The organism is Methyloversatilis sp. XJ19-13 (assembly GCF_024580155.1).
In the GTDB taxonomy this organism is placed as follows: Bacteria; Pseudomonadota; Gammaproteobacteria; order Burkholderiales; family Rhodocyclaceae; genus Methyloversatilis.
The window spans coordinates 222,992-336,289 of sequence record NZ_JANINH010000003.1 but is presented as its reverse complement, the minus strand read 5'-3'; the positions used below and the strand labels follow the sequence as shown (position 1 = coordinate 336,289).

The window sequence follows — 113,298 nt, the reverse complement described above, 5'->3', positions numbered from 1 at the left end:
CCGCTTCGAGCGCCGCGCGCAGGCCGGCGATCGGTGTCGCGACCAGTGCCAGATCGCAGCCCTTCAGCGCAGACGCGGCGTCAGATGACACCGCAATGTCCGGCGACAGCGCAATACCGGGCAGATAGCGTTCGTTGCAATGTGTGTTGCGCAGCGACAGCGCGTGGGCCGCATCTCGCGTCCACAGCGTCACGTCGTGATCCTGCGAATAGGCGACAGCCAGCGCCGTACCCCAGGCACCGGCACCCATCACGCACAGCTTCATGTCGGCAAGATCCGGCTCACAGCCCCCAGACCTGGGAGATGCGCACGAAACCACTCTGGCCGTCACGATGCTTCACCTTCGCCCAGCCTGCCGGTGCGGCCTCGGTGAGCGGTTCCAGCAGCACGCGGCGTTCCGCTTCGAACACCAGCGGTGCGTCGTCTTCCGCACGGACCAGAACGCGCGCCCGCTCCGCGGTGACAATCACCATGCGCACGGGCACGAGCGAAGATGCCTCGACCCACGCAAGCATGCCGCCCGGCTCGCGTACCTTGACCCATCCAGTCTGACTGCGCACCACCTCGACCGGCGTGTGGCGCGCGATGACGAACTGCTGGCGCGCCTGCCGGGACGGCGCGTCGTACATGACCGCAACGTCCGACAGCGACCGGTAGTCGACGCCCGCCGCCTGTACCGCGAGCGGACAGACGAGGGCCACCAGTGCCGCACATGCGGCCTGCTTCATCACTGCACCGTGGCGCCGTTCTGGCCTTCGGGCGGCTGCTGCGTGCGTTGCTGGTAGATCGATTCGAAATTGACCGGTGCCAGCACGACCGGCGGGAAGCCGGCGCGATTGACCGCGTCCGACACGCTTTCGCGGGCGTACGGGAACAGGATGGTCGGGCAGGCGATGCCGAGGATGGGCTGGATGTCTTCGGTCGGCACGTTGCGGATCTGGAAGATGCCGGCCTGACGGACTTCAACCAGGAACATCGTCTTCTCTTCGAGCTTGGCGGTAACGGTGACGGTCAGCGTCACGTTGAACACGCCTTCCTGCACCGCCTTGCCTTCAGTCTGGAGCTGGATCTGCACGGTCGGATTTTCGCGGGTGAGGAAAATTTCCGGCGCGTTCGGGACTTCGAGCGACAGGTCCTTGACGTAGATCTTCTCGATGGAAAACACCGGGCCCGTGGGCTGTTGGGGTTGCACTGCTTCTTCGGCCATTTTTCGCTTCTCGGTTGGGGGTTAAGGCTGCAAAAACCGGCTCACGCCTGCAGCAGGGGGTCTAACTTGCCTTCGCGGTCGAGTGCATGCAGATCATCGCACCCACCCACGTGGTAATCGCCAATGTAGATCTGCGGCACAGTGCGCCGGCCGGTCCGCTCCATCATTTCGGAGCGACGGTCCGGATCGATGTCGATGCGCACCTTGTCGATGTCGGTCACACCCTTGCTCGTCAGCAGGCGTTCGGCCTGCGAGCAATACGGACAAAAGCCGCTTGTATACATCAGCACGCGTGCCATGGCATCACTTCTTTGTCAGCGGCAGGCTGGCCTGTTCCCAGGCTCCGATCCCGCCGTCCAGCGCAAAAACCTTCTCGAAACCCGCCTTGCGCAGCGCCGAGCAGGCACTCGCCGAGCGCTGGCCGCTGGCACAGACGACGATCAGCGGCCGCTGTCTGAACTTTTCCAGCTCGCCCAGCCGCTTCGCCATTTCGCCCGCCGGGATGTGCCGTGCGCCATTGATGTGGCCTTTTGACCATTCCGCCTGATCACGCACGTCAATCACCTGCGCGTCTTCGCGGTTGATCAGCTGGGTGGCCTGTGCCGGCGACAAGCGCGGGCCCGACACCTTCTGGCGAATGGTCAGGAAGATAAGTCCGGCACCGCTCATGAAAGCGGTGATGGCCCAGATGTAATTGGTCGTTACGAAGTCCATGGAGTCTGCAGGCAGCCAGTGTAAGAGTCGGAATGAAGTCGCGTGCCCGGGTGAGCGGGCCGTCGTGCGGAAGCATCCGACCATTTGATGCGCGTCGAAACGCGCAGGTATGTCGATTTTTTACCGGACCGCGAAATGCTTTTTCTGGGAAAATGTCGATTTTAGCCCAAGCGCGCGCGGCTCACCTACCGACCATGAATCAGTAGCTCAATGCTCCGCCGCAGGATGCCGCGCCCGACCCGATCCCACCCTACAGATCCCACCTCATGTACAAGCTCGTTCTGTTGCGCCATGGCGAATCCGTCTGGAACAAGGAAAACCGTTTCACCGGCTGGACCGACGTCGGTCTGACCGAGAAGGGCGAAATCGAGGCGCGCGAAGCCGGCCGCCTGCTCGCCCGCGAGTCCTACCGCTTCGATGTGGCATTCACGTCGGTGCTCAAGCGCGCCAACAAGACGCTGTATGTTGCGCTCGAACAGATGAACCTGATGTGGATTCCGATACGCCCGACCTGGCGCCTGAACGAGCGCCACTACGGCGCCCTGCAGGGTCTGGACAAGGCGCAGACGGCACAGCGCTTCGGCGAGGAACAGGTGCTGGCTTGGCGCCGCTCCTACGACACGCCGCCACCGGCGCTGGAAGAGGACGACCCGCGCCTCGACCGCAAGAACCCGCGCTACGCCGAAGTCCCGAACGAATGCTTCCCGCGCACCGAATGCCTGAAGGACACCGTGGCCCGCGTGCTGCCGTTCTGGAGCGCGGAAATCGCGCCGCAGATCAAGGCTGGCAAGAACGTACTCATCGTCGCCCACGGCAACAGCCTGCGTGCGTTGATCAAGTACCTGGACAACGTGTCCGAACAGGACATCCTCGGCCTGAACATCCCGACCGCACAGCCGCTGGTCTATGAGTTGGACGACGATCTGAAGCCGATCCGTCATTACTACCTGGGCGACCAGGAGGCCATCAAGGCCGCCATTGACGCCGTCGCCAACCAGAGTCGCGCCGTTCCACAGCGCCAGAGGCCACCGATTCCGGATACGGAGGAGGCGCAGACCGAGCAACGCCCGCCGTGGATGGAGTGACCGTCCGGTTCCTCCTTGCCCTGCTGTGCGCCCTGCCGCTGATCTCGCACGCTGAACGCGCGGTCCAGTCCAGTCCGGAACAGCTCAAGGCACTGCAGCAGCGCATGGAAGCGCTGCGTGACGAGTTGAACCAGTCCGAAAGCGCGCACCGCGAGGCGCGCGACGAATTGCGCAGTTCCGAAAAGGCCATCTCGGACGCCACCCGCGCGCTGCGCGACATCAGTCGGCAGCGCAAGGAAGTCGAGACGGCGCTCGCCCGCACGCGAGCCGACATCGCCACCGGCGAGACAACGCTGCAGCGCCAGCAGACACAGCTCGCACAACTGCTGCGCGGACACCAGCGCGCCGGCGAAGCCGATGCGCTGCGCCACCTGCTGTCGGGCACCGACCCGAACCAGAGCGCGCGCGACCTGCACTATCTGCGCAGCCTGTCGCGCAGCCAGCTCGCGCTGATGGACACCCATCGCGCCGCGCTGGCGCAGCAGCGCGAGTTGCTGGCGCAGCAGGACAGCCAGCTCGAACAGGTGCGCACACTTGAGGCGGAGCGCGAACGCGAACGCGAACGACTGGCCGCCGAAAACAATGTGCGCCGCAAGGTGCTCGAACGACTGGCCACCCAGTTGCGTACCGAACGTCGCGAACTGGCGACGCTGAAGCGCGACGCGGCGAGACTCGGCCGGCTGATCGAAGCCCTGTCGAAGAAAAGTGCGCGCACCGTGCCGCGCCCGGCGCCCGGCGGACCGCCCCCTTCAGATGACCCGGAACCCGCCCGCAACAAGGCGGACACGGGTCCGGTCGTGCAGTCGCTGCCGGTCGATCACGGCGGCCAGCCCTTCGTGAAGTTGCGCGGCAAACTACCCTGGCCGGCAAGTGGCGAACTTGCGCGCCGCTTCGGTGCCCAAAGCGCCGATGGCGGCACACCGCTGCGCGGCATCTTCATCCGCGCCGGTGCCGGCGACGTGAAAGCCGTGGCGGCGGGTACCGTGGTGTTCGCCGACTGGCTGCGCGGCTTCGGCAACCTGATCATCGTCGACCACGGTGACCATTACCTGAGCATCTACGGCAACAACGAAGCCCTGCTCAAAGGGGTGGGCGCGCGCGTCGGCAGCGGTGAGAACATCGCCTCGATCGGCAGCAGCGGTGGGGCTCTGGAATCGGGTTTATACTTTGAATTGCGGCATCAGGGACAGGCGCTGGATCCCTTGAAATGGGTTTCCCGCTAGATTTCCGGCCGATACACACGCGGAGTGCTTTCGATGCAAAAGAAGCTGCAGCAAACCGGCCTGATCATGATCGGGCTTTGTGCAGGCGTGCTGCTCAGTCTCAATTTCTCCGCCAATGCGAACAAGACGCCCGGCAGCAGCCTGCCGGTTGAAGAGCTCCGCCAGTTCGCCGATGTCCTCAATGCAGTCAAGGCCAGCTACGTCGAGCCGGTCGATGACAAGAAGCTGATCACGCAGGCCATCAGCGGCATGCTGTCAGGCCTCGATCCGCACTCCGCCTACCTTGACCAGGATGCCTTCAAGGACTTGCAGGCCGGCACCCAGGGAGAATTCGGCGGCCTCGGCATCGAAGTCGGCATGGAAGACGGTTTCGTAAAGGTGGTGTCGCCGATCGAGGACACCCCCGCGTTTCGCGCCGGCATCAAGTCCGGCGACCTGATCATCAAGCTCGACGACACCTCGACAAAGGGGCTGAACCTCAGCGATGCGGTCAAGCGCATGCGCGGCAAACCGAATACCAGCATCCGCCTGACCATCGCGCGCAAGGGCGAAACCAAGCCGATCGAAGTGACGCTGATGCGCGAAGTGATCAAGGTGCAGAGCGTGAAGTCCAAGCTGGTCGAGCCGGGCTACGGCTACCTGCGGCTGACCCAGTTCCAGGAGCAGAGTGCGGAAGATCTGGCCAAGCACATCGGCAAACTCTACAAGGACGGCGAGCTCAAAGGACTGGTGCTCGACCTGCGTAATGATCCGGGCGGTCTGCTGCACGGCGCGGTCGGCGTGTCGGCCGCCTTCCTGCAGCCGAAGGCGCTGGTGGTGTCGACCGACGGTCGTACCGATGACGCGAAGCGCCGCTTCATCGCATCGCCGGAAGACTACCTGCGCGGCAGCCGCGACGACTTCCTGCAGAGCCTGCCGGCGGGTGCCAAGTCGGTGCCGCTGGTGGTGCTGGTGAATTCGGGTTCGGCGTCGGCTTCGGAAATCGTCGCCGGCGCGCTGCAGGACCACAAGCGCGCCGTCATCATGGGCACGCAGACCTTCGGCAAGGGCTCGGTGCAGACCATCATGCCGCTGACCAACAATACGGCGATCAAGCTGACCACGGCGCGCTATTACACGCCGAATGGCCGCTCGATCCAGGCCAAGGGCATCGTGCCGGACATCGTCGTCGAGGAAAGCGCGAACGGCAGCAGCGGGTTGCGCCTGCGCGAAGCTGATCTTGACCGTCACCTCAACAACGACAAGGACGTGGAAATTCCCGCCATGCCGGCTGATGCAGGCGCCAAGAGCAAGGCAGCGCCTGCGAAGGACGAAGAGGACGACAAGCAGGCCGCTCCGTTTGAATTTGCGACCAAGACCGATTACCAGTTCACGCAGGCGCTGAATCTGCTGAAGGGCCTGCAGATCATGCAGAAGAACTGAGCCGCGACCGCGATCTCGCGGTCCGGCCAGCGTGTCCGACGGCCCGCATGCGGATCGTCGGACTCACCGGATTGAGGAGCTGAATGATGGCCGCGCATGCAAGCCAGCGTCGTTTCGGTCGCGAACACCGCGCCCCGCGCAAGCCGGGCTACGGCCCGCAGGCCGGCCTGATGAAGCACCGTGAAGTGCGCTTCAGCCTGCGCAGCTACGAGCGGATCGATGAGGCGAGCCGCTTTCTGACCGCCCACGGCAACATTACTGTCACCGGTCGCCGCGGTCGTGCGCTCGCCATCGAATACAGCCTGGCTGAGCACAGTTTCCGCAGCATCGAACGGCTGCTCGACGAGAACGGCTTTCACACCGACACCGGGCTGGTGATGCGCATCGTGCGCTCGCTGCTGCACTTCTGCGAAGACACCCAGCTGCGCAACCTGCGGCAACCGGAACGGCTGATCAAGAAATCGAACGAAATCTATGTCAAGGCCTGGCAGCATCATCCGCACGGCGACCATGACGACACGCCGACCGAACTGCGCGACTACCGCTGACACCGCACGGCGGCAACCTTATCTGCAATGAACGACGAACAACTGCTGCGTTACAGCCGGCACATCCTGCTGGACCCGATCGGCATCGAAGGACAGGACAGACTGCTCGCCTCGCGTGCCCTGATCGTCGGCGCCGGTGGTCTGGGCTGCCCGGCGGCGCTGTACATGGCGGCTGCCGGTGTCGGCACGCTGGTGATCGTCGACGATGACGAGGTCGATCTGACCAATCTGCAGCGGCAGGTGCTGCACCGGCAGCATTCGGTCGGACGGGCCAAGGTCGAGTCGGCGCGAGAGGCGCTGCACGACATCAATCCGGGCATCGAGGTGATCGCGCTCAAGACCCGGCTGGCCGGCGACGCCTTGCGCGAACAGGTCGAGGCGGCCGACGTGGTGCTCGACTGCAGCGACAATTTCGCCACCCGCCATGCCATCAACCGCGCCTGCGTGGCCGCGCGCACGCCGCTGGTGTCCGGCGCTGCGATCCGTTTCGACGGTCAGGTGTCGGTGTTCGACAGCCGCAACGTCGACGCGCCCTGCTACCACTGCCTGTTTCCGGAAGGCGGCGACGCCGACGAAGTGCGCTGCGCGGTGATGGGCGTGTTTGCGCCGCTGACCGGCATCATCGGCTCAATGCAGGCCGCCGAAGCGCTGAAGCTGCTGGCGCACACCGGTCAGTCGCTGGCCGGCCGGCTGCTGCTGCTCGACGCCCTGGGCATGGAGTGGCGCAGCATCACGCTTCCGCGCGACCCCGCGTGCGAAGTGTGCGGCCCCCGGACCTGACCCGCCCGGCTTCCGCCCCCTTGCACCTTGAATCTCGATCCTGCCTCAATGCAGCTTGACGTGCGGCTCCGTGCTGCGCTTGATGATGCGCGCCAGCGCGTCGATCGAGCTCTTGATCCAGCCGTGCAGCGCGATCTGGTGCATCTGGTACAGCGAGCGGTACATCACGCGCGCCACCAGACCTTCGATGAACATGCTGCCGCCGATGATGCCGCCCATCAAATTGCCGGTTGCGCCGGTCTTGCCCAGTGACACCAGCGAGCCGAAGTCCTTGTACTTGAACGGGCCGGGATCGCCCTTGCCGAACAGGCGCATGTCGAAAATCTTCACCAGATAGCTGGCCTGCTGGTGTGCAGCCTGGGCACGCGGCGGAATCGTGCCTTCGCCGTCCAGCCAGACGCACGCCGCACAGTCACCGAAGGCGAACACGTCCGGGTCTCGCGTGCTGGTCAGGTGATCATCCACCACGAGCTGGTTGATGCGGTTCGATTCCAGTCCGCCGAAACCGGCAAGCATGTTCGGCGCCTTGATGCCGGCCGCCCACACCATCAGGTCGGCACGGATGAACTGGCCGCTGGCCGTGGCCAGACCGTCCTTGCTCACCTCGCTGACCCGTTCGGACTTCAGTACGTCGATGCCCATCTTCCTGAGCAGGCCTTCGACCGAGGCCGAAATTCGCAGCGGCAGCGCCGGCAGCACGCGTTCGGCCGCCTCGATCAACGTGATCCGGACGTCCTGCCGCGGGTCCATGCTGTGCACCCCGAAAGCCCGCAACACCTTGCTGGTGTGCCGCAGCTCGGCCGACAGCTCGACGCCGGTTGCGCCGGCACCGATGATGGCGATCGAAACCTGGTGCGGCTCACCGCGCTCGGCGCGCGCATCGGCACGCATGCAGGCGGCCACCAGCTTCTGCCGGAATCGTTCGGCGTCATGTGTCGAGTCGAGCGCCATCGTGAATGCGTCGGCGCCCGGGATGCCGAAGGTATTCACCGTGCTGCCGACGGCGATCACCAGATAGTCGTAATGCAGCTCGCGCTCCGGCAGCATGGGGTCACCGTCGAAGTCCGGCACCGCCTCGATGTGGATGGTCTTGCGTTCGCGGTCGATCGCCGTCATGCGGCCAAGCTGGAACTCGAAGCTGTGCCAGCGCGCCTGGGCGACGTATTCGAGCCGGTGCATGTGCATGTCCATGCGTCCGGCCGCGACTTCGTGCAGATGAGGCTTCCAGATGTGGATCGGCGATGCATCGACCAGCACCACGTCGGCCATACCCTTTTCGCCGTAGCGGTCACCAAGACTGGTGACGAGTTCGAGACCGCCTGCGCCGCCGCCCACTACCACGATGACGGGTTTCTTCTGATGATTCATAGTGTCCGGAAGCAGAAAGATTGATGCACGCGGATTGTGCATCAGCAACCGTCGCTTGTGCTCGGCACCCGTCCGGATGCTGCACAAATGGAACAGCCGGTGCGGCCGCTCAGTGCCTGCGCCACGAAAGCAGCACGGCGGTCAGCGCCAGAGCCACCAGCCACGCGAGCGACCACTCCGGAATGTCGAGCCCGAAGATCGGCGGCAGCCTTGCGCCGCAGGCGCCGTCCGCGAAGAACAGTTGCGGCAGCCATTGCGCGGGCGGCAGGCTGTTGACGAAATCCTCGACCGGATCGAGACCGCAGCTGACCGACGGGTGGTACAGCACATAGACATGCCGACCGGCAATCGCAGCGCCCGCGCCGGCAACCAGCGCCGCCAGCCACAGCCCGCTGCGCGACAACGCTCCGCCGAACAACGCGCTCAGCAACAGGAACAGGCCGGTTCCGGCAAAGGCGTAGCGCTGCAGGATGCACAGCGGGCACGGCGCCAGGCGTTCGACGTGCTGCAGGTAGAGCGCATAGGCAACGAGGCCGAAACAGAGATAGGACAGGACGAACAGCAGGCGGGTACGGGCGATCGGGGTCATCGGACGCTCAGGTAGACGGACAGGCGGACCTTCAGGCAGAAGCTCGGGAAGACGGAAAGAGCGGTACGCACCGGTGTGCGCTCAAAGCACATAGCGGGCAAGATCTTCGCTCTGCGACAGTTCGCCCAGGCGGACGTCGACATAGGCGGCATCGACGGTCAGTGCGCTGTCGTGCCGGCCGGCGTCGAAGGACACGTCTTCCAGCAGCTTTTCCATCACTGTATGCAGGCGGCGCGCGCCGATGTTCTCGGTGCGCTCATTCACCGACCAGGCGACTTCGGCCAGCCGGCGGATACCGTCGGCGGTGAAATCCAGCGTGACGCCATCGGTGCCCAGAAGTGCACTGTACTGGCGCGTCAGGCAGGCGTCGGTGGCGGTCAGGATGCGTTCGAAATCCTCCACCGACAAGGATTCGAGTTCGACCCGGATCGGGAAGCGGCCCTGCATTTCCGGGATCAGGTCGCTCGGGCGCGACAGGTGGAAGGCGCCACTGGCGATGAACAGGATGTGATCGGTCTTCACCATGCCGTACTTGGTGCTGATGGTCGTGCCTTCGACCAGCGGCAGCAGGTCGCGCTGCACGCCCTGGCGCGACACGTCCGCACCACCGTGCTCCGATCGCGTGGCAATCTTGTCGATCTCGTCGAGGAACACGATGCCGTGCTGCTCGACCGCGACCCGCGCCTGCTGCTTCACCTCGTCCTCGTTCACCAGCAGGGCAGCCTCCTCGTCGGTCAGCACACGCATCGCTTCCGCGATGGTCATGCGGCGCCGGCTGCGGCGCGGATTGCCCATGTTCTGGAACATCGATTGCAGCTGACCGGACAGTTCCTCCATGCCGGGCGGCGTCAGTATTTCCATCGACTGCGCGGACTGCGCGACCTCGATGTCGATCTCCTTGTCGTCCAGTTCGCCCTCGCGCAGCTTCTTGCGGAATTTCTGCCGCGTGCCGGATTCTTCAGCCGGCGGCGCGTCGGTGCCGAAACCGGTCGGGCGGGCCGGCGGCAGCAACACGTCGAGAATGCGGTCTTCCGCGGCGTCCTCGGCGCGCGTGCGCGACGCCTTCATCGCGCGCTCGCGCAGGTCCTTGATCGCGATTTCCATCAGGTCGCGGATGATGCTGTCGACGTCACGCCCGACGTAACCCACTTCGGTGAACTTGGTCGCCTCGACCTTGATGAAGGGCGCGTTGGCCAGTCGCGCCAGTCGGCGCGCGATCTCGGTCTTGCCGACACCGGTCGGCCCGATCATCAGGATGTTCTTCGGCGTGATTTCGGTACGCAGCGGTTCGGCCACCTGGGCGCGGCGCCAGCGGTTGCGCAGCGCCACGGCAACCGCGCGCTTGGCGCGCGTCTGCCCGACGATGTGTTTGTCCAGTTCGGACACGATTTCGGAGGGCGTCATGGTGTGGCTGGAAGCGGCAGTATTCATCACCATTCGATCACTTCGATGGTGTGGCTCTGGTTGGTGTAGATGCACAGGTCACCGGCGATGCCGAGCGACTTCGAAATCACGTCGCTGGCGGACAGTTCGGTGTTTTCGATCAGCGCGCGGGCGGCGGCCTGGGCGTAGGCGCCGCCGGACCCTATGGCAACGATGCCGCCTTCCGGTTCAAGCACATCGCCGTTGCCGGTGATGATCAGCGACGATTCGCGATCGGCCACGGCGAGCATGGCTTCCAGCCGGCGCAGCATGCGATCGGTGCGCCAGTCCTTGGCCAGTTCGACCGCGCTGCGCAGCAAATGCCCCTGATGTTTCTCCAGCTTGGTTTCGAAACGCTCGAACAGCGTGAAGGCGTCGGCCGTACCGCCGGCGAAACCGGCCAGAATGCGGCCCTGATACAGGCGACGCACCTTGCGCGCCGTGGACTTGACGACGATGTTGCCGAGCGTGACCTGACCGTCGCCGCCGAGCGCAACCTGCCCCGGACGGCGCACCGAAAGGATGGTCGTGCCGTGAAACTGTTCCATGCCTGATCCTGATGAAGCCGAGAGGTCGCGTACTTTACCCCTGCGGGTGCGACCAAGTGGGTCGATTCAGAAATGCCTCTGCTGGATTTCCGCCACCGCAGCCACGCCGATCAACACGAACAGCGCTGCAATCATCGGACGCACCTCGACGAATCGCGGTTGGCGACCGGTGGCCTGCACGGCCGTGATCACGTTGAACAGCAGGCCGGCACTGATGAAATCCATGCGCTTCAGATCGCAGCATTCGACCTTCAGCACACCCGGCGGATGATCGCCGGCCGTGAGCACGGCGAAGGCATCCTGCCTGGCACCGGTGATTTCGCCCTGCAATGCCACCGCCTGCTTGCCGACAGACTTGACCGGTTCAGGCGCCGACGGCAGCAGCGTGGCCGACACCCAGCGCGCATCCCATGACGGCGGTGACTGTTCGAACGTCACCGCGTACTGAATGGCAAATTCCTCGAAGGTTGCTTCATCGCCCAGCTGTTGCAGCGCTTCCAGATAGAGCAGCCATTGTTCTGGCAGCGCCGCCGTGCCCGGAATGACGCGCGGTGCCAGAAGATCCCGCAGGTGCGCGACATTGATCATCGCCACTCGATGCCCGCTGCGCCGGACCTTCACCAACGCCTCGGTCAGCATTCTCGCGCCATCCTCGTCCACATCCTGCACCCGGGCGGTGTCCAGCCTGAGCAGCGGCGTCTTGCACGCGAGGCGGTCGAACTGGTCGATCATCGCGCGGCTGGCCTCGGACAGCTTGCCGGACAAGGTCAGCGTCGGCGGGCCGTTGGCCGCGCCCCTGGACGGACTCGCCGGCCAGGTCGGCGCCGAGCGCTCGAAACGTTCGGCGTAGGCCAGCGCATGCGCTTCGAAGGCGTCGCAGCGACCGAGCGCGTGGCACAGATCGAACAGCATCGCCCACACCTGCTCGGCAGAACTACCCAGATCGTCGAAGGTGGCGCGCTCGAGCGCATTCAGCGCGGCTTCATCCTCACCGTTGGCAAACAGCATCGCCGCTTCTTCGACCACCGGATGCAGTCCGCTGGCAACGTCCTGCACTTCCAGCTCGCCCTTGCCCATGCGGCGCGCACCTTCGAGTGGGTCGCGCGAGATGAAGTCGAGCGATATCAGGCCGCCGGACGGCGACACACTCGGCGAAACGCTGAGCGGCCCGCTCGCTGGCGCGCTCGGGGGCGGCGCGCTCTGAGGTGGACGCGACGCCGTGCCGCCACGGGCGGGCTGCACGGGTTTGCGCGTCTCGACCTGCGGCGCAGGTGATTTCTTGAAGAATGAAAAGGCCACGGGAGAAAGATATCGGGTCAACCCGAAGGGTTAACGGCACCGCATGCACAAAATCGATACAGATCTTTACTTTACCCCGCAAACCCTCCGCGCTGCGCGCCGATCCGGTAAGCAGACGTGACAGGCGCCCGCCCACCGGTTCGTTGCGCTCAGAAATTCATCCGCAGACCCGCCATCACGCTGCGCCCGGGCAGCGGTGCAATCGTCTTCAGGAAGGACACGTGATTGCGCGCTTCGGTATCGAACAGGTTGTTGCCGCGCAGCCAGGCTTCCCAACCCAGGCCGCCCGCCGAGAAACCGTAGCTGGCGAATGCATTGACCAGCGTGTAGCCCGCAGTCGGCGTGCCGTCGCTGTCTACCCGGCCCTGCCGGCGCACGCCCTGCGCCTCGAGCCGCAGTTGCAGCCGGTCGCGGTGCCAGTTCAACGCGGCCAGCGCTCGCATTGGCGCAATGCGCGGCAGCGGCTCGCCGGTGTCGCGGTTGCTGGCACGCACCATGTCAGCCTGCAGATCGAGGTGCAGTTCGCCGGCGCAGCGGCACAGCAGCAGGTGCGCCTGCGCCTCGACACCGGTGAATTTGGCCGGCACCGCGTTGTAGGTGAATTCAGGTAATTCACCTGCTGGGTCGATCAGGCCGTCTTCTTCGCGGTTGCGCCCGCTGCCCGACAGCGCGATGTAGTTGTTGAAGCGGCTGTGGAAAACGCCGACGCTGCCGCTGTGCTCACCGCTCTTGACCCGAAGCTGCAGGTCGATCGAGTTCGATTTCTCGGTATCGAGCGCGGTGTTGCCCAGTTCGTAATTGCCGGTAGCGGCATGCGGGCCATTGGCGAACAGCTCGTAAAAGGTCGGGGCACGCTCGGTGTGCGCCAGCTGGCTGGCCACCAAAAACACGTCGTTCAGCGGGTAGATGGCGCCGAAGGCTGCGCTGCGCGCCGTGAAGCGGCGCTCCTGCGACGGGTCGAAGCGCGGCGTACCCGGGTTGTTCGCGTCATCCGGGCCACCGCCGTCGGTGCCGACCTTGGCCCGCTCGATGCGCCCGCCGAAGGTGAGCTTGAGGTCTCCGATCTTTGTTTCCTCGAACACGAACAGTGCGCGCGTATCGGTGCTGGTGGACGGTACGAAGGCCTCTGCGCCGAGCGCCGAAAAATCGCTGCTGTCCAGCTGCACGCCGAATACGCCCCGGAAGGCACCGATCGGCGCATGGCTGGCCTCGACCCGGAAATCGGTCCCCTTGTTGAAGAATCGGGTCTCGGGCGCGCCATCGTCCAGTTCGACATGCTTGTAATCGGTGTGACCGGCGCGGAATTTCAGGCCGGTGATGAAACCGCCCAGATCGCGCGCCTCGCCCGCCAGGTCCCAGCGCTCGCTGCGCATGTCGATGGTGATCGACGGCTCGGCGACCGTACCGTACAGGGTGTCGTACAAGCCGTAGGACGCACCGACATAACCCTTGTCGCCGGCCAGCGAAAAGCCGATGCCACCGCCCTCGCTTTCGGCTGCCGAATTGCGCAGCCGCGATGCGCCGCTGCCGCGTGGAATCCGCAGGTCGCTGGTGCGGCGGCTGAAGCCATCCACATGCAGATTGAAGCCATTGACGCCGTATTCGGCCCGACCGGCGACGGCGCGCGTCGAATCGGCACCGCCGACCACGCCATCAAGGCGGCCGCTGGCACCGGACAGCGCTCCCTGGGGGATGCGGTTGTCCAGCGTATTGACCACACCGCCGACCGCATTGCCGCCGTACATCAGCGCCGCGGGGCCGCGCACCACCTCGACCCGCTCGACCACCAGGGGGTCGGTCGTCACCGCATGATCGAAGGACAGCGACGACGCATCGACCGTCGCGCCACCGTTGCTCAAGATGCGCACCCGGTCGCCGTCCAGGCCGCGGATGACCGGACGGCTCGAATTCGGCCCGAACCAGGTGCTGCTGACGCCGGGTAGCGTGCCCACCGTTTCGCCCAGCGTGCTGGCCCCGCGCAGCGTCAGGTCATGGCCGTCCATGACCGAGACCGGGCTGACCAGATCCGACAGGTCGCTGCCGAGCGGATTGCCGGTCACGACGACGGTGGGCAGATCCTTGATGGTTTGCGCCGCGACCGGCACGGCCATGGCTGCGATCGAAGCGGCCATGACGGCGCTTCGCAATGAATGCGAGTGATGCATGAATGTTCCCCCGGCCCGAAAGGGCATGGCCGCGCGCACTGCGCTGCCGGTCTGTCACTGGATGGATCGCGCCGTGGAGGTGGCGCGCTGCGTCAGATCAGGGAGGAAAAAGGCGGGCCGTGCGCCCGCTGCTCAGGCAGGTGGCAAACCGTTGCGAGCAGCGACGCAGCGCTGCTCAATACGTGACCGCGGCTGGCGTGGCGCAGCCCCGGCAGCGTGACCGGTAGCGCAGCATTCAGCGTCTGACCGGACAGGCAGTCGGCGCACGACACCGCATGCAGACCCGAACCGTGCTCCGCACCGGCGATCGGCTGCACACCGGACGCCGCATGATGTTCGTACGCATGCACCAGTGCCACATGCTGTGCGCCAAGCAGGCACAGCAGCAGCAGGACGCGACGAAGCACGAACAGTGGATTCATGACGAAAGCGCTGCTTCAGTCGCCGTAGAGCTTTTGCAGGCGCTCGCGCCGTTCCTGCGCTTCGATGGTCAGCGTCGCGGTCGGACGGGCCAGCAGGCGGCCGATGCCGATCGGCTCGCCTGTTTCGTCGCAATAGCCGTATTCGCCTGCGTCGATGCGGTCGATTGCCTGTTCGATCTTCTTCAGCAGCTTGCGCTCACGGTCGCGGGCGCGCAGTTCCAGCGTGTGTTCCTCTTCGACCGTCGCGCGGTCGGCCGGGTCGGACACGTTATCGACTTCCCGCATGTGCTCGACCGTTTCATCGGCCTTGCGCAGGATGTCATCGCGCATGCGGGCGAGCAGGCCGCGAAAAAACGCGAGCTGCGCCTCGTTCATGTAGTCCTTTTCCGGCATTTTCAGCATGTCGGCTTCGGTCAGCGGCTTGTCTGCCTTGCCGGCGTTCTTGGTGGCCATCCGCGGGGACTCCCAAGTTGGAAAGAGCGGGAGGATACCAATGTTTGCAGTAAAACAAGAGTCGCGTTGTCACGCCACGCGGATGAGCAGTCCTTTCAGGTACTCGCCTTCCGGAAAAGCCAGTCCGATCGGGTGATCGACCCCGGCCGAAAGCCGGCGCAAAACACGTGCGCCGATGCCGGCATCGGCCGCTGCATCGGCGACGATGCCCTGGAACATCGCCGGGTCGATGCCGGCCGAACAGGAGTAGGTCATCAGCAGACCGCCCGGCGCCAGCAGGCGCAGACCGAGCAGGTTGATGTCCTTGTAGGCGCGCGCCGCCGACTTGGCGTGCGACGCCGAAGGCGCGAACTTCGGCGGGTCGAGCACCACCAGATCGAATTTTCGGCCCTCGTCGCGCAGTGTGCGCAGATGCTGGAACACATCCGCTTCGAGCCAGGCAGCGCGGCTGGCGTCCAGGACCGGATTGTGCGCCAGATTGGCGCGCGCCATTTCGAGCGCCGGGCCGGACGAATCGATCGACAGCACCTCGGTCGCCCCACCGGCCAGCGCGTGCAGCGAAAAGCCGCCGGTGTAGCAGAAGCAGTTCAGCACCCGCCGGCCCTGCGCCAGTTCGCCGCACAACCGGCGGCTGTCGCGCTGATCGAGGTAGAAACCGGTCTTGTGACCGCCGGCCACGTCCACTTCCAGGTTGATGCGCCCGCTCGCGGCGCGCTCGGCAATGACCGGTCGCGGCGGCCCGCCCACGATCCCCGCATCGCCGGTCAGCCAGCCCGTGCGCGCGGCCAGCCCTTCAAGGGCGCGCACATCCGGGTCGGACCGTTCGTAGATGCGGCTGACGCCGGTGGCCCGGGTCAGCGCGTCGGCTATGGCGTCGCGCCACTTCTCGCCACCGGCGCTGGTGATCTGCAGCACGATCACGTCTGCGTAGCGGTCGGCCACCACGCCCGGCAGGCCGTCGGATTCGCCATGCAGCAGTCGCACACCGCCTGACGCCTCGAATTCGGGCGCCAGTTCGGACAGATCGCGCCGCTGTTCGACCGCGCGTGCCACGGTGCGGCGGAAGAAGGCGTCGTCGATGCTTTCGTCTACGAAGCTCCACATGCGGGCGCGTATCTGCGACGCCGGTGACAGCGCTGCACGCCCCAGCGCGCGGCCATTGCTGGCCTGCACCACGACGGTGTCACCCGGCCGGGCGCGGCCGTCGATGCGATCGACCGCGCCGGCGAATATCCACGGGTGGCGCCGCAGCACCGAGCGTTCACGGCCCGGCGCAAGGATCAGAGTGGCGGTCACACTGCGCCGCCCGAATGGGTCGGCTGTGCAAAGCCGCCCCTGTGCGAACAAAGTGAGCGTGGGGGCCGACGCGCCGCCCGCAGGGCCGCCCCAAGGGCGAGCGCAGCCCCCTTGGGGGGCAGCGAACAAAGTGAGCGTGGGGGCCCCACCTCTCAGCCCAACTCGCGGATCAGCGACGCGCCGAGCAGCTCGCCGATCCGTTCGAGGTAGAGCGTGCCCATGTCGGGCACGAAGCGGTCGGAATCATCCGAACCCAGCGCCAGCAAACCGACGATGCGGGATTCACGGCGCAGCGGGATCAGCGCAATCGACTGTACCGACGGCGCCGCATCTCCGAACCACGCCACCACGCCGAGATCATTCACCGGCCCGCAGTACGGGTGCTTCGCATCGTTGGCAAACACGCGGATGCGCTCCTCGACCGGCGCGAACACGTCGCTGTCGCGCGTCAGCACGCTGTTCCACAGGCGCAGCGCGATCTGCGGCACGGCGAAGGCGTCGGCCAGCTGTTCGCGCAGCACGTTCATCAGCGCGTCGAAGCTGCCCGCGGTCAGCAGCGCGACCGACAGGGCATGCACGCGGGTCGAGATGAGGTCGTTGTCCTCGCCGAAACGCAGCAGTTCGGCCAGCTTCAGCTCCAGCGCCTTGGCCTTTTCGCGCAGCGTCAGGATCTGCCTTTCGGTGATCGAAATGGTGCGGCCGCCGTGCGGGTGCGGGACATACAGCTGCGCCAGCAGGTCGTGATAATCCTCGAAGAACTGCGGGTGGTCCTGCAGGTAACGCGCGATGTCGTCGGCTCTCATGCCTCGGTCACTCCAGATGAATGTCTGCTTCAAAAACGGTCACGGCCGGGCCGGTCATGTAGACCGGCTCACCTTCGCCGGCCCAGCGGATGTTCAGTTCGCCGCCGCGCGTGGTCACGCGCACCGGGCTGTCGAGCAGATTCCTGACCACGCCGGCCACCACGGCGGCGCAGGCGCCGGTGCCGCAGGCCAGCGTTTCGCCGGCCCCGCGCTCATACACGCGCAACCGGATGTGATGCGCATCGACCACCTGCACGAAACCGGCGTTCACCCGCGCCGGGAAGCGCGAGTGCGATTCGATCAGCGGCCCCTGCTGCGCGACCGGCGCGGCATCGACGTCGGCCACCACCTGCACGGCATGCGGGTTGCCCATCGACACGGCAGTGATTGGCACCGTCGTACCCGCCACGTCGAGCGGCTGCACGAAGGCATCGGAGGCGGAATCGAACGGGATGCGCGCCGGGTCGAACACCGGCACCCCCATGTTCACGGTGATTTCACCGTCGTCTTCCGCGGTCAGCGTGATGACACCGGACATCGTTTCGACGCGGATCTGCCGCTTGTCGGTCAGCCCCTGATCGAGCACGAAGCGCACGAAACAGCGCGCGCCATTGCCGCACTGTTCGACCTCGCCGCCGTCGGCATTGAAGATTCGGTAACGGAAATCGACGCCCGGCTGCTGTGCGCGCTCGACCAGCAGCAGCTGGTCGCAGCCGACACCGAAGTGGCGATCGGCCAGGAAGCGCACGCGTTCGGGCGTCAAGTCGACCTGCTGGCGGATGGCGTCGATTACGACGAAATCGTTGCCGAGGCCGTGCATCTTGGAAAAACGCAGCTTCATGCAGATCCGATCATTCAGTCGCCAGCGACACCCGGTCGCGCCACACGCAGCGATTCATCACCACCGTGAGCCCGGTGTCCTTCGCACGCTGCGCGGCGGCTTCGTCGATCACGCCGTCCTGCAGCCAGATGGCCGGCAGGCCGAGCGCGATGGCACGATCGACCACCTGGCCGACGCGTTCCGGTGCCAGAAAGACATCGACCAGATCAATGTCGCGCCGCAGTGCTTCGGGAATGTCATCGAGCGAAGCGTAGGCCGTTTCGCCCAGCACTTCGGTCACGGCCGGGCGCACCGGCACGATGCGCCAGCCGAAACCCTGCATGGCGCGCGCGACGCGATGACTCGGGCGCTTCTCATTCGGGGACAGGCCGACGACGGCCACGGTGCGTGCGCGCCGCAACAGCGCGCCGATGGCCTGCGGCGAAGGATTTTCGAACATGCGCGCATTCTACAGCGCGGGCCGCTGCACGCCGGGCGGGCACTTGTAGCGCTTGTAACCCCAGATGTACTGGTCGGGATAGCGGCGCACCAGTGCCTCGACGCTGCGGTTGATCGCCTCGACGCGCGCCCGCGTGTCGCCGGTGACCGGCACCTCGGGCGGCAGGAAGTGCAGGTGGAAGCCCTGCCCGTCAGGCAACCGCTCGGCGAACACCATCAGCGGGCCTTCGGCATGCTCGGTCAGGCGCGCCGCCAGCGTCATCGTGTAGGCCGGACGGCCGAAGAAATCCGCCCACACACCTTCGCCATTTGCCGGCACCTGATCGGGCAGGATGCCGACCAGTCCGCCGTCACGCAGCGTACGCAGCAGCCGGCGCACGCCGCCGCCGTCGGCCGCGGCCAGCGACACGCCGCCGCCGTCTCGCCCACGTGCCATCAGCGGGCCCAGCCAGGCCTGGCGTGGCTCGCGATAAAGCACGGTGATCGGCAGGCGCGAGCCGATCAGTTGCGCCGCCACCTCGAAAGCGCCCATATGCGGCGTCAGCAGCACCACGCCGCGCCCCTTGGCGTGCAGCGCCTCGACATTCTCCCAACCGCTGACGGCTGTCACCCGCGCCAGCACCTCCTCGCGCGGCCGCATCCACACCCAGGGCAGTTCGAACACTACGCGCCCGGCGCTGGCGGCGGCGGCATCGATCAGCGCGGCATCGGCATCGGGCACGGCACGTTTCAGATTGGCATCGAATTCGCGGCGGAACTTGCGCGACCAAGCATGCATCCGACGCCCGGCGAACGCGCCTGCCGTCTGCAGGACGCGCAGCGAACAGCGTGACAACAGACCGAAGACAGCGCCGGCAATCCGGCTTGCCATGGTGTGAACAACTGCAGACATCGAGAAATGCGTGGCGCACGGAAACAACGGGACACGGTAGACTAATGCTTCCGCCGAGTTAAACGAGACAACTTGCAGGGCGGATTAAAAATACTGCTAAAGCGTCGCCTGCTCGCTTCCCGGGGCTGGTTCGACGAACCAGCACAGGGATGATTAAAAAGGAGCAGGCGCATGTCAGAGTATCTATTCACGTCGGAATCGGTTTCAGAAGGCCACCCGGACAAGGTGTCCGACCAGGTGTCGGATGCCATTCTCGACGCCATCCTCGCGCAGGACCCGACCGCCCGTGTCGCCGCGGAAACGCTGTGCAACACCGGGCTCGTCGTGCTCGCGGGCGAAATCACCACCACGGCCAACGTCGATTACATCCACGTCACGCGCGACACGCTCAAGCGCATCGGCTACGACAACACCGAATACGGCATCGACTACAAGGGCTGCGCCGTGCTGGTGGCCTACGACAAGCAGAGCCCGGACATCGCCCAGGGCGTGGACCGCGCCAGCGACGATTACCTGAACCAGGGTGCCGGCGACCAGGGCCTGATGTTCGGCTACGCCTGCGACGAAACGCCGGTGTTGATGCCGCTGGCCATCCACCTGTCGCATCGTCTGGTCGAGCGCCAGGCCCATCTGCGCAAGGATGGCCGCCTGCCCTGGCTGCGCCCGGACGCCAAGAGCCAGGTCACCATCCACTACGTCGACGGCAAGCCGGAGCGCATCGACACCGTCGTGCTGTCTACCCAGCACGCGCCGGACATGTCGCTCGAAGCGATCCGCGAAGCGGTGATCGAGGACATCATCAAGCCGGTGCTGCCACCGGAACTGGTCAAGGGTGAAATCAAGTATCTGGTCAACCCGACCGGCCGCTTCGTCATCGGCGGCCCGCAGGGCGACTGCGGCCTGACCGGGCGCAAGATCATCGTCGACACCTACGGCGGTGCCGCACCGCACGGCGGCGGCGCATTCTCCGGCAAGGACCCGTCGAAGGTCGACCGCTCGGCCGCCTACGCCGCCCGCTATGTGGCGAAGAACATCGTCGCCGCCGGCCTCGCATCGAAGGCGCTGGTGCAGGTGAGCTACGCCATCGGCGTCGCCCAGCCGACCTCGATCATGGTCGACACCTTCGGTACCGGCAAAATCTCGAACGAAAAGCTGACCGAACTGGTGAACCGGCATTTCGACCTGCGTCCGAAGGGCATCGTGCAGATGCTCGATCTGCTGCGTCCGATCTACCAGAAGACTGCCGCCTACGGCCACTTCGGCCGCGACGAGCCGGAATTCACTTGGGAAGCGATCGACAAGGCCGCCGCGCTACGGGCGGATGCTGGGCTGTAAGCACCTTCGCTGAACCTGCTGGACATGACAAGGCCGCGCAAGCGGTCTTGTCATGTGGTGACGGCATCGCGCAAGCCGGAACCTGACGCCCGCCCGCTACTCGACCGGATGCCGTCCGGCGAACGCATCGACCGAATTTTCGGAAATCCGCGTCCACAGATGCTGTTCGGAACGGAAGCGGTTCCACGGTTCGAACACCTTGCGAAAGCCCGGACTGGACGCCGCAAGTTCGCGGTACAGCGCGAAGGTTTCCTTCTGGCAGGCGAGCAGGATGTCGCGCGAGAACATGCGCAACCGGGCGCCGCCCTCGATCAACTTCTTCATGGCGGCCGGATTGCGCGCGTCGTAGCGTGCCTGCATGCCGATGTGTGCGGCTGCGCAGGCGGCTTCGAGGATGTGGCGGTAGTCGGCCGGCAGCGCGTCATGCGCCGCTCGGTTCACGTAGATCGACAGCTGCGGCCCGGCTTCGGCCCAGCCCGGGTAGTAGTAATAGGGCGCCACCTTGTAGAAACCGAGCTTCAGGTCGTCGTACGGCCCGACCCATTCGGCGGCGTCGATGGCGCCCTTTTCCAGCGCCGGATACACGTCGGAGCCCGGAATCTGCTGCGGCACCACGCCCAGACGGGTCACGACCTGACCGGCCAGCCCGCCCACGCGCATCTTCAGGCCCTTCAGATCGGCCACGGTGCGGATTTCGCGCCGGAACCAGCCGCCCATCTGCGCGCCGGTGTTGCCGCACGGGAAATTGACGATGTTGTAGCCGGCGAACAGCTCGCGCATCAGCGCCATGCCGCCGCCATCCAGCAACCACGCGCTCTGCTGGCGACTGTTCAGGCCGAACGGCATGGCACAGTCGAAGGCGAAGGTCGGGTCCTTGCCGATGTAGTAATAGGAAGCGGAGTGACCGCACTCGACCGTGCCTTCGCGTACCGCGTCGAGCACGCCGAACGGCGGTACCAGTTCGTTGGCGGAGAACACCTGGATCTGGAAGCGGCCGCCGGTCGCCGCACTCACCTGCTGCGCCACCTGTTCGGCAGCAGGAAACAGCGCATCCAGCCCCTTCGGAAAGCTCGACGCCAGCCGCCAGCGGATCGCCGGCTGCGCCCCCACCACGGCCGGCGCGGCCAGCAGCGCGGCGGGCGCCGCCTGCAGGAAGGTGCGCCGCCCGCGCGCGCTCACGTGCCGGCTATCCTCATGCGGTCGATCAGGATCGAGCCGCACTGCTTCGAGCCGCGCACCAGCGTGTCCGCGCCGACTTCCTTGATGCCCATGTACATGTCGCGCAGATTGCCGGCGATGGTGATCTCCTGCACCGGATAGGCGAGCTGGCCGTTCTCGATCCAGTAGCCGGCGGCACCGCGCGAATAGTCGCCGGTCACATAATTGACGCCGTGACCCAGCAATTCGGTCACCAGCAGGCCGCGTTTGATCGAGCCGATCATGTCTACCAGGCTGCGCGTGCCCGGCTTCACGATGAGGTTGTGCGAGCCGCCGGCATTGCCGGTGGTCTGCATGCCCAGCTTGCGCGCCGAGTAGGTGCTCAGGAAGTAGCCGTTGAGCACGCCGTCCTGCACGATTGCGCGGTCCCGTGTCGCGACGCCGTCGTCGTCGAACATGCCGGAACCCATGGCGCGCGGCAGGTGCGGCCGTTCGGAAATACTGATCAGCGGCGAGAAGATCTGCTTGCCCAGGCTGTCGAGCAGGAAGGACGACTTGCGGTACAGCGAACCTCCGCTGGCCGCCTGCACGAAATGGCCGATCAGGCCGATGGCCAGCGGCGCCTCGAACAGCACCGGCACCCGCGTGGTCTTGACGCGCCGTGCGCCCAGCCGCGCCAGCGCCCGCTCCGCGGCATAGCGGCCGATGGCTTCGGGTGACGGCAGATCGGCCGCCGAGCGCTGGCTGGCGTACCAGTCTTCGCGCTGCATGGCGTCGCCTTCGCCCGCGATGACCGAACAGGTGATGTACTGGCGCGAACTCGAATAGCCCGCCATGAAGCCGAGGCTGTTGGCCGAAATGAACTGCGACTGCTGAGCCGACACCGATCCGCCTTCCGAATTGCGGACGTCCGGCGAGGTGGCGAAGGCGGCGTCTTCGCAGCGTCTGGCGATTTCGATCGCCTGTTCAACCGGCAGCTCCCACGGGTGGTACAGGTCGAGATCGCGGAATTCGGTCGCCAGCAGGGATTTGTCCGGCAGGCCGGCACAATCGTCTTCGGCGGTGAAGCGGGCGATCGACAGCGCCGCGTCAACCGAGGCGCGCAGCGCGTCGCGCGAAAAGTCGCTCGAACTGGCGTAACCCTTGCGCTGGCCGACATAGACGGTGACGCCGATGCCCTTGTCGCGGTTGTATTCGATCGTTTCGACCTCGCCACGGCGCACCGTGACCGACTGGCCGAAGCCTTCGGACACATCGACCTCGGCGGCAGTGGCGCCGCCGGCGCGCGCGTGGTCCAGCAGATCCTGCGCAATGTCGCGCAGGCTGTCATCGGTATAGCTGAAACCCTGTCGGGACATGGGGGCCTATCTCGCAGTGAAATCCGGTGGGGAATCCGCAGCCGGCGCGCCACGCAAGGGCGTTGTACGAGCGGGCTGCGGCAAAGCTGCAATAATAGCCGCTTGCCAAGCTTCGCCCCGCCCCATGCGCCCGAAATCCATATCGACCCACGACGACCCCGACGACGAGCCGCAGTACGACGGCCCGAGCAAGAGTCAGAAAAAGCGCGACTCGCATGCGCTGCAGGACATCGGCGAGCAACTGGTCGCGCTGTCCGACACGCAGTTGAAGCGCATCGACCTGCCGGACAACCTGCGCCGCGCGATCGAGGAAACGCGCCGCACGCGCAGCCGTGAAGGCCTGCGCCGGCAGATGCAGTATGTCGGCAAGGTGATGCGCACCATCGATACCGCACCGCTGGTCGAGGCGCTGGACGCGATACGCGGCGTGTCCGCCCGCGCCGTCGCACGCGAACAGATGCTGGAACGCATGCGCGAGCGGCTGATCGCAGACGAACAGGTGCTGGGCGACATCGCCGCGCAGTGGCCGGACGCCGACCTGACCCAACTGCGCACGCTGCGCCGCAACGCGCTGCGCGAAACCGAGCTGGACAAGCCGCCGCGCGCGTTCCGCGAAATCTTCCGCGTGCTGCGCCAGCTCGACCGTGCCGGCACGCCGGACGCTACCGAAACCGCAGAGGATGAACACGACGATGAACAAGGATGACGATCTGCTGACCGTCGGTCTGGTATCGGTGTCCGACCGCGCCTCGTCCGGCGTCTATCAGGACCAGGGCATTCCGGCGCTGCAGGACTGGCTGTCGGCCGCGCTGAAGACGCCGGTCACCTTCGAAACCCGGCTGATTCCGGACGAACAGCCGGTGATCGAGGCGACGCTGATCGAACTGTGCGACAGCGCGGGCTGCGATCTGGTGCTGACCACCGGCGGCACCGGCCCGGCGCCGCGCGACGTGACGCCGGATGCCACCGCGGCGGTGGCGCACAAGTTGATGCCCGGCTTCGGCGAACAGATGCGCCAGATCAGCCTGCGCTTCGTGCCGACCGCCATCCTGTCACGCCAGACCGGCGCCATCCGCGGCAGGACGCTCATCCTCAATCTGCCGGGTCAGCCCAAGTCGATCAAGGAGACACTCGAAGGCGTGAAGGACGCAGACGGTGCCCAGCTCGTGCCGGGCATCTTTGCCGCCGTACCTTACTGCCTGGACCTGATCGGCGGCCCCTATATTGAAACCGATGAGCGCGTGGTCAAGGCGTTCCGGCCGAAATCGGCGGTGCGGCCGCCACGCTGAAGAGCCGGTTCAGAAGCGATAGAACAGCCCCAGATGCAGGCGGCTGTCGCCCGCCTGCGTGCTCGCCGTGATCTGGTTGGGAACGTCGCGCCGCCCGTCGAACACGTGAGCCAGATCGAGTGACAGATCCAGCTTGCGCTGCCAGTTCCAGCGCAGGCCGACACCGGCACTGAGCATGCCCTCCCGCGCGCTGACCTGCGCCGGATCGTTGTTGCGCGGACGCAGGTAGATGGAACCGAAGTCCATGAACAGCACCGGTTGCAGTCCGTACTGTGAAATGCCCGGGCCGATGGCCTCAAGCGTGACCTGGTAGCCACGCTCGCCCGAAACCTCGCGGTCACGGAAGCCTCGCACTGAACCGGTGCCGCCCAGGCCGAACTGTTCGCCCGAAATCAGTGGATCGCCCGACCACTGGCCACGGGCTCTCGCCATTACCGTCCAGTTGGCCACGAGACGGCTGAAATCGAGCGTGGCACGCCACGCGTCCCAGTGGAAATCATTGCCATCGCGCAGGTAGGCAGCGCGATCATTTCCGATACCGCCCCCGGTGTTCCATGCATATTCGATGCTGCCGCCAATGGACATCGGCTCGATGTCGGCGCGCAGCACATAGCGCAAGGACAGCGGGCGGCTGCCGGTGTCGCTGCCCAGCGGCTGAACGACGCCGAGGTTGGAGAGCGTGGTCTTGTTGTCGAAATGCTTGAAATCGATGGCCGCGCTGAGCGACTGCTGCAACACATCGATACGCGGCAAGGCCTGTGTCACGCGCAGGCCCCAGAACTCGCCGGAGCCGGCGACATCGACCGACGACCCGCCTTGCTGCACACGGCCGCTGCTCACATCCGAATAGGTGTAATAGGCCGACACGCTGCGCCCGGAACCGAGGAGAGGCATCTGGTAGAAAGCCCCGAGCAGCGTGGTCTCGCTCACCCTGCCCGGCCTCAGGTCCGTGGTGTAACTGAGCGTCGCGACATGGTCGCGATCAAACAGGTTGGAATGCTGGATGCCGAGGGCGAACCGGTACGTACTGTCACGGTTGTCGTGGTCTTCGATCCGGCGATGGAAGTTCAGCGAACTGAAGATCGCGATCGGATCGACGTCGCGCACCTTGAGGCCGGCAGCCAGCGTATCCGGAGCCCGCCCTTCTCGGAAAGTGAGCTGTACGTTTTTCGATGGATGCGAATTGGCCGCCGTCAGATCGCGACCGATGGCTCGCAGATCCGGCGCGCGTCCTTCGACCAGCGCAGGGAGGCTGCGTCGGATGTTCTCGTTGCTGAAATGCTCGTTGCCGTCGATCTCGACTTCAGACAGCGTGAAATGAACGATCTGCAGCACAACCGCGCCTTGCGCGGGCTTCTGTGCGGGAATCAGCACCCGGTGAAAAGGCAGGCCTTCCGCCTGCAGCGCCTTTTCCAGCGCGAGCGCCGCGTCTTCGAGCTGATTGAGTGTGCGAGCCGGGCCGGTGTGGGCCGACAGGATGGTGGCCGTCCGCTCGGCGCCGAGCGGGTTGTCGCCCTCGATTTCAAAGCGCTGCACATCGATCGTCGGCTCCTGGGCCGGAGCGGTGGAACACAGCGCCAATGAGATGAGGGCGGCTGTCAGGCGGAGTGCGTATTTCATGGATGCGCGGTGGTTTCCAGGGTTGGGGCTGTCCGGGTGCTCACTGCATTTCGCAGATGGCCTGTCCGGGACGTCCGGTCTGCGTTCCGAACAGGGTCTGCACGCGCGAACTGCGCTCGTCGAAGCGTGACGGAGACGGGAAAGGGTCGTTGCGCAGGATGGCCGGAATACTTGACAGCCGTTGCGGGATGGAACTGCCTTCGAGCAATTGCGCCGAATCACCCGGATTCAGTTCGACCGACTGCACGGCGCTCAGGATGACTTTGCCATCACGGACGGTGATGTAGAGCGCGGGTTCGTCGCCCGTCGCATCGACTCCGAACAGTTCCTGCCAGTTCACGTCGACCTTGTCCGGGCGGGGCGACGAGAAAGCACGCAGGAATTCGGGCAGCGACAGATAGGGTTTGAGCTGGCCGCTGCGGTCGATCAGCGCTGACTGCCCGATCTCGACCGGCAGTTCCTCTTCGCCACGCAGAAACACCACAGTACCGTCCCAGGTGTGGATGGCCAGGCCGTCGCCGTCGGGCGGCGGCGCCTCTCCGGGCTCTTCCGCGCAACTGCCCTGGCAGGACAGATCCATGCCGGTTCCGCGTATGCCTATCGTGGCCACCGAAGTGGTGAATCGAACGTTGCGTGGCTGCGTCTTGCCGATGAGGCCGGTGAAGGCGCGCAGTCCGCCGCGCAACAGACGGAGCACCGCGGAATCCTCGCGGCCGGCCACCCGGTGACTGTACTGCTCGATCTGCAGGGCACTGACGGCATTCAGGGAGATCCTTGACTGGTCGCGGAAACCGATCACGGCCTGGGATCGGTCGCGTGTACGCACCGTCTCGCCCTCATACAGTGGCGCACCGACCGCCAGCGCACGCTCGCCCTGTCCCGGTACGCCTGCCGATGCCGTCCCTTCCATCTGCACGACACGCGCCACGATGACCCTGTCGTCCTGACCGCCCGTATTGCGCTCCGAGGCTTCCTGCTTGCATTCGGCGCCACAGATGCGCGCGTCGAACTCGGTTCCGCGTATGCCTATCGTCGCCCCGGCAGCCTGGATACGCACGCCCCCGGGGTTTCGCTTGCCGATCAGGCCGGTCACCGCCCGAAAGCCGCCGCGCAGCAATCGCATCACGGCGTTCTCCTCCCCACGATCATGGGCGTAGCTGTCGATCGCGAAAACGGTGTCCGGTCGCAAGGTCATTCGCGCGCCGTCCTTCATGCCGATCACAGCGTAACCGCGGCCACTGGTGGTCAGCACGTCGCCTTCCGAGATGACGTCACCCTTGGTGATGAAACGCGCCGGCGCGCCCGGCTTCTGCGCCGTCGTGATCCCCTGGGCGTGAACAACCTCTCCCACGTCGGCAAACGCGGGCAAGGCCAGGGCACCCAGCAGCAGCAGAGCACCAAGGCATGCGAGACGGGTGACAGAAAACGGTTTCCGCATCCCGTGCGTGAAGGAAGTCATCTGCAGGCTCCTACCTTGCGCTTGCCCGGATCTTCACCCGAAGCAGTGGTCAATGTGTTCAGTTCAGCCAGATCGTCGTCGAAAAGACCACGGTCCTGCCGGTCGGAAATAAGCGCCAGCAGATCGGCCACCGCCACGTTTGCAGCTTCTTCGCCATCGAGCTCGACCACAATGGGGGGCGGGACAAGCCCGGTTCCGCGCAGCCCGCCGAAAGCGAAACTGCCTCCACGGAACGCGCTGGAACAGCTTGTGCAGGTGCCCGCACCGACACGCACCGAGCCTCCGCTCACGGCAGAGAAGGCGGCGTCGCCGCCATTCGCGTTCACCACGACATCACCGGCGGAAATGACGTTCAGCACGCCACCGGAATCAATGCCGGTCGTGGCACCCGACGCACCGGTCAGTACCGTATTGCCGCCCAGCGCGGCCACCGTCAGCGAGTCGCCACCGACGATGCTGGCGGAAGTGCCAGGCCCTCCGGCAATGGATTCCAGGCCACCCGTCGATACGATGGACACCTCCGGCGGGTCAATCTTGGCCGAGCCCAGACTGCCCGCCTGCACCACGATGCCGCCGCCGATGGTACTCAGAAGCAGTTCGCTGACCGCCTCGATGCGCGCCAACGCCGCGGTCGAGGCGCCGCCGCTCACCTGTACAGATCCCGCCAGAATGTGCTGCGAGCCGGCAATGAGCGACGACGAGCCCGACGATGCGGCATCTCCGATCAGCAGACTGCCACCGATGGCATGCGTTTCCGGGTCGAACTCCCAGGCTTCCAGCTCCTGCAGACCGGCCGAGGAAATCACCGATGACGCCGATTCGTTCGCACCACCGATCACGCTGATCCGACCGGCGAACAACGCCTGCTGATCGCCCAGCGAAACAATGCCTGACTGACCCAGGCTGGACACCCCGCCAACCATCACCGTACCGTGGCTCGTTCCGTTCAGCAGGTTGGAAAAATCTGAACCCCAGTAGTAACCGTCGCCATACTCGGAGTAATAGTAAGGCTCGAGATCGATGTCCTGGTCGCCTTGCGAGAACACCGTGGCCTGTCCGCCGCCGGAGGCATTGACGGTCAGCGTTCCGCCATTGCCGTAGCCCCCGATTCCGATCGACTGGAAACTGCCCGAAGCTCGCTGCGTGATGCCGGCCAGACCGCTGGCGGACGCATTGACCACCGATATCGAGGTGTCGGCCGAAACGCTCTGGAAAGCACCGCTCAGGTTGTCAATCGCCACCGCGACATAGCCATTCTGCGCCTGATTGAGGATGCTGATCGAGCCCACGTCGACCGACTGGCCACTGCCACCTTCATTGCGTATGCCGACTTCCGCCGTATCGCCGTCGATGTGCACCGCGTCGGTCAGGCTGGAAATGTCCAGCGCACCATTGGCCGACACATATTGATATTCGGAGCTCATGTTCTTGATGCCGCTCTCATGCCAGTTCAGCGCGCCATGACCGCCGGTGATGACGATGTCGCCAAAGGAATGAAGCTCCTGCCCCCGCTGGCCACCCGACGCCACGAAATAGCCACCGGGGTCGAGCACCATGCCATTCACGACAAAGGCGTTGGCTGCCGTACTGCCCAGAATGCGCAAGGACGATGCATACAGATACTGGGCGTTGTAGCCGTAGTACCCGCCATACCAGTTGTAACAACTGGACGAGGACAGCAGGCAGCCCGCCGACGCGATGCCCGCATGCGCGCCCGACCCGCTGCCAGCCTGGATCAATACGTCGCCCGCATTCATGTGCTGCGAATCGGCACGCACGAAGGCGGTGGCACCCTCGCCACTGCCGCCCGACACCTCCATCGCACCGGTATAGAGGGTCATGTTGGCGGTGGCGACCATGTCTGCACTCGCACCCGTTCCGCTGCCACCCCGCACCGTCATCGAACCGGTTTCGACAACCATATTGCCGCCGGCTGCGAGCTTTGCCGTGGCGCCTTGTCCGCTGCCGCCAAGTACGGCCAGCGAGCCGGCGTCGATGTTCATGTCGCCGCCGGCCACCAGATCCGCGGTCGCACCCTGCGCGTCGCCGCCCCACACGATGAACTGCCCGTCGGCGTCCACATTCATGGCTGAACCGCTGGTCACATTCACCGAGGCGGCATCCACGGAGCCGCCGGAAATCCTGAGCGCACCGCCGGCCGAAAGCGACATGGAGGCTGTGGCGGCGACAGTCAGCGCCTGCGCCTTCGCTTCGATGTCGAGATCGGAACTGGCCGACAGCCTGAGCACGCCGGCCGATACGTCGTCCACCACCCGCAGGGAACCATTGACGACCGCCAGGTCGAAGTCGCGCAATCCGGACGACACCCCCTGCAGCACGACGGTCGCGGCCTGGCTGTCGCGTGCGATGGACAGGCCGGACGTCTGGTGACTGAAATTGACACCACCGCTGCCGGTCGCGCTCAGCGTGAGTTTCAGGTCGCCATCGTGAGTGGAGCGAAGGTTCAGCGCGTCGCGCACCGCGATGTCAAGGTAGTCGGCCGCGCCATCCACCGTCAGGTCGCCACCATAGGCACCACTGTCGCTGCCCACGCTGCCGTTGTATGCATACAGCGCGACATGGGCCGAACTGTCGTAGGCCCTGCCCGAGTTGCCATCGTCGAAGCCGAGGTCGATCTCGCCGCCGTTGAAACTGTCGTAAGCGTAAATGGAGCCGGATTCGGCGCGGATCTCCACCGAGCCGGCGTGCGACAGGTCAAGGCCGGTGGCAATGCGATCCACCTTCACATCACCCCAGTATTTCCCCAGTTCGAACGATCCGCCCTGGGTGTCGGCATTGACGACGAGCGCGCCGCTGCCATGCTCGGTCACGAAGAAGGAAAGGGGCTGTGGCGCTTCGAGTCTGAGGTTCATCTCGCCGCCCGACGCGCCGAAATAACGGACGACATCGAAATCGTTCGCATCGTGGATACGGCCGACGGCGCCGGAAAGAAGCGTCAGGCTCAGGCTGTCCAGCAATACGGAATCGACGTCCACCTCGAATTCGCCGTAACTGCTGACCGACAGCGCATATGTGCCATCGACGATGGCAAGGATGTGGCGGCCCTGGAGCGATACCGGCCCGCTCGACGAAATGACGGCCGCCGAACCCGACATGCCGATATCGACGCCGCTGATCGACACGCCGTCTGCGCCGATATTGGCACCCGACTCGAACGCGATATTGCCACCGGAAGACAGGTTGACGCTGCCGTGTGTGGTGCTGAGTGCAGCCCCGACATGAACGCCGCTGCTCCCTGAAACGGTGATGTTGCCATAGTTCGACGAAAGTGCGGTGAGCACATCGGCATAGCCCGCCGCATTGACCGAAATGTCGCCTTGAGCGCTGAGCAACTGTCCCAACAGCACCACGCTGCCGCTCCAGGAGCGGAAGTCTGCACTGCCTCCGACATCCAGGTCGGTCGTCAGCGCCAGGCTGGTTTCCGACTCGAGCCAGAAGTAATCCAGGTTACCCAGGGATCCGAAGGAAGAGACCGTCCCTGACAGTACCCCGCTTCCCGCATCGGCCAGATCGACGCTGACGTTTGCCGCATCGACACGGACCATACGGGAGGGCTGGAAGCCCCAGGCGTCGATGTCCAGACCCCAGATGGCACTGGCTGCAAAGTCGCCCGAATCGGTGCGCCCCACCCTGACGTTCACATCGCCATACGAACTGAGGTACAGCCAGCTGGTTGCATTGACCCGCAGCGCTTCGTCGCGGGTGCCTATGCCCGATGAGCCGATCAGATTGGTGTAGGTCGCGCGCGAGGCATCGATCTCCAGAGAGGAGAGGGTACCCAGGCCCGCACCCGCCGACAGATAGACCGAGCTGGCCGTGCCGATCTCGATGTCGTAGCCCACGCGATCGGCACTGGTATCGATATGTCCGCTGGCATAGACGTCGAGATCGCCGGAGCTGGACAGGTGATCGAACAGAAGGTCACCGCTGGTATTGATCGCGATCGATCCGGCTGCCAGGCGACCCGCGGTCAGCCCGCTGCCCGTGTCCAGATCCAGCACGCCGGAAACCGTGGCATCGGTCATGAGCAGGGAGCCACCGGCATTCGCGCGCAGCGAAGCGGCGATGACCGATCCGCCGAGCAGGATGCTGTCCGAAGCTTCGAATGCCGCGGCACCGGACACCGTGACGGCACCGGCCGTCAGCATGTTTCCGGCATCGGCGTTCAGCGAGGCCGCAACGACCGGACCGGCGAACACGATGCTGCCCGAAGCGTCGAATGCCAGCGCGGTGGCCGGCGTATCGATGGCGGCCACGGTCAGGTCGCTGTCGCTCACGTCGAGGGACAGCGAGGACAGGGTGGTCGCCCCCAGCCCGACATTCAGCGCCGCATCGTCGCGAACCAGAGACAGGGCAAGTCCCCCGTAGTTGAAGCTTGAAGCCGCCAGCGCAGCCGCCGAACCCTGCAATGCCAGGGAATTCAGCGACGAAGGCGTAAAGGTGACGAAAGCGGCGCCGCTCAGATTGAGCGACACACTGGACGCATTGACCACCAGCGGGGCGGACGCGGTGGCTATCGTGCCGTTGAACGCGGTGACCGATACGCTGGGCGCCGCAATGCTGCCGGCCTCGGCCTGACGCACGCCGGCCGAACCATAGAGCGTCACGCCATTGCCGCTGTTGAGGGTCCCCACGTTGAGCAGCGCATCGCTGCTGGAATTGCTCAGCGTGATGTAGCCCTGCGGGGCCGTCGCGTCGACCCGCTGTTCGACCACCACGCTCGCACTGACGCCGTAACGGCCATCGAGGGTCGCCGATCCGGCACGCAGGCCGGTCGCGGACACCGTCCCGTTGCTGCTCGTGAGCTGGACCCGACCGCTGCCGGCGTTGATGCCATAGCTGGCCGAGACGTAGGACGAAGCGCTGACGCTGACGTCGCCACCCGCGGTCGATACGCTGGCGCCGAAATACGCCGTTGAGGCCTGCCCCAGCGAATCGCCTTCCAGACGACCGACCATCAGGTCGCCACCGCCGGTGGACAGGGTCGAACTCGTGGTCAGCGCAGAGGCACTGAGCGTCACATCGCCGCCGCCCGCGCCCAGTGCGGCACCAACGAGGACGTGCCCTGCGTTCAGCGTGATCGCGCCGCCCGAGGTGGCGACCGCACCGCTGGTGAAGATGGCATCGGAGGCGCCCAGTCCACCATTTTCCAGGTAGCCCATGCGCAGATCACCCCCACCGGTATCGATGGCGGCGGCACTGTGGACACGCAGCGCGCTGAGCGTAACGTCACCGCCATTGGTCGAGATGCGGCCCGACTGCCAGATCATGCCCTCGTCGTAGTCATCCTGATCGATGCTGTCATCAAGCGCAGCCATCAGCGTCAGGCTGGCACCCGGCGCCGTCAGCGCGACGTCCTCCAGCACGAATATGCTGGAGCCGGCCTGCAGGGTGACATTGGCATTCAGGGCCGCCAGCGTCGACGCCCTGATGGTGACCGCATTGTCGCCCAGGTCGCGCCAGCCCTCGCTGCACTCGGCCGAGAAGTCGCACAGTTCGTCCACCGCCTCGATCACCTGACCGCCATTGCTGGCGATCAAGATGTCGCGCGGATCCAGCAGCAGCTTGCCGGTGACACCCAGTGGCGCCGACAGGTCCACCTTTGCCGCGTCGGCGAACTGCAGCACTTCCTTGCCGGAAATCTCGGCAAAACCGCCGTCACCGCCATGGGCGCCGCCGCGCGCACTCAGTTCACCAGCGTAACGGGTCAGCCGGTCGGCCCACACGATGACGCGTCCGCCGTCGCCCGACTCAAGGGCGTCGGCCGCGATGCGGACGCCTTCTTCGATGGTGGTCGCACTGGCATTGCGCACCGCCTCGTTGGCGCCCTGATAGTCGCCCCCGATGCGCGCTTCGCCGCCCGCCGTGTCGCCGGACACATCGACCATCGCTCCCGCCGCCAGCAGCACACGGTCGGCGAATACATCGACCGCACCGCCTTCGCCGCCGTCGGAGGCGGCTGACAGACTGCCCGCGATGCGCGCTTCGCCAGCGCCCGCGTCGACCACGATGCGCCCGCCGTCCTGACCGTCACGGCCGGCCGCCGACACCGTCGCGCCCGCTTCGACCTCGACCTTGTTCGCGGCAACGAGCATGATCTGTCCGTCATCGCCGAGCGCGAGGCGGTCCGCCCTGACTTGCCCGCCCTGCCTGAGCGTGCCGGCGAACACTTTCACCGCGCCGCCGTCTGCGCTCAGCGTGCCCAGATTGACCACGCTGTCGTTCGGCGCCTGCAGTTCGAAGCTGATGCCGCCCAGTGTGGCATCCGACAGCGTGACCGCCTGGCCTGCGGCCAGCACGATGTCGCCGTTCGGTGCATCGATCAGGCCGGTGTTCTCGATGTGTGGTGCGATCAGCGCAACACGACCGCCCGCTGCCGTACGAATCACCCCTTCGTTGCGGATGTCCCCGGCCGCCAGACCGGCCGAAAAGCGCAGTCGCTGATTGATGAAATCGGCGTCACTGATGGCCAGCGTCGAGGCAACGAAGCCATTGGTGTCGATCACCGCATTCGGGCCGATCACGATACCCGCGGGATTTACGAGGAAGACCTGGCCGTTCGACTGCAGCGTGCCCATGATTTCGGACAGATTGCCGCCGACCACCCGGTTCAGCACCGCGCTCTGCGCCGACTGCTGCACGAACCTCGTGATTTCACCCTGGGCGATCGAGAAGTGCTGCCAGTTGATGACGGTGCCCGGCGCATTGGTCACCTGCAGCACGTTGGGTGCCGGCTGTGCGAAGCTGGCCGCACCGGCTGTAACGGCGGCGCCGGACGGATTGGCGTACGCCGGACGCGCGCAGAGGGTCGCGCCGAACGCAAGCTCGAACAAGACCATCATCAACTTGGGTCTGAACTTCATTTTTCTCTCCCTGCGGACCGCGGACGGGTCCGGGACAGCCAAATTTTGAAGGCTATCAAGTTCTTTTGTAAGAAAAAATCGTACAAAGGAATGAGAAAAAATCCGTTAAATTTTGATACTCAAGCAATCACGGTAACTGCGAGTAGTGCATGCGCGCCGCCACGCTGGCCGCATGCGCGGCCAGGCGCGGGCCGAAGGTCTTTTCGTACTTGCGCGGGTTGGGCAGCATGACGGCCAGCCGCGCCGCCTGATCCGGCCCGAGCTTCGCCGCCGGCACGCGGTAGTAGCGCTGCGCGGCCGCTTCGGCGCCGAAGATGCCGTCGCCCCACTCCACCACATTCAGATAGATTTCGAGGATGCGCCGCTTGTCCATCACGGCCTCCATCATGAAGGTGATGGCCGCCTCCTGCGCCTTGCGCAGATAGCTGCGGCTCGGGCTGAGAAACAGGTTCTTCGCCAGCTGTTGGCTGATGGTCGAGCCGCCGGCCACCGCACGGCCCTTCTTGCGGTTCTTTTCCATCGCTTTCTGGATGCCTTCCCAGTCGAAGCCTTCGTGATCGACGAAGCCGTCGTCCTCGGCCGCAATCACGGCGCGTTTCAGGTGCACCGAAATACGCTCGTAGGGCACCCACTGCCTGCGCAGCTGTGCGTCCGGCTGACGCTCGCGCATTTCGGACAGGCGCAGCGACATGAAGCGGGTTTCGTCCGGATTGAATTTCGTCCACCACAGCAGGTGACCGAAGATCCACAGCTGGTAGGCCAGCGCCAGCAGCACTGCAGCGGCGAGCAGCCATTTCAGCAGGCGCAGGAGGCGACGCATGGCGGGGGCAACGCTCAGGCTAGCGGCGGCGTTGCCGCGCGCAGCATGTCGCGCACCGGCGCCGTGTCCGGCCGTACGCCACGCCACAGCTCGAACGCTTCGGCGGCCTGCTCGACCAGCATGCCCAGACCGTCGGCCAGCGTGTCGGCGCCCTGCGCGCGCGCCTGTTTCAGAAAGGCGGTCAGGCCGCGGCCATAGACCATGTCGTACGCCAGACTGCCCGGTGCATACAACCCGTCCGGCAGCGGCGGCGCCTGGTCACTCAGACTGGCGCTGGTGGCGTTGATCACGATGTCGTACGGCGCATCGGCGGCATCCTGCCAGCCCCCGGCGGCCAGCGCGGCGCGACTGTCGTGCCCGGCGAAATGTGTTTCGAGACCACGCGCCTTGTCGGCGGTGCGGTTGGCGATGAACAGACGCGCCACACCTGCATCGAGCAACGGCAGCACGACGCCACGCGCAGCGCCGCCGGCACCGAGCAGCAGCACGCGCGCGCCGTCGAGCCGGCCACCGAGCCACTCGAGGTCACGCACCAGCCCGGCACCGTCGGTGTTGTCGCCCAGCACGTGCTGATCGAACACGAAAGTGTTGACCGCGCCGGCCAGCCGCGCCCTTTCGGTCAGGCGATCCGCCAGCCGCCAGGCCTCTTCCTTGAACGGCACGGTGATGTTCATGCCGCGCCCGCCCTCGGCGCGAAATTGCCCGACCGTGGCGGCGAAACCTTCCAGCGGCGCCAGCAGCGCCTCGTAACGCATGTCCTGACCGGTCTGCGCGGCGAAGGCGGCGTGGATGGCGGGTGATTTGCTGTGCGAAATGGGATGACCCACCACGGCGTAACGATCAGGCATCGGTCTAGCGTGCTTCAAGCTGGTCGCCCTGGGTGAAGCTCCAGGTACGGGTGATGGACAGGATTTCGAAGTCGCGCTTGATATCCGGCGAGAAGGGCGCATAAGGTGCGGCCATGCGCACGATGCGCTGCGCGGCCTCGTCGAGCAGCGGCTGACCGGACGAGCGGCTGACGTAGATCTGTTCGATTTCGCCGTCGGACCGGATCTCGACCGTCAACGTGAGGTTGCCGTAGATGCGGCCGCGCGCCGCGCTCGGGTAATTCAGGTTGCCGATGCGCTCGACCTTCTGCCGCCAGTCCTCGATGTACTGCGCGAAGCGGTATTCCTGCGTGCGTGCGCCGACGAATTTCTTGCGCGGACGCTTGTTGTAGTCATCCACATTGCGCGCAATTTCTGCCTCGAGCCGCGCCATCGCCATGGCGCGCGCCGCGAGGTCGGCGCCGCGGGGCAACGGTACGGCCTGCGGCGTCGGTTCCGGCTGTTCGACCCGACGTTCCTCTTCCCGGACTGCCGTCTTTGCCTGCGCCTCGGCCAGCAGCTTCTGCTGCAGCGCTTCGAGTTCCTGCACGCGGCTCTGCGTGCTGACCAGCTGATCGCCGGTCTGGTCGCGCTTGCTGGCCGGAAGCGGAGTTTTTGCACGGCGGTCCTGATCGGTATTGCCGCCGCCATCGAGACTGGCCTGTGCAAGCGCCTGCGGATCGACCGGCTTCTGCTTGCCACGCGCATTGACCAGCACGACTTCCAGCGGCTGATCGACCGCCTTCTGCTTCGGCTTGAGGTCGGGCGCGAAATTGATCGCCAGCACGAAGCCATGCACGAGGATCGACACCGCGATGCCGATGGCCAACGGCGGAAGCGCGGGTTCGGCCGTGCGCAGGGCAGCTGGCCGAACGCTGGTCAGCACCGCTCTCTCGGGCGTGGCCGCGGACTTCGGGCGGGTGCGGGCTGCAGCGCTTTTTCGTGGCATGGGGCGGGATTTTACAGGCGGCCGGTGAAATACCGCCGCCCGGCAGGAAATGAGACCGCACGGTGTCGCGGGCATGTCACGACGAGCGTCCTATAATCGCCGGTCTTTCGTGTGCAGCAAACTCCATGGATCCATTGCTGATCAAGGCCTTCATCCTCGGCATCATTGAAGGTCTGACCGAGTTCCTGCCCATTTCCAGCACCGGCCACCTGATCATCGCAGGCAGCCTGCTGGGTTATACCGACGACACCAGTCGCGTATTCAAGATCGTCATCCAGCTGGCCGCGATACTGGCGATCTGCTGGGAGTACCGGCGCAAGCTCATCGATGTCGGCAGCGGCGTGCTGGCGCGCGACCCGCAGGCATACCACTTCGTGATACTGGTGCTGATCGCCTTCATGCCCGCGGCGGTACTCGGCTTCCTGCTGCACGGCGTGATCAAGGCCTATCTGTTCAACCCGCTGACCGTAGCGGGCGCGCTGATCGTCGGCGGCGTGCTCATCCTGCTGATCGAGCGGCGCAATCACCAGCCGCGCTACGAAACCGTGGAAGACATGGACTGGCGTGCCGCGCTCAAGGTGGGTTTCGCGCAGTCCGTGGCGATGTTTCCCGGCGTGTCGCGTTCCGGTGCGACCATCATGGGCGGCCTGATTTTCGGCCTGTCTCGCCGTGCGGCGACCGAGTTCAGCTTTTTCCTCGCCATTCCGACCATGTTCGCGGCCACCGCCTACGACGTGTACAAGAACTGGGCGCTGCTGCGCGCCGAAGATCTGCCGGTGTTCGCGACCGGTTTCGTGGCGTCCTTCCTGGCCGCCTTCTTCAGCGTGCGCTGGCTGCTGCGCTACATCTCCACCCACACCTTCGAGGTGTTCGCCTGGTACCGCATCGTCTTCGGCATCATCGTGCTGCTGACGGCCGCCGGCGGCTGGGTGGACTGGGCGGATCACTGATGCAGAAGCTGATCTATCTGCACGGTTTCCGCTCCGGCCCGCAGTCGGTCAAGGCCGTGCAGTTGCGCGCCCACCTCGCACGACAGGGTCGGGCCGGAGACCTGTGGTGCGAACAGTTGCCGCCCGGGCCGCTGGACGCGATCGCGCTGATCGAATCAGTGCTGTGCCCGGCGCTGGCCGCCCGCGATGAAGTCGCTTTGGCCGGCTCGTCGCTGGGCGGCTTCTATGCGCTGCATCTGGCGGAAAAGCACGGCCTGCGCGCGGCGCTGATCAACCCGGCCGTGGTCGCACCGCAATCGCTCGGCGATTACGTCGGCGAACATGAGCATATGTATACAGGCGAGGTGTTCCGCTTCGAGCAGGAACATGTCGAACAGCTGGCGGAGCTGGACGTTGCGGCCATCACGCAACCGGAACGCTACCTGGTGCTGCTGGAAACCGGCGACGAGGTACTGGACTGGTGGCAGGCGGTACTGAAGCTTCGCGGCGCCAACCTTGTCGTGCATGCCGGCGGCGATCACAGCNGGAAACCGGCGACGAGGTACTGGACTGGTGGCAGGCGGTACTGAAGCTTCGCGGCGCCAACCTTGTCGTGCATGCCGGCGGCGATCACAGCCTGCAGAGCTTCGCGAAAGAGCTTCCGCGGATGACCGGATTCCTGCTGCCGGATCGCTGAGGGCGAATGCTGATTGTTGGGCATCGCTGGCGCTCACCCCAACCTACGGCAGCGAGGGCGCTCGCCGGCCATCACGTTGCCCATCCCCCGTAGGTTGGGGTGAGCGCAGCGATGCCCAACACCCGCCCTGCACAAAGTCGCGCTACCGGAAGTCGCTGACGCGGAAGCGGGCGAGATCGAAATTGGCGCCGCGCTCGATCAGTTCGACCGGATCAAGCCTGACGTGCCGCCCGTTGATCGAGGCGTGCAGCGGGTACTCGGCCGAATAGCCGGTGCCGTTGATCGCCAGGCGCACGACGGCGCCGGTGATCGGGTCATCCAGCGCAACGGCTTCGCCGCTGTTGCGCTCTGAAAACACCTCCAGCGGACGTGCCGTGGTCGACAGCGTTTCAATGCCGACCGTGCCGCGCGCGTCGCGACCTCGCATGTAGCGGCGCACGACCCCGACCAGCCAGTTGTCACCGCCCGACGGCTGCATGCCGACCAGCGAGCCCACGCGAACCCACTCGGCGCTGGCGGTGGGTGCCGTTGCGCCGATGCCACCCAGACTGGCGTCGGACATTTCCCAGCGATAGATCACCGCCTCGTCGCGCGCGCCGCGCAGCACGTGGTGCAGATGCTTGATGCCATTGGCGACCGCGAGCGCACCGCCCAGCGTGTGGCGGCGGTACTGCCGGGTCGGCGGGTCGAGCGCCCAGTTGATCGACAGGTGGCGCAGCAGCCGACCCAGTTGTTCCGGCGACGGCTCTTCATCAAAGTGCAGCGAATCCGGCCGTTCGCCGGCTTCGAGCTTGCGAGCCATCGCGAGTGCGGCATCTGCGGCTGCGATGCCGGAGAAGTAGCGGATTCCGTCGGTGGTCAGCGGTGCGCGCACCAGACGCAGCGGCGGAGCAGGCTGATTGGAGTCCAGCCAGTGCGTGGTGCCGCGCTCGACGGCGGACGCCATCGAAAACCGGGCCGCGAAATAACTGGTGAGCTGCTCGGCCAGTCGCACGCCGGCCGGCACCAGACCTTCCGGTGCCGCCACATGCAGGGCGATCAGGCGCAGATACTCGCGTTCGACCGACGTCGCCGCTTCGTCGGCGGCATTGACCACCTCGCGCACCTCGGCACCCGATGCCTGCGCGAGCAGGTAAGCCTGCCCTGCCACCTGCCACAGCCCGGCATCGACCGGACCATTGTGATAGACGTCCCACTTGAAGCGCTGGCGGCACGCCCGCACGGTGCGCGAGGCCAGACGAGATAGACCGCTGAGCACCGACGCCTGCGCCGGGTCGGACATGTAGCGGTCGAGTGCGAATTCGTAGGCGGACGACAGGATGGACCAGAAATCGCGGCCGGTGCGCCACACCACATCCTTGCCTTCGGGTTGCTCGACGTAAGCACTGTCGAGCTTTCGCAAGTGGGGCTGGGCGCTGGAATCGAACTGATAGAGCAGATTGACGTGATGCGCGATGTCGATATTGGCGGCTTCGCTGACCGATTCGACCCAGCCGGTCAGTTCGTTGATGGCCAGATCAGGCTGCGCAGCGGCTATTTCGGCCAGCACACGGCGCAGCTCGGCCGGATTGCCGAGCACGCTCGCCGGGGATGAAGAAAAGACACCGAACATACCTGCCACCTCCGCCGCTCGGGATGCGCCCCGATTGTACTGATCATCAATCGTCCGTCGGACGGTGTGCATCCCCGCCCGTGCTGCATGCAGACCGCGCCGGAACCGCGCGCTGGACTACAATCCCGACCCTCTAGCGTAACGCGACTGCGCGATATTTTCCATGCGGCAATATCTCGACCTCATGCGCCATGTGCTCGAACAGGGCGCGCTCAAGACCGACCGCACCGGAACCGGCACCCGTTCGGTGTTCGGCTGGCAGATGCGTTTCAATCTCGCCGACGGCTTTCCGGTGCTGACGACGAAGAAACTGCACCTGCGCTCCATCATCGTCGAATTGCTGTGGTTCCTGCGCGGCGACACCAATATCGCCTGGCTGAAGGAAAACGGCGTCAGCATCTGGGACGAGTGGGCCGACGAAAACGGCGACCTCGGTCCGGTGTATGGCGCCCAGTGGCGCAGCTGGCCGACGCCCGACGGGCGCCACATCGACCAGATTGCCGAACTGATCAAGGGGTTGCGCCAGAATCCGGATTCGCGCCGCCACATCGTCAGCGCATGGAACCCGGCCAGCATCCCGTCGATGAAGCTGCCGCCCTGCCATGCACTGTTCCAGTTCTACGTCGCCGACGGTGCATTGTCCTGCCAGCTGTACCAGCGCAGCGCTGACATATTTCTCGGAGTGCCTTTCAATATCGCAAGTTACGCGCTGCTGACGATGATGATGGCCCAGGTGTGCGGGCTCAAGCCGGGCGAATTCATCCATACGCTGGGTGACGCGCACCTGTACCTGAACCATGTCGATCAGGCCCGCGAGCAGTTGTCACGCACGCCGCGGCCGCTGCCGGTGATGCACATCAACCCGGCGGTGACCGACCTGTTCGCCTTCGCGCCGGAGGATTTCCGGCTCGAAGGCTATGACCCGTGGCCGCACATTCCGGCCAAGGTGGCCGTGTGACGCCGCGCCTGTCGCTGATTGCCGCCCTGGCAGCCAATGGCGTGATCGGCCGCGACAACACCATGCCCTGGCACTTGCCGGAAGACCTGAAGCGCTTCCGTGCACTGACCATGGGTCACCCGATGATCATGGGTCGCAAGACCTGGGATTCGCTCGGCCGGCCGTTGCCGGGTCGCACCAGCATCGTGGTCAGCCGGCAGCCCGGGCTGTCGATTCCGGGCGCCATCGTCGTGCCGTCGCTGGCGGCGGCGCGCGAGGCAGCCGCGCAGGCCAAAGGTGGCGCGGACGCCTTCATCATCGGCGGCGCCCAGCTGTACGCACTGGCGCTGCCGCACGTACAGCGGCTGCTGCTGACCGAAATCGCCGACCGATTTGACGGCGACACGGTATTCCCCGCCTTCGACCGAAGTGAATGGATCGAAACCGCCCGCGAACCGGCTGTCAGCGCCAGCGGGTTACCGTACGCCTTCGTCGATTACGCGCGGCGCTGAACGACCGCGCAGCGCGTCGCAACAGCCGCCTCGCCGACGGCCCGACGGTCAGTCGCGTACGCAATCGACCAGATAGTTGATCGTTTCGCCCTCGCCATCGCCGACCAGACCGTGGATATCGGTTTCGAAGCCCGGGAAGGCGCGGTTGAATTCGCGTGCAAAGCGCAGGTAATTGACGATGGTGCGGTTGAAGCGCTCGCCCGGGATCAGCAGCGGGATGCCCGGCGGATAGGGCGTCAGCAGCACGGCGGTGATGCGGCCTTCGAGGTCGTCGATCGGCACGCGGTCGATCTCTCGGTGCGCCATGCGCGCCCACGCCTCGGCCGGCTTCATCGCCGGTTCCATCGGCGACAGATACATTTCCGTCGTCAGGCGCGCGATGTCGTGCTTCTTGTACATTTCGTGGATGCGCACGCACAGGTCGCGCAACCCCACACGTTCGTAGCGCGAATGCGCGGCCACGAACTCCGGCATCACCTTCCACAGCGGTTCGTTGTTGTCGTAGTCATCCTTGAACTGCTGCAGTTCGGTCACCAGCGTGTTCCAGCGGCCCTTGGTGATGCCGATGGTGAACATGATGAAGAAACTGTACAGGCCGGTCTTCTCGACGATGATGCCGTGCTCGGCCAGATAGCGCGTCAGCATGCCGGCAGGGATGCCCCAGTCGGCAAAGTCACCATCGACATCCAGACCCGGCGTGATGACCGTCGCCTTGATCGGATCGAGCAGGTTGAAGCCTTCGGCCAGATCGCCGAAGCCATGCCAGCGCTCGCCGGCGCGCAGTGTCCAGTCTTCGCGGGTGCCCAGCCCTTCTTCCGCCAGATGTTCCGGGCCCCATACCTTGAACCACCAGTCGGCGCCGAATTCCGCGCCGACCTTGCGCATCGCGCGGCGGAATTCGACCGCTTCGGCCAGTGACTCCTCGACCAGCGCCGTGCCGCCCGGCGGCTCCATCATCGCGGCCGCCACGTCGCACGACGCGATGATCGCGTACTGCGGGCTGGTGGACGTGTGCATCAGGTAAGCCTCGTTGAACACGTCACGATCGAGCGAGCGGGTCTGCGAATCCTGTACCAGGATCTGCGACGCCTGCGACAGGCCGGCCAGCAGCTTGTGCGTCGACTGCGTGGAAAAGATCATCGAATCCTTGCAGCGCGGCCGGCCTTCGCCGATGGCGTGGTAGTCGCCGTAGAAATCGTGGAAGGACGCGTGCGGCAGCCAGGCTTCGTCGAAATGCAGCGTGTCGATCTGGCCGTCGAGCACGTCCTTGATGGCTTCCACGTTGTACAGGATGCCGTCGTAGGTCGATTGCGTGATGGTCAGGATGCGTGGCTTCTTGTTCGACACCTTGCGCGCGAACGGATTGGCCTCGATCTTGGCGCGGATCACGTCCGGACTGAATTCGGACAGCGGAATCGGGCCGATGATGCCGTAGTGATTGCGTGTCGGCGTCAGGAAGACCGGAATCGCGCCGGTCATGATGATGGAGTGCAGGATGGATTTGTGGCAGTTGCGATCGACCACCACGATGTCGTCCTGCGCCACGGTCGAATGCCACACCATCTTGTTCGACGTCGACGTGCCATTGGTGACGAAGAACAGGTGATCGGCGTGGAAGATGCGGGCCGCGTTGCGCTCGGACGCGGCCACCGGGCCGGTATGGTCGAGCAGCTGACCCAGTTCCTCGACCGCGTTGCACACGTCGGCACGCAGCATGTTCTCGCCGAAGAACTGGTGGAACATGCGCCCGACCGGGCTTTTCAGGAAGGCGACGCCGCCGGAGTGGCCCGGGCAGTGCCAGGAGTAGGAGCCGTCCTGCGCGTAGTGCACCAGCGCACGGAAGAACGGCGGCGGCAGCGAGTCGAGATAGGCACGTGCTTCGCGCACGATGTAACGCGCGACGAATTCCGGCGTGTCCTCGAACATGTGGATGAAGCCGTGCAGCTCGCGCAGGATGTCGTTCGTGATGTGGCGCGTGGTGCGCGTCTCGCCGTACAGGAAGATCGGGATATCGGCGTTGCGGCGGCGGATTTCCGCCACGAATTCGCGCAGGTTCTGCAGCACGGCCTGGATTTCCGCCGCGCTGCCACCACCGAACTCCTCGTCGTCGATCGACAGGATGAAGGTGGATGCCCGGCTCTGCTGCTGCGCGAACGAGGTCAGGTCACCGTAACTGGTGACCCCCAGTATCGTCAGACCTTCCTTCTCGATCGCTTCGGCCAGCGCACGGATGCCCAGACCGGACGCGTTCTCGGAACGGAAGTCCTCGTCGATGATGATGATCGGAAACTCGAAGCGCATGGCGTCAACCTGTGTGATGGCAGGAGCGCCCTGACACGGCGCTCCGGGTTGCAGAGAACCTGCAATCCTGAGCGCGCGATGGTATCAGTTCGATGTCTCAAAACAATCCGGGCCGCACTGGGGCGGCCCGGACGGAATGTTGCGGATGCTGCGGATGGGTTCAGCCGAGGCGACGACGGGCGACAGCGCCAACAACCAGCAGGCCGGCGAGAATCATCGCGTAGGACGCGGGTTCCGGCACCGGGGCGGCGACCGAGGTGTAGCTGTCGAGGAATTCAACGCGTACGCCAGTCGGGTTGCCACTGCCCTGCGCTCCGTTGTTCACGAAGAAATCGATCGTATTCACGCCGGCAACGAAGCCGGTCGTGGCGGCGAACGACGTCCAGCTGTTGAAGGACGAGCCGGTCGAAATGGTGGCGCCATTGAAAACGACGTAGCCGCTGTTGTCCGACGCCCAGCGGCCGGAAAATCCGGACGCCGACGGATCATATCCGGTGAGATCGAAGCTGATCGACCACTTGTACAGGCCGGCGGTCGACGGATCGTAGCTTTCCGCGGCGTTTGCCGACGGCGTCAGCCAGGCTGAATCCCAGTTGTTGGCAAGCCACGGACCGAAAGGAAAGCCCGAACCGGTGGTCACGACGCCGTAGCCGTCGGTGCCGGTCGCCGTTCCGGCAATCGCCGTGAAGCTGTAGCGGGTGTCGGTCATGCCGGCATCAAAGCCGGTACCGGTGTTTTCGAGGCCGTCGATCCAGGGCACGTCGAGCGAGGCAAATGCGCCCGTCGAAGCGATGGCAAGACCTGAAGCGAGAAGAAGGTTTCTGAACATGACGGCTCCGCAGTGATTCGTGAAAGTGAGCGGAGTCTAGGGCGGGCCGTCAGGGCGGACTGTTCATAAAGTCACGTCGCTGCGCCGTGTAACGCTTGGTATCGATTCGCGCGCAAATGCATCCGGAAAGCGTGCAGTTGCGCACGGAAACCTCGTCAGATCTTGGGCAGCGTGACGCCGGTCTGCCCCTGATACTTGCCACCGCGGTCGCGATACGAGGTTTCGCACGGCTCGTCGGACTCAAAGAACAGCATCTGCGCCACGCCTTCGTTGGCGTAGATGCGTGCCGGCAGTGGCGTGGTGTTCGAGAACTCCAGTGTGACGTGACCTTCCCATTCGGGTTCGAGCGGGGTCACATTGACGATGATGCCGCAGCGCGCGTAAGTGCTTTTGCCCAGACACACCACCAGCACATTGCGCGGCACGCGAAAGTACTCGACCGTGCGCGCCAGCGCGAAGGAATTGGGCGGAATGATGCACGACTCGCTGTTCATTTCGACGAAGGAATTCGGATCGAAGGTCTTCGGATCGACGATGGTCGAGTTGATGTTCGTGAAGACCTTGAATTCGGCCGCGCAACGCACATCGTAACCATAGCTCGACGTGCCGTAGGACACGATGCGCCGGCCTTCGACCTCGCGCACCTGACCTGCCTCGAACGGCTCGATCATGCGGTGTTCTTCGGCCATGCGGCGTATCCAGCGATCGGATTTGATGCTCATCAGCGTAACCTCGGCGTGCGTAAGCGGGCGCCCGGGCGCCACGAAAGAGCGCGATTGTTGCAAGTTCGGCGCAGAAAAGCACGCGCTGCCTCGCCCCGACGGACCGCGCGTGGCCGCCGCCGCTCAACGGCCGTGCGGGGCTGGCACTGCGGGGCCTGACTCGGTGATCGGGTTCAGCGTGGTCATGAAGGTCGATTGGCGTAGCCCCTCGTCCACCCAGCGCTGGTGTTCGCCGGTCAGTGCCCTCAGGAAGGCGACCAGCGCGGCCTTTTCGTCGTCGCCCAGATGCAGCGGCACGATCAGCGGGCTCTGATCCGGCGCGCCACCGCCGCCACGGTCGTAGAAGTCCACCACCGCTTCGAGCGTCGGCAGCGAGCCGTCGTGCATATAGGGCGCGGTCAGCGCCACGTTCCGCAGCATCGGTGTCTTGTAGGCCCAGCGGTCGTCCGGGTCGAGCGTGATTTCGAAGCGGCCGACGTCGCTCGGTACCTTCTCGCCGATCGAATCAATGCGCTCGGCCGTCATCGTCGTCTGCAATCCGGGTACCAGCTGCACTTCGACGAGCGGCCGCGGCAAGCCGCTCAACCAGCCGATGCCGGTGTTGTGGTAACGGAAATCCGAGAACAGCGCGGACTGCTCGCCCATCGTATGACAGGTCGTGCAGCGCCCCTTGCCGGCGAACAACTCCAGCCCCTGCTGCTCCTGGACCGTCAGCGCCGTCTCGTCGCGGCCATAGCGGTAGCGATCGAAGCGGGAATTGGCCGACACCAGCGATCGCTGATAGCTGGCCAGGGCCTGGCCCACCGTCTCGACCGTCGGCCCACGACCGTCGAAAGCGTGCTCGAACGCGCCCTGGTAGTCGGGCAGCGTGCGCAGCTTGTCCAGCACATGGCCGATCGACGGATTGGCCATTTCGTTGTGCGCAAGGAACGGTCCCCACACCTGGACTTCCAGTTCCCCTTCGCGGCCGTCATGGAACAGGCGCGGGTGGTAGCCCACGTTGAGCACCGTGGGGGCGTTGCGCCGTACCGTGGCGCCCTCGTTGCCGATCGCCATGCGAAGTTCGTTGGCGGTGAACCCTTGGTCGGGCACGTGGCACATGCCGCACGACATGGTGCCGTTGAACGACAGCCGGCGATCGAAGAAAACCTTGCGCCCCAGTTCGATGCGTACTGCCGTGGGCGGGTTGTCCGGCGGGTGCGGCATGACGGGCAGGCCGAGCGGCACAGCGATGGCCGCCGTGGCCGCATCGTGCGCCACCTCGCCGGCACAGCCGGTCAGCGCGAGCGCCAGCGCGAGCACGTATTCAACGCGTCCGCGCCGTCTCGAGCAGGAGTGTTTCAATGTCATTGAACATGACCTCAGGCATCAGGAAGGCGGTTGTATAGATCTCGCGGACCCGGCCGTCGCGATCAATCAGGAAGAGCTTGAGCATGTGGTTGAGCACCCGCGTCGGGCGCCCCTGGGTGTCCAGTTCGACCGAAACGTCCTGACCCAGGTCGTCGAGGATGGGTTTCAGATCGGCGACCGAACGCGTGGTAAGGAAGTGCCAGCGCACCGGGCTCTTCGGATCGGCCAGTGCGCCGGCGTACATGCGCATCGATGCCGCATCGTCGTGCGACGGATCGAAGGACAGGCTGACCAGCCTGACCTGGCGCGCCATGTCGGGCCGACGCAGCAGACGCTCGCGCAACTGCGTCAGCGTCGCGTAGGCAAGCGGACAGCCCACCGGGTCTACGCAGTAGGTGTACATGAAGGACAGCAGCGTGATGCGCTCCCGCGTATAGCGGGCGAGCCCGTAGGTACGGCCGTCGATGTCCACCACCCGCCCGTTGGGCGAGCGCTGTATCGGCGGCAAGCGGTAGCTGCCCGCGGCGGGCGCGACGAAATCCTGATGCGGCGTGCTGGGCGCGAGATCGGCATTGGATGCGCCCTGCGAGCCATCGGCCAGCAGGGCGCCCAGCACCAGCGCCGTCGCCGCCGTCCGGACGCGGCGGAGGATCGGCATGTGTTCGCCTCGACTCAGCGGTTCGACGCAAGTTCGGCGACGCGCTCCTTCAGCCCGGCGGTGTTCGCCGGCTTCGCCGAAAACTTCATGTGATGCGCACGACCCAGCTTGAGCGCATAGAAGTCGATCGAGAACTTCTCGCTGAGCGCCTTGCCGTCCCAGTGGAACAGCTTCAGGAACTGCTGGTCGTCGCCGCCCTTCTTGTCCCAGTTGCCGAGCAGGCTGGTGGTGAAGTAGACCCGCTTGCCGTCCCAGCTCTGGCTCACCATGTTGACCTGCGAACCGATCACCTTCTGGTAGACCTCCCTCGGTGCCTCCGGATCGGAAATGTCGAAGTAGCGCGCGGTGCCGTCGAGGAAGGTGTTCACCCACAGCCCCTTCGCGTCGGCGGTGATCGAAATGTCGACCGGCAGCGGCACCTTGGACGGGTCACCCACGGTACCGACCTCCTTCGCCTGCCACTCGCCCTTCGCGTCCTGCTTGATCAGCACCAGTTTCGATGTGAGCGCGGTGGCCGTGTAGGCCCAGTTGTCGCCGTTCTTCAGTGACCAGCGGATTTCCAGCGGCGCGCCGGGCACGTTCATCACCTTCTGCGGCTTCATCGACTTCAGGTCCCACATGACCATGGTGTTGCCGAAGTGCTTCATCGCATCGGCATCCTTCACCATCTTGCCGAAGTCCATCATGTAGTTGTTCCAGCCGGTGAAGCTGGAAGTAAGCAGTGCGTTCTTCTGCGGATTGATGCCGATGTCGTAACCGTAGCCGTCGGCCATCACGTCGCCGTGCTTGCCGGTCGGCATGTCGTACTTTTCGACGAACTCGCCCTTGTTGTTATAGATGACCAGCCCGGTGCGGCCGCCGTGATCCTTGTCGTTGGACAGGGCCTGCACCATCATCCGGCCGGGCAGCGCATAGAAGGTATGCGGCCCGACATAGCCGGTCTTCTGCGTGAAGTCGGAAATGGTGTGCACCAGCTTCGGCTTCGCGGGATCGCTGGCGATGTCGAACACGAAGATGCGGTTGTCGTCGAGCCTGCCTGCCCACAGGAATCGGCGGTCGTCGGTGAAGCCGGTGTGGTGCGCCTCGCCACGCCCCCCGACGGTCACGGAATGGACCACCTTGCCGTAGTCCTTCGACTTCGGATTCACATCCACGGTGACCAGCTTGTCCGATTCGTCACCCATGCCCTTCACGCCCAGCGTCCACACGTGGACGAAATCCTCCTGCCCCTTGATCAGCTTCGTCGTGTAGGGCGAGTTGCAGGTTTCATCGGCCTGTACCGGCAGCGTGCCGCCGAACGAAGCAATCAGGGCGAATGCAAGGGCGGTGGCTTTCAGCTTGCTCATCAGGATCTCCTTCCTCTGGTTGTCGGTCGTGCCGACCGCACCGGGTGCGGCCCGACACCGTCTCCAGGCTGCGCATGCAAACCCGTTGACGTACCGTTTGGTATGTTTATAGTCGTAACGCGGAGGCATTGGCGCCGCCATTCTTGTCGCTGCAACGCAGCAGCCCGGAGCACTGGATCAGCCATCGTGAAGACTGCCGCTCATCGTTCCGACATGCCTTCCGGCTCGCCGGCCCGGGTCTGTGCTCCGGAACGGCCTCAATGCTACCGCCGGCACGGCAGCGCCACCATCCGGACGAACTCCGGCGCAGCCGAGGGATTTCCCTTAGCCGGTGTCGAACGCGAGCTGCATCAGGCATGAATGCGCTGACCGGCATCGGCCTGCTCGCCACGCTCGCGCTGGCCACCTCGTCGATATGGGCGCTACGCACGCACCGGCAGCGACTGGCCGAGGCGGCGCAGACGATACGCACGCTGCAATCGGAGCGCGATGCGCTGGTGACGGCGCACGGCGAGGCGGAGGCGCGCCTGACGTCGAGCGAGCAGCGGCTGCGTCTGCTGCTCGAGTCCGAACCGGAATGCGTGAAGCTGCATACCTGCGACGGCAGCGTGCTGGAAATGAACCCGGCCGGCCTCGCCATGATGGATGCGTGTTCCACGGATCAGGTGCTCGGTCGCTCCATCTTCTCCTTCATCGCCGAAGAGCATCGCCAGCCCTATATCGAACTGACCGAGCGGGTGTTCCGCGGCGAGAGCGGGCGGCTGGAGTTCCGCCTGACCAGCCTGCAGGGGCGTCTGCGCTGGATGGAAACCAGTGCGGCACCGCTGCGCGACGAACATGGCCAGATCATCGCGCTGCTCGGCGTCACCCGCGACATGACCGAGCGGCGCGCCGCCGAGGAACAGGACCGGCAGCACCTGTCCGCGCTTGCCCACGTGGTACGCACCTGCACCATGGGCGAGATGGCGACCAATCTGGCGCACGAGCTGAACCAGCCGCTGGCGGCCATCGTCAATTACACGCGCGGGTCGCTGCGACGCCTGCGCGCTCAAGCTGCCGCCGCACCAGAGGTGCTCGAATCGCTCGAACACGTGTGCACGCAGGCGGAGCGTGCCGCCGGCATCATCCGCAATCTGCGCACCTTCCTCGGCAAGCGCGAACCGGCGCTGACCGCGCTCAATCTGAACGACATCGTGCAGGCCACCAGCGCGCTGATTGGCTCGGAAGCTCGCGCGCACGGCGTGAGCATCCTGTTCTCGCCATCCGCCGATCTGCCGCCGGCGCGCGGATCGCGCATCGAGGTGGAACAGGTGCTGCTGAACCTGATGCGCAACGCAATCGAGGCGATGACGACCGCCGCATCCCCTTGCCGCGAGATCCGCGTATCCACCGGCCACGGACACGACGGCTACGCCTTCGTGGACATCGCCGACTCCGGGCCCGGCATAGACGGCGCCGACCCCACGCGCATCTTCCAGCCCTTCTTCACGAGCAAGGACGAAGGCATGGGCATGGGTCTGCCGATCAGCCGCTCCATCATCGAAGCACACGGCGGACAGCTCTGGCTCGCACGGAACAACAACGACGGCGCGACCTTCCGGTTCACGCTGCAAACGGGGGAGACACTGCATGGGCGGAACGGAACCGACGGTCTACGTGGTTGACGACGACGACGCGGTGTCGTCGTCGCTGTCCTGGTTGCTGGAGTCCATCGGGCTTCGCGTCCGGACCTACCGCAACGCGCTCGACTTCATCGCCGCGATGGACGCCGATCCGTGGGGCTGTCTGGTGCTCGATGTGCGCATGCCGGGCATGAGCGGACTGGAGTTGCAGCAGCGACTGCGCGATCGCGATGTCGGGCTGCCGGTCATTTTCATTACCGGTCACGGCGGCGTGGCCAACGCGGTGAAGGCGATCAAGGCCGGCGCTTTCGACTTCCTGGAGAAGCCCTTCGACGACCAGACCCTGCTCGACCGCGTACAGCAGGCCATCGGGCTCAACAGTGAGGCGCGCCGTTGCCGCACTGCCCGCACAGCGCTGCTTGACCGTTACGCCAGCCTGACGCCACGCGAGCGCGAGGTGATGGATCTGGTGGTCGAGGGCCGGCCGAACAAGGTGATCGCACAGGTGCTCGGCCTGTCGAGCAAGACGGTGGAGGCGCACCGCGCGCACGTAATGGACAAGATGGCCGCCCGCTCGCTGACCGAACTGGTGAAGCAGTCGCTGTGCATCCAGTCGCCGGACTCCGGCTGGATCGGCACCGGCACGGGCATGCCGCACGGCCGCGCGGGAAACCCCTTGACCGAACAGGGAGTCGACCGGATTTCCGCCCCCCGTGCCGCTCGGCCATAGTGGCGACACCCTGCGACCGAGCGCCCGGCGCTCGGCACCGGACGCAGGCAAAAGAATCGTGGCTCCGGTGCATGCGTGCCCGTACCTGCCGGTCGACCGCGCCACATCGCGCGCCGCGCCGCCCCCGCGTGGTGTCGCATCTCGACCGGGAAGAAGGGGAAACTTCCGCGGCGCGTGCGCCATGTCACCGAGACCGCCACGCGGTCGCGCCTCGTGCTAGAAAGCGGCAGTCCCCCCTCTGCGCCGCCAGCATGAGCCGCCCTTCACGCAAAAACGAACTGCTCGACACCGCCCGTTACCTGGTCATGCGCAAGGGCTTCTCGGCGACGTCGGTGGATGAGATCTGCACGCTGTCGCAGATGACGAAGGGCGCCTTCTTCCATCACTTCAGCGACAAGGAAGGGTTCGGCCTGGCCCTGCTCGACCATTTCGAACACGAGGGCCGGCTGCGCATGCAGGCCCATCCGCCTCTGCGCAAGCGCAGCGCACGCAGCCAGCTGCACGCCTACCTCGACCTGCTCGGCGACATGTACGGCGAAGACGCGCGCTTTCGCGACGGCTGCATGTTCGCCATCCTCGCCTACGAGTCGTCCGATCCATCCTCCCCGCTGCGGCGGGCCTGCGCTGCAGCGCTGGAGCGCTGGATGGAGGGCGCCTGCGCGCAGTTCGCGCAGATCATCGCACTGCTGGACACGCCACCTCCGGTGCGAGCCGAAGATCTGGCCGAGCACCTGCTCGTGGTGATCGAGGGCGCGCTGGTCATGGGCCGCATCCGCGACCCTGCCGTGGCGATCGCGCGGGCGCTGGCGCAGTTCCGGTCCTACGCCGAAGCCGCGCTCGGTCTCGGCGGGCGCTGAGTTCAGCCGCGCGCACCGCGCGCCACCGCGACCAGCCAGTGCAGCGCATCCTGAGTATCCGGGCGCATCAACAGGCGGAAAAGCGATGCCGCTCCGCCGGGCGACGCAGTGCCGGCGGCGCGCGCCGACCCGTCGTTCACGGCCTGAAGCAGCGTCAGCAGAGCAGAGCGCTCCAATCCGTCGTCGCGCGATGCCGCGCGTTCAAGACGATCGAGCAGACGGGCCGCGCCAGGACTGTTCAGCAGATGCAGCAGGCGCAGGGCCCCACCCGCCAGATCGGCAGCGTCGGACACCATGTCGGGCGTGAAGCCATCCTCCAGCAGTTCGAACACCCGCTGCAGGCCGTCCGCCTCCGCTGCGGCCGGCGCGCAGTCGCCGGTGCGCAGGGCCTCATGCAGTTTCCAGGCGCGGATCGCTTCGGCGGCCAGGCGGTCGAGCGCGCCGCTCCGTGCCATATCCGCCAGCACGCACGGCGCCTCGGTCAGTCCGGCCCGTTCGCACCAGTCCTGGAGCGCACGCCAGTCCTCTTCGCGGGCCGTCACGGAAAACCTCTCAGCGACGACCAGTAGAGACGGTGATAGAAGGTTTTCGCCATGTGCATCGCGCGACTGGGCGCGCGCGGGCGCGGCGGCTCCGCGTAGTTGAAGGCGGCGTAGGTGGCGCGGTCACGGCTGGTTTCGATGAAACACAGCACCTTGCCGTCGTAGCCATGGGTGTCACCGCCACCGCGCGCGCGGGAAGCCAGATTCGCGGCGATCACCTCGGCCTGGAAACGTGCCGTCGAGCCCGCCTTGCTCACCGGCAGATTGGTGGTGTCACCGAGCACGAACACGTCGTCGTGCCCCTGCATGGTGAGCAGCCGCCGATGCGTCGGCACCCAGCCGCGCGGCCCCAGCCCGCTGCGTTCGATCGCCTCGGCGCCGCGATGTGGCGGAATGGCGATCAGCAGATCGTAGTCAACGCTCAGCCCCTCCTCGCTGTGCACGGTGCGCGTGGCACCATCGACCGACGCGATGTTGAAATAGGTCGCGCTGCGTATACCGCGGCGGGCGAACTCGATGCGCGCCCACTCGGCCACTGCCTCGATCGAATGCAGGCGGCCGATCGGATAGGTGTAGAGCAGGTCGACGCGCGGCGCGATAGCACGTCGCACGAACAGGTCATGCAGCAGAAAGGTCAGTTCCAGCGGCGCCATCGGGCATTTGTGAGGGACTCCGGTGGTCACCACGACGCGACCGCCGTCGAAGGCCTGCAGTGCCTGAGCCAGCCTGAGTGCCGCCGCCTCGGTGTAGAAGCCATGCGCATGTTCGGCCAGGCCCGGCACCTCTTCCGGCGTCACCCGCGAGCCGGTGGCGATGACCAGCCAGTCATAGCTGTAGGCATTGCCGCTGGCGCCGCGCACCTGCTTCGAGTCCGGCGCAAAAGCGACCACCTCGTCGATCAGCAGCGCGATGCGCGGGTCGAGCAGCGTGCGCTGGTCGCGATGCAACGCATCCACCGTGGTCTGTCCCAGAGCGAGATGCAGCAGGCCAGGCTGGTAGAGATGCCTTGGAGACGCGGAAAGCACCACCACATCCACCTCGCCGCGCTGCAGCTCCGGTGCCAGCAGCCTTGCCAGCCTGTTGGCCAGTATCGTGCCACCGATACCGGCGCCGACGATCATGATGCGCATGAAGTCCGCTCCCCCGGCATTGCCCCAGGGTCTGTTGCCATTGGATCGCGAACCGCGTTTGCAGCGCGCGAGGCACGGGCAAGGCGTGCGACGAAGTCGAGACTGGCCGTCTCGACAAGGAGCGCAACGCGGTCCGTGCCTCGCACGCTGCAAACCCGGAGGGCGCGAGTCCCGATGCGCCCAGCTCCGCGTTGGGCCTCCTGGCCTGACGGCCAGTCAGCCGGCGTCGGCCCGCCTTGATCCGGACGCATCGGGAATCGCACGCGGCCCGCGATCCAATAGCAACAGACCCTAGCCACGCGTCTTCTCGACCATGATGTGCAGAACCCCCTGCTCGCTGCGGGTGGACACGTGACGCTGACCCACCTTGGCCAGCCACTCGGGAATCTCCCGCGCCGAACCCGGGTCGTCCGCCAGCACCAGCAGGAACTCCCCGCGCCGCGCGTGCTTGAGCGCCACGATCAGTTCCATCAGTGCGCCCGGGCAATGGCTGCCGCGTGCATCGACGACGACGGCTACGCCATCAGGCACTGGAGGGTCATCCCGCATGGCCGCCGTCGCCGCTCAGAAGCGCATGCCGAACGCAAGGCTGAACACGTCGGGATCGAGGCCGATGCGTTCCACGCGGGCGGGCGCTCCGGAGAAGCGCACATCGGTCTCCAGATAGAACTTTTTGTAGTCCAGATTGATGAAATAGCGCTCCGACACCGACCAGCTGACGCCCGCCTGCAGTACGAGGCCGGTATCGGACTTGAAGCGGGCGAGCTGGTCGAAGACCGGTCCTTCCTGGTCGAAGAACAGCGTGTGGTGGACGCCGACGCCGACGTAGGGACGGAAGCGCCCTTCAGGCAGGAAATGCCATTGCGCCAAGAGGTTCAGCGGCGCCATCGAAGCCCGGCCAAGCGTAGCGCCGCCGAGGCTGAAGCGGTGACGCGCGATACCGGCTGCGGTATTCAGCGCGATCTGACGGGTCAGGAAATAGCTTGCGCTGATCACCGGCGTCACCCGGTCCGATGCGTCGACGCCCAGTACCGGTGAATCCATGTCCGCGTTGACCGACATCAGTCCCAGACTGAGCTCCCAGTCACCTGCCGCCGCCTGCACCGCCACCGGCAGCGCAAGTGCGAATACCGTCACCGTCCGCTTGAGTACACGGCTCATTCATCTTCCTCCTTGTCCTTGTTGTGGGCATGACTGCCTTGTTGTCCGTCTTGCGTGCACCGCTGCGGGCGCATCGCATGACAGCGACAGTTCTACGCGGCTAGGAGGGCGGGGAAAATCCGGACGAGCACGCCCGGCATCGAGGGTTTCTACCCGGTCAATAGCGGGGTCGGAACCGACGCGCGGACATGAAAAAGGGCGGCTCCCCTTGTCGGAGAGCCGCCCCGGACGGGGAAAAGGCGCGATCAGGTCAGCATGTCGGCCCAGATGTTGCGCGCCCAGGCAAGTGCGTACTTGCCTTCCATCTCGGTCGGGGCTGCCGACAGACCGCCCGCGCCCTTTACCGGCTGCGGCTGTTTGGTCGCCGCATCGTAGGGATGCACGGATGCCACATGCACCACATTCGTCGCATCGACGAAGCTGTAGCAGGTGTTCATCACCAGCGGCGCGTCGGACGGCGGCTGCCCGGACATCAGGTTGATGATGGCCGCCGCCGCGACCTTGGCGTGCTGATTGGCCATGTGACCGGACTTTGGCATCGTCGGCGCCGGGAAGATGGCGTCGCCCAGCACGTGAATGTTCGGCGTGCTCGTGGATTCCATCGTCAGCCAGTTGATGTCGACCCAGCGGTTGTTGATCAGCTTCAACCCCGACTTGGCGGCGATGTCGCCCGCGCGCTGCGGCGGCACGACGTTGAGCACGCTCGCCTTGACCTGGTCGAACTCGAGGATGGCGGTACGATTGCCAACATCGACATCGCGCAGCTCGCTCTGCGGCCGGTACTCGATCATGCCCTTGTAGCTGTCGGCCCAGGCCTTGGTGAACAAGCCCTTCTTCGACACGATGTCCTCGTTGGCGTCCAGCACCAGCACCTTGGACTTCGGCTTCGCCTGCTTCAGGTAATGGGCGACCATGCAGGCGCGCTCGTACGGTCCCGGCGGGCAGCGGTAAGGCGCTTTCGGGATGGTCATCGCAAATACGCCACCGTCGGGCATCGCCTCCAGCTGCTTGCGCAGTGCAACCGTCTGCGGACCCGCCTTCCACGCGTGCAGGATGCTTTCCTTCGCCGCGGCCGAGGCCATGCCTGGCAGCGACTCATACATGAAGTCCACGCCCGGCGACAGCACCAGCCGGTCGTAGGCGAGGTCGCCGCCACGGGCCAGTCTGATCATGCGTTTTTCGGCGTCGACCGCGGTCACTTCGTCCTGCACCACGGTGATGCCGTACTTCGCCAGACCTTCGTAGCCGACCGTGATGTCCGACAACTGCTTTTCGCCCGCCAGCACCAGATTGGAGATCGGGCAGGACACGAACGCCGCATTGCGCTCGACCAGCGTCACGCGGATGCCACCCTCACTCCACATCGAAATGTACTTCGCGGCGGTCGCACCGCCATAGCCGCCACCGACCACGACGACATGCCCCTTGGCGCCCTTGCCGGCGCCGGCACAGCCGTACAGTGCCGCCATGGCGGACAGGCCGAGCGTGCCTTTGATGAATCCACGACGTGCCGCAGTCATTTGGCACCTCCGACCGGTGTACGCGACGCGAAGTAGTCCGCAATGAGGTCAAGCTGGCTGTCGGTGTAGCCCTTGGACAGCTGATGCATGATCGTCGCCGGCTTGGCGCCGCTGCGGAATTCGTTGATCAGGCCGAGCATCTTGGCTTTCGACATGCCTGCAAGGCCCGGGATGCCGCCAGCGCTGTTGCCGTCGGTGCCGTGGCAATTGGCGCAGGTGGCTGCAAGATTGCGTCCGAGGTTCGGGTCGGCAGCCTGTACACAGGCCATTGAGAGGCCAAGCCACAGCAGCGCCGTGCCCGCCAGTTTCGTTTTCAAAATGTTCTCCTCCGTGGAATCTTCGTGGTAGTCCGCGCGCGCCTGTTCCACATCTGTCGTGAAGAACCTTGCGAGCTAACGACACGCTAGACAAAAACTCGTCACGTCTCAAGTAGAAAAAATAATAAATTTATTCTTGCCCATATGCGCAATTGCGCATCTGTTTTACTTCAACAAGGACAAGACGAGGAGCAGCTGTGGATTACGATCCCGAGCTGGACAAGGTTTTTGAGTCGGTGGCCGATTACTTCGGACTGCTGGCCGAACCTGCAAGACTGAAGATCCTGCACTGCCTGTGCGACGGCGAACGTTCGGTTGCCGACGTCGTGGATCAGTCCGGTCTGAGCCAGACCAACACCTCCCGTCACCTCAACATGTTGTACCGCGCCGGCATCGTCGGCCGGCGCAAGGACGGCGCCATGGTGTTCTACAAGCTCATCGACCCGAATTTTCCGTCGATCTGCCGCACCGTCTGCATCCAGATTGCCTCCGGCAACTCGCTGAACATGCCGCACCGACCCAGCAAGGCATCGCTGAAGAAGGTCGGCAAGTCGCTCGAACTCGCGTCCGAACAGGAGTAAGCATGTCCCAGATCACCCCACGCCCCGGGCGCATCCAGCGCGCACCGGAAAGCTTCCTGTCGCCGGAACAGATACGGGAAGTGTCTGCCGGGCGGCGCGACTTCCTGCGCACGGCCTTTGCCAGCGCCAGTATGGCCGTGGCAGGAACGTCCGTTGCACGGGCCGCCGATGGCGACCCGGCCATCCTGACGCTGCCCGAACACAGCACCACACTGGGCCGTCCGGTCGCCGAACGTCCGTATGGTGCCCCGTCTCAGTTCGAAGCGGGCCTGCGCCGCCGCGAAAGCCCCGGGCTGACCCGCGTGGCCGGTTCGTCGGTCTCGTTCTCGCCGCTGCAGGGCCTGTTCGGCATCATCACGCCCTCCGGCCTGCATTTCGAACGCCACCACCAGGGCTGGCACGACATCGACCCGGCGCGTCACCGGCTGATGATCAACGGCCTGGTGAAGGAAGCCCGCGTGTACACGATGGACGACCTGATGCGCCTGCCGTCCGTGTCGCGCATCCACTTCATCGAATGCGGCGCCAATACCGGCATGGAATGGGGCAATGTAGCCGTGCCGACGGTACAGTACTCGCATGGCATGCTGTCCTGCTCGGAGTTCACCGGCGTGCCGCTGTCCGTGCTGCTCGACGATTGCGGCATCGATCGCAAGCGGGCGAAGTTCGTGCTGGCCGAAGGGGCCGACGGATCGAGCATGACCCGCACGATATCGCTCGACCGCGCACTGGACGACGTACTGGTGGCCTGGGGCCAGAACGGCGAAATGCTGCGCCCCGAGAACGGCTATCCGCTGCGTCTCGTGGTGCCCGGCGTCCAGGGCGTGTCGTGGGTCAAGTGGCTGCGCCGCATCGAAGTCGGCGATCAGCCGTGGGCGACCAAGGACGAGGCGGTGCACTACATCGACCTGATGCCCGACGGCACGCACCGCCAATACACCTCGATCCAGGAATGCAAGTCGGTCATCACGACACCGTCCGGCGGCCAGACGCTGCTCGACAAGGGCTTCCACAACATCACCGGTATCGCCTGGTCGGGCCGCGGCAAGGTGAAGCGGGTGGATGTATCCGTCGATGGCGGCCGCAACTGGCGCACCGCGCGGCTTGAAACGCCGGTGCTGTCGAAGGCGCTGACCCGCTTCAACATCGACTGGGTGTGGGACGGCAGTCCCGCGATCCTGCAGTCGCGCGCCATGGATGAAACCGGTTACGTGCAGCCCACCTACGCGCAACTGCGCGCGGTGCGCGGCACGCGTTCGATCTATCACAACAACGCCATCCAGTCGTGGAAGCTGGCGGACAGCGGAGACGTGAGCAATGTCCAGGTTTTCTGAACTTCTCCTCGCGGGCTGCCTGATCGCAGCAGCCACCGGCGCCTCGGCCGAGAGCAGCTTTCCGGGTGTCGGCCGTGCGGCCACCCCGTCCGAAGTCAAGGCGTGGGACATCGATGTGCGCCCCGATTTCAAGGGCCTGCCACCCGGCAAGGGTTCAGTCGAGCAGGGCATCGAACTGTGGGAAGCGAAGTGCACGGCCTGTCACGGCAGCTTCGGCGAAAGCAACGAGGTTTTCACCCCGCTGGTCGGCGGCACGACGAAAGAGGACATCGAAACCGGCCGTGTCGGCGCCTACATCCGGCAGGACGCCCCGCAGCGCAGCACGCTGATGAAGGTGCCGACGCTGTCGACGCTGTGGGACTACATCAACCGCGCCATGCCGTGGAATGCACCGAAGTCGCTGAGTCCGGACGAGGTATACGCCGTGCTCGCCTACCTGCTTCATCTGGGTGAAATCGTGCCGTCCGACTTCACGCTTTCGGACAAGAATATCGCCGAAGTGCAGAAACGCATGCCGAACCGTAACGGCATGACGACAAAACATGGCATGTGGGACATCAAGGGCAAGCCTGACGTGAAAAACGTGGCCTGCATGAAGAACTGCAAGACGCAGATCACGATGGGGTCCAGCCTGCCGGACTACGCCCGCGACGCACACGGCAATCTTGCCGATCAGAACCGGGTGATCGGCGCGGTACGCGGGCAACAGACCACCGAGGGTGCCGGCGGCGGTGCGGCAGCGCCCGCGCCGCATCCTGCACTGGAATTGATGAAGAAGAGCGGTTGCAGTGGCTGTCACGGCATCGCCAGCAAGATACTCGGACCGTCCTTCCGCGACATCGCGAAGCGCTACAAGGACGACAAGGGGGCAGAATCGCAGCTCATCGGCCGTGTCAAGGCAGGTGGCAGCGGCACGTGGGGCGATGTGGCAATGCCGCCCCAGGCGCATGTCAGCGACGCGGACACGGCTGCGTTGATCAAATGGATATTGTCGGGCTCGCCCGAAAACTGAGGAGGAAACGGATGAACACGCAGCGAAGGGAAGTCCTGAAGAGCGGCAGCGCGGCCGGATTGTTCGGTCTGCTGGTGGCCGCCGGCCTGATCACGACCCAACAGGCGCAGGCGGCCGGATGGGACAAGCCGGCGTTCGAAGCCAAGGCGATGGACGAAGCGCTCAAGGCGCTGGGTGCCGGCAAGCCCGCCGATTCGAAGGACGTTCAGATCAGCGGCCCCGACATTGCCGAGAACGGAGCGGTGGTGCCGGTCGGCGTCAAGAGCGCGCTCGCCGACACCGAATTCATCGCCATCCTGATCGAGAAGAATCCGAGCATGCTCGCTGCCAGCTTCATGCTGCCGGCCGGCACGATTGCTGACGTGAGCACCCGCGTGAAGATGGGCCAGACCTCGAATGTGTTCGCGCTGGTCAAGGCAGGCGGCAGCTTCTACATGGTGTCCAAGGAAATCAAGGTGACGCTGGGCGGTTGCGGCGGCTGATAGCAGCCGGCAATTCGTTCACATCCCACGCACAACCCAAGGAGCAAGACATGGCAGGTCCGATGCGCATCCGCGCCGCCAGCAATGGCACTGAAACCGAAGTAAAGATCCTGATGAGCCACGACATGGAAACCGGTCAGCGCAAGGACGCGTCCGGCGCATTGGTTCCGGCCCATCACATCACCGAACTGACGGCCACCCACAACGGCCGTGTCGTGCTGGCCGCCCAGTTCGGCCCGGCGGTATCGAAGAACCCGTATCTGCAGTTCAGGTTCGCCGGCGGCGCCAAGGGCGACAAGGTCAGCGTGAGCTGGGTGGACAACAAGGGTGACAAGCGTACCGACGAAGTCGTCGTGGCCTGAACCCTGCTCGTCGTTGCATAGAGGATCGACCCGAAGCAGGCCGGTCCCGTCATCAGCCCGGATCATCCCGTCAAGGACTGGAGGAAGAGATCATGAAGAACAGCACATACGCTGCCTGCGTTGCCGCGTCCGCGCTCGTGTTTGCCACGCCGGTGCTGGCAGACGCCACTGCCGAGGGCATTGCCAAGTACCGCGAGGCGCTGGCCGAGGGCAATCCGGCCGAGCTGTGGGAGATGCGCGGCGAGGAGTTGTGGAAGGAAGCGCGCGGCCCGAAGAAGGCCACACTCGAAAAGTGTGATCTCGGCCAGGGGCCGGGCGTCGTCAAGGGCGCCTTCGTCACGCTGCCGCGCCACTTCGCCGACACCAACCGCGTGCAGGATCTGGAGTCCCGCCTGCTGACCTGCATGGAAACGCTGCAGGGCATTCCGGCCGACGAGGTGGCCAAGACCCCGTTCGGCAAGGGTGAGCAGAAGAACATCGAAGCACTGGTGGCCTGGATTTCCGCCGAATCGCGCGGCATGAAGTTCAACCTGCCGATGGCACATCCGGAAGAGAAGCGCATGTACGAGATCGGCAAGCGCGCCTTCAACTATCGCGGCGGCACGCACGATTTCGGCTGCGTCACCTGTCACGGCGAGGATGGCAAGCGCATCCGGCTGCAGGATCTGCCCAACCTGACCAAGGGCCCGGACGCCGCGCGCGGTTTCGGATCGTGGCCGGCCTACCGCGTGTCGTCGGGTGAGCTGTGGAGCATGCAGCGGCGGCTCAACGACTGCTTCCGCCAGCAGCGTTTCCCGTACCCGGTGTACGGCTCGGACGTGACCATCGCCCTGTCGAGCTATCTGGGTGTGACCGCCAACGGCACGGGCGAAAGCATCGCCCCGGCCATCAAGCGTTAAGGAGAGCACGATGAACATCCGCATCCGTCAGGGCGCCGTCGCGCTTGCCGTGCTGGCCACGCTGGCCACCGTCGCGGGCTGCGCCGGCACCGGCGCATCCACCGTCACCTCGGCCGATTACGACAAGGACGCCGCGGCCGTCATGGCCGCATCCTTCCGCGAACAGGGCATCGTCAAGACCGACCGCCTGACGCAGGACGAAGTCATGGTCGCCTGCTCGAAATTCGGGCACAGCCTCGACGACGACCTGCGCGAACGATTCCAGGCAGCGGCACTCGCCGAGGTGAAGTGGCCATCCGACGGCAAGTACATCGGCGACTGGAAGGAAGGCGAAAAGATCGCACAGAGTGGCCGCGGTCTGACCTGGACCGACAAGGCCGGCGAAGCCAACGGCGGCAACTGCTACAACTGCCACCGCATCACGAAGAAGGAAATTTCGTACGGCACCATCGGCCCCAGCCTTTACCAGTACGGAAAGGTGCACGGCAACACGGAAGCCACGCAGAAGTATGTGTGGGCCAAGATCTGGAATCCGAACGCCTACAGCGCCTGCACCAACATGCCCCGCTTCGGCACGCATGGCATCCTCGACGAAAAGCAGATCCGCCACATCGTGGCCCTGCTGCTCGACCCGAAGTCGCCGGTCAATGCGGAGTGATGGCGCGATGAGCATGAACCGCCGCGAGTTCCTGCAGGTGCTGGCGGCCGCCAGTGCTGGCGGCATGGCCCTGCATGGCAACTTCGCCCAGGCTGCGAGCGCAGCCGGGCAGATGTACGAACTGCCGCGCTTCGGCAACGTGAGCCTGCTGCACATGACCGACTGCCACGCGCAGCTGATGCCCATCCACTTCCGCGAGCCGGACGTGAATCTGGGCATCGGCGACATGATGGGTCGGCCACCGCATCTGGTCGGCGAAAAGCTGCTCAAGCAGTTCGGCATCGCGCCGGGCAGTGCGCAGGCACATGCCTTCACCTACCTCGACTTTTCGCAGGCGGCGAAAACCTACGGCAAGGTCGGCGGCTTCGCTCACCTGGCCACGCTGGTCAAGCGCATGAAGGCCAGCCGGCCCGGCGCGCTGCTGCTCGACGGCGGCGACACCTGGCAGGGTTCCGGCCTGTCGCTGTGGACGAAGGGACAGGACATGGTCGACGCCTGCAAGCTGCTCGGCGTCGATGTCATGACCGGTCACTGGGAATTCACCTACGGTGCGGAGCGTGTGAAGCAGATCGTCGACGGCGACTTCGCCGGCAAGATCGACTTCGTCGCGCAGAACGTGAAAACCACCGACTTCGGCGACCAGGTGTTCCCGCCTTTCGTCATCAAGCCGATCAACGGCGTGCCGGTGGCCATCATCGGCCAGGCCTTCCCCTACACGCCGATCGCCAATCCGCGTTACTTCACGCCCGACTGGAGTTTCGGCATCAACGACGAAAGCCTGCAGGAACACGTCGATGCCGCGCGCGCCAAAGGCGCGCAGGTGGTGGTCGTGCTGTCGCACAACGGCATGGATGTGGACATCAAGATGGCCTCCAGGGTGCGCGGCGTCGATGCCATCCTAGGCGGACACACGCACGATGGCGTGCCGGCCCCGGTCATCGTGAAGAACGGCGGCGGCCAGACCCTGGTCACCAATGCAGGCTCGAACGGAAAATTCCTCGGCGTGCTCGATTTCGACGTCAAGGGCGGCAAGGTGTCGGATTTCCGCTACCACCTGCTGCCGGTGTTTTCCAACCTGATCCAGCCGGACGCCGACATGGCTTCGCTGATCGCGAAGATGCGTGCACCGCACGAAGCGAAACTGGGCGAGCGGCTCGCGGTGACCGAAGGCCTGCTCTATCGCCGCGGCAATTTCAACGGCAGCTTCGATCAGCTCATCCTCGACGGCCTGATGAAGATGAAGGACGCGGAAATCGCCTTCTCGCCCGGTTTCCGCTGGGGTACCAGCCTGCTGCCCGGAGACCCGATCACGATGGAAAACCTGCTCGACCAGACAGCCATCACCTATCCCTACACGACGCTGACGCCGATGACCGGCGAATTCATCAAGACGGTGCTCGAGGACGTCTGCGACAACCTGTTCAATCCCGACCCCTACTATCAGCAGGGCGGCGACATGGTGCGCGTGGGCGGGCTGCAGTATCGCTGCGACCCGACCGCGAAGATGGGCAGCCGCATCACCGCGATGTCGCTCGGCGGCAAGCCGATCGAGGCGTCGAAAACCTATCGCGTCGCGGGCTGGGCACCGGTGTCGGAAGAAGCGAAGAACGCCGGCGGCGAACCGATCTGGGACCTGATGGCGCGCTATCTGCGCGATGTGAAAACCGTCAAGCCGGTCAAGCTGAACCTGCCCGAACTGCAGGGCGTGGCCGGCAACCCGGGCATGGCCTGACATGCAGGTTTTGCGTCGTCCGTCGATGCGGACAATTTTCGCGACATGCGCTCTCCTCCTTACGCAATGGGCGATGGCGGGCGGCGCACCTCTTGTTCATCCGGCGCTCAAGCCGGTACAGGTCGGCGCCCACAGCTGGTATGTGCAGGGTGAGGCCGGCCCGGCCAGTCTGGCCAATGCGGGCTACAACTCCAACGCCGGCTTCGTCGTCACCGGCGACGGCGTGGTCGTGATCGACGCGCTCGGCACCCCCACACTGGGTGAGGCGCTGATCGCCGCCATCCGCCGCGTGACCGACCAGCCGATCCGCCGCGTGCTGATCACCCATTACCACGCCGACCACTTCTACGGGCTGCAGGCGTTCAAGGCCGTGGGTGCCGAAGTGTGGGCGCACCGCAGCGGACGCGAATACATCGAAGGCGAGGAAGGCCGTGCGCGGCTGGAACAGCGGCGGCGCGATCTCGATCCGTGGGTCGACGGCAAGACCCGACTGATCGCCGCCGACCTCTGGCTGGAGGGCGACACCAGCTTCCGCATGGGCGACATCAGTTTCGAAATGATCCACATGGGCCCGGCGCACGCACCGGACGACATGGTGATCGTGGTGCGCGAGGACGGGGTGATCTACTCCGGCGACATCCTGTTCATCGGCCGCATCCCCTTCGTCGGTGACGCCGACAGCAAGCGCTGGCTGACCACGATGGACCGGCTGCTTGCGCTCAAGCCCGGCACGCTGGTTACCGGCCACGGTCCTGCCTCGACCGACCCGGCGCGCGACCTCGGCCTGACGCGCGACTACCTGACCTATCTGCGTACTGAAATGGGTCGGGCGGTCAGCGACTTCATGCCCTTCGACGAGGCCTATGCACGCACCGACTGGCGCCGCTGGGAAAAGATGCCGGCCTTCGACGCCGCCAATCGCGTCAACGCCTACGGCACCTACCTGCGCATGGAGCAGGAGGCGCTCGACAAATGACCGCCCGCACGCTCGTCGCCCTGTGGGCACTGTTGCTCAGTCCGGTGCTGTTCGCCGCACCGGCGCGTACCGCAGGGCCGACCCTGCCGACGCTGACGAATGCGGTGAAGGATGTGCGTGACGCCGCCAACCCGGGCGTCGTGGTCGTCGTGCTGTTTTCGCTGCCCGGCTGCCACTACTGCGAAGAGGTCCGCAGCCACTATCTGGCGCCGCTGGCACGCGATGCCGCCCAGCGCGGCCGGCTGGTGATCCGCGAGGTCGACCTGGACAGCGCACGCAAACTGACCGATTTCGACGGCAGCCAGACGACCCAGGCCGCATTCGCAAAACGCATGAAGGTGCAGTTCGCGCCGACCGTGCTGTTTCTCGATGCCCACGGCCGGCAGGTCGCCTCACCACTGGTCGGTGCCGGCAAGGCCGACTTCTACGGCGGCTACCTCGATGACGCCATCGCGGCCGGCGTCAAGGCGGCCGCGCGATGAACGACGGCGCGAAGCACCACTGGGAAGACGTCTATACCCGCAAGGCTCCGAACAGCGTGAGCTGGTTCCAGCCGCACGCGCAGCATTCGCTCGACCTGATCGAACGTGCCGGACCGGGTCGCGAGGCCGCCATCATCGATGTCGGCGGCGGCGCCTCGACGCTGGTCGACGATTTGCTGGCACGCGGCCATGCCGACCTCAGCGTGCTCGACCTGTCGGCTGCTGCATTGCACGCGGCGCAGGCTCGGCTGGGCGACGCAGCGGCCGGGGTGACGTGGATCGAGGCCGACATCACCACAGTCGAACTGCCACCGCGGCGCTTCGACCTGTGGCACGACCGCGCGGTATTCCACTTCCTGACTGACCCGGCCCAGCGGGATGCCTATGTGGCGACGGTGCTGCGGGCGGTAAAGCCGGGCGGCCACGTCATCGTAGCGGCGTTCGCGGAGGACGGCCCGGAGCGCTGCAGCGGTCTGCCGGTGATGCGTTACGGCGCAAACGCACTGCACGCGCAATTCGGGGCACGGTTCGAACTGCTGGAGCACAGCCGCGAAGCCCATCACACGCCAGCCGGCGTGGTGCAGCAGTTCGTCTATTGTTTCTGCCGCCGGTCGGCGAGTTGAGGCGCCAGGCGGAGGTGCCAGGCGAACGCGCCCGCCTGGCGAACCTGCTGAAGGTGCCTTTATCTGAACTTGTAGTAACGCTGGTTCAGATAGGCCGCAACGTGCGCCTCGTCCTCCGGGAACCAGCCGGTATTGAGCTGCGAATTGCACACGCTGACCTGGGTCGCAAGCTGGGCCAGCGAATTCACCCGCCGGTCCTTGCGCAGATAGATCTGCGAGCCGTCGCCGCCCAGCTTGTCCGCATGGCAATTCTCGCACTGCGCCTCGACCACCAGTTCGCCGCCCTTTGCCGGATCGGCGGCCTGAACGACGGTCGAAAGGACACAACAGGATGCAGCGAGCAGCAATGCGTTCGGCTTCATGACGGCTTGCCTCCGGGTTCGTCTGGCGATCAGGTGTTCTGCACCACGATGCTGGGGAATTTGGCGCTCATGTCCTTGCCCTTGTCGGCGATCTTCACCGCCACCTTGCGCGCGATGTCGCGATAGATCTCCGCGACGCGGCCGTCCGGGTCGGACACCACGGTCGGCTTGCCGGAATCGGCCTGTTCGCGGATCTGCATCGCCAGCGGCAGCGAGCCCAGTACCTCGAGTCCGTAGTCGGCCGCCATGCGCGCGCCGCCGCCTTCGCCGAAAATATGCTCTTCGTGGCCGCACTTCGAACAGGTGTGGATGCTCATGTTTTCCACGATGCCGAGGATGGGGATGCCCACCTTCTCGAACATCTTCAATCCCTTGCGTGCATCCAGCAACGCGATGTCCTGCGGCGTCGTGATGATGACCGCTCCGGTCACCGGCACCTTCTGCGCCAGCGTGAGCTGAATGTCGCCGGTACCCGGCGGCATGTCGATCACCAGGTAGTCGACGTCTTCCCAGCGCGTTTCGGTCAGCAACTGTTCCAGCGCCGAGGTCACCATCGGGCCGCGCCACACCATCGGCGTTTCGACGTCGATCAGGAAGCCGATCGACATCGCCTGGATGCCGTAGGCCATCATCGGAGACAGCGACTTGCCATCCGGGGACTCCGGACGGCCGGTGATGCCCAGCATCTGCGGCTGAGACGGACCGTAGATGTCGGCGTCGAGCAGGCCGACCGTGGCGCCCTCGGCGGCCAGCGCCAGCGCAAGGTTCACCGCGGTGGTGCTCTTGCCGACACCGCCCTTGCCGGACGCCACGGCGATGATGTTCTTCACGCCGGGCAGCAGCTTCACGCCGCGCTGCACCGTGTGCGACACGATCTTCTGCGTCATGCTGACACTGACGTTGCCGACGCCCGGAATGGCGCGCAGCACGGCGATGGCCATCCGGCGCAGGTGATCCATCTGGCTCTTCGCCGGATAACCCAGTTCGATGTCGACCGAAACGTCCGCGCCATCGACGCGGATGTTCCGCGCGCTGCGCGTGGCAATCAAATCCTTGCCGGTATTGGGATCGATCAGTTCCTTGAGCGCACTCTGGACCTGGGCTTCGCTGATGGACATATGAACTCCGGACGGCGGCGTGCCTGCCGGGCCGCGTCATGCGGCGCCGCTGCAGGCAATACCTGATTGATTTACTCCAGTTTAACCGATCATCGCGGTCCGTATCCCGGAAGCCCGTGCTCGGGCAGTAGAATTGCGGGCTTTCCTGCTCTGGCCACCACTTCGCCGCCCGCCATGACCCGCCGCCTTCTCGTCACCAGCGCCCTGCCCTACGCCAATGGCGCCATCCACCTCGGTCATCTGGTCGAATACATCCAGACCGACATCTGGGTGCGCTTCCAGCGCATGCGCGGCCACGAGGTCCATTACGTCGGCGCCGACGACCAGCACGGCACGCCCATCATGCTGCGCGCCGAAAAGGAGGGCATCACGCCGCGCCAGCTCGTCGAGCGCGTGCTGCACGAACACGCCCGCGACTTCTTCGGCGGCCTCGACGTGCAGGCCGCGTGGAAGCAGGGCGCAGGCGAGCTGGGCGGTTTCCTGGTCAGTTTCGACAACTACCACCAGACCGATTCCGACGAGAACCGCGCCTTCTGCGAAGACATCTACGGCAAGCTGAAGGCCGGCGACCTGATCGCGCAGCGCTCGGTCGAGCAGTTCTACGACCCGGTGAAGGAAATGTTCCTGCCTGACCGCTTCATCAAGGGCGAGTGCCCGAAATGCGGCGCGAAGGATCAGTACGGCGACTCGTGCGAAGTGTGTGGCGCTACCTATGCGCCGACCGATCTGAAGAACGCGTATTCGGTGGTGTCCGGCGCCGCGCCCGAGCGGCGCAGCAGCGAGCATCACTTCTTCCGCCTGTCGGCGCCGCAGTGCGAACAGTTCCTGCGCGATTTCACGCAGGGCTCGAACCGGCTGCAGCAGGAAGCCGCGAACAAGATGAAGGAATGGCTGGGCGAGCCGGGCGACAACCGCCTGTCCGACTGGGACATTTCGCGCGATGCGCCCTACTTCGGCTTCCGCATCCCGGGCACCGACAACAAGTTCTTCTACGTCTGGCTGGACGCACCGGTCGGCTATTTCGGCAGCTTCCGCAACTACGTGGCGAAGCAGCAGGCGCTGGGTAAGGACATCAACGAGGCCGACTTCCTCGATGCCGCGGGTGCGAAGGCGGCCGGCACCGAAATGGTCCATTTCATCGGCAAGGACATCCTGTACTTCCACGCCCTGTTCTGGCCCGCCATGCTCGAACACTCGGGCTACCGCACGCCGACGCAGATCAACGCGCACGGCTTCCTGACGGTCAATGGCGAAAAGATGAGCAAGAGCCGCGGCACCTTCATCACCGCGCAGAGCTATCTCGACCTCGGCCTGAACCCGGAATGGCTGCGCTATTACTATGCCGCCAAACTGAATGGCTCGATGGAAGACATCGACCTCAACCTCGACGACTTCGTCGCGCGGGTAAATTCGGATCTGGTGGGGAAGTACATCAACATCGCGAGCCGCGCTGCGAAGTTTATCTCTGAGCAGTTTGATGGACAGCTCGCAACGCCCGGACGCACAGAGGATCAACTACGCGGCGATGTATCGGGTTGGATTGGTAGTGCTCATACGATTGGCGAAGCATACGAAAGCCGGAATTTCAGCCAAGCCATGCGAGACATCATGGCGATTGCTGACAGCACAAACGTCTTCTTCAGCAATCAAGAGCCTTGGAAGTTGGCCAAGGACAACGCTCGTCGTGACGACCTTCAGCGAGTTTGCTCGCTTTGCCTATACGGATTCCATCTACTTTCAGTCTTGCTAACCCCGATCCTGCCTGCACTCACTCGCCGCGTCGCTCGTGATTTCTTCGGCATGAGCCGCGATTTCTGCTGGGAGGACGCAGGTGTAATTCCCAATAGAATTTCTCCCTATCAGCACCTTATGACCCGCATCGACGCCAAACAGGTCGCTGCGCTGGTCGACGCCAACAAGGACAGTCTGCTGCCCTCACCCCAGCCCTCTCCCGCTGATGCGGGAGAGGGAGCGAAAAGCAACAGCGCCGCAAAGCCGTCGCAAGGCGAGCCCGCCAAAACCCGCGACGGTTCCAATCCCTCGCCCGCATCAGCGGGAGAGGGTGGCCGCGCGCCAGCGCGGACGGGTGAGGGCAAGCCGGCCTCCGCCCCCGCATCGCTGGTCGAACTGGCCCGCAAGCTGCGCGCCGGTCAGACCGATGCCGAAGCACTGATCTGGTCCTTGCTGCGCGATCGCCAGATCTGCAACGCGAAGTTCCGTCGCCAGCACCCGTTCGATCTTGGGGGCGGCGCGAAGGCCATTCTTGATTTCTACGCCGCAGAACAGAAGATCGCCATCGAACTCGACGGCGGTCAGCATGTCGAGGCAGCGCTGAAGGACCGCGAGCGCGATCGCTCGCTGGCGGAGCACGGCATCCGGGTACTGCGTTACTGGAACAACGAGGTGCTGGAACAAACCGAAGCCGTGCTCGAATCGATCTGGCGCGCGGTCACGAACGCATCTGCCCTCACCCCCGGCCCCTCTCCCGCTGATGCGGGAGAGGGGAGCTTCATCTCCATCGACGACTTCTCGAAGGTCGAACTGCGCATCGCAATGATCGTCGCGGCCGAACATGTCGAGGGCGCGGACAAGCTGCTGCGCCTGCAACTGGACATCGGCGAAGCCGCGCTGCGTCAGGTGTTCGCCGGCATCAAGTCGGCCTATGACCCGACGCAGCTGGTCGGCCGGCTGACCGTCATGGTGGCCAATCTCGCGCCGCGCAAGATGAAGTTCGGCATGAGCGAAGGCATGGTGCTGGCCGCGTCCGACGACACCGGCGAAGTACCGGGCCTGTTCATCCTGTCGCCGGATAGCGGTGCCGCGCCGGGCATGCGCGTCAAATAGGCGTGAACGACAGCGAGATCGAGGCGCTGCACTTCGCCATCCGCGGGCGGGTGCAGGGCGTGGGTTTCCGCTACGCCATGATCAACGAGGCGCGCCGGCTCGGCGTCACCGGCTGGGTGCGCAACCGGCGCGACGGGTCGGTCGAGGCCTTCGCCTGCGGTGTGCCGGCGGCCCTTGATGCATTGGTTGCCTGGGCCGAACGCGGGCCGGCAGGAGCGCGTATCGATGAATGTCTGATTGCGCCGATTGCTGCCGACAGTGCACTGCACGACTTCTCGCAACGCCCGACCGTCGGCGATCCGCTGTCGAAAACCGACTGAAAGCCCGGTTATTTGGTGCACTGCCGCCATGGCGGTGCGTCAAGACATTCCCTCCACACAGGTCTAGTCTCTTCAACAGGCGCGCACATGGACGCAACCCACTTCTGTGGAGGAGACAATCATGCTGCCAATGGAGGAAGCGTGTTTTAGCGCCGTGTTGCGCGCCTGCCAGGATCACGCCGACGCATTGCTTGCGCGCGGCGACCCGCCCCGCCCCACCGCCTTGATGGTGCACATCGAACACGGCCACATCCGCAACGCGGCGCTCGCCCACATGGATTTGCTGGACGAGTTCGCCGTGACCCGCTTCGTGCAGGAAACGGTCGCTCAACCCGACATCGATGTGATCGGCCTGAGTTGCCTGATGCGGCTGGCCGAATTCGACGACGATGAACCCGATCAGCCGCCGGTCACGCGCGACGTCGTGCTGATCTATCTGGTGTCGAAGGAGCGCGAAACGTGGGTTGCCAATGACATCGATCTGGAAACCGGCTGCCTGACGCGGGGTGAGCTCGACCTGACGCGCGGCAGCCACACCTTCCTGGTCGATCCGATGAAGTTGCACTGATCAGCCGGCATCATCCTCGCGCGACGCACGGGTGTCCTGGCCGGCCGGCAATTCGGTCGGCACCGGCTTGAGCGCATACGGTTCCACCAGCTTCCAGATGTGCGCCGGCACCATGCTCTTGAGCCGCTGAGGCATTTCGCGCCGCAGATGGATGACGGTTTCGACCGCCTTCATTTCAACCCGGGCACGCGCGAATTCCAGTCCCCTGGGCCCGACACGCGGCATCAGCCAGCCGACGACCGGGCGCAGCCAGTGCGGCATGCGGCGCAGCGGCAGACCGCCAGCGGCGCGTTCCACATTGGCGAGAAAACCCTTCACCGGCCCCTGCCGCTTGCCGGCACTGCCCGGTGCGCACGTCACCACCTCGTCGCCCAGCAGCGCAAGCAGTTCTTCGCCGCGCTCGTTGCGCACCAGCAACCACTGCTCGCCCTCACCACCCATGTAACCGACCGTGATGTCGGCCAGCACATTCGTGTAATCGACGCAGGTGCGACAGGTCAGTGGAAAGAAATCGTTCGGCAGCTGCGACAGCGGCAGCATCAGGAAAGGAATGGCGCGCCGGGTGCCATCGCGATAGCGCAGTTCGACGTGATAGTCGGCGCGGAACTCCAGATAGGTGATGTCGTCGGCCGCAACATCGGTTTCGCGCGCCAGCAGTTCGAGGAATTCGTGGAAGCGCTCGGTCGTGGTGTTGTCCGAGCACGGCGTGCCGATCACGTAAAGCTTTTCGAAGCCCAGTTCGGCTTCGAGTGCGCGCAGCGCATAGACCTGGCATGGAATGCCGATCACCGCGAGCCGCCGGTAACCTTGCGCACGCGCCGGTTCGAGCAGCGCGAGCAGCGGCGCATAACCCATGCGCATGCCGCGGCACTGCGCCATGCCTTCGGCCCGGGTGACCAGCACCGGCACCGGGCGCCAGCGATCGTCCGGGTCGGGCGCCATGGTCAGCACAGCGTCGACGGCGCCGGTTTCAAGCAGCCGTTCGGCGATGCGGGTGGTGATGCCGGTCCATTGCGCCTCGGCTCTGGCCGGCTTGAGTGCAGCACGCAGCATGCGGCGATGCGGCCCGAAATGCAGCTCATCCGGTCGCTGCGGGTCGCGTGCGCGGCCGTGCACGCGGGTTTCCAGATCAGGATAGTCCGGCTTGATGAACTGGCAGGCGCGGCCACAGCGCTTGTCGTCGCTGCTGCGCGAAATGCCGCAATCGGTACACAGATCGCGGCTGACGGCCGGGCCGACCATCGGCCGCCACACGCCTCGAGATGAAGGCGACTCAGCCAGCGGGACAGCGATCGGATGGACGGCGTTCGGCTCTGGCGGACTCGGGTGGTTCATGCGCCGAGAGCGTACCAGAGCCCGCGCGCCCGGGGCCTGTTGTCATTGAATCGCGGTCCGTGGTGCGCGCTGCAAACCAGAAGGGCGCACCGGGATTCGAGCGCGGCCCGCCGTCCACTGTCAACAAGCCCTAGAAGCCGATCTTCTTCTGTCGTGTCGCGCGGCCTGCGTCCAGATCGGCTGGCAGCAGGTGGTCGCGCCGTTCCAGCTTGGCGTTGCCGAAGGCGGCCATCAGCACCTTGCGCATGTCGCGCGGCGGCACACGGGCCAGACCGTCGATGACGTCCTCCGGCGCATCCTCGTCGAAGCCCCATTGATGGGCGGCGACGATCTCGCCGTACAGCGTGCGCGCAATCGCACAGGCCTGATCGTGATCCGGGCGCGGCACGGTGTAGACGTTCATGCGGCTCAGGATGGGCTCGGGAATCGAGCGCTCGTCATTCGCCGTGGACACCCACATGATGTGGCTGGCATCCATGTCGACCTCGATGAATTCGTCCTTGAACTGGCGCGCGGTATCCTGCTCCAGCAGGCCGTACAGCGCACCCATCGGATCGTAGCGCGGGTCGCCGCCGGCCTTGTCGACCTCGTCGAGCACCAGCAGCGGATTGGCGTAGTCGCCGGACACCAGCGCCTGCGCGACCTTGCCCGGCCGCGCGTGCGACCACTGCGACGAGGTGCCGCTCAGTATCCAGCCGGCGGTCAGCGACGACATCGACACGAACTCGAAGCCGGTACCCAACACATTCGCGAGTTGCTTCGCGAAATGCGTCTTGCCGATGCCCGGTTCGCCGAGCAGCAGGATGGGCGTGAAATGCATCGGCTCGTTACCGGCGACCGCGAGTGCGAGATAGCGTTTGAGGTCGTCCAGCACAGGTGCGAAATTCGGACAGCGGGCGTACAGCGGATCGAGGCCGTCGAACGACGAAGGTTTGACGACGTAGCGCACGCCACCCAGCTGCTTCATCTTTTCGTAGTACGCCACCAGCGACTCATTGCGCGATGTGGCACCCGATTCCATCGCCCGGTCCACCGCGCCAACGCTGTAGATTTCGCGGCATTCGGCCAATGGAATCTGAAACTCAGCCCCTTGCATGATTCGTCTCCCGATGTTGCTGCACCCACCTGAAGGTCTAACGTCGCGCACTCCGGGAAGTTGAGTCGGGTCCGCAGGCGCACGGTTGATGCGTCATCCGATGCATCAACCGTGCCACTACTGCGGTGTCGGAACGATCAGCCGGGCAAGCGCGGCGAAGCGACTCGGCTGACCGAGTATCAGTTTCGCCAGTTCGTCCAGCCACTCGGTCCCGTTGTCTTCAGGGGGCGGCTGGTAATCGACGATGCCGAAACGTTCGACATTCTGCAAGGTCAGGCGCAGCGTCAGCCGGGTGTAATCGGCGTTCAATTCGACCCGGCCGCGCACTTCGGGCGCGATATCGAACACCTGTGCGCGCAGGCGGTTCTGTTCGTCACGCGAGGCCTGTTCCTCAAAGCGCAGGCCGTGTTCGCGCAACGCCACGCGCAGCGCGCCGGCCGCCTGCGGCTCACGCTCACAGCGCATCAGGGCCTGGCCGCGCAGCAGCCAGGCCAGCGACACCCGGGCCAGTTGATCCGGCGCCTCCGGGCCGCGATTGCGGGTATTGACGTCGGACGCCTGCCAGGCCAGGCCGCGCAACACGCCCAGACCGAGCAGCGGATAGTCGCGCGCGATCTGCGGTTTGATCACGTTGAGTTGTCCGGCGAACTGCGTCAGATAGTCGCGCACCAGCACAAGGCGGGTGGCGAGCGCCTGTTCCGCTTCGGTGCGCACCGCCCGCTCGCCGCGCTGCATCTGCGCATTGTGCGCACGGATACGCTGTGCCTCGCCGGCAAGATCGGCCAGCAGCGACGACACCGCAGAAGCCGGCGCACCCGCCCCTGCGCCATTCGACGCCGCGGGTCGCGCGGCACTCGCAGCGGCCTCCGGCTCATCGTGCAGCGTCGGGAAAGCCGGCTCCGGTGCCGACGCCTCGCGCAGTGGCTTGAGGCGGCTCTGCGCGGTGCCGTTGGACGCCGCACCGATCGATGGCGGCGCGGTGCCTCGGGCCGAAAAGGCATCGATGTCGGCTGCCAGTGCCGCCAGCACGTCGTCGACCGGCAGCGCAGGTTTCTGCGACTGACCGCGACGCAGGCTTTCCGGACCGTCCGCCACCTCGGGAACTTCGATCGCACGCGGCGGCGGTTCGGTCACTTTCAGCACCGTGGCAGCCACCGGTTCGAGCCGGATCCAGCGCAGCGCATCGGCCAGCTCGGCGGCCGTCTGGAAACGGTCGACCGGCGATTTCGCAAGCGCCTTCATCACCAGCAGATCGAGTTCGGGCGGCACGTCCGGGTCGATCGCACTGGGCGTGGGCGTGGGCACGTGGGCGATGTTCTCCAGCACGCTCGACAGGGTGCCGGTGAGTGGCGAGCCGAAAGGTGGCCGGCCGGCCAGCATTTCAAACAGCAGCGCGCCGAGCGAAAACACGTCGGAGCGCGCATCCGGGGCAAGTCCCTGAACCTGCTCGGGCGAAAGATACTGCGGCATCGCCGGCAAGGCATCCGGAGCCGGGGCGGGCAGTGCAAAGTCGGTCACCGACACATGGCCGGCGCTGTCGACCAGCAGGTTGGACGCCTTGAGGCCGCCATGCGTGACACCGCTGGCATGGGCGTGTGCCAGCGCGTCGGCGGTCTGCAGGCCGATGCTGCACACCCATTCAAAGGACAGGCGCGGCAGCGCATCGAGCAGTTGCCGCAGCGAACGCGCATCCACGCGGTCCATGACGACCCAGGGGGTGCCGTCATCGGCACTGACCCCCTGTTCGATGATGCGCACGACGCAGGGATGATGCAGTTGCGACGCATGCAGCAGCCGGTCGCCGAGCGCGCGGATGTAAGCCGGCACGTCATCGGCGAGGTCGGTACGGAAGATTTTCAGCGCGACCAGACGGCCGCTGCCCGCTTCGGTCGCCTCGAATACGGCGCCACGCTCGCCACGGCCGATTTCGCGTCCCAGTGCGTAACGCCCCACCTTGCGCGGCGCGTCAGTCATTTGCAACGCCTCGTGCGTACGGAGGTGGAGGGTGAAGCCGACGGCGGAGAACGTTAAAAAAGGTATCGCAAAGCATGTCTGCGATATTACCGAAGCTGCTGCCGCTGCACACCCTTGCGCAGCAGCCCGGGCGGGCTTTACGACAATTTATTCCTGCGAACGATAGATATCGCGCAGGAACGCGTCGGGATCGGACACGGCAGTATGGGAGCGCGCGACCGATGGGCGGCGGCTGGCAAGCGCGGCCTCGGGCTGCGGCAGCCAGCCGGAGTCGAGCACTTCGTCGCCATAGTCCTGATGGCGGCCAAGCGACTTTCCGGTCATGAAATCAAACAGGTCCATGTCTCTCTTCCTGAACACACCTTCCACTGCCATCGGCCCATGCCCCGGCGACTTGAGGGTTCCGATCGCCGTTGGCACACATGTTTGCGGCTTCAGTCCGCCGTCTCGTTGAACTACGCTGAAGAGGTCTGACCTCCTCCCCACCGGTGCATCTCGCTGCCATGTTCCGTTTCTGCATCCTGCTCGCTTCGCTGTGCGCACTTTTCTGTACGCAACCTGCCGCCTCCGCGGATTCGGCCAGCAGTGCAAACCAGCGTCTCATCGACGCGGCACTCGCGCGCTGGTCGGGCGGTCCGCAGGCGGGCTGGCTGTCGCGCATCCTGCCGCCGACCATGACCGCTGCTGCCTTGCCCGAACCCGATTCACCCGCCGCGACCCTGATGGCGCGCTACTGCGTTCAGTGCCACCACCTGCCGAGCCCCGCGATGCACCACCCCGACAAGTGGCCGAAAATCGTCGACCGGATGGTGGTGCGCATGCGGGGCAGCGGGAACCGCGGCGCGCTGATGAAGGACATGATGGGCGGCGCAGCCGCGCCGGACGAGGAAGAAGTACACATGCTCATCGGCTACCTGAGACGTAATGCACAGAAGCCGATTGATGTGGCGCGCTATCCGGACCTGGACACGAGCGGGCGCAGCTTCCGCGACGCCTGCGACCAGTGTCACGTACTGCCGGAACCGTCGAGCCGACCCGCCCGGGAGTGGCGTCGAGTGGTGCAGCGCATGGAGGACAACATGTCCTGGATGAACCGGATCGTGGGCTCAGCGCCGCAGCGAGGGGAACCTCAGCTGCGGCGGCAGGACATACTGGGTTATCTGGAAAGCAAGGCCGGGCGCTGACGCGGCGCCCGGCAGGCGCTCAGACGACGCCTGCCCCCTGCGACTGGCCGCGTGCGCTGCGGCAGGCCATCGGCAGCCAGTCGAGCACGCACTGGGCCACCTTGCGCCAGTCCGCTTCCAGCATCATGCCGTGGCCCATGCCGGGGAAGACGCGCGCCTCGACATCAAGTGCGCGGGCGGTCATTTCGGTCAACGAGGGCGGAATGATGGGATCGCACTCAGCGCCAAGCACCAGCAGCGGCGCACGGCGCATGCGTGACGGCTGCGGCAGGTCGAACAGTGTCATGTCCCAGATCACACGCGCCGATTCCGGCTGCACGCGACGCGCCATCTGCTGCAGGCGCTCCATCGACACCGGCTGGGCAAACAGGGCTTCGCGCAGCGCCTCGGGCGACGTGCCGCCGCCGGTCAGCAGGGTGTTCAATTCCGACATCAGGTCGGGCTTGCGCAGCGCCAGACCGACCGCCGATGCCCACAGGCCCTGCGGCGGCACCGACGCCATCAGCACGGCACCGGACACCTGTCTCACTTCCATACACTTCTGTACCACCATGCCGCCCATCGAATGACCGATCAGGATGGGGGGTACTTCAGAGCCGTCGATGAGTTCGAGCACGTCTCGCACGTAATCGTCGAGGCTCAGCAGATCGAGAAATTCGCGCCCCGGACTGCCTCCGTGGCCGGACAGCGACAACGCGGTAGCTTCGAAGCCGGCGTCGGCGAAGTAGGGCAGGAAATGTTCGTCCCAGCACCAGGCCGCCGTGTAGGCGCCATGGACGAACAGCAGGGGTGTTGCGTGGGTCGCCGCAGCCGGTCTTCGCGTGATGACTTCCAGCGGACCTTGGCGCTTGATCATGTTTCAGTGCTCCGATGGTTTCGAGACACTTTAACTGCAAGCAGGTATCGGGCCCGGACACGCATGATCGAAAGCATCACACTGAAGATCACAAAGCGTCCGCATGTTTCTGCTCCGCATGAGCCTCGTCGTTGTCTGCCGAAATACCCGGATCGGCAACGGAAACGAGCGCCCAATGCGAGTCGCGGAACCATTTTTCAAGCGCTTCCACCGGAATCGGCTTGCTGATGAGGTAGCCCTGGGCCAGATCGCAGCCGAGTTCGCGCAGCCGTTCCAGCACGGCGTCGGTCTCGACGCCTTCGGCCGTCACCTTCAAACCCATGTTGTGCGCCAGTTCGATTGTCGAACGTACGATGATTTCGTCGTTCGGATTTTCGACCAGGTTCATCACGAAGCTGCGGTCGATCTTCATTTCGCTGACCGGCATCTGCTTGAGGTAGGACAGCGAGGAATAGCCGGTACCGTAATCGTCGATCGACAGCATGCAGCCGGTGTCGCGCAGCGCCTGCAGATTGGCCAGTGCGCGCAGCGGATCGTCCAGCACGGCGCTCTCGGTGATTTCCAGCGTGATCAGGCGCGATTCGCAGCCGTGGCGCTGCAGCATCCCGATGAAACTGGACGGCAGGTCGGGGTTGAGCAGGTCGCGCGCCGAAATGTTCAGCGACACATTCACTTCGATACCGGCACGCAGCCACAGGCCGCACTGGCGGATGGCCGCATTCATGACCCACAGCGTGATCGCCTTGATGTAGCCGGTCTGTTCGGCGAACGGGATGAAATCGAACGGCGGAATGAAGCCGCGTGTCGGATGGATCCAGCGTACCAGCGCTTCGACGTGATGCTGGCGGCCCGGCACCAGCGCCACCTTCGGCTGGTAATACAGCACCAGTTCATCGTGCTCGACAGCCGCCCGGAGTTCGGTCAGCAGCGACAGCCGTTCGACGTTGCGTTCATGGTGGCGCGGGTCATAGATGGCCGCGCCGCTGTTCTGGCGTTTCGCCTGATACATGGCTACGTCGGCATGGCGCAGCAGCGCCTGCACGTCGTCGCCGTGTTCCGGACACGACGAAATGCCCATGCTGGCGCTGACATCGACCATCTGCCCTTCAAGGCTCATCGGCTGGTCAAGGGCTTCGGCAATGCGCATCGCCACGCCGTAGGCCTTCTGCGCATCGGCGCCCGGCAGCAGCACGGCGAATTCGTCGCCGCCGAGGCGCGCCACCTGATCGCGCACATCGCGCAGCGTGTCGCGCAGCCGCTTGCCCACTTCGACCAGCAGCAGGTCGCCCAGGCCGTGGCCGAGCGCGTCATTCACCATCTTGAAACGATCCATGTCGAGCGTCAGCACGGCCAGTGCGCCGTCGCGCCTCTTCGCATCCCGCACACCATCGGTCAGCCGCTCGACGAAGTAGGCGCGGTTCGGCAGGCCGGTCAGCGTATCGCGGTAGGCCAGTTCGGAAATGCGCGCCTCGCGCGTCGATATGGCTTCGGTCATGTGCGAGAAGGCGTCGGCCAGCTGGCCGATCTCGTCACGCCGGTCCATCACCGGCGGCACGCCATACTCGCCCTTGCCGACGCGGCGCGCGAACTGCGCCAGCCGGGCAACCGGCGACGCGATTGATCTCCCGAGCAGTGCGCTGGCCAACAGCGCAACCAGCATGCCCGCGAGCGACAGCTGCAGCCAGTTGTCGTACAGACGCTGCCACGGTTCAAGCGCGCGATCGAGCGACAGCTGCAGCACGACCGTGATGTGCTGCTGCGTACCCGCCTCGATGATCTTGGGCCGGCTTGCATAGTCCTTGCCCTGCAGCGGCAGCATTTCGGGCAGCGCCCCGCGGTGTCTGCGGAAGGCCGCCAGCAGCCCCGGCTGCAGCGTATCGCCGAGCGAACTGGCCGCCAGCCTCCATTCTTCGCCATCGATCCGGCTGAGGAAGCTCAGGTCGAGGCCGGACACCCGCTTGAGATCCTGCACGAAGGGCTGGTCGACAATGAATGCAGTCACGACATAGGCCACCGGCAGCGGCGCGAGTACCGGCACCACCACAACCTGGTACAGCATGCCGTCGATGATGACCAGACCGCTGCCCGATCCGCCGTTGCGTGCGCTTTCGATCAGGCCGTGCAGCTGCGGCGCGACACCCAGCGCCGCGTCCGGGTACACCGCGGTGACGCTTTCGTCGAGGTCGAGCAGCATCATCAGGCTGGCTTCGATGCGCTCGCCATGGTTGTCAAGTGCCGACACGATGGTGTCGCTGTCACGACTGGTCAGCGCCTCGCGAAAGCCGTAATCGGCGGCCAACACGCGGGCGGCCTGGGTCAGCTGGCTGGCGCGCTGTTCGAGCAGGCGGGACAGGACCCGATCAGCCGTCTGCAGTTCGGCACGCACATCGTTGAGCGCGCTGGCGCGACCCAACTGACCGAACATCAGCAGGCCGCCGGCCTGCACCAGCAGCAGGAGCAGTGCGCAGCAGGCGGCGATACGCCACTTGAGGCTGTTCATTCTCATTGCGTCAGGGCTTCAGGTCGATCGTCACCGACTCAGTCATGTCGGCACTTACCCTGATCGGACGGGACGGCAGGTCAGACATGCCGAGGCGACGCGGATGCCAGGTCTGGAGCATGTAGTCACCGGACGGCAGGTCGGTGATCTTCGCGCTACCGTCGTCCCCCGTCACTGCAAACCACGGGGTGTCGACCACCATGATGTAAGCGACCATCTTGTCGTGAATATTGCAGCCGAGCACGACAACACCCGGCTTGTCGAACACCACCGGCCTGGCCGGTGTGCCGGCATACAGCTTCAGTTCGAATACCTTGGACGCCGAAAAGGAATACACATGGTGGCGCACCGTATCGTTGTTCGGAAAGTCAACTGCGGCGCCGGTCTGTACCACGCTGACCAGGGGCACGAAGGTCTTCCTGACCTGTTGGATGCTGGCCGGGCGAGGGGGCGGCAGCGCAGCCTTGCCCACCGGCATCAGGGTCAGCACGACGCTGTCGAGCACGCGCCCCGATGGCTCGATGGTCTGGAAGGTGACGGTGGCCGCCTGCGCGGAACCCGTCAGCAGCACTGCGGCAAGCCCTGACGCGCGCGCCATCCGTGCTGCCATGCAAGCCTGCTTCCGCACCCTACGAACGCGCACGATCCCACCACTCACGAACTGTCGATGTTCCCGCTAACGGCCGCAGGACGTCACTCTTTAGGGATGCACCCGCACATCGGGTATCCGTGTGGGTGACGCCGGACCGTCTGAAACAGACAAACCGGACGCCAGCGCGCGTCGCGATTGCGACACCTTTCTTGAATTTTCTGACGGGCAATTGATGAGTGCGCTAAAGGCTGCAGCGATTCGACCGTAACCCTCCACGGACCCTGTCGACGCGCCATCAAACGTGAGCAACCGGCAGGCGCGGGGCTGTCAGGTCCCTTTCCTTATAATCAAGGACATCTCCATGCAGACTGCCGCCCGCCTTCCCCTGCTGACGCTTGCGTCGACCGCCTGCCTGCTCGCCGCCTGCGCCGGCACACCCGACATCGAAGGCCCGCCGCGCAAGGAAACCGTATTTGCGGTGACCCAGTCGCACCGTCTGATCAGCTTCAACGCCGGCCAGCCGGGAAAACTGCTGTCCGATGTCGCCCTGACCGGGCTGGACAGCGGCGAACAGCTGCTGGGCATCGACTACCGGGTCGCACGGGGTGCCATGTTCGCGCTCGGCAGCACCGGCCGCATCTTCACGGTCGATGTCGCCCAGGGTCAGCTCAAGCCGGTTGGCAGCGCGAAATTCGCCGCACCGCTGACTGGTCAGCGCTTCGGGTTCGACTTCAATCCGGCCGCCGACCGCATCCGCATCGTGTCGGACATTCGGCAGAACCTGCGTGCCCATCCCGATACCGGCGCGCTGGTCGACGCCTCACCCGACACCGCCGGCCTGCAGCCTGACGGCACGCTGACCTACGCCGAAGGCGACATCAACGCCGCCGTGGCGCCGAACATCGTCGCCGCCGGCTACACGTACAACCAGGACGACGAAAAGCTCACGACCAACTTCGCGCTCGACGCCGCCACCGGTGCACTGGTGCGCCAGGGTTCGGTGGAAGGCGTGAAGCCGGTGGTGTCACCGAACACCGGCAAGCTGTTCACCGTCGGCGCGCTCGGCATCGCGGGGCTGGCCGACGCCCACTTCGACATCGCCGACGTCAGCAACGACGCCTACGCCGCGGTCAGCACGGCGCAGGACGCCACGCCTCAGTTCTACCTGATCGACCTGAAAACCGGCGCGGCCACGCGTCTGGGCAAGGTCGGCAAGGGCGAGCCGCTGCGCGGCATCGCCATCGAACCCTGACGGTTGCCTCGCAGACACGGCCGTCACGCGAATCCGCGCCGACATGGCGCGCGACGAAAGAGTGCTGGGGCGTCTTCATGGGCCAGTTCGCGACGCCCCGACTGAACGCGAAGTGCCCGGCCTGCCCGCCGCTGGCCGCAGTAACTGGAAGATCGACCGCGAACCGCGCATCTCCCATGCGGCGGAGAACGTTCTGTCGCACATCGGCCGCGCCAGGACAACACTGAGAACCGGCTTGAAGCGGCCGCGCAGGCACTGCAGAACCCGTCGTTCCGGTTAATGATGTCGGGCTAGAATGTCGCGATGCGCTGTCACGAAGCCGAACAGAAAAGTCTGCCCGAGATCGACGCCCTGGCCGCGAAGGCACAGGCATGACGCGTCCAACCCCTCCCACTTCATCCGCGAAGCTCGACTACGCGGCTGTACACGCCGACATCGTCGCGCTGCTGGAGGCCGCCCGCCGTGCCGCGGCGCGCAGCGTCAATGCACTGATGACGGCCACGTACTGGGAAATCGGCCGGCGCATCGTCGAGTTCGAGCAGGGCGGGCAGAAACGGGCGACACGGGGTCAGCAGTTGTTGCAACGCCTGTCTTCCGATCTCGGACAGCGCTTTGGCCGAGGCTATAGCGTGGATAACCTGGAGCAGATGCGTCTGTTTTATCTGGCCTATCCGCCCCAGCGAATTTCCGAGACGCTGTCTCGGAACACGCCCGAACGACACCCCACCGGAAAATCCGCGACGGTGTCTCGGAATATGACTCTGGAACAACTGGCTCAGGCACTGCCGCTGTCATGGTCGCACTATGTGCATCTGGTGCGCCGCACTCGCTCGACAGAAGAGCGCGCGTTCTACGAAGCCGAAGCACTGCGCGGCGGATGGAGCGTGCGCCAGCTCGATCGCCAGATCGGCAGCCAGTTCTACACGCGGGCGCTGCTGTCGAAGAACAAGCGGGACATGCTGGAAAATGGCGGCCAGCCCCAACCCGGCGACCTCGTCACGGCAGACGACGCCATCAAGGACCCCTACGTTCTCGAATTCCTCGACCTCAAGGACGAGTACTCCGAGTCGGAACTGGAAGACGCGCTGATACACCGCCTTGAAGATTTCCTGCTCGAACTGGGTAGCGACTTCACTTTTGTCGGCCGCCAGCGACGGCTGCGCATCGACGAAAGCTGGTTTCGCGTTGACCTGCTGTTCTTTCATCGTCGCCTGCGCTGTCTGGTCATCATCGACCTGAAACTGACCGCGCTCACCCATGCCGACGTGGGCCAGATGCATATGTATTGCAACTACGCCCGCGAGCACTGGACGCTCCCCGACGAAAACCCGCCGGTCGGCCTGATTCTTTGCGCACGGGCCGGGTCCGCCCTAGCCCGCTACGCACTGGACGGTCTGCCGAACAAGATCATGGCGGCCGAATACCAGACCGTGCTGCCAGACGTCGAACTGCTGCAGGCCGAACTGGAGAAGACGAGGCACGAACTGGAGGCACGGCGGATCGCGCGGCGGGGTAACGCAGAGGACGGCGAATGAAGGCAGTACTGGCTCACTGTCTTCGCCCTCTCGTCGAAACGGACTTTGACTCCCGTTCGCGTGAGGTCGGCACTCGTTCAATTGGTAAGGGGCGTTTCATCAAGCGCGACTTCAACCTTGCTGAAGTGACTTGGCAAATACCTGTTGGGCTGAAGGTCGGATACACCGCCATCCGCCGAGCATCCGCCGCCCTACCCTCCGCGCCGTTGGAACTGTCATTTTCGAGAGGGCATTGAGTGCAGTTCATCCCCAACGGCCCCGATATTCCTGACGCGCTCTTGCAGGCGCATGAGGAAGGCCGCGTCGTGTTTTTCTGCGGCGCGGGAATTTCCTATCCCGCTGGTTTGAAAAATTTCGGGTGGCTGGTAGAGCAAATCTACGCGCTGAATGGCACCGAGAGCTCGGACATCGAACAGGAGGCCTTCGATCTTGGACAGTTCGACGCAACGCTAGACCTGCTGGAGCGGCGTCTACCCGGACAACGCCTTGCTGTTCGCCGTGCCCTAGCGCAGGCACTTCAACCAAAACTGCGCCGCAAGGGCGCCACTGATACACAGGCAGCGCTGCTGCGGCTGGCGCGCAGCCGTGAGGGCGCGCTGCGGCTGGTCACCACCAACTTCGACCGCATATTTCATGCGGCGGCCAAACGCACGAGCCAAGCGTTCCAGACCTATGCCGCGCCGATGTTGCCGATCCCAAAGAACAGCCGCTGGAACGGGCTGGTCTTCCTGCATGGTCTGCTACCCGAAAAAGCAGACGACACGGCCCTGAACCGTCTGGTGGTCACCAGCGGCGATTTCGGCCTGGCCTATCTCACCGAGCGCTGGGCCGCCCGCTTCGTAAGCGAGTTGTTCCGCAACTACGCGGTCTGCTTCGTGGGCTACAGCATCAAGGATCCGGTGCTGCGCTACATGATGGATGCGCTGGCCGCCGACCGGAGGATGGGCGAAGTCACACCAAAAGCCTGGGCGTTGGGCGATTGTGAGCCCGGGCAGGAGCACCGCAAAACCATCGAGTGGGAAGCCAAGGGCGTCGCCCCCATCCTTTACCACGTGCCCGCCGGCATCCATGACCATTCGGCGCTGCATAGGACCTTGCACGCTTGGGCCGACACCTACCGCGACGGCGTACAAGGCAAAGAAGCCATCGTCGTCAAACACGCCCTTGCCCGTCCGCAGGACAGCACGCGACAAGACGATTTCGTGGGCCGGATGTTGTGGGCCTTGTCCGACAAGTCGGGATTGCCAGCCAAACGCTTTGCTGATTTCAACCCCGTGCCGTCGCTGGACTGGTTGCTGGAGGCTTTCGCAGACGAGCGCTTTGGGCACGGCGATCTGACCCGCTTTTGCGTGCCTCCTCACGAAGAAGTGGACGCCAAGCAGCGCTTCAGCCTGATTCGCCGACCGGCGTCCTATGATCGAGCACCACCGATGCTGCTGGTTTCCGGCGGCATCACCAGCAGTCAGTGGGACGACGTGATGCCTCATCTGGCCCGCTGGCTGGTGCGCCACCTGGATGACCCGAGGCTCATCCTATGGATTGCGCAACATGGGGGCCGGTTGCACGAACGTTGGCTGTTGCTGATCGAGCACGAACTGGATCGCTTCGCCTCACTGGAGCGAAACGGCAAGACCGCCGAACTGGTTGAAATCAAGTCGCAGGCGCCGAATGCGATTCCTGGCCCCCTGATGCGCACGTTGTGGCGTCTGCTGCTCAGTGGCCGGGTGAAGTCACCGTGGCGAGAGACTGGCCTTTATCGCTGGAAGAACAAGCTCAAACGAGAGGGGCTGACCATCACGCTGCGCCTGGAGTTGCGCGAGTTGCTCGCGCCACAGGTAGCTTTGAAGAAGCCATTTCGCTCGGGCGATGAACGAGAAGGCGTAGGTGAACCCACGCGCTTGCGGCAACTGGTGGATTGGGAGCTGGTACTGGCCGCCGATCGTGTGCATTCGGCCCTCAGCGATCTTGCCGACGAAAATTGGATATCGGCCTTGCCGCATCTGCTGGAGGATTTTCAGCAACTGCTGCGTGACGCGCTGGACTTGTTGCGAGAGTTGGGTGAGGCCGACGACCGCGGTGACCGCTCCCACAGGAGTCTTCCGTCCATTACTCCGCATTGGCAGAATCGGGGGTTCCGCGACTGGGTAAGCCTGATCGAATTGCTGCGCAATGCGTGGCAGGCGCTTCGCGCCAATGACAGGGCGCGCGCCACGCGGATTGCCCAAACCTGGTTCGAGTTGCCGTATTCCACCTTCAAGCGCCTGGCCCTGTTTGCCGCCAGCCAGGATGACTGCATCACGCCCCAGCAGTGGACAGACTGGTTGCTCTCCGATAGCGCATGGTGGCTCTGGTCGAAGGACACTGGACGGGAGGTGTTCAGACTTTTCGTTCTGCAGGGACGACACTTGCCACGGGGCGCTCAGGAACGTCTGGAGGCGGCAATACTGGCTGGTCCGCCGCGCCAGATGCATCTGTATGATTTCGAGAATGAGCAGTGGCGAGCATGGGAAACTCGCTCCGTCTGGCTGCGTCTGGCCAAAGTGAACGCCTCTGGCCTCGCTCTGGGGGCGCCCGCGGCGGCACGACTTTCGGATATCGCAAGTCACTTCCCGGAATGGCAGTTGGCGGCCAACGAGCGGGACGAGTTCTCTCACTGGATGAGCGGAACCGGCGATCCGGACTATGAAGATAGCAGCGACGTCGACATTGCACCTCGAAAGCGTCGTGAGCTCATTCGATGGCTCACAAAACCGCAGTCTGGAACATGGCCATTCTACGAGGACGCATGGCGTGACGCATGCGAAACGCATCCACTAAATTGCTTGTTTGCCCTCGCGGATTTAGCTGCGCAGGGAAACTGGCTTAGCACTCGCTGGAGCGATGCCCTATACGCGTGGGGCAATCGGAAACAGGTTCAGCGGCTTTGGCGCTGCGCTGCGCCTCTGTTTCATAACATGCCCGACATCGTACTTCAGGAAATTGCCCACGGTGCAACGTCGTGGATTGAGCGTGTTTCAAAGTCTACCTATCGCCACGAGGACATTCTCCTGGACTTGTGCCGCCGTGTACTTGCGCTGCCGCTTGAGGCAGGCTCAGGTTCCCGCATCATCCGGGGCGGTGAGGAAACTTATGACGTCGTTGGCTCTGCCATTAACCACCCCATCGGGCGAGTCACGCAGGCACTGATCTATCTGTGGCTGAAACGGCGTCCGAACGATAACGATCTGCTGCCAGCAGACATTGAACCGTTCTTCACCACACTGTGCGACGCACATGTGGACCGGTTCCGCCACGGGCGAGTGCTGCTCGCGTCACAACTGATCACGCTCTTCCGCGTAGATCGCGCTTGGGCCGAGCACTACCTCTTGCCGCTGTTCAGTTGGAGCAACCCGGTTGAAGCAAAAGCAGTGTGGGAAGGCTTCCTTCGGTCTCCACGCTGGTATCCGCCCTTGCTGATCGCATTAAAGTCGCAGTTGCTGGAAAGCGCGAACCACTATGCAGACCTGGGCGAACACCGCCAACAGTTCGCAGCTTTTCTGACCTATACGGCACTCGGACCGATCGAAGGCTACACCATAGAGGACTTCCGATCCGCAATCAGAACGTTGCCTAAAGAAGGACTGGAGGAATCTGCACAAGCACTGGCTCAGGCACTTGAAGGCGCCGGCAATCAGCGCGAGGACTATTGGAAGAATCATGTTCAAAGCGTCTGGCAACACGCATGGCCCAAGTTCAGTAGCCTTGCCACGCCGCGAATCGCAGCGTCGCTGGCCAGGTTGGCGATCGCTGCCCGATCTGCGTTCCCTGCCGCTCTGGCTGCAGTGGGGGACTGGCTGCAACCTGTTGAAGACCCGGACTACCTCTTACACCTGTTACACGAAGCAAAGCTGTGTCCAGAGTTCCCGCAGGATGCGCTGCGATTGCTGTATGCCGTCATTACTGACAAACACTGGTTACCTCCGGAGTTTGCCCTATGCCTGGACGAAATCGTGCGTGCGGCTCCAGAGCTTGAACAAGACATGCGCTATCAGCGGTTGCGCGAATACGCACGGCGACGCGGTATCTGAGAGGCAGAAAACTGGGCGAACGCGAGCGCCGGGTGGATGCGGTTCAAGGCCTCAAGGAACGCCGGTTGAATAAAACGACGCGGCCCCCGCTTCGCTAAGGAGGCACGCTGCGGGGGTGGCCAAGGTGCGGTCAGGCCGCCGCGCCCGGAACGGACGCGGCGGTTTGCCGGTTCAGAAGCCGTTGTGACCCGGGATCCAGCTGGTCCCCGCCAGCGGGATGCGCGCCATGGCGGCGGCTTCCAGCGTCAGCGCGACCAGATCCTCGCGTTCCAGGTGATGCACGTTCTGCTTGCCGCAGGCACGCGCAATCGTGGTCAGCTCCATGTTCATCGTCTGCAGGTAGTTCTTGACGCGGCGCGCGCCGACGTCCGGCTGCAGCCGCTGCTCCAGGATGGCGTCCTGCGTGGTCACGCCGACCGGGCACCTGCCGGTATGGCAGTGGTGGCAGAAGCCCGGTGCCGTGCCCAGCGCGTCGTAGCCTTCGATGGCCGACACGTGTTCGCCGTTCTGGATATAGCTCTCGGAATTGCAGCCGAGCGCGAACAGGATGCCCTGGCCGATGGCCACGGCGTCGGCACCCATGGCCAGCGCCTTGGCGACGTCGGGGCCGCTGCGGATGCCGCCGGACACGATGAGCTGCACCTTGCCCTTCATGTTCAGATCTTCCAGCGCATCGACCGCCTGGCGCACCGCGGCCAGCGTCGGAATGCCGACGTGCTCGATGTAGCAGGTCTGCGTCGCGGCGGTGCCGCCCTGCATGCCGTCCACCACCACGACATCGGCGCCTGAATGCACGGCCAGCTTGACGTCGTTGAAGGTGCGGGTCGCGCCGACCTTCACGTAGATCGGTTTTTCCCAGTCGGTCAGTTCGCGCAGTTCCTGAATCTTGATCGCCAGATCGTCCGGGCCGGTCCAGTCGGGATGGCGACAGGCCGAGCGCTGGTCGACGCCCTGCGGCAGCGTGCGCATCTTCGCCACGCGCGGATTGACCTTCTGGCCGAGCAGCATGCCGCCGCCGCCCGGCTTGGCGCCCTGGCCGATCACCACTTCGATCGCGTCGGCGCGGCGCACGTCGTCCGGATTGAAGCCGTAGCGCGACGGCAGGCACTGATACACCAGCGTCTTGGACGAGCCGCGCTCTTCCTGCGTCATGCCGCCGTCACCGGTGGTGGTCGAGGTACCCATTTCGGTCGCGGCGCGGCCGAGCGACTCCTTCACGTTGGCCGACAGCGCGCCGAAGCTCATGCCGGCGATGGTGATCGGGATGTCGAGTTCGATCGGCTTCTTCGCGAAGCGCGTGCCGAGCACCGTCTTGGTGACGCACTTTTCGCGATAGCCTTCGAGCGGGTAGCGCGACAGCGAACCGGCCAGAAAGACCAGATCGTCGAAGTGCGGCAGCTTGCGCTTGGCGCCCAGACCGCGGATTTCGTACAGGCCGTGTGCGGCCGCATTCTGGATGTAGTCGATGACGCTGCGGTCGAAACTGGCCGACTGTTCGAGCGACGGGCGTTTGAACGTAACGGGCTTGGTGTCCATGCTGATTCCTTTGGTGCTGAGTCCTTCGGGTTTCCGGTACGTCCGGCTCAATATTCCTGGTCGGCGTCGGCGTTCCAGTGGTACAGGGAACGCGCCGAGGCGATGCGCTTGAAGGACTTCGGATCGTGATCGAGACCGGCTTTCGACAGCAGTTCGGCCAGCGCCGAGTAGTCGGCGTCGGTCATGTCCTCGAACTGCGCATCGGCGCCCAGCGATTTCGCCGTGCCGCGGATGTAGATGACGGCTTCGTACAGCGAATCGCCGAGCGCGTCGCCGGCATTGCCGCAGATGACCATGCGGCCGGCCTGCGCCATGAAGCCGGAAAAGCTGCCGACGCTGCCGCCGACGACGATGTCGCCGCCCTTGAGCGAAATGCCGCAGCGCAGGCCCGCGTCGCCGTCGATCACCAGCAGGCCGCCGTGTGCGGTGGCGCCGGCGCCATTCGACGCGAAGCCCTTCACATGCACGGTGCCGCTCATCATGTTCTCGGCGACACCGGTGCCGGCGCTGCCGTGGATCACCACGGTGGCGTGCTTGTTCATGCCGGCCGCGTAGTAGCCGGCATGGCCGTGCACCTCGACCGTGACCGGGTGATTCAGGCCGACCGCGATGTTGTGCGCGCCATCCGGGTTCAGCACCGACACGTGGCGACGGTCACCGTCGGCCAGGTCGCGGTGCAGGAAGCGGTTCATGTCGCTCAGCGACGAGGCCGCAAGATCGAAGCTCAGGCGTTCCATACGTACATCTCCTCGGGCGCGGGTTCGAACACGTGGGCGTGCTTGACGCCGGGCAGGTGGGCGAGCGAACGGAATTCCGACGCGATCGCCACGTAGTCGTCGGTTTCGGCGACCACCGCGGGCTTGCAGGCGAACGGGTCGCGGATCAGCGCAAGCTTGTCCGGTGTGCCCATCAGGAAGGTGTAGAAACCGTCCATCTCGTCGAAGCCGCGCTGCAGCGCCGCCTCCAGCTCGTCGCCTTCGCGCAGCCGCCATTCGAGAAAGCGGCAGGCCGCCTCGGTGTCGTTGTCGGTGTCGAAATGGATGCCGTGCGGTTGCAGCTTGCGGCGAATGTCATTCGGGTTCGACAGCGAACCGTTGTGCACCAGGCAGAAATCTTCGCCGGCCGTGAACGGGTGGGCGCGGTCCGGCGTCACCGCCGATTCGGTCGCCATCCGGGTGTGGCCGACCAGGTGCGAGCCCTTCATCGACTTGAAGTCGTAGCGCTCGGCCACTTCGGCCGGCGTGCCGACGTCCTTGTACAGGTCGATGGTGCGACCGGTGCTCAGGATGTGCAGCTTCGGATGGTGTTCGCGCAACCAGCGCTTGATCATGTCCGGCGCCACCGCGAACGACAGCACGGCGTGATTGTTCTTCACGTCGATGATCGCCTCGACGTCGAGGTGATCCTTCAGCGCGTGCGTCAGACCATGCCAGTTGAAATCCGCGCCTTCATCGGTCAGTCCCGAATACAGGCTCAGCTTGCGCGAGCCCTCGGCCAGCGGATCGGCGAACACCGCCAGACCGGCCGAATCCGGCCCGCGTTCGGTCATGCCGATCAGCATGGGCACCATCAACTCGCCCAGTCTTTCCTTCAGTGCCGGTGTCTTCACCAGCAAACCCACGATTCCACACATATCGGTTCTCCGGGGATGATCAGAAAAATTCGAGGTAGCTCTGCACTTCCCAATCGGAAACGTGGCGCATGTACTCGACCCACTCCATGTGCTTGAGACGCAGGAACTCGTCGACGACAGGGCCCAGTGCGGCCCGGATCACGTCGTCCTTTTCGAGCGCCAGCAGCGCTTCATGCAGGTTCTGCGGCAGTACGCCGATGCCGGCCGCATCGAGCTGGGCCTGGCTGTAGTCGTACAGGTTGTCGTTGTTCGGCGCGCCCGGATCGAGCGCGTTGATCACGCCGTCCATGCCGGCGGCGATCACGGCGGCGGTGGCCAGATAGGCGTTGCAGGAGGCGTCGGGCAGACGCAGTTCAAGTCGGCCGCCGGGGCTGCGGATCATGCCGCTGCGGTTGTTGCCGCCGTAGCAGATGTAGGCCGGTGCCCAGGTGGCGCCGGTCAGCGAGCGGCCGACCACCAGGCGCTTGTACGAATTGACCGTCGGGCAGCACAGCGCGGCCAGCGCCGGTGCGTGCTTGAGCAGGCCGGCCGCCCAGTGGTAGGCCAGCTTCGACAGCGCCAGACCGTGCTTGTCGGACTTGTCCTCGAACAGGTTCTTCTTGCCGCCGGGCGCCGTTTCGCCGATCGACATGTGCATGTGCAGGCCGTTGCCCGGACGGTTCGAGAACGGCTTGGGCATGAAGGAACAGATCAGGCCCAGGTCGGCGGCGATTTCGGCGGCACCCATCTTGAAGAAGGTGTAGTGGTCGCACGAGGTCAGCGCGTCGGTGAAGGTGTAGTTGATTTCGAACTGGCCGTTCGCGTCTTCGTGGTCGATCTGGTAGACGTCGATGCCGACCGCGCGCAGCGATTCGGACAGCCGTTCGAGAAAGACGCGGGCACGCGACAGACCCTTGTAGTCGTAACAGGGCTTGGCCAGCGTGTCGCCGGCGTCGGCCGGCAGGATCTTGCCCTCGACCTTGCGCAGCAGCGAGAACTCCGGCTCCATGCCGGTGTAGAACGTCCAGCCGCGCGACTTGAACTGTTCGAGCTGCTTCTTCAGCACCACGCGGGCGTCGAATTCGTGCGGCGTGCCGTGCGTATGGCCGTCGCAGGCGATGCGCGCATAGCCCGGCTGCCACGGCACCAGCGACAGCGTCGACGCATCGCCGACCGCCATGTAGTCGGCATCGACATTGGGCGTCATGCCCATGCCCCAGATGGCGAACCCGGCGAAGCCGGCGCCATCGGTCACCACGGTGTCGTAATGTTCGACCGGGACCGATTTGGTCTTGGCCGAACCGTGGATGTCGACGAACTGTGCCAGCAGATACCTGACCTTGTTGTCTTTCAGAAACTGCTTTGCTTCGCTCGGTGTCATGTCATTTCTCCCTGTCGCCCGCTGTTGTTCAGTCCCGTTAAGCCTCGACGCCTACCGCGCCACCGCCCAGATCGCCTGCCACCTCGACCAGCGTGAGCCACAGATAGCCTCCCCACGTGCCGTCGCACCACAGACGGACGAGCGGGCCATCGGCGCTGTCGAGCGTCAGCGCGGTCACCCCCACGCCGACCATGGACGTCATCACCAGCGCCGGTGCCGTCAGCGTGGAAAAATCGAAGGCGCAGGTCTGGCGCAGCAATTCGGGGATCTGCGTGCCGGTGAGTACCAGTGCGGCGTCGAAGCGCGGCACCGGATACACGCGCTCGCCCGGCGGCTGCGCCATCAGTGCGGCGGTACGCGTGCCGCCCGGCGCATCTTCGATCAGGTATTCGGTCAGCCCGAGGCGCGCCACCAGCGTGCCGTCGGCGAGTTGCAGGAAACTGTTCGGCTGCGCCGGCGTGTCGATGCCTTGCGCATTGAGCCAGGCGGTTGCGCCCGCCCCCTTGACGCCGGCCCGCTGCAGGAAGCTCCGGTCGCCGATGCCGGCGCTGGCCCGCCTGGCGGCTTCGTCGGCGCCGAAGCGCGCGACAACCTGCATCCGTTCGCGGGTGGTCCAGTCACGGGCGAGTGGCGCCTGCACGTCGAACAACGGGCTGATGCGCAGTACTGCGTTCATGTCGCCTCCTTCTGGCGGGCATCTGTCGGGTCGAAGAACGGTGTCGTACAGACTTCGGCCGGCACCATCGTTCCATCGGTGACGCGAATGGACAGCGCCGTGCCGGGTGCGGTCATTTCGGGCGGCACGAAGGCGAGCCCGATGTGGCGACCGACGTTCGGGCTCCACGAAATACTGGTCACGCGGCCGATGATGTCGCCGTCACCGATGATCAGATGGCATTCCTGCGGCACCTGACCGAGGTGGTTGGCCGGCAGCATGAAGCCGACCAGCCGGCGTTTCAGCGGCAGCTTCCTGATGATCTTCAGTGAGCGCTGGCCGGTGAAGAAGGGCTTGTCGAGCTTGACCGCCCAGTCCATGCCCACCTCGAACGGATGGGTCAGGCCGTCGGTGTCCTGGCTGACGATGAGGTGACCCTTTTCCAGCCGCAGCAGCCGCTGCGCCTCGACGCCGAAGGCACCGATGCCGGACGCCTCGCCCGCCTTCATCAGCAGATCCCACAGCACCGGACCGTACTCGGCCGGCGCATGGATTTCGTAGCCCCACTCGCCGACGAAGCCGACCCGCATCATGCGCACCGGCACGCCGGCCACCAGGCCGGATCGCACCGCGAGGTAGGGGAAGGCGGCCGATGACAGATCCATGTCGGTCAGCGTCGCCAGCACGGCGCGCGACGCCGGTCCGGCGAGATTCATCGCCGAATACGCGCCGGTCAGATTCACCAGCCCGCAGTCGAGCCGCCATTCGGTGTTCAGGCGCGACAGTTCGCGATACACCGTCGCGGAACCGGACGAGGTCGTCGTGAAGTAGAAGACGTCGTCCGCCACGCGCGCCACGACACCCTCGTCGGCCAGCACGCCGGAGTCGTCGCACATCACCGCATAGCGCGTGCTGCCGACCTTCATGTTGTCATAGCGGCCGGCATAGACGCGGTTCAGGAACTCGGCCGCCTGCGGACCGCGCACTTCCAGCTTGCCCAGCGTGCCGACGTCGATCAGACCGACCGCCGAACGCACCCGCGCCACTTCGGCGCGCACGCAGTCGGTGGCCGTGCGTCCTTCAACCGCGTAGTACGCCGGCCGCTCCCAGGCACCTGCCGGCATGAACACCGCACCGAGCCTGGCGTGGCGGCCGTGCAGCGGTGACTGGCGCTGCGGGCTGAAGCCGCGGCCAGCCAGATGCGACAGCGGCACCGGGTGGAAGAACGGCCGGGCGGTGGTTGTGCCGACCTGCTGCGGCGACTTGCCGGTCAGGCGCGCCAGGATGCGCAGCGCCGTCATGTTCGAATGCTTGCCCTGACTCGGGCCCATGCCGACGGTCGAGTAGCGCTTCATCAACTCGATGTTGTCGTAGCCCTCCTGCACCGCGTTCTCAAAGTCCTTCACCTGCAGGTCTTCGTCGAAATCGACGAAGTTCTTGCCATCCGAGTGGGCAACGATGGGCCAGGCGTGCGACGGCGATTCGGTTTCCGGCTGGATCACCGCGTCGATCGCGCTCGGAAAACCGGTGTGCGCCGCGGCGGCGGCACCGGCACGCCGGCCGTCGGCAATGCGTGACTCGATGCGGTAGGCACCATTCACCCGGCCACAGGCGAACACGCCCTGCGGCAGCACATCCGGCACGAATTGCTGCAGGCCGTCGTCGAACCGCATCTTCGTTCCGGCCTGGTAAAGCAGGTTGGCGGCCGGCGACCAGCCGGTGCTCATCGCCAGCCCGTCGCAATCGATGCGCCGCTGCGAACCGGCGACCACCTTGCCCGCCGCATCGACGCGGCATACCGTGACGCCGGCCAGCGTGCCGCGGCCGTCGGCATGTGCCTCGTACACGGCGTGGCCGGTGAGCAGTTCGACCCCGCGACTGCGCAGTGCATCGAGCTGCGGCGACGCAGGCACATCGGCGCGCAGGTCGAGTACGGCGGCGATTTCACCGCCGGCCGCCAGCACGTCGAGCGCGACGCGATAGCCGTCGGCGTTCGCCGCCAGCACCACGCTGCGTTGTGCCGGCAGCACGGCATAGCGATAGATCAGGCGCTGCATGGCCGAACCGTTCATGACGCCCGGCAGGTCGTTGTTGCGGAACACGGCCGGTTGTTCGAACGCACCGCTGGCGACCACGACTGCCGCGGCGCGCATCTTCGTCATGCGTTCGGCGTCGATCAGCGGCACCCAGTTGTCGGCGTACCAGGCGCCGGCACAGGTGCCTTCGAGCAGACGGATGCGGCTGTGCGCCTGCACGCGCTGCAGCAGTTCCCGTGTGTGCTCGCGGCGCGCAATGTCGCCACCGAGCTGGAACAGCCCGCTGCCGCCGGCGTGTGCGTTCTCGTCGACGATGACCACCTTCGCGCCGGCGTCGGCCGCTGCCAGTGCGGCGGACAGGCCGGACGGACCGGCGCCGATCACCAGCACGTCGCAGAAGTCATAGCGCTTGGGCGTGCGCACGTGCGGCGTGTCGAAATCGAGCACGCCCAGGCCGGTGATGCGGCGGAACATGCGTTCCCACGCGGGGAACAGCCGCTTGGAATGGAAGGCCTTGTAGTAGAAGCCGACCGGCAGGAAGCGCGCGAACAGGCCGAGCACGCGGGCGCGGTCGTTGGCGACGCCGCCGAAGGTATTGACGGCGGTCAGATCCATGCCGTCGCGCAGCGCGACGACATCGCCGCGGGTGTTCAGGCGCGGGCCGTCCTGCAGCATGACGTTCACGTCATGGTTGGCGGCCGACAGGATGCCGCGCACCCGGTGGTACTTGAAGCTGCGGCCGAGTGCGCGCTGGCCGGCGGCCCACAGCGCGCTGGAAATGCTGTCGCCGGCAAGACCTTCGAAAGCGGATCCCTCGAAACGGAAGCGGACGACCGTACTGCGGTCAATCCACTCGTCGGGCATGGCGGGCAGGCGCTTCACCGGTCATCTCCATATAGATAGGTACGCAGCACAAAATCCTTCTCGGTATCGCGCTCGGCGATGAACCAGGTGTTCGACGGCGTGTGGCACCACCACTCCTTCTTCACGCCGGGTGCGCCGTTGCGGTTGAACACGTAGGCGGCCCACTCGTCGTCGCTGCAGGCGTCGGGATCGGGCATCGGACGGATTTCGCCCCAGTAGACGAATTCCGATACCGGCCGCGTGCCATTGACCGGACAGGTCATCAGTTTCATTTCATCGCTCCTGCAGTCCGGCGAAGGGGTACGGACAGAACGTCATTGATCCACTCAGTGACCCACACTTGCCGCTCCCTTCTCGCCGGTCAGCGCGTAGTTGCGGAAGCGGTCCAGCGAAAAGCCGGTGATCAGTTCGTGCGGCTTGTCGTTCGCCACCGTCCAGGCCATCGTCTTGCCGCACACCGGTGTCGCCTTGAAGCCCCAGGTACCCCAGCCGGAATCGAGATAGAAGCCCTCGACCGGCGTCATGCCCATGATGGGTGCGAAGTCGGGCGTCATGTCGGCCATGCCGGCCCACTGGCGCACCACCTTCACGTGCGACAGGAAGGGGAACATGTCGAGCAGGTGCGCCGACAGGCCTTCCGGGAAGTCGAGCGTCGAGCGGGTCGATTGCACTTCGTACGGATCGAGCGAGGCGCCCATCACCAGTTCGCCGCGCGAACTCTGGCTGACGTAGATGTGCAGGCTGCCCGACACCAGGATGGAATCGAGCCAGGGCTTCATCGGCTCGCTCACCATGGCCTGCAGCGGGTGGATGTAGATGGGCGTCTTGATGCCGACCATGTCGGTGATGCGCGGCGTGAAGCCGGCCACCGCACAGATCACCTTGTTCGTCGCGATGAAGCCGCGCGTGGTGTGTACGCCGACCACCTTGCCGCCCTTGACCTCGATGCCGGTGACTGCTGTCTGCTGGTGGATTTCAGCGCCGCGCATGTCGGCGCCGCGACCGTAGCCCCAGGCCACCGCGTCGTGGCGGGCCACCGCGCCGGGCGCGTGGTACAGCGCGCCCTGGATCGGCGCATGGCCGCCACAGGACAGGTCCATCTGCGGCGTGGCGCGCTTCACGTCTTCCGGCCCGACCACTTCGGACGCGATGCCGTAGTGCTTGTTCACCTCGGCGCGCCAGCGCATCGTGCGCATCGCCGAGTCCGTATGTGCCAGCGTGAAGTGGCCGCGGGTGGAGAAGAACAGGTTGAGGTCGAACTCGGTCGACAGGTCCTGCCACAGCTGCACGGACTTGTCGTAGAACTTGACGCCTTCGGGCGTCAGGTAGTTCGAACGGATGATGGTGGTGTTGCGGCCGGTGTTGCCGCCGCCGATGTAACCTTTTTCGAGCACCGCGACATTGGTGATGCCGTGGTCGCGCGCCAGGTAGTAGGCGCTGGCCAGCCCGTGGCCGCCGCCGCCGATGATCACCACGTCGTAAGAAGGTTTCAGCGTGTCGTGGGTCGTGAACATCCGCGGTTCCGGATGTGACTTGGACAGACCGAACCGCAATAGGCGCCAGGGCATGAAATTTTCCGAAGTTGGGTTTCCGCAGTTCCAGGCTGCGGGGCGACCGCCGGTGGGCGACTCGCTTCACGACAATGTTCGTGTGAAGCAACTTTAGTTCAAATCATGAACCTTTTGAAGCAGGAGTCAACAAAAATTCGCACGATGAAACCCGGCACGTAAAATCGCGCACAGCCAGAACAGGGAGGCCACAACAATGAGCACGCAAGACAGTGCGATGGAAGGCGAACTCGAGCGCTACCTCGGCACCACGATCCGCGAGTTGCGTCGGGCGCACGGACTGACGATCGCCGACATTTCGGACCGCGCCGACATCAGCCGCGGCATGTTGTCGCGCATCGAGAACGGCCAGACCGCCACCAGCCTGGACGCGCTGTCGCGCATTGCACGCGCGCTCGGCGTGTCGCTGTCGGCGCTGTTCAAGGACTACGAAACCGAGGGCGGCGGCGCGCAGCTCGTGAAAGCCGGCGAAAGCATGGAAGTGGCGCGGCGCGGCACGAAGAGCGGCCACACCTATCACTTGCTGTCCTACCACCAGGGCCCGACCAAGCTGTTCGAGCCCTTCCTGATCACCATCGAACAGACCTCGGCCACCTTCCCGGTGTTCGAGCATCCGGGCACCGAATTCATCTACATGCTGGAAGGCCGCATCGACTACCGCCACGGCAAGACCATCCACTCGCTGGAGCCGGGCGACGCGCTCACCTTCGACGGCAACGTGCCGCACGGCCCGGAAAAGCTGACCGAAGTGCCGATCCGCTTCCTGTCGATCATCATCTATCCGGAGCAGGCACACGAGTGACGGCGGTCGGCGAACTGCCTGCCGTGTACTCGACAGACGGAACTCGCGGGCTTTAAATCCCTCTGTTCGGCAGCACCTGCAGAGGCTGCACCCCATCCCGGCCGGAGAATCCCGTGAAAACCTACGCCAAGACCCCCGAAGCCCTCGCCCGCCTGACGCCCGAGCAGTACCGCGTCACGCAGCAGAACGGCACCGAATACCCCGGTACCGGCGAGTACCTGAAAAATCACGCGCCCGGCATCTATGTCGACATCGTGTCGGGTGAGCCGCTGTTCGCATCGACCGACAAGTTCGAGTCCGGCTGCGGCTGGCCCAGCTTCACCAAACCGATCGAGCCGGCGCACGTGACCGAACTGCGCGACGCCTCGCTCGGCATGGTGCGCACCGAAGTGCGCTCGGCGAACGGCGACAGCCACCTCGGCCACGTGTTCAACGACGGCCCGCGCGAGCGCGGCGGCCTGCGCTACTGCATCAATTCGGCGTCGCTGCGCTTCGTCCACTTGAAGGACATGGCGGCGGAAGGCTACGGCGACTGGATCGACCAGGTGGAGGGCGCGCGATGAGCAGCGAACGCGCGGTGCTGGCCGGCGGCTGCTTCTGGGGCATGCAGGACCTGATACGCAAGCTGCCCGGCGTGCTGAAGACGCGCGTCGGCTACACCGGTGGCGATGTGCCGAATGCGACCTACCGCAGTCACGGCACGCACGCCGAAGGCATCGAGATCGTGTTCGATCCGGCGCAGATCAGCTACCGGCAGCTGCTCGAATTCTTCTTCCAGATCCACGACCCGACGACGAAGAACCGTCAGGGCAACGACCGCGGCCTCGCCTACCGGTCGGCCATCTACTGGGTGTCGGATACGCAGCGCGACGAGGCGCTGCGCACCATCGCCGACGTGAATGCGTCAGGCCTGTGGCCGGGGACGGTGGTGACCGAAGTGGAACCGGTGGGCGACTTCTGGGAAGCCGAGCCGGAACATCAAGACTACCTGGAACGCATTCCGAACGGTTACACCTGCCACTTTCCGCGCGCCGGCTGGGTGCTGCCGCGCAGCGATCGATGAGCGTCGGCGATACGTTCTAGAAGCAGGCGCTTTCCGCCAACCCGAGCCGGCAGCTCCACTGGAACTGTTCGGTCCGGTGCTTGGCCGAGCGCTGGAACATGACCGTCGGTTCCGCCAGCACCGCATCGGGCAACGGGAAACTCATCGCGACGCCGCTCGCGTTGGTAAAGAAGCGCAGGAAGCAGGATGCGGTGTCATCGTCGCACACCGTGTCGATGACGCGGTCGTACCAGGCGCGGTCGCGTGCCGAGGCCTCGGGCACGACGATGAACTGCAGCAGGCCGAGCCTACCGGCGAGGTGCCAGTCTGCGGCCGGCGTTTCTTCGGCAACGGCCGGCAGCGTGATGATGGCCGCCAGCAGGCAGCACATCCTGTTCAGCCTCATCGCTGCCGCCTTCACGGTTCCGATGCTGCGTCGACACGCGGCGCGCGCAGGCTGCCTTCGACCATGCGGTATTCGTACAGCCGGCATTCCAGCGCACCGTTGTACAGCGGCGTGCGGCGGCTCGCCTTCAGCTTGATCAGCTTCGGAAAGTCGGTGTCGGCGGTGATGAACAGGCAGCGCCAGCCGCTGTAACGCTGCTTCAGCAGGTCGCCCAGTTTCGGATAGAAGGTGGCCAGCGCCTGCTTTTCGCCGATGCGCTCGCCATACGGCGGATTGGTCACCAGCACGCCGTGGTCGGCCGGCGGCTCGCGATCCATCAGGTCCGCCCCTTCGACCCGCACCACCCAGGGCAGTTTCGCCGCCTGCAGGTTCTCCTTGCAGCGCGCGACTTCGCGGCCGGCGATGTCGGAGCCGAAGATCGGCAGTTCGCGTGGTGGCTGGGCGCGCGCCGCGGCCGCGTCACGCACGGCGTGCCACTCTGCGGCACGATAGGTGGTGAGCTTTTCGAAGCCGAAGCCGCGGCCGAGGCCGGGCGCGATGTCGAGCGCCATCTGCGCCGCCTCGATCAGGAAGGTGCCGCTGCCGCACATCGGATCGAAAAAGGGTTCCACCTTGTCCCAGCCGGACAGCAGGATGATGCCGGCGGCGAGGTTTTCCTTCAGCGGTGCCTCGACGTGCGCCACCTTGAAGCCGCGCTTGTACAGCGGCTCGCCCGAGGTATCGAGATAGATCGTGGCATCGCGGTCGGTCAGGAACACATGCACGCGCACGTCCGGCGCCACGGTGTCGATGCTCGGCCGCGAGCGCGTCTGTTCGCGCATGCGGTCGCAGATCGCATCCTTCACGCGCAAGGTGACGAAATCGACCGATTTCAGCGGCGAGCGCACGGCCGTGGTGTAGACGCGCAGCGTGCAGCGCGGCGAGAACCAGTGCTCCCAGGCCAGGCCCAGCGCCAGCTTGAAGATATCGTCTTCCTTGCGGTACGGCCCGTGGCCGACGCGCCACAGCACGCGGGTGGCGATGCGGCTTTCCAGATTGACGCGATACACCAGCGCCCACGGCCCCGAGAAGGCGACGCCGCCGGGCACCGCCTTCACGGCGTCGGCACCGAGCGCGACCAGTTCGTCTGCCAGCACGGCTTCGAGGCCGCGCGGACAGGGCGAGAAGTAGTGCTGGTCGCCCTGCAGTTCGGCCGGCATGTCGCCTTCCGGGCGCGGCACGCGGCGAATGGAGCGAACGGCAGGTGCAGCGGTGGAGCGCTCGGCAGGTGCAGCCGGGCGCGGCGCAGATGTCTTTCGCGGGATTCTCTTCGGAGGGAAATTCGTCATGGGATCAGAAGGGTTTCAGCACGACCAGCAGCACGACGGCAAACAGCACCAGCACCGGCGCCTCGTTGAACCAGCGGTACCAGACGTGGCTGTGCGTGTTGCGGTTGGCTTCGAAGGCGCGCAACAGGCGCGCGCAGTAATGGTGATAGCCGATCAGGAAGATGACCAGCAGCAGCTTGGCATGCATCCAGCCGCCACCGATGCCTTCGCCCAGCCACAGCCACAGGCCGAAACCGACCGCCAGCCCGGCCAGCGGACCCATGAAGCGCAGCAGCTTGCGCGACATCAGCAGCAGGCGGTCGCGCACCGCAGTTTCATCCGCACCGAGCATGGCCAGATTGACGAACAGGCGCGGCAGGTAGAACAGGCCGGCGAACCAGCTGGTGACGAAAACGATGTGCAGGGCCTTGGCCCACAGATAGGTACTGGTCATTGCGTTGCTCAGCGTTGGAAAGTCTGCAGGGCGTGTGCGAGCACGGCGTCGACGTCGGGGCGGTGCAGTGTCACCCGCAACTCGCGCTTCATGCGGCTGTTGTCGAGCACGCGCGATTCATTCATGAAGGACAGCATCATCGGGCTCAGCCGCGCACGCGCTTCCTCGCGCGTGACGCGCGGTGGCCGCGGCAGCGCAAAGGCGTCGGCCACGCGGTCGAAATAGTCGCCCATGGCGAGCCGGGTGTCGTCGCTCGCGTTGTAGGTGCGGCCGCCGCGCGCGCGCATCAGCGCGCCCCACGCGAGTCGGCCCAGATCCGCGGCGTCGATGTGATTGGTGTACACATCCTCATCGGGGTGCAGCACCGGGTCGGCCCGCTTCAGGCGGTCCAGCGGCAGGCGGTCGGGGCTGTAGATGCCGGGCGCCCGCAGGATGCTCACCGCGACACCGCGCCGCGCCAGACGGCGCACCGCCGATTCGGCGTCCACCCGCCGCGCGGCACGCGCGCTGCCGGCGTTCAACGGCCGCGTTTCCGGCACGCGCTCGCCGGCGCAGTCGCCATAGACGCCGCTGGTGCTGATGTAGCACAGCCGGTCGGTCCGCCCGGCGCGCGCCAGCGCGGCCACCAGGCGGCGGGTGCGCGGATCGCGGCCGTCACCCGTGGCCGGCGGCGGCGCGAAGTGCCACACCCAGGTGGCCAGTGCCGCCACCCGGCGCAGGCTGGCCGGATCATCGAGGTCTGCGCGCACGCAACGCACGCCCAGGCGGCGCAATTCGACAGCCGATTCGACGTTGCGCACCATGGCCCATACCCTCACCCGTGGTGCCAGCCAGGGCAGCGCGCGACGAGCAACGTCGCCACAGCCTACAATCAGCACCCTTGACCGTTTGCCGCACCACCCCGCCGGGGCCGTGCGCTGCGATCGCTTTACCTTGTTCATTCACGGATTGTCTCACGCTGCCATGTCCTATCAGGTCACCCTCAAACCGAGCCAGCACACCTTCACCACCGACGCCGAAACCCGCCTGCTCGACGCTGCGCTGGCCGCCGGCTTCAATCTGCCCTATGGCTGCCGCAACGGCGCCTGCGGTTCCTGCAAGGGGAAAATCCTGTCCGGCACGGTCGATTACGGCACGCATCAGGCGGCCAAGCTGACCGACGCTGAAAAGGCGCAGGGCTATGCGCTGTTCTGCTGCGCCACCGCGCGCTCCGACCTCGAACTGGAATGCCGAGAAGTCGGCGGCATGAAGGACATCGCGGTGCGCATCATGCCGACCCGGGTGCAGAAGCTGGAACGGCTGGCACCGGACGTGATGGCGGTCAGCCTGAAGCTGCCGGCCAACGAAAGGCTGCAGTACCTCGCCGGCCAGTACATCGACTTCCTGCTGCGCGACGGCAAGCGGCGCAGCTTTTCGATCGCCAATGCGCCGCACGACGACGAATTCCTGACGCTGCACATCCGCGAGGTGCCGGGCGGCCACTTCACCGGCCATGTGTTCGGCGCGATGAAGGAGCGCGACATCCTGCGTTTCGAGGGGCCGCTGGGCAGCTTCTTCCTGCGCGAGGACGTCGACCGGCCGGTGATCATGGTGGCCGGCGGCACCGGTTTTGCGCCGATCAAGGCCCTCATCGAACATGCCATCGAAACCGGCTACGACAAGCCGATCACGCTGTACTGGGGCGCGCGCACGAAGCAGGACCTGTACATGCACGATCTGGCGGCGAGCTGGGTCGGCCAGCTGCCCGGTTTCCGCTACATACCGGTGCTGTCGGAGCCGGCGGCCGGTGACGACTGGAGCGGGCGCACCGGTTTCGTGCATCAGGCGGTCGTCGACGATATGCCCGATCTGTCTGCGCATCAGGTGTATGCCTGCGGCGGGCCGGCGATGATAGATGCCGCGAAGGCGGACTTCACCCGACGCTGCAATCTGCCGATAGAGCACTTTCACGCAGACTCATTTACCTATTCACCGCAATGAGCCAGGACGTCTTCTTCACCCGCGAACCGGTCATCAACAAGCAGCGCGCGATCACGGCCACCCGGCTGCGCGTGCATGCGCCCACCTGCGGCGACGCCGTGGCGGCGCTGGACGCGATCGGCGAAGACTGGCCACCGGCGCGCCCGGTATTCGTCAGTCTCGCCGGCTGCGCACCCGATGCCAGCCTGGCCGACTGGATCGCGCCGGAAGGCGCCATGATGGAAGTCGGCGCGGTACAGCTCGCCGATCCGGCCTGCGCGGAGGCGGTGCTGCAGCTTGCGCAGGCCGGCGTGCCGCTGGTGCTGGGCGACTACAAGGTGGGCACCGAACTGCCGACCGGCCTCGGCTTCCGCTTCGTCATGGCCGACGCGCGGGTGCAGCCTGTGACCATCCGCGTGCCCGGCATCCTGCTCGCTACCGGTATCGCCGATCCGGCGGGGTTCGACGCCGCAGTCAAGGCCGGCTATGGCGGCGCGACCGGCTGGTTCTTCAAGGCCAACCAGACCACGGCGAAAAAGCTGGCGCCGGCGCACGCACAGATCGTGCGCGTGCTCAATCTGGTGCGTCGCAACGCCGACCCCAAACAGATCGAGGACGCGCTGAAGCAGGATGTGGCGCTGTCGTTCAAGCTGCTGCGCTACATCAATTCGGCCGGTTTCGGCCTGATGTGCCAGGTGCAGTCCTTCCGCCACGCGGTGGTCATCCTCGGCTATGAAAAGCTGAACAAGTGGCTGTCGCTGCTGCTGGTCACCGCCGGCAAGGACCCGTCGGCACCGGCGCTGATGCAGGCGGCGATTGCGCGCGGCCGACTGATGGAAGTGCTCGGCGCAGAGTTTTTCCCGCGCGAGGAGCACGACAACCTGTTCATCACCGGCGCCTTCTCGCTGCTCGACAAGCTGCTCGGCGCGCCAATGGACAAGGTGCTGGAAGAAATGACGCTGCCCGACCCGATCACCGACGCGCTGCTCGGCAACGACGGTGCCTACACCCCTTTCCTGAAACTGGCCCGCGCCTGCGAGGATGTATCGGCTGTTGCGCTGCGCGAACTGACGCACTCGCTCGGGCTGGACGCCAACCAGGTCAATCGGGCGCAGATGTCGGCGCTGAAGTTCGCCGACACGCTGGAGTTCTGACCGGCGCTGCGGGCTGCGGGAGCGGCACCTGTGGGAGCGGCGATCCACTGCCGGCCCTGCATGGCCGGCCGGCTCTGCGGGCGGCGAGCAGTGCTCGCTGAAACCCCCGCTCCGCCCTCGCCGCGATCGATGCTGCGATGATCGTTGATCAGCGTGCGTATCGCGGCGAGGCCGCCGCTCCCACAGAACCCGCGCTGCTCCCACAAGACCTGCCGCCGCCCCACAGGCCCGCTCGGCACCGCAAAAGAAAAAGCCCCCCGGCCTTGCGGCACGGAGGGCTTTTCACATTTCCGACGCGAAAGTTCAGCCGTGACGGCGGCGGGCGGACAGTGCGATCAGGCCCAGACCCGCCAGCAGCATCGCGTAGGTCTGCGGCTCCGGCACCGCGGTCACCATGCCGGCGCCCAGTTCGACCGGCAGCGTCACGCCTTCGGCATCGCCGATCGCATTCACGAACACTTCCAGCGAACTGCTGCCCAGGCTGATCGCCTTGAACGACAGCGTTGCCAGCGTGAACGTGTCCGGCTGCAGCGCGATCAGGTCTTCGACCGTGTCGAACGAGGTCTGGAAGATGTTGATCAGGCCCGGCTGGGACGACACCGAAAACAGCGAACCCAGGCTGAACACATCCAGCCCTTCACCGAATACGACGCCGTACGACGTCATCACGAACGGGTCGTAGATGAAGTCGAAGTCGAAGCTGCCGACCGTGGCATCCGCCAGACCGGACACGATCAGATCGACGGTGAAGAAGTCGCCGACAGCGACTTCCGACGAAGACGGCACGGCGGTGACCACCTGGGCCTGTGCGGCTCCGGTGGCCAGCAGTGCCGAAGCAAGCAATGCATTGACGAATTTCATGATGTGCAGGTCCTGTGTGGAGGTGTGATCAAGGTGCGCAGCGCGGCTTGCTGCACAAGGTGGTGATCAGGCGCGTGTCCAGTGCCGTGATCTTGCCGTCGCCATTGATGTCGGCCTTGTCGTACGGGCCGGTCGCCGTCTGGTTCAGCCGGCGTGCGACGAGCGACACATCGGTCCCGTTCACTTTGCCGTCGCCGTTGATGTCGCCGCGCAGCACCACGTCCGTCGGCAGCGGCGGCGCGCTCGGCGGGACAAAGCGACCCTTGGTGGCCTGTTCGAGTGCGTAGGCCAGCTCAATGAGTCGCGGCTCGCCGAAGCGGCGGCCGGCAAACGACACCCCGGCCGGGATCGGCACGTCGTTCGAAATGACCGAACCGTACGGAATAACGATGCTGGGGTAGCCGGCACGCGCCCAGGTGCCGGCACTGCCGCTGCCCGAATAAAAAATTGCATCGAAATCATCGGCCGTGCCCTCTTCGCCGTCCGGACCGTTCAGCGCGTTGTTGATCGCGGTGCGCGAACGGCTGATGCCATTGGCGAAATTGGTCTGATAGGTCAGCGTGTCGGCGCTCCCCGGGCTGATGTCGAGGTTGTTTGACGCGATGAACGTCGTCTGGCCGTACTTGATGGTGTCGGCCGTCGTCAGTGGCGCCGGCGGCTCGGCATTGAACGCGATGAGGTCAGCCAGCGACTGGATCGGATAGCTGTCGGGCAGTGTGTCGAAGTAGGCGTTCACATCGCGCTTCTGGCCGTAGTTCAGCACACCCGGCGTGCTCTGGAAGGTCACTGCCGGAATCCTGACCACCGTGGCACCCAGTGCCTCCATCTTGGCCATCGCCGCGTTCATGATGTCGGCCCGGTTGTTCGGGAACGGCGGCACCGCAATGCGGGCACCCGCCAGACCGTCCGCCTTCAGGAAAGGCGTGTAATCGTTGAAGCAGTTACCCGGCTCCAGACATTCCAGCGTCGCCGGGTCGGTCGGGTCGTAGCCGGCAATCACACCGAGCACGATGGCCGCATCGGTCACCGTGCGGGTCATCGGGCCGGCGGTATCCTGGTCGGCGGTGATCGGGATGATGCCGTCGCGGCTCACAAGACCGACGGTCGGCTTGATGCCGACGATGCCGTTGGCGTTCGACGGGCTCAGGATGGAGCCCGATGTTTCGGTACCGATCGTCAGCGCGACCAGATTGGCGGCGGCCGCAATGCCGGAGCCGGAACTGGAGCCGCTCGGATTGAGCAGCGGTCGGCCATCCGGATTGGTGGGCGACGGACGCGTGTCGTAAGGGTTGTAGCCGTAGCCACCCAGATTACTGAAGCCTGACACACCGCCGCTGGTCATGAAGTTGGCGAATTCGCTCAGTGTTGCCTTGCCGATGATGATGGCGCCGGCGTCGCGCAGCTTCTTGGTGATGAAGGCGTCGTCCAGCGGAATCGAATCCTTCAGCGCGACAGCCCCACCGGTGGTGGGCTGGTCATCGGTGTCGATGATGTCCTTCAGCAGGATGGGCACACCGTACAGTGGTCCGATCGGCGTGCCCGGCACGAAGCGCGCTTCGTCCATCGCCTTTGCGGTGGCGGCGGCCTGCGGATTCACATAGATGTAGGAATTGAGTTTCGGACCTGCATCGTCGTACGCAGCGACGCGCGCCAGATACATGTTGATCAGTTGTTCTGCGGACAGGAGCCTCGACTGGAAGGCTTCCTGGATTTGCGGCACCGTTGCCTCGATCAGACTGAACTGCTTCGGCGCGGTTTGCGCCAGGGCGTTGAATGCGGCCACATTGCCGACCAGCGCCATCGCAGTTGCCAATATCTTTCTCTTCATCGCGGACGTCTCCAGAATGGATGGTTGAAGATGAACGACTCCGGTTGTCGCCCCGGATGCGGGGGCGAGTGCCGTAGGCACGAACCAGTCCACGACGAAAATTCACTTATTTCAATAATTTATGAGTTCTTTTTGACTACATCCAGCTGATAAGGATGGGGTTTTCTATGCAGGGCAGCCCCTGCACCGAAAGGATGCGCACGCGGAATAAATCACAGGTGGTGCGCACGTCCTGCCGGTGACCCAAGCGGGTGCGCATGTCATTGGCGCAGGGGACGACGCAGTAGGCTGCGAGCCGTGAAGGTTTTGCGGGAGCCGCGGCCGTCAGGGCTGCAGCGAGCGGTAGCGCAACCAGGCCAGCCAGCCGACGAAGATGAAGCCGGCCATGCCGACCGCGAGATGCAGCGGCTCACCCCACAACAGCGGCACGACCAGACCCGCCGCCAGTGCATTGGTCAGTGACTGGGCAAAACCCTGACAGCTCGACACCATGCCGCGCGACTTCGGGAAAAGGTCGAGCGCCAGCAGCGACAGGGTGGGCATCGCGATCGCCTGACCGATGTTGTACAGCGCAATGGGCAGCACCGCCCAGGGCAGACTGGCCGTGGTCGACAGATTGAGCGCGACGTTGGCGAAGGCGGCCGCGATCATGATGGTATAGGCCAGCTTGAGCTGCACCATGGGCGCCATGCGTCCGGCGAGGCGACGGGAGATCCACGAGCCAGTCATCATGCCGGCCACGGTCGGGCCGAACAGCCATGCAAAGCCCTGCGGCGATACGCCGAGGTGGTCCATCAGGAAGGCCGGCGCCGACAACACGTACAGGAAGAAGCCGGCGAAATTCATCGATACCGCAAGCACCAGCGCGATCAGCGCCGGGTGGGCGAACATGTGCGCGTAGTCGCGACCGAGCTTGACCGGATGCAGGCTGCGCCGGTGCGCCGGGTCGAGTGTTTCCGGTAGCCAGATGAAACAGGCGACCCACAGCACCCCAGCGTAGGCGGCGAGGAACCAGAAGGTGGCGCGCCAGCCGAACAGGCCGAACACCCAGCCGCCGATGATGGGCGCCGCAGCCGGCGCCAGCGCGAACAGCAGCTGGATGGTGCTCATCAGCCGCTGCGCCTGCGCGCCATCGAACAGGTCGCGCACGATGGCGCGGCCGATCACCATGCCGGCGCCGGCGCACATGCCGGCCAGCGCGCGCGCCAGCCACAGCTGTTCGATGCTGGTCGCCATGGCACAGCCGACCGAGGTGGCGAAGAACATCGCCATCATCCACAGCACCACGCGGCGCCGGCCCAGCGCATCGGCCAGTGCGCCGTGCCACAGGGTCATCAGCGCGAAGAAGCCGAGATAGACGGTGAGCGTCTGCTGGACCTGGACCGGCGTCGCGCCCAGATCGGCGGCAATCGCCGGGAAGGCCGGCAGATAGGTGTCGATCGCGAACGGACCGATGGCGGACAGGCCGGCCAGCAAGAAGGCCAGCCCGCGCGGCGAACGCGTCACTGCGCCGGCGCAGCCGGGGCGGCTGCCGGGGCAGGCGCAGGCGTGACGATAGGCGCCTGCTGCATCAGTCGGCGTTCCACCTCGGTCACTTCAACCACGCGCACCGAACTGACGTAATACTGGGTTTCGCCAAAGCAGCTGGTCGGCACGCCGATGTGCTGTTCGTAGTGCAGCGACACGCGCTGGCCCATGCTTTCGTTCAGCTGCTTCGCAACTTCGGCGTCGCGCACGCTGAATTCGAACTTTTCGGTCAGCGTGCCGGGCATGGTCACCATGGCCAGTTCACCTTCCCAGGTCTTGCAGAACCAGCCCTTGTTGGAAAACTTCTGCACATAGCCGGCGCGCTCGCCGGTGGAGTAGCTCCAGCTGAGCACGACCCAGGTGTAGCCGCCGAGCAGCGCGATGATCAGGGCGAGAACGGAAAAGATGCGCATGATGGGATGATGAGTCTCAGAGACCGAGCCGCTGCCAGATGGTCGAGGTGAGCCCGGCCTGGTTCAGCGTGTAGAAATGCAGCCCCGGTGCGCCGCCGGCCAGCAGGCGTTCGCACAGCGTGGTGATGACGTCCAGCCCGTAGGCCCGGACCGATGCCGAGTCGTCGCCGAAACCTTCGAACTTGCGCCGCATCCAGCGCGGGATTTCCGCGCCGCAGGCTTCGGAAAAGCGCGAAATCTTCGAAAAATTGGCGATCGGCATGATGCCCGGGTAGATCGGCGCATCGACACCCATCGCGCGCGCGTCGTCCACAAAGGCGAAGTAGGCGTCGGTGTTGTAGAAGTACTGCGTAATGGCCGAATCGGCGCCCGCCTTCATCTTGCCGACGAAAGCCTGCAGGTCCTTCTCGGCGCTGCGCGCCTGCGGATGCACCTCCGGGTAGGCCGCCACCTCGATGTGGAACCAGTCTCCGGTTTCCGCGCGCACGAATTCGACCAGTTCGTTGGCGTAGCGCAGATCGCCTGGATCGACCACGCCGGACGGCAGATCGCCGCGCAACGCCACCATGTGGTGGATGCCTTCGGCCTGATAGCGCTGCAGCAGCTGGCGGATGTTGTCGCGCGTCGAACCGATGCACGACAGATGGGGTGCCGCATTCAGGCCTTCGGCCTGCATTTCGAGCACGGTTTCCAGCGTGCGGTCGCGCGTGGTGCCGCCAGCGCCGTAGGTGACCGAAAAGAAGGCCGGGTTGAGCTGGCGCAGCTGGCGACGCGTGGCGCGCAGCTTTTCCGCGCCCTCGTCGGTCGCGGGCGGAAAGAATTCAACGCTGCACACGCGCGGGGTCGAGTCATTCATCGTGGTCTGTTCCGGGCGGCTTCATGGCGAACATGAAAAACTCGCGGTTGCCGTCGCCGCCGGTGATCGGGCTGTCGAAATAATCCAGTGCGTTGAGACCGTTCGCCTCGGCGAACGTGCGCAGACGCACCTCCAGGGCCGCGTATTGTGCCGCATCGCGCACGATGCCGCCCTTTCCGAGCGCCTCCGGCCCGAGTTCGAACTGCGGCTTGACCAGCGCAAGCACCTGTCCGGCCGGTTTGAGCAGGGCCGGCCACTGCGGCAACAGCAGGGTCAGCGAAATGAAGCTGGCGTCGCACACCACCAGATCGAAGCCACCGTCGGGCAGGTGACGACCGAGCGCGGCAGCGTCAAGCGTGCGGGCGTTGACATGCTCGATGCAGGTCATGCGCGCATTGCCGCGCAGCCGCGCGTCGAGCTGACCGTGGCCGACATCGACGCCGACCACGCGTGCTGCACCCGCCTGCAGCAGGCAGTCGGTGAAGCCGCCGGTGGATTGACCGACATCCAGACAGACCGCATCGGCCACCGCCAGCCGGGTGTGCGCCAGCGCGCCGGCCAGCTTCAGGCCGCCGCGCGACACAAAGCGATCGTCTTCGCTGGCTTCGACCACCAGTTCGATGTGCGCCGGAACGTCCTGCGACGGCCGGGTGACGATCACGCGGCCGGCCGCCGACAGCAACGCGACACGGCCGGCCGCGATCATCCCCTGTGCGGCGGTCCGCGAGCGCGCGAGGCCGCGCGCCACCAGCGTCTGGTCCGCCCGCATCAGTCGAAGCGCGCTGCTGCGGCTGCGCTCACTCGCCGTCCTGCGGCGTCGCAGCAGCCGCCGGCTTGCGTGCCCGGCTGCGGCGCGGCGCCCGCGGCTTTGCAGCCTTGGTGTCGCTGGCGGCCGGCGCGTCAGGCGCCGGGTCGGCGGCCACCGGCGCCGGTGCGACCACCACATTGTCCGCGGCCCCCGAATCGGCGGGCGCCTTGCGCGGCTGACGGCTGCGCCGCGCTCGCGCTGCGGCCTTCGGGGTGTCGTCCGCGGCGGGTTCGACCACACGCTCGATCGGCTTTTCGATCAGCTGTACCTGGGCCTGGCCGTTGTCGCCCTTGCGCAGGCGGAACAGATCCGGATGGCTCTCCAGCAGGCCGGACAGGCTGGCGTGCCCGTAGTCCTTGTTGCTGAAGCCCGGTTCGTACTGGCGCACGATCTGGCCGACCCGCCCGATACCCGCCCAGCCAGTGTCTTCGTCGGTGGCGGAACGGATGCCCTGCGACAGCAGGTCGAGCACCTGCGCATCCGGTTGCGTGCTGCGTGCCTTGCGCGGTGCCTCGGCGCGTGCCGGCGCTGCGCCGGCCGGGCTCGCCGACGCGGTCCGTTCGGCCGGGCGTCGCTTCGCTGACGATGACGCGGCGGAAGGTGCGGCGCGCATGTCGTCGGTGAACACGAATTCTTCGCAGGCGCGCTGGAAGGCGACCGGCGTGGTGCGCCGGCCGACCCCCATGACGAACAGGCCGCTTTCCTGGATGCGGCGCGCCAGCGACGTGAAATCGGAGTCGCTCGACACGATGCAGAAGCCATCGACAAGGCCGGAGTGCAGCAGGTCCATCGCGTCGATGATCATCGCGCTGTCGGTCGCGTTCTTGCCGCCGACGATGCGGAACTGCTGGATCGGCCGGATCGAGTGGTCGAGCAGGTGCGCTTTCCAGCTCGTCATGTTGGGCGAGGTCCAGTCGCCGTAGATGCGGCGCACCGTGACGCGGCCGCGCGACGCGGCAGCCAGCAGCACCGGCTGGATCAGCGACGGCTGCGCGTTGTCGGCGTCGATCACCAGCGCCAGACGGCGCTGCGAGGTAGAGGTATCGTTCATGCGGAGCAGTTGAAGGAACAAACCGTCATGCTACCCCTGTCGGCGCGGCCGCGCGGTCCCTGTGGGAGTTGTCCCTGTGGGAGCGGCGGCCTCGCCGCGATACGCACTCGGCACAGCGATGGTCGCGGCACAATCGCGGCGAGGGCGGAGCGGGGGGGGGGAGCACTGCTCGCCGCCTGCAGGGCCGGCAGTGGATCGCCTCTCCCACAGGGGGCGTCGCTCGCTTGCCGGTCGCGCCCTTCGGAGGCGCCGGCTCAGCCTTCGATCGTCAGATAGACCAGCGTCTGGTTCAGCAACTGATAGGCCACTTCGCCGTAGGTCATCGGGCCGAGCAGCGAGGGCACGCGCTTGCCTTCGAGTTCGCTGTACAGGTAGTTCAGCACGCAGTTGCAGCTGAAGCCGACCGGGCCCGACTGGCTACCGTCACGCGCGCGCAGCGCCTGCTGGAAGGCGCTGACGTAGTCGGGCACCGGCGCGGCAAAGCGGTATTCGACGTCATCGAACACCGGCGCATAGAAGTCAACCACACCCTTGCCCAGATCGACCGCCTTGATGCTGACGTTGATCATCGCGCCGCTGTAGTCGGCGACCAGCGGCAGGCGGGTGTCGATCGCATTCGATGTGACATAGCGCGCGAAATTGGCCGGCTCGCCATTGATGCGGCATTCGCCCACCGAAAATCCCTTGGCCGGGAAACGGATGCTGTCACCCTCTCCCGGCGTGAACAGATTGATGATGTCGATGTGCGCGTACTTGTCGGCCGGCAGAGGAACATGCATCACCAGTGCGCGATCCGGTTCGAATTCCAGTGTTTCGCCATTGACCGCGAGCGGACTTGCGCGGCCGAGATCGTCGAGATGGATGCCCGATATCCAGCCGATCAACGGCTTGAGATACATGTCCTCGTAGCCCGGCGCGTTGCGAGCGAACAGGGAGTGCACGGCCGAAAACGCGGGAATGACGATGATCGAAAAGCCGTTTTCCGGCGCGTCGGCGCAGACTCGTTCCAGTGTGATCTGGTCGTAGAATCGCATCAGCGGTACACCGCCGCTGACCGGTACCTGCGCGACATAGAGCTGGTCGCGCGTAGTGACGCCGCCGTCCTGCCCCATGAAATAAGGGATGGTGCCGCCGATCCAGTGGCCGCGCGGCAACTCGCGCAGCAGCAGTTCGTCTCCGGCGATGCTGTAGTAGCCGCCGCCGCGGATCAGGGCCGTCGCTTCCGACAGCCCCATCATGCGCCCGCTCAGTTCCTGCTTGGTCTGACTGTTCATGAAGGCGGTGCGAACGTCAGCTGGCGCGCAGCTGGGACAGTTCATGCCCGAGCATTCGTGCGTTCTTGACGAAATATCGATGCAGCTCGCGCAGCTTGAGCATGCGTACTTCTTCGTCGGTGATCACTTCAAGCT

Annotated in this window: 108 protein-coding genes (2 of these 108 only partly in view); 39 read left to right on the top strand and 69 right to left on the bottom strand. The window is 65.2% G+C overall.

All coding sequences use genetic code 11. The annotated features are described in order from the left end of the window. The 5 genes in view from NMQ14_RS06205 to NMQ14_RS06185 are tightly spaced (at most 41 nt apart) and all read right to left on the bottom strand, a layout consistent with a single transcriptional unit that may run on beyond the window. Positions 1-265: the 5' end (the start) of an NAD(P)H-dependent glycerol-3-phosphate dehydrogenase gene (locus tag NMQ14_RS06205; protein ID WP_257094426.1), read on the bottom strand. 728 nt of this gene lie to the left of the window's left edge; 265 of the gene's 993 nt are visible here — the first part of the coding sequence; the start codon lies at positions 263-265; the stop codon falls past the left edge of the window. 16 nt (positions 266-281) lie between these two features. Continuing rightward, positions 282-728 (bottom strand): SH3 domain-containing protein, encoded by a 447-nt coding sequence (locus NMQ14_RS06200; RefSeq protein ID WP_257094425.1) that lies wholly within the window; start codon positions 726-728, stop codon positions 282-284. Further along, positions 728-1,207: a protein-export chaperone SecB gene (gene secB / locus NMQ14_RS06195; protein ID WP_257081907.1), complete on the bottom strand. Its 480-nt coding sequence runs from the start codon at positions 1,205-1,207 to the stop codon at positions 728-730. Before secB ends, NMQ14_RS06200 begins: the two co-directional genes overlap by 1 nt. A gap of 41 nt (positions 1,208-1,248) precedes the next feature. Next, on the bottom strand, positions 1,249-1,506 hold the full coding sequence (gene grxC, locus NMQ14_RS06190; RefSeq protein ID WP_257094424.1) for a glutaredoxin 3: 258 nt from the start codon (positions 1,504-1,506) through the stop codon (positions 1,249-1,251). A gap of 4 nt (positions 1,507-1,510) precedes the next feature. Continuing rightward, positions 1,511-1,921 carry a rhodanese-like domain-containing protein gene (locus tag NMQ14_RS06185; RefSeq protein WP_257094423.1) on the bottom strand — a complete coding sequence of 137 codons (411 nt, stop codon included), beginning with the start codon at positions 1,919-1,921 and terminating at the stop codon, positions 1,511-1,513. A gap of 266 nt (positions 1,922-2,187) precedes the next feature. Between NMQ14_RS06185 and gpmA the strand changes: the two genes are divergently transcribed. The 5 genes from gpmA to NMQ14_RS06160 all read left to right on the top strand — a co-directional run bounded on the left by gpmA (position 2,188) and on the right by NMQ14_RS06160 (position 6,979). Then, the gene (gpmA, locus tag NMQ14_RS06180; RefSeq protein ID WP_257094422.1) at positions 2,188-3,006 is read left to right on the top strand and encodes a 2,3-diphosphoglycerate-dependent phosphoglycerate mutase; all 819 of its coding nucleotides are present in this window, start codon (positions 2,188-2,190) and stop codon (positions 3,004-3,006) included. Next, positions 3,003-4,229: a peptidoglycan DD-metalloendopeptidase family protein gene (locus NMQ14_RS06175; RefSeq protein WP_257094421.1), complete on the top strand. Its 1,227-nt coding sequence runs from the start codon at positions 3,003-3,005 to the stop codon at positions 4,227-4,229. The genes gpmA and NMQ14_RS06175 overlap by 4 nt, the downstream gene beginning before the upstream one ends. A 33-nt stretch (positions 4,230-4,262) precedes the next feature. After that, positions 4,263-5,651, top strand: coding sequence for a S41 family peptidase (locus tag NMQ14_RS06170; protein WP_257094419.1), 1,389 nt, complete (start codon positions 4,263-4,265; stop codon positions 5,649-5,651). 86 nt (positions 5,652-5,737) lie between these two features. After that, complete coding sequence (locus NMQ14_RS06165; RefSeq protein WP_257094417.1) at positions 5,738-6,199, top strand: hypothetical protein; 462 nt, start codon at positions 5,738-5,740, stop codon at positions 6,197-6,199. Between the two features lie 27 nt (positions 6,200-6,226). Beyond that, complete coding sequence (locus tag NMQ14_RS06160; RefSeq protein ID WP_257094416.1) at positions 6,227-6,979, top strand: molybdopterin-synthase adenylyltransferase MoeB; 753 nt, start codon at positions 6,227-6,229, stop codon at positions 6,977-6,979. A 45-nt stretch (positions 6,980-7,024) separates the two neighbouring features. Here the strand turns inward: NMQ14_RS06160 and NMQ14_RS06155 are convergent, their stop codons facing one another. From NMQ14_RS06155 to NMQ14_RS06095, 13 genes are all read right to left on the bottom strand, one after another. Continuing rightward, positions 7,025-8,347, bottom strand: coding sequence for an NAD(P)/FAD-dependent oxidoreductase (locus NMQ14_RS06155; protein WP_257094414.1), 1,323 nt, complete (start codon positions 8,345-8,347; stop codon positions 7,025-7,027). Between the two features lie 109 nt (positions 8,348-8,456). Further along, entirely contained in the window at positions 8,457-8,936 is a 480-nt protein-coding gene (locus NMQ14_RS06150; RefSeq protein ID WP_257094412.1) for a disulfide bond formation protein B, read from the bottom strand. A gap of 81 nt (positions 8,937-9,017) precedes the next feature. Beyond that, the gene (gene hslU, locus NMQ14_RS06145; RefSeq protein ID WP_257094526.1) at positions 9,018-10,340 is read right to left on the bottom strand and encodes an ATP-dependent protease ATPase subunit HslU; all 1,323 of its coding nucleotides are present in this window, start codon (positions 10,338-10,340) and stop codon (positions 9,018-9,020) included. 26 nt (positions 10,341-10,366) lie between these two features. Further along, positions 10,367-10,906, bottom strand: coding sequence for an ATP-dependent protease subunit HslV (gene hslV, locus NMQ14_RS06140; RefSeq protein WP_069038550.1), 540 nt, complete (start codon positions 10,904-10,906; stop codon positions 10,367-10,369). Between the two features lie 66 nt (positions 10,907-10,972). Beyond that, positions 10,973-12,205 carry an anti-sigma-factor gene (locus NMQ14_RS06135; protein WP_257094408.1) on the bottom strand — a complete coding sequence of 411 codons (1,233 nt, stop codon included), beginning with the start codon at positions 12,203-12,205 and terminating at the stop codon, positions 10,973-10,975. Positions 12,206-12,354: 149 nt separating this feature from the next. Then, positions 12,355-14,337 carry a TonB-dependent receptor gene (locus NMQ14_RS06130; RefSeq protein WP_257094406.1) on the bottom strand — a complete coding sequence of 661 codons (1,983 nt, stop codon included), beginning with the start codon at positions 14,335-14,337 and terminating at the stop codon, positions 12,355-12,357. Between the two features lie 125 nt (positions 14,338-14,462). Beyond that, positions 14,463-14,792 (bottom strand): hypothetical protein, encoded by a 330-nt coding sequence (locus NMQ14_RS06125; protein ID WP_257094404.1) that lies wholly within the window; start codon positions 14,790-14,792, stop codon positions 14,463-14,465. 15 nt (positions 14,793-14,807) lie between these two features. Further along, a complete protein-coding gene (dksA, locus tag NMQ14_RS06120; RefSeq protein ID WP_069038554.1) occupies positions 14,808-15,245 on the bottom strand; it encodes an RNA polymerase-binding protein DksA in 438 nt (145 codons plus the stop codon). Between the two features lie 69 nt (positions 15,246-15,314). Further along, positions 15,315-16,541 carry a class I SAM-dependent rRNA methyltransferase gene (locus tag NMQ14_RS06115; RefSeq protein ID WP_257094402.1) on the bottom strand — a complete coding sequence of 409 codons (1,227 nt, stop codon included), beginning with the start codon at positions 16,539-16,541 and terminating at the stop codon, positions 15,315-15,317. A gap of 152 nt (positions 16,542-16,693) precedes the next feature. Beyond that, positions 16,694-17,344: a DUF484 family protein gene (locus tag NMQ14_RS06110; RefSeq protein ID WP_257094400.1), complete on the bottom strand. Its 651-nt coding sequence runs from the start codon at positions 17,342-17,344 to the stop codon at positions 16,694-16,696. Positions 17,345-17,351: 7 nt separating this feature from the next. After that, complete coding sequence (gene dapF / locus NMQ14_RS06105) at positions 17,352-18,185, bottom strand: diaminopimelate epimerase (protein ID WP_257094398.1); 834 nt, start codon at positions 18,183-18,185, stop codon at positions 17,352-17,354. A 10-nt stretch (positions 18,186-18,195) separates the two neighbouring features. After that, the gene (locus tag NMQ14_RS06100; protein ID WP_257094396.1) at positions 18,196-18,624 is read right to left on the bottom strand and encodes a CoA-binding protein; all 429 of its coding nucleotides are present in this window, start codon (positions 18,622-18,624) and stop codon (positions 18,196-18,198) included. 9 nt (positions 18,625-18,633) lie between these two features. Then, positions 18,634-19,515 carry a lysophospholipid acyltransferase family protein gene (locus NMQ14_RS06095; RefSeq protein ID WP_257094394.1) on the bottom strand — a complete coding sequence of 294 codons (882 nt, stop codon included), beginning with the start codon at positions 19,513-19,515 and terminating at the stop codon, positions 18,634-18,636. Positions 19,516-19,686: 171 nt separating this feature from the next. On the opposite strand from NMQ14_RS06095, the gene metK reads away from it, so the two are divergent. After that, positions 19,687-20,850 carry a methionine adenosyltransferase gene (gene metK, locus NMQ14_RS06090; RefSeq protein WP_257094392.1) on the top strand — a complete coding sequence of 388 codons (1,164 nt, stop codon included), beginning with the start codon at positions 19,687-19,689 and terminating at the stop codon, positions 20,848-20,850. A 96-nt stretch (positions 20,851-20,946) separates the two neighbouring features. Here the strand turns inward: metK and NMQ14_RS06085 are convergent, their stop codons facing one another. Next, a complete protein-coding gene (locus tag NMQ14_RS06085; protein ID WP_257094390.1) occupies positions 20,947-22,029 on the bottom strand; it encodes a TRAP transporter substrate-binding protein in 1,083 nt (360 codons plus the stop codon). Then, positions 22,026-23,366: a metalloprotease PmbA gene (pmbA, locus tag NMQ14_RS06080; protein WP_257094388.1), complete on the bottom strand. Its 1,341-nt coding sequence runs from the start codon at positions 23,364-23,366 to the stop codon at positions 22,026-22,028. Before pmbA ends, NMQ14_RS06085 begins: the two co-directional genes overlap by 4 nt. Positions 23,367-23,490: 124 nt before the next feature. Between pmbA and yjgA the strand changes: the two genes are divergently transcribed. After that, on the top strand, positions 23,491-24,072 hold the full coding sequence (gene yjgA / locus NMQ14_RS06075) for a ribosome biogenesis factor YjgA (RefSeq protein WP_257094386.1): 582 nt from the start codon (positions 23,491-23,493) through the stop codon (positions 24,070-24,072). Further along, positions 24,059-24,655 carry a molybdopterin adenylyltransferase gene (mog, locus tag NMQ14_RS06070; RefSeq protein WP_257094385.1) on the top strand — a complete coding sequence of 199 codons (597 nt, stop codon included), beginning with the start codon at positions 24,059-24,061 and terminating at the stop codon, positions 24,653-24,655. Before yjgA ends, mog begins: the two co-directional genes overlap by 14 nt. Before the next feature lie 9 nt (positions 24,656-24,664). Here the strand turns inward: mog and NMQ14_RS06065 are convergent, their stop codons facing one another. The 6 genes from NMQ14_RS06065 to NMQ14_RS06040 all read right to left on the bottom strand — a co-directional run bounded on the left by NMQ14_RS06065 (position 24,665) and on the right by NMQ14_RS06040 (position 37,190). Beyond that, positions 24,665-26,275, bottom strand: a complete 1,611-nt coding sequence (locus NMQ14_RS06065; RefSeq protein WP_257094383.1) for a ShlB/FhaC/HecB family hemolysin secretion/activation protein — start codon at positions 26,273-26,275, stop codon at positions 24,665-24,667. Positions 26,276-26,315: 40 nt separating this feature from the next. Continuing rightward, positions 26,316-27,734: a FecR family protein gene (locus NMQ14_RS06060; RefSeq protein ID WP_257094381.1), complete on the bottom strand. Its 1,419-nt coding sequence runs from the start codon at positions 27,732-27,734 to the stop codon at positions 26,316-26,318. Then, on the bottom strand, positions 27,731-34,618 hold the full coding sequence (locus NMQ14_RS06055) for a filamentous hemagglutinin N-terminal domain-containing protein (RefSeq protein WP_257094379.1): 6,888 nt from the start codon (positions 34,616-34,618) through the stop codon (positions 27,731-27,733). The genes NMQ14_RS06060 and NMQ14_RS06055 overlap by 4 nt, the downstream gene beginning before the upstream one ends. A 127-nt stretch (positions 34,619-34,745) precedes the next feature. Then, positions 34,746-35,438 (bottom strand): monofunctional biosynthetic peptidoglycan transglycosylase, encoded by a 693-nt coding sequence (gene mtgA / locus NMQ14_RS06050; protein WP_257094377.1) that lies wholly within the window; start codon positions 35,436-35,438, stop codon positions 34,746-34,748. Positions 35,439-35,452: 14 nt separating this feature from the next. Beyond that, on the bottom strand, positions 35,453-36,286 hold the full coding sequence (aroE, locus tag NMQ14_RS06045) for a shikimate dehydrogenase (RefSeq protein WP_257094375.1): 834 nt from the start codon (positions 36,284-36,286) through the stop codon (positions 35,453-35,455). A 4-nt stretch (positions 36,287-36,290) separates the two neighbouring features. Next, the gene (locus tag NMQ14_RS06040) at positions 36,291-37,190 is read right to left on the bottom strand and encodes an energy transducer TonB (protein WP_257094373.1); all 900 of its coding nucleotides are present in this window, start codon (positions 37,188-37,190) and stop codon (positions 36,291-36,293) included. Between the two features lie 188 nt (positions 37,191-37,378). Between NMQ14_RS06040 and NMQ14_RS06035 the strand changes: the two genes are divergently transcribed. The 3 genes from NMQ14_RS06035 to NMQ14_RS06025 all read left to right on the top strand — a co-directional run bounded on the left by NMQ14_RS06035 (position 37,379) and on the right by NMQ14_RS06025 (position 38,879). After that, complete coding sequence (locus tag NMQ14_RS06035; protein ID WP_257094371.1) at positions 37,379-38,203, top strand: undecaprenyl-diphosphate phosphatase; 825 nt, start codon at positions 37,379-37,381, stop codon at positions 38,201-38,203. After that, complete coding sequence (locus NMQ14_RS06030) at positions 38,203-38,772, top strand: YqiA/YcfP family alpha/beta fold hydrolase (RefSeq protein ID WP_257094369.1); 570 nt, start codon at positions 38,203-38,205, stop codon at positions 38,770-38,772. The genes NMQ14_RS06035 and NMQ14_RS06030 overlap by 1 nt, the downstream gene beginning before the upstream one ends. Next, entirely contained in the window at positions 38,748-38,879 is a 132-nt protein-coding gene (locus NMQ14_RS06025) for a hypothetical protein (protein WP_257094524.1), read from the top strand. Before NMQ14_RS06030 ends, NMQ14_RS06025 begins: the two co-directional genes overlap by 25 nt. Positions 38,880-39,021: 142 nt before the next feature. On the opposite strand, the gene NMQ14_RS06020 is transcribed toward NMQ14_RS06025, so the two are convergent. Beyond that, positions 39,022-40,491, bottom strand: a complete 1,470-nt coding sequence (locus tag NMQ14_RS06020) for a hypothetical protein (RefSeq protein WP_257094368.1) — start codon at positions 40,489-40,491, stop codon at positions 39,022-39,024. 163 nt (positions 40,492-40,654) lie between these two features. Here NMQ14_RS06020 and NMQ14_RS06015 point away from each other — a divergent pair, with 163 nt between their 5' ends. Both NMQ14_RS06015 and NMQ14_RS06010 read left to right on the top strand, forming a co-directional pair. After that, positions 40,655-41,449 carry a thymidylate synthase gene (locus tag NMQ14_RS06015; RefSeq protein ID WP_257094365.1) on the top strand — a complete coding sequence of 265 codons (795 nt, stop codon included), beginning with the start codon at positions 40,655-40,657 and terminating at the stop codon, positions 41,447-41,449. Further along, a complete protein-coding gene (locus tag NMQ14_RS06010) occupies positions 41,416-41,940 on the top strand; it encodes a dihydrofolate reductase (RefSeq protein ID WP_257094363.1) in 525 nt (174 codons plus the stop codon). Before NMQ14_RS06015 ends, NMQ14_RS06010 begins: the two co-directional genes overlap by 34 nt. Before the next feature lie 48 nt (positions 41,941-41,988). Here the strand turns inward: NMQ14_RS06010 and NMQ14_RS06005 are convergent, their stop codons facing one another. From NMQ14_RS06005 to NMQ14_RS05980, 6 genes are all read right to left on the bottom strand, one after another. Further along, positions 41,989-44,241 carry an arginine/lysine/ornithine decarboxylase gene (locus NMQ14_RS06005; RefSeq protein WP_257094361.1) on the bottom strand — a complete coding sequence of 751 codons (2,253 nt, stop codon included), beginning with the start codon at positions 44,239-44,241 and terminating at the stop codon, positions 41,989-41,991. A 160-nt stretch (positions 44,242-44,401) separates the two neighbouring features. Then, positions 44,402-45,070 carry a PEP-CTERM sorting domain-containing protein gene (locus tag NMQ14_RS06000; RefSeq protein ID WP_257094359.1) on the bottom strand — a complete coding sequence of 223 codons (669 nt, stop codon included), beginning with the start codon at positions 45,068-45,070 and terminating at the stop codon, positions 44,402-44,404. Positions 45,071-45,225: 155 nt separating this feature from the next. Next, positions 45,226-45,792 carry a dCTP deaminase gene (dcd, locus tag NMQ14_RS05995; RefSeq protein ID WP_257094357.1) on the bottom strand — a complete coding sequence of 189 codons (567 nt, stop codon included), beginning with the start codon at positions 45,790-45,792 and terminating at the stop codon, positions 45,226-45,228. A 123-nt stretch (positions 45,793-45,915) separates the two neighbouring features. Then, complete coding sequence (locus NMQ14_RS05990; protein WP_257094355.1) at positions 45,916-47,142, bottom strand: cytochrome-c peroxidase; 1,227 nt, start codon at positions 47,140-47,142, stop codon at positions 45,916-45,918. Beyond that, positions 47,099-47,800 (bottom strand): SCO family protein, encoded by a 702-nt coding sequence (locus NMQ14_RS05985; RefSeq protein ID WP_257094351.1) that lies wholly within the window; start codon positions 47,798-47,800, stop codon positions 47,099-47,101. Before NMQ14_RS05985 ends, NMQ14_RS05990 begins: the two co-directional genes overlap by 44 nt. A gap of 14 nt (positions 47,801-47,814) precedes the next feature. Continuing rightward, positions 47,815-49,146: a selenium-binding family protein gene (locus tag NMQ14_RS05980; RefSeq protein ID WP_257094349.1), complete on the bottom strand. Its 1,332-nt coding sequence runs from the start codon at positions 49,144-49,146 to the stop codon at positions 47,815-47,817. Positions 49,147-49,502: 356 nt separating this feature from the next. On the opposite strand from NMQ14_RS05980, the gene NMQ14_RS05975 reads away from it, so the two are divergent. The 3 genes from NMQ14_RS05975 to NMQ14_RS05965 all read left to right on the top strand — a co-directional run bounded on the left by NMQ14_RS05975 (position 49,503) and on the right by NMQ14_RS05965 (position 52,355). Next, the gene (locus NMQ14_RS05975) at positions 49,503-50,810 is read left to right on the top strand and encodes a nitrogen regulation protein NR(II) (protein WP_257094347.1); all 1,308 of its coding nucleotides are present in this window, start codon (positions 49,503-49,505) and stop codon (positions 50,808-50,810) included. Continuing rightward, complete coding sequence (locus NMQ14_RS05970) at positions 50,776-51,498, top strand: response regulator transcription factor (RefSeq protein WP_257094345.1); 723 nt, start codon at positions 50,776-50,778, stop codon at positions 51,496-51,498. The genes NMQ14_RS05975 and NMQ14_RS05970 overlap by 35 nt, the downstream gene beginning before the upstream one ends. Positions 51,499-51,749: 251 nt before the next feature. Beyond that, positions 51,750-52,355, top strand: a complete 606-nt coding sequence (locus tag NMQ14_RS05965) for a TetR/AcrR family transcriptional regulator (RefSeq protein WP_257094343.1) — start codon at positions 51,750-51,752, stop codon at positions 52,353-52,355. 2 nt (positions 52,356-52,357) lie between these two features. Here the strand turns inward: NMQ14_RS05965 and NMQ14_RS05960 are convergent, their stop codons facing one another. The 6 genes from NMQ14_RS05960 to NMQ14_RS05935 form a co-directional block, all read right to left on the bottom strand. Then, positions 52,358-52,897, bottom strand: a complete 540-nt coding sequence (locus NMQ14_RS05960) for a hypothetical protein (RefSeq protein WP_257094341.1) — start codon at positions 52,895-52,897, stop codon at positions 52,358-52,360. Next, positions 52,894-54,027 (bottom strand): NAD(P)/FAD-dependent oxidoreductase, encoded by a 1,134-nt coding sequence (locus NMQ14_RS05955; RefSeq protein WP_257094339.1) that lies wholly within the window; start codon positions 54,025-54,027, stop codon positions 52,894-52,896. Before NMQ14_RS05955 ends, NMQ14_RS05960 begins: the two co-directional genes overlap by 4 nt. A 291-nt stretch (positions 54,028-54,318) precedes the next feature. Further along, positions 54,319-54,576, bottom strand: a complete 258-nt coding sequence (locus tag NMQ14_RS05950) for a sulfurtransferase TusA family protein (protein WP_257094337.1) — start codon at positions 54,574-54,576, stop codon at positions 54,319-54,321. Positions 54,577-54,591: 15 nt separating this feature from the next. Next, complete coding sequence (locus NMQ14_RS05945; RefSeq protein WP_257094335.1) at positions 54,592-55,188, bottom strand: OmpW family protein; 597 nt, start codon at positions 55,186-55,188, stop codon at positions 54,592-54,594. Between the two features lie 245 nt (positions 55,189-55,433). Then, a complete protein-coding gene (locus tag NMQ14_RS05940; protein WP_257094334.1) occupies positions 55,434-56,708 on the bottom strand; it encodes an NAD(P)/FAD-dependent oxidoreductase in 1,275 nt (424 codons plus the stop codon). Next, entirely contained in the window at positions 56,705-57,076 is a 372-nt protein-coding gene (locus tag NMQ14_RS05935; protein ID WP_257094332.1) for a c-type cytochrome, read from the bottom strand. Before NMQ14_RS05935 ends, NMQ14_RS05940 begins: the two co-directional genes overlap by 4 nt. A 146-nt stretch (positions 57,077-57,222) precedes the next feature. On the opposite strand from NMQ14_RS05935, the gene NMQ14_RS05930 reads away from it, so the two are divergent. The 11 genes from NMQ14_RS05930 to NMQ14_RS05880 all read left to right on the top strand — a co-directional run bounded on the left by NMQ14_RS05930 (position 57,223) and on the right by NMQ14_RS05880 (position 66,166). Then, positions 57,223-57,606 carry a metalloregulator ArsR/SmtB family transcription factor gene (locus NMQ14_RS05930; RefSeq protein ID WP_069038577.1) on the top strand — a complete coding sequence of 128 codons (384 nt, stop codon included), beginning with the start codon at positions 57,223-57,225 and terminating at the stop codon, positions 57,604-57,606. Between the two features lie 2 nt (positions 57,607-57,608). Then, entirely contained in the window at positions 57,609-58,940 is a 1,332-nt protein-coding gene (soxC, locus tag NMQ14_RS05925; RefSeq protein WP_257094330.1) for a sulfite dehydrogenase, read from the top strand. After that, positions 58,924-59,952 carry a c-type cytochrome gene (locus tag NMQ14_RS05920; protein WP_257094328.1) on the top strand — a complete coding sequence of 343 codons (1,029 nt, stop codon included), beginning with the start codon at positions 58,924-58,926 and terminating at the stop codon, positions 59,950-59,952. Before soxC ends, NMQ14_RS05920 begins: the two co-directional genes overlap by 17 nt. Positions 59,953-59,963: 11 nt before the next feature. Beyond that, positions 59,964-60,434: a thiosulfate oxidation carrier protein SoxY gene (gene soxY, locus NMQ14_RS05915; RefSeq protein ID WP_257094327.1), complete on the top strand. Its 471-nt coding sequence runs from the start codon at positions 59,964-59,966 to the stop codon at positions 60,432-60,434. A gap of 50 nt (positions 60,435-60,484) precedes the next feature. Beyond that, entirely contained in the window at positions 60,485-60,796 is a 312-nt protein-coding gene (gene soxZ / locus NMQ14_RS05910; RefSeq protein ID WP_257094326.1) for a thiosulfate oxidation carrier complex protein SoxZ, read from the top strand. A 92-nt stretch (positions 60,797-60,888) separates the two neighbouring features. Further along, positions 60,889-61,695 carry a sulfur oxidation c-type cytochrome SoxA gene (soxA, locus tag NMQ14_RS05905; RefSeq protein ID WP_257094325.1) on the top strand — a complete coding sequence of 269 codons (807 nt, stop codon included), beginning with the start codon at positions 60,889-60,891 and terminating at the stop codon, positions 61,693-61,695. Between the two features lie 10 nt (positions 61,696-61,705). Beyond that, a complete protein-coding gene (soxX, locus tag NMQ14_RS05900) occupies positions 61,706-62,353 on the top strand; it encodes a sulfur oxidation c-type cytochrome SoxX (protein WP_257094324.1) in 648 nt (215 codons plus the stop codon). A gap of 7 nt (positions 62,354-62,360) precedes the next feature. Further along, positions 62,361-64,085, top strand: coding sequence for a thiosulfohydrolase SoxB (gene soxB / locus NMQ14_RS05895; protein ID WP_257094323.1), 1,725 nt, complete (start codon positions 62,361-62,363; stop codon positions 64,083-64,085). 73 nt (positions 64,086-64,158) lie between these two features. After that, complete coding sequence (locus NMQ14_RS05890) at positions 64,159-65,061, top strand: MBL fold metallo-hydrolase (protein ID WP_257094322.1); 903 nt, start codon at positions 64,159-64,161, stop codon at positions 65,059-65,061. Next, positions 65,058-65,543 carry a thioredoxin fold domain-containing protein gene (locus NMQ14_RS05885; protein WP_257094321.1) on the top strand — a complete coding sequence of 162 codons (486 nt, stop codon included), beginning with the start codon at positions 65,058-65,060 and terminating at the stop codon, positions 65,541-65,543. Before NMQ14_RS05890 ends, NMQ14_RS05885 begins: the two co-directional genes overlap by 4 nt. Next, on the top strand, positions 65,540-66,166 hold the full coding sequence (locus tag NMQ14_RS05880) for a class I SAM-dependent methyltransferase (RefSeq protein ID WP_257094320.1): 627 nt from the start codon (positions 65,540-65,542) through the stop codon (positions 66,164-66,166). Before NMQ14_RS05885 ends, NMQ14_RS05880 begins: the two co-directional genes overlap by 4 nt. Positions 66,167-66,225: 59 nt before the next feature. On the opposite strand, the gene NMQ14_RS05875 is transcribed toward NMQ14_RS05880, so the two are convergent. Together NMQ14_RS05875 and apbC are read right to left on the bottom strand one after the other, a co-directional pair. Then, positions 66,226-66,528: a hypothetical protein gene (locus NMQ14_RS05875; protein ID WP_257094318.1), complete on the bottom strand. Its 303-nt coding sequence runs from the start codon at positions 66,526-66,528 to the stop codon at positions 66,226-66,228. Positions 66,529-66,557: 29 nt separating this feature from the next. After that, positions 66,558-67,646 (bottom strand): iron-sulfur cluster carrier protein ApbC, encoded by a 1,089-nt coding sequence (gene apbC, locus NMQ14_RS05870; protein WP_257094316.1) that lies wholly within the window; start codon positions 67,644-67,646, stop codon positions 66,558-66,560. A 174-nt stretch (positions 67,647-67,820) separates the two neighbouring features. On the opposite strand from apbC, the gene metG reads away from it, so the two are divergent. The 3 genes from metG to NMQ14_RS05855 all read left to right on the top strand — a co-directional run bounded on the left by metG (position 67,821) and on the right by NMQ14_RS05855 (position 71,378). Then, the gene (gene metG, locus NMQ14_RS05865) at positions 67,821-70,490 is read left to right on the top strand and encodes a methionine--tRNA ligase (RefSeq protein WP_257094314.1); all 2,670 of its coding nucleotides are present in this window, start codon (positions 67,821-67,823) and stop codon (positions 70,488-70,490) included. Between the two features lie 2 nt (positions 70,491-70,492). Further along, the gene (locus tag NMQ14_RS05860; RefSeq protein WP_257094313.1) at positions 70,493-70,810 is read left to right on the top strand and encodes an acylphosphatase; all 318 of its coding nucleotides are present in this window, start codon (positions 70,493-70,495) and stop codon (positions 70,808-70,810) included. A 121-nt stretch (positions 70,811-70,931) separates the two neighbouring features. After that, positions 70,932-71,378 (top strand): hypothetical protein, encoded by a 447-nt coding sequence (locus tag NMQ14_RS05855; RefSeq protein WP_257094312.1) that lies wholly within the window; start codon positions 70,932-70,934, stop codon positions 71,376-71,378. Here NMQ14_RS05855 and NMQ14_RS05850 read toward each other — a convergent pair whose 3' ends face one another. The 4 genes from NMQ14_RS05850 to NMQ14_RS05835 form a co-directional block, all read right to left on the bottom strand. Beyond that, complete coding sequence (locus NMQ14_RS05850; protein WP_257094311.1) at positions 71,379-72,620, bottom strand: Coenzyme F420 hydrogenase/dehydrogenase, beta subunit C-terminal domain; 1,242 nt, start codon at positions 72,618-72,620, stop codon at positions 71,379-71,381. It abuts the gene before it with no gap. 223 nt (positions 72,621-72,843) lie between these two features. Then, positions 72,844-73,809 carry an AAA family ATPase gene (locus NMQ14_RS05845; protein ID WP_069038590.1) on the bottom strand — a complete coding sequence of 322 codons (966 nt, stop codon included), beginning with the start codon at positions 73,807-73,809 and terminating at the stop codon, positions 72,844-72,846. Between the two features lie 117 nt (positions 73,810-73,926). Continuing rightward, complete coding sequence (locus tag NMQ14_RS05840; RefSeq protein WP_257094310.1) at positions 73,927-75,783, bottom strand: serine/threonine-protein kinase; 1,857 nt, start codon at positions 75,781-75,783, stop codon at positions 73,927-73,929. A gap of 147 nt (positions 75,784-75,930) precedes the next feature. Next, the gene (locus NMQ14_RS05835) at positions 75,931-76,125 is read right to left on the bottom strand and encodes a hypothetical protein (protein WP_257081837.1); all 195 of its coding nucleotides are present in this window, start codon (positions 76,123-76,125) and stop codon (positions 75,931-75,933) included. Between the two features lie 332 nt (positions 76,126-76,457). Between NMQ14_RS05835 and NMQ14_RS05830 the strand changes: the two genes are divergently transcribed. Further along, positions 76,458-76,967, top strand: a complete 510-nt coding sequence (locus tag NMQ14_RS05830; RefSeq protein WP_257094309.1) for a hypothetical protein — start codon at positions 76,458-76,460, stop codon at positions 76,965-76,967. Positions 76,968-76,986: 19 nt separating this feature from the next. Here NMQ14_RS05830 and NMQ14_RS05825 read toward each other — a convergent pair whose 3' ends face one another. The 3 genes from NMQ14_RS05825 to NMQ14_RS05815 form a co-directional block, all read right to left on the bottom strand. Then, on the bottom strand, positions 76,987-77,823 hold the full coding sequence (locus NMQ14_RS05825) for an alpha/beta hydrolase (protein WP_257094307.1): 837 nt from the start codon (positions 77,821-77,823) through the stop codon (positions 76,987-76,989). A gap of 88 nt (positions 77,824-77,911) precedes the next feature. Then, positions 77,912-80,323 carry a bifunctional diguanylate cyclase/phosphodiesterase gene (locus NMQ14_RS05820; protein WP_257094305.1) on the bottom strand — a complete coding sequence of 804 codons (2,412 nt, stop codon included), beginning with the start codon at positions 80,321-80,323 and terminating at the stop codon, positions 77,912-77,914. A gap of 10 nt (positions 80,324-80,333) precedes the next feature. Next, the gene (locus NMQ14_RS05815; RefSeq protein ID WP_257094303.1) at positions 80,334-80,933 is read right to left on the bottom strand and encodes a methylamine utilization protein; all 600 of its coding nucleotides are present in this window, start codon (positions 80,931-80,933) and stop codon (positions 80,334-80,336) included. Between the two features lie 343 nt (positions 80,934-81,276). On the opposite strand from NMQ14_RS05815, the gene NMQ14_RS05810 reads away from it, so the two are divergent. The 3 genes from NMQ14_RS05810 (at position 81,277) to dsr1 (ending at position 87,769) form a co-directional block, all read left to right on the top strand. Beyond that, a complete protein-coding gene (locus tag NMQ14_RS05810) occupies positions 81,277-82,167 on the top strand; it encodes a DUF4394 domain-containing protein (RefSeq protein WP_257094301.1) in 891 nt (296 codons plus the stop codon). Positions 82,168-82,538: 371 nt separating this feature from the next. Then, positions 82,539-83,702: a YhcG family protein gene (locus tag NMQ14_RS05805; protein WP_257094298.1), complete on the top strand. Its 1,164-nt coding sequence runs from the start codon at positions 82,539-82,541 to the stop codon at positions 83,700-83,702. Between the two features lie 236 nt (positions 83,703-83,938). Continuing rightward, positions 83,939-87,769, top strand: a complete 3,831-nt coding sequence (gene dsr1 / locus NMQ14_RS05800) for an anti-phage defense-associated sirtuin Dsr1 (RefSeq protein WP_257094296.1) — start codon at positions 83,939-83,941, stop codon at positions 87,767-87,769. Positions 87,770-87,940: 171 nt separating this feature from the next. On the opposite strand, the gene NMQ14_RS05795 is transcribed toward dsr1, so the two are convergent. From NMQ14_RS05795 to NMQ14_RS05760, 8 genes are read right to left on the bottom strand one after another with little or no spacing between them, the layout of a single operon-like run. Then, positions 87,941-89,305, bottom strand: a complete 1,365-nt coding sequence (locus NMQ14_RS05795; protein WP_257094293.1) for an FMN-binding glutamate synthase family protein — start codon at positions 89,303-89,305, stop codon at positions 87,941-87,943. Positions 89,306-89,352: 47 nt separating this feature from the next. Continuing rightward, the gene (locus NMQ14_RS05790; protein ID WP_257094291.1) at positions 89,353-90,042 is read right to left on the bottom strand and encodes a protein glxC; all 690 of its coding nucleotides are present in this window, start codon (positions 90,040-90,042) and stop codon (positions 89,353-89,355) included. Beyond that, positions 90,030-90,938, bottom strand: a complete 909-nt coding sequence (locus NMQ14_RS05785) for a class II glutamine amidotransferase (protein ID WP_257081826.1) — start codon at positions 90,936-90,938, stop codon at positions 90,030-90,032. Before NMQ14_RS05785 ends, NMQ14_RS05790 begins: the two co-directional genes overlap by 13 nt. Positions 90,939-90,957: 19 nt before the next feature. Then, positions 90,958-92,298: a type III glutamate--ammonia ligase gene (gene glnT / locus NMQ14_RS05780; protein ID WP_257094289.1), complete on the bottom strand. Its 1,341-nt coding sequence runs from the start codon at positions 92,296-92,298 to the stop codon at positions 90,958-90,960. A 37-nt stretch (positions 92,299-92,335) separates the two neighbouring features. Beyond that, positions 92,336-92,974 (bottom strand): methylglutamate dehydrogenase, encoded by a 639-nt coding sequence (locus NMQ14_RS05775; protein WP_257094287.1) that lies wholly within the window; start codon positions 92,972-92,974, stop codon positions 92,336-92,338. After that, entirely contained in the window at positions 92,971-95,853 is a 2,883-nt protein-coding gene (locus NMQ14_RS05770; protein ID WP_257094522.1) for a glycine cleavage T C-terminal barrel domain-containing protein, read from the bottom strand. The genes NMQ14_RS05775 and NMQ14_RS05770 overlap by 4 nt, the downstream gene beginning before the upstream one ends. A gap of 14 nt (positions 95,854-95,867) precedes the next feature. Further along, positions 95,868-96,125 (bottom strand): sarcosine oxidase subunit delta, encoded by a 258-nt coding sequence (locus NMQ14_RS05765; protein WP_069038616.1) that lies wholly within the window; start codon positions 96,123-96,125, stop codon positions 95,868-95,870. Positions 96,126-96,179: 54 nt separating this feature from the next. Then, positions 96,180-97,421, bottom strand: a complete 1,242-nt coding sequence (locus tag NMQ14_RS05760; RefSeq protein ID WP_306441089.1) for an FAD-dependent oxidoreductase — start codon at positions 97,419-97,421, stop codon at positions 96,180-96,182. Between the two features lie 196 nt (positions 97,422-97,617). Between NMQ14_RS05760 and NMQ14_RS05755 the strand changes: the two genes are divergently transcribed. The 3 genes from NMQ14_RS05755 to msrA all read left to right on the top strand — a co-directional run bounded on the left by NMQ14_RS05755 (position 97,618) and on the right by msrA (position 99,286). Further along, complete coding sequence (locus NMQ14_RS05755; RefSeq protein ID WP_069038618.1) at positions 97,618-98,223, top strand: XRE family transcriptional regulator; 606 nt, start codon at positions 97,618-97,620, stop codon at positions 98,221-98,223. Positions 98,224-98,336: 113 nt separating this feature from the next. Then, complete coding sequence (msrB, locus tag NMQ14_RS05750) at positions 98,337-98,786, top strand: peptide-methionine (R)-S-oxide reductase MsrB (RefSeq protein WP_257094283.1); 450 nt, start codon at positions 98,337-98,339, stop codon at positions 98,784-98,786. Continuing rightward, a complete protein-coding gene (msrA, locus tag NMQ14_RS05745; RefSeq protein ID WP_257094281.1) occupies positions 98,783-99,286 on the top strand; it encodes a peptide-methionine (S)-S-oxide reductase MsrA in 504 nt (167 codons plus the stop codon). The genes msrB and msrA overlap by 4 nt, the downstream gene beginning before the upstream one ends. A 16-nt stretch (positions 99,287-99,302) precedes the next feature. Here msrA and NMQ14_RS05740 read toward each other — a convergent pair whose 3' ends face one another. The 4 genes from NMQ14_RS05740 to NMQ14_RS05725 form a co-directional block, all read right to left on the bottom strand. Further along, entirely contained in the window at positions 99,303-99,671 is a 369-nt protein-coding gene (locus NMQ14_RS05740) for a hypothetical protein (protein WP_257094278.1), read from the bottom strand. An 11-nt stretch (positions 99,672-99,682) separates the two neighbouring features. After that, on the bottom strand, positions 99,683-100,870 hold the full coding sequence (locus NMQ14_RS05735) for a class I SAM-dependent RNA methyltransferase (RefSeq protein WP_257094276.1): 1,188 nt from the start codon (positions 100,868-100,870) through the stop codon (positions 99,683-99,685). A gap of 133 nt (positions 100,871-101,003) precedes the next feature. Beyond that, positions 101,004-101,432: a CopD family protein gene (locus NMQ14_RS05730; RefSeq protein ID WP_257094274.1), complete on the bottom strand. Its 429-nt coding sequence runs from the start codon at positions 101,430-101,432 to the stop codon at positions 101,004-101,006. Positions 101,433-101,440: 8 nt separating this feature from the next. Further along, positions 101,441-102,373, bottom strand: a complete 933-nt coding sequence (locus NMQ14_RS05725; protein WP_257094272.1) for an NAD(P)H-binding protein — start codon at positions 102,371-102,373, stop codon at positions 101,441-101,443. A gap of 22 nt (positions 102,374-102,395) precedes the next feature. Here NMQ14_RS05725 and NMQ14_RS05720 point away from each other — a divergent pair, with 22 nt between their 5' ends. Continuing rightward, the gene (locus tag NMQ14_RS05720) at positions 102,396-103,412 is read left to right on the top strand and encodes a CDP-6-deoxy-delta-3,4-glucoseen reductase (protein WP_257094271.1); all 1,017 of its coding nucleotides are present in this window, start codon (positions 102,396-102,398) and stop codon (positions 103,410-103,412) included. Beyond that, on the top strand, positions 103,409-104,545 hold the full coding sequence (locus NMQ14_RS05715; RefSeq protein ID WP_257094269.1) for an EAL and HDOD domain-containing protein: 1,137 nt from the start codon (positions 103,409-103,411) through the stop codon (positions 104,543-104,545). The genes NMQ14_RS05720 and NMQ14_RS05715 overlap by 4 nt, the downstream gene beginning before the upstream one ends. A gap of 303 nt (positions 104,546-104,848) precedes the next feature. Here the strand turns inward: NMQ14_RS05715 and NMQ14_RS05710 are convergent, their stop codons facing one another. From NMQ14_RS05710 to NMQ14_RS05670, 9 genes are all read right to left on the bottom strand, one after another. After that, a complete protein-coding gene (locus tag NMQ14_RS05710; protein ID WP_257094267.1) occupies positions 104,849-105,406 on the bottom strand; it encodes a cohesin domain-containing protein in 558 nt (185 codons plus the stop codon). 28 nt (positions 105,407-105,434) lie between these two features. Then, positions 105,435-107,234 (bottom strand): amidase family protein, encoded by a 1,800-nt coding sequence (locus tag NMQ14_RS05705; RefSeq protein WP_257094265.1) that lies wholly within the window; start codon positions 107,232-107,234, stop codon positions 105,435-105,437. Positions 107,235-107,558: 324 nt separating this feature from the next. Then, positions 107,559-108,740, bottom strand: a complete 1,182-nt coding sequence (locus tag NMQ14_RS05700; RefSeq protein ID WP_257094263.1) for a multidrug effflux MFS transporter — start codon at positions 108,738-108,740, stop codon at positions 107,559-107,561. Beyond that, on the bottom strand, positions 108,737-109,174 hold the full coding sequence (locus NMQ14_RS05695; RefSeq protein WP_257094261.1) for a hypothetical protein: 438 nt from the start codon (positions 109,172-109,174) through the stop codon (positions 108,737-108,739). The genes NMQ14_RS05700 and NMQ14_RS05695 overlap by 4 nt, the downstream gene beginning before the upstream one ends. Before the next feature lie 16 nt (positions 109,175-109,190). Further along, positions 109,191-110,030, bottom strand: a complete 840-nt coding sequence (gene metF / locus NMQ14_RS05690; protein WP_257094259.1) for a methylenetetrahydrofolate reductase [NAD(P)H] — start codon at positions 110,028-110,030, stop codon at positions 109,191-109,193. Then, a complete protein-coding gene (locus tag NMQ14_RS05685; protein WP_257094256.1) occupies positions 110,023-110,799 on the bottom strand; it encodes a TlyA family RNA methyltransferase in 777 nt (258 codons plus the stop codon). Before NMQ14_RS05685 ends, metF begins: the two co-directional genes overlap by 8 nt. A 28-nt stretch (positions 110,800-110,827) precedes the next feature. Beyond that, positions 110,828-111,889 (bottom strand): NYN domain-containing protein, encoded by a 1,062-nt coding sequence (locus NMQ14_RS05680; RefSeq protein WP_257094255.1) that lies wholly within the window; start codon positions 111,887-111,889, stop codon positions 110,828-110,830. Between the two features lie 254 nt (positions 111,890-112,143). Further along, complete coding sequence (locus tag NMQ14_RS05675; RefSeq protein ID WP_257094253.1) at positions 112,144-113,163, bottom strand: hypothetical protein; 1,020 nt, start codon at positions 113,161-113,163, stop codon at positions 112,144-112,146. A 16-nt stretch (positions 113,164-113,179) separates the two neighbouring features. Beyond that, a protein-coding gene (locus NMQ14_RS05670) for a hypothetical protein (protein ID WP_257094251.1) crosses the window boundary here: on the bottom strand, positions 113,180-113,298 show its end. 601 nt of this gene lie beyond the right edge of the window; the window shows 119 of its 720 coding nt (coding positions 602-720); its start codon lies off the right edge, out of view; the stop codon is at positions 113,180-113,182.

Bases quoted from the DNA above. Each gene is read 5' to 3' on its own strand.
- NMQ14_RS05695 (WP_257094261.1), bottom strand. From the start codon at position 109,174: ATGCGCATCTTTTCCGTTCTCGCCCTGATCATCGCGCTGCTCGGCGGC.
- NMQ14_RS05730 (WP_257094274.1), bottom strand. From the start codon at position 101,432: ATGACCAGTACCTATCTGTGGGCCAAGGCCCTGCACATCGTTTTCGTC.
- NMQ14_RS06055 (WP_257094379.1), bottom strand. From the start codon at position 34,618: ATGAAGTTCAGACCCAAGTTGATGATGGTCTTGTTCGAGCTTGCGTTC.
- NMQ14_RS05880 (WP_257094320.1), top strand. From the start codon at position 65,540: ATGAACGACGGCGCGAAGCACCACTGGGAAGACGTCTATACCCGCAAG.
- NMQ14_RS05955 (WP_257094339.1), bottom strand. From the start codon at position 54,027: ATGCGCATCATGATCGTCGGCGCCGGTATCGGTGGCACGATACTGGCC.
- NMQ14_RS05675 (WP_257094253.1), bottom strand. From the start codon at position 113,163: ATGAACAGTCAGACCAAGCAGGAACTGAGCGGGCGCATGATGGGGCTG.
- NMQ14_RS06000 (WP_257094359.1), bottom strand. From the start codon at position 45,070: ATGTTCAGAAACCTTCTTCTCGCTTCAGGTCTTGCCATCGCTTCGACG.
- NMQ14_RS06160 (WP_257094416.1), top strand. From the start codon at position 6,227: ATGAACGACGAACAACTGCTGCGTTACAGCCGGCACATCCTGCTGGAC.
- NMQ14_RS05770 (WP_257094522.1), bottom strand. From the start codon at position 95,853: ATGCCCGACGAGTGGATTGACCGCAGTACGGTCGTCCGCTTCCGTTTC.
- soxB (WP_257094323.1), top strand. From the start codon at position 62,361: ATGAGCATGAACCGCCGCGAGTTCCTGCAGGTGCTGGCGGCCGCCAGT.
- NMQ14_RS05920 (WP_257094328.1), top strand. From the start codon at position 58,924: ATGTCCAGGTTTTCTGAACTTCTCCTCGCGGGCTGCCTGATCGCAGCA.
- NMQ14_RS06110 (WP_257094400.1), bottom strand. From the start codon at position 17,344: ATGAGAGCCGACGACATCGCGCGTTACCTGCAGGACCACCCGCAGTTC.
- NMQ14_RS05775 (WP_257094287.1), bottom strand. From the start codon at position 92,974: ATGAACGCAGTACTGCGCATCAGCCCGTTGTTCGACGTGCAGGCGCCA.
- NMQ14_RS05740 (WP_257094278.1), bottom strand. From the start codon at position 99,671: ATGAGGCTGAACAGGATGTGCTGCCTGCTGGCGGCCATCATCACGCTG.
- yjgA (WP_257094386.1), top strand. From the start codon at position 23,491: ATGCGCCCGAAATCCATATCGACCCACGACGACCCCGACGACGAGCCG.
- NMQ14_RS05840 (WP_257094310.1), bottom strand. From the start codon at position 75,783: ATGACTGACGCGCCGCGCAAGGTGGGGCGTTACGCACTGGGACGCGAA.
- NMQ14_RS05850 (WP_257094311.1), bottom strand. From the start codon at position 72,620: ATGGTCGGCCCGGCCGTCAGCCGCGATCTGTGTACCGATTGCGGCATT.
- NMQ14_RS05990 (WP_257094355.1), bottom strand. From the start codon at position 47,142: ATGACATTGAAACACTCCTGCTCGAGACGGCGCGGACGCGTTGAATAC.
- soxZ (WP_257094326.1), top strand. From the start codon at position 60,485: ATGGCAGGTCCGATGCGCATCCGCGCCGCCAGCAATGGCACTGAAACC.
- NMQ14_RS05885 (WP_257094321.1), top strand. From the start codon at position 65,058: ATGACCGCCCGCACGCTCGTCGCCCTGTGGGCACTGTTGCTCAGTCCG.
- soxC (WP_257094330.1), top strand. From the start codon at position 57,609: ATGTCCCAGATCACCCCACGCCCCGGGCGCATCCAGCGCGCACCGGAA.
- mog (WP_257094385.1), top strand. From the start codon at position 24,059: ATGAACAAGGATGACGATCTGCTGACCGTCGGTCTGGTATCGGTGTCC.
- NMQ14_RS06035 (WP_257094371.1), top strand. From the start codon at position 37,379: ATGGATCCATTGCTGATCAAGGCCTTCATCCTCGGCATCATTGAAGGT.
- NMQ14_RS06170 (WP_257094419.1), top strand. From the start codon at position 4,263: ATGCAAAAGAAGCTGCAGCAAACCGGCCTGATCATGATCGGGCTTTGT.
- NMQ14_RS05835 (WP_257081837.1), bottom strand. From the start codon at position 76,125: ATGGACCTGTTTGATTTCATGACCGGAAAGTCGCTTGGCCGCCATCAG.
- NMQ14_RS05820 (WP_257094305.1), bottom strand. From the start codon at position 80,323: ATGAACAGCCTCAAGTGGCGTATCGCCGCCTGCTGCGCACTGCTCCTG.
- dcd (WP_257094357.1), bottom strand. From the start codon at position 45,792: ATGAGCATCAAATCCGATCGCTGGATACGCCGCATGGCCGAAGAACAC.
- NMQ14_RS05810 (WP_257094301.1), top strand. From the start codon at position 81,277: ATGCAGACTGCCGCCCGCCTTCCCCTGCTGACGCTTGCGTCGACCGCC.
- soxA (WP_257094325.1), top strand. From the start codon at position 60,889: ATGAAGAACAGCACATACGCTGCCTGCGTTGCCGCGTCCGCGCTCGTG.
- glnT (WP_257094289.1), bottom strand. From the start codon at position 92,298: ATGACACCGAGCGAAGCAAAGCAGTTTCTGAAAGACAACAAGGTCAGG.
- NMQ14_RS06130 (WP_257094406.1), bottom strand. From the start codon at position 14,337: ATGGCCGCTTCGATCGCAGCCATGGCCGTGCCGGTCGCGGCGCAAACC.
- aroE (WP_257094375.1), bottom strand. From the start codon at position 36,286: ATGCCTGATCGTTACGCCGTGGTGGGTCATCCCATTTCGCACAGCAAA.
- NMQ14_RS05945 (WP_257094335.1), bottom strand. From the start codon at position 55,188: ATGAGCCGTGTACTCAAGCGGACGGTGACGGTATTCGCACTTGCGCTG.
- NMQ14_RS06095 (WP_257094394.1), bottom strand. From the start codon at position 19,515: ATGTCTGCAGTTGTTCACACCATGGCAAGCCGGATTGCCGGCGCTGTC.
- NMQ14_RS05705 (WP_257094265.1), bottom strand. From the start codon at position 107,234: ATGAAGAGAAAGATATTGGCAACTGCGATGGCGCTGGTCGGCAATGTG.
- NMQ14_RS06005 (WP_257094361.1), bottom strand. From the start codon at position 44,241: ATGCGCTTCGAGTTTCCGATCATCATCATCGACGAGGACTTCCGTTCC.
- grxC (WP_257094424.1), bottom strand. From the start codon at position 1,506: ATGGCACGCGTGCTGATGTATACAAGCGGCTTTTGTCCGTATTGCTCG.
- NMQ14_RS06015 (WP_257094365.1), top strand. From the start codon at position 40,655: ATGCGGCAATATCTCGACCTCATGCGCCATGTGCTCGAACAGGGCGCG.
- NMQ14_RS05735 (WP_257094276.1), bottom strand. From the start codon at position 100,870: ATGCCGGCCGAACTGCAGGGCGACCAGCACTACTTCTCGCCCTGTCCG.
- apbC (WP_257094316.1), bottom strand. From the start codon at position 67,646: ATGTCCATCAGCGAAGCCCAGGTCCAGAGTGCGCTCAAGGAACTGATC.
- NMQ14_RS05845 (WP_069038590.1), bottom strand. From the start codon at position 73,809: ATGCAAGGGGCTGAGTTTCAGATTCCATTGGCCGAATGCCGCGAAATC.
- NMQ14_RS05685 (WP_257094256.1), bottom strand. From the start codon at position 110,799: ATGCGGGCGGACCAGACGCTGGTGGCGCGCGGCCTCGCGCGCTCGCGG.
- NMQ14_RS06060 (WP_257094381.1), bottom strand. From the start codon at position 27,734: ATGACTTCCTTCACGCACGGGATGCGGAAACCGTTTTCTGTCACCCGT.
- gpmA (WP_257094422.1), top strand. From the start codon at position 2,188: ATGTACAAGCTCGTTCTGTTGCGCCATGGCGAATCCGTCTGGAACAAG.
- NMQ14_RS05830 (WP_257094309.1), top strand. From the start codon at position 76,458: ATGACCGCTGCTGCCTTGCCCGAACCCGATTCACCCGCCGCGACCCTG.
- NMQ14_RS06100 (WP_257094396.1), bottom strand. From the start codon at position 18,624: ATGTTCGAAAATCCTTCGCCGCAGGCCATCGGCGCGCTGTTGCGGCGC.
- dksA (WP_069038554.1), bottom strand. From the start codon at position 15,245: ATGGCCACCAAGAACGCCGGCAAGGCAGACAAGCCGCTGACCGAAGCC.
- dapF (WP_257094398.1), bottom strand. From the start codon at position 18,185: ATGAAGCTGCGTTTTTCCAAGATGCACGGCCTCGGCAACGATTTCGTC.
- hslU (WP_257094526.1), bottom strand. From the start codon at position 10,340: ATGACGCCCTCCGAAATCGTGTCCGAACTGGACAAACACATCGTCGGG.
- NMQ14_RS06020 (WP_257094368.1), bottom strand. From the start codon at position 40,491: ATGTTCGGTGTCTTTTCTTCATCCCCGGCGAGCGTGCTCGGCAATCCG.
- NMQ14_RS05720 (WP_257094271.1), top strand. From the start codon at position 102,396: ATGTCCTATCAGGTCACCCTCAAACCGAGCCAGCACACCTTCACCACC.
- NMQ14_RS05760 (WP_306441089.1), bottom strand. From the start codon at position 97,421: ATGCCCTGGCGCCTATTGCGGTTCGGTCTGTCCAAGTCACATCCGGAA.
- NMQ14_RS05710 (WP_257094267.1), bottom strand. From the start codon at position 105,406: ATGAAATTCGTCAATGCATTGCTTGCTTCGGCACTGCTGGCCACCGGA.
- soxX (WP_257094324.1), top strand. From the start codon at position 61,706: ATGAACATCCGCATCCGTCAGGGCGCCGTCGCGCTTGCCGTGCTGGCC.
- NMQ14_RS05985 (WP_257094351.1), bottom strand. From the start codon at position 47,800: ATGCCGATCCTCCGCCGCGTCCGGACGGCGGCGACGGCGCTGGTGCTG.
- NMQ14_RS05875 (WP_257094318.1), bottom strand. From the start codon at position 66,528: ATGAAGCCGAACGCATTGCTGCTCGCTGCATCCTGTTGTGTCCTTTCG.
- NMQ14_RS06125 (WP_257094404.1), bottom strand. From the start codon at position 14,792: ATGAATCCACTGTTCGTGCTTCGTCGCGTCCTGCTGCTGCTGTGCCTG.
- NMQ14_RS05855 (WP_257094312.1), top strand. From the start codon at position 70,932: ATGCTGCCAATGGAGGAAGCGTGTTTTAGCGCCGTGTTGCGCGCCTGC.
- NMQ14_RS05970 (WP_257094345.1), top strand. From the start codon at position 50,776: ATGGGCGGAACGGAACCGACGGTCTACGTGGTTGACGACGACGACGCG.
- NMQ14_RS05765 (WP_069038616.1), bottom strand. From the start codon at position 96,125: ATGAAACTGATGACCTGTCCGGTCAATGGCACGCGGCCGGTATCGGAA.
- hslV (WP_069038550.1), bottom strand. From the start codon at position 10,906: ATGGAACAGTTTCACGGCACGACCATCCTTTCGGTGCGCCGTCCGGGG.
- NMQ14_RS06155 (WP_257094414.1), bottom strand. From the start codon at position 8,347: ATGAATCATCAGAAGAAACCCGTCATCGTGGTAGTGGGCGGCGGCGCA.
- secB (WP_257081907.1), bottom strand. From the start codon at position 1,207: ATGGCCGAAGAAGCAGTGCAACCCCAACAGCCCACGGGCCCGGTGTTT.
- NMQ14_RS05975 (WP_257094347.1), top strand. From the start codon at position 49,503: ATGAATGCGCTGACCGGCATCGGCCTGCTCGCCACGCTCGCGCTGGCC.
- NMQ14_RS05790 (WP_257094291.1), bottom strand. From the start codon at position 90,042: ATGGAACGCCTGAGCTTCGATCTTGCGGCCTCGTCGCTGAGCGACATG.
- NMQ14_RS06200 (WP_257094425.1), bottom strand. From the start codon at position 728: ATGAAGCAGGCCGCATGTGCGGCACTGGTGGCCCTCGTCTGTCCGCTC.
- mtgA (WP_257094377.1), bottom strand. From the start codon at position 35,438: ATGCGTCGCCTCCTGCGCCTGCTGAAATGGCTGCTCGCCGCTGCAGTG.
- NMQ14_RS06065 (WP_257094383.1), bottom strand. From the start codon at position 26,275: ATGAAATACGCACTCCGCCTGACAGCCGCCCTCATCTCATTGGCGCTG.
- NMQ14_RS05965 (WP_257094343.1), top strand. From the start codon at position 51,750: ATGAGCCGCCCTTCACGCAAAAACGAACTGCTCGACACCGCCCGTTAC.
- NMQ14_RS05815 (WP_257094303.1), bottom strand. From the start codon at position 80,933: ATGGCAGCACGGATGGCGCGCGCGTCAGGGCTTGCCGCAGTGCTGCTG.
- metK (WP_257094392.1), top strand. From the start codon at position 19,687: ATGTCAGAGTATCTATTCACGTCGGAATCGGTTTCAGAAGGCCACCCG.
- NMQ14_RS05890 (WP_257094322.1), top strand. From the start codon at position 64,159: ATGGCGGGCGGCGCACCTCTTGTTCATCCGGCGCTCAAGCCGGTACAG.
- soxY (WP_257094327.1), top strand. From the start codon at position 59,964: ATGAACACGCAGCGAAGGGAAGTCCTGAAGAGCGGCAGCGCGGCCGGA.
- NMQ14_RS05980 (WP_257094349.1), bottom strand. From the start codon at position 49,146: ATGAGCAAGCTGAAAGCCACCGCCCTTGCATTCGCCCTGATTGCTTCG.
- NMQ14_RS05680 (WP_257094255.1), bottom strand. From the start codon at position 111,889: ATGAACGATACCTCTACCTCGCAGCGCCGTCTGGCGCTGGTGATCGAC.
- msrA (WP_257094281.1), top strand. From the start codon at position 98,783: ATGAGCAGCGAACGCGCGGTGCTGGCCGGCGGCTGCTTCTGGGGCATG.
- NMQ14_RS06165 (WP_257094417.1), top strand. From the start codon at position 5,738: ATGGCCGCGCATGCAAGCCAGCGTCGTTTCGGTCGCGAACACCGCGCC.
- NMQ14_RS05795 (WP_257094293.1), bottom strand. From the start codon at position 89,305: ATGGACACCAAGCCCGTTACGTTCAAACGCCCGTCGCTCGAACAGTCG.
- NMQ14_RS06150 (WP_257094412.1), bottom strand. From the start codon at position 8,936: ATGACCCCGATCGCCCGTACCCGCCTGCTGTTCGTCCTGTCCTATCTC.
- NMQ14_RS06185 (WP_257094423.1), bottom strand. From the start codon at position 1,921: ATGGACTTCGTAACGACCAATTACATCTGGGCCATCACCGCTTTCATG.
- metF (WP_257094259.1), bottom strand. From the start codon at position 110,030: ATGAATGACTCGACCCCGCGCGTGTGCAGCGTTGAATTCTTTCCGCCC.
- NMQ14_RS05825 (WP_257094307.1), bottom strand. From the start codon at position 77,823: ATGATCAAGCGCCAAGGTCCGCTGGAAGTCATCACGCGAAGACCGGCT.
- NMQ14_RS05950 (WP_257094337.1), bottom strand. From the start codon at position 54,576: ATGCGGGATGACCCTCCAGTGCCTGATGGCGTAGCCGTCGTCGTCGAT.
- metG (WP_257094314.1), top strand. From the start codon at position 67,821: ATGACCCGCCGCCTTCTCGTCACCAGCGCCCTGCCCTACGCCAATGGC.
- NMQ14_RS05940 (WP_257094334.1), bottom strand. From the start codon at position 56,708: ATGACTGCGGCACGTCGTGGATTCATCAAAGGCACGCTCGGCCTGTCC.
- NMQ14_RS05755 (WP_069038618.1), top strand. From the start codon at position 97,618: ATGAGCACGCAAGACAGTGCGATGGAAGGCGAACTCGAGCGCTACCTC.
- NMQ14_RS05725 (WP_257094272.1), bottom strand. From the start codon at position 102,373: ATGAACAAGGTAAAGCGATCGCAGCGCACGGCCCCGGCGGGGTGGTGC.
- NMQ14_RS05785 (WP_257081826.1), bottom strand. From the start codon at position 90,938: ATGTGTGGAATCGTGGGTTTGCTGGTGAAGACACCGGCACTGAAGGAA.
- pmbA (WP_257094388.1), bottom strand. From the start codon at position 23,366: ATGTCCCGACAGGGTTTCAGCTATACCGATGACAGCCTGCGCGACATT.
- NMQ14_RS05805 (WP_257094298.1), top strand. From the start codon at position 82,539: ATGACGCGTCCAACCCCTCCCACTTCATCCGCGAAGCTCGACTACGCG.
- NMQ14_RS05715 (WP_257094269.1), top strand. From the start codon at position 103,409: ATGAGCCAGGACGTCTTCTTCACCCGCGAACCGGTCATCAACAAGCAG.